The sequence below is a fragment of the Pseudochelatococcus lubricantis genome, assembly GCF_042432495.1.
Taxonomy (GTDB): Bacteria; Pseudomonadota; Alphaproteobacteria; order Rhizobiales; family Beijerinckiaceae; genus Pseudochelatococcus; species Pseudochelatococcus lubricantis.
This window is the reverse complement of sequence record NZ_JBHLXC010000012.1, coordinates 1-114,459: the sequence shown is the minus strand read 5'-3', so window position 1 is coordinate 114,459 and position 114,459 is coordinate 1. Positions and strand designations below refer to the sequence as shown.

The 114,459-nt window shown below is 65.0% G+C and carries 93 protein-coding genes, 4 pseudogenes and 1 riboswitch (1 of these 98 only partly in view); of the genes and pseudogenes, 56 read left to right on the top strand and 41 right to left on the bottom strand.

All coding sequences use genetic code 11. The features are described from left to right. A protein-coding gene (locus ACFFJ7_RS16090) for a hypothetical protein (protein WP_377593650.1) crosses the window boundary here: on the bottom strand, positions 1-107 show its 5' end (the start). 166 nt of this gene lie to the left of the window's left edge; 107 of the gene's 273 nt are visible here — the first part of the coding sequence; its start codon is at positions 105-107; the stop codon falls past the left edge of the window. A gap of 203 nt (positions 108-310) precedes the next feature. Between ACFFJ7_RS16090 and ACFFJ7_RS16085 the strand changes: the two genes are divergently transcribed. After that, entirely contained in the window at positions 311-751 is a 441-nt protein-coding gene (locus tag ACFFJ7_RS16085; RefSeq protein WP_377593648.1) for an Rrf2 family transcriptional regulator, read from the top strand. A 36-nt stretch (positions 752-787) separates the two neighbouring features. On the opposite strand, the gene ACFFJ7_RS16080 is transcribed toward ACFFJ7_RS16085, so the two are convergent. Both ACFFJ7_RS16080 and ACFFJ7_RS16075 read right to left on the bottom strand, forming a co-directional pair. Then, positions 788-1,471, bottom strand: coding sequence for an anaerobic ribonucleoside-triphosphate reductase activating protein (locus ACFFJ7_RS16080; protein ID WP_166955452.1), 684 nt, complete (start codon positions 1,469-1,471; stop codon positions 788-790). After that, positions 1,428-3,389, bottom strand: a pseudogene (locus ACFFJ7_RS16075) (ribonucleoside triphosphate reductase). Before ACFFJ7_RS16075 ends, ACFFJ7_RS16080 begins: the two are co-directional and overlap by 44 nt. A 311-nt stretch (positions 3,390-3,700) precedes the next feature. Between ACFFJ7_RS16075 and ACFFJ7_RS16070 the strand changes: the two are divergent. The 5 genes from ACFFJ7_RS16070 (at position 3,701) to ACFFJ7_RS16050 (ending at position 9,830) form a co-directional block, all read left to right on the top strand. Beyond that, the gene (locus tag ACFFJ7_RS16070) at positions 3,701-5,929 is read left to right on the top strand and encodes a TonB-dependent receptor family protein (RefSeq protein WP_377593647.1); all 2,229 of its coding nucleotides are present in this window, start codon (positions 3,701-3,703) and stop codon (positions 5,927-5,929) included. Between the two features lie 71 nt (positions 5,930-6,000). Beyond that, a complete protein-coding gene (locus tag ACFFJ7_RS16065; RefSeq protein ID WP_377593645.1) occupies positions 6,001-6,963 on the top strand; it encodes an ABC transporter substrate-binding protein in 963 nt (320 codons plus the stop codon). After that, entirely contained in the window at positions 6,941-7,828 is an 888-nt protein-coding gene (locus ACFFJ7_RS16060) for an ABC transporter permease (protein ID WP_377593643.1), read from the top strand. The genes ACFFJ7_RS16065 and ACFFJ7_RS16060 overlap by 23 nt, the downstream gene beginning before the upstream one ends. Then, positions 7,825-8,586: an ABC transporter ATP-binding protein gene (locus tag ACFFJ7_RS16055; RefSeq protein WP_166955431.1), complete on the top strand. Its 762-nt coding sequence runs from the start codon at positions 7,825-7,827 to the stop codon at positions 8,584-8,586. The genes ACFFJ7_RS16060 and ACFFJ7_RS16055 overlap by 4 nt, the downstream gene beginning before the upstream one ends. Beyond that, on the top strand, positions 8,583-9,830 hold the full coding sequence (locus tag ACFFJ7_RS16050; RefSeq protein ID WP_377593640.1) for an NnrS family protein: 1,248 nt from the start codon (positions 8,583-8,585) through the stop codon (positions 9,828-9,830). The genes ACFFJ7_RS16055 and ACFFJ7_RS16050 overlap by 4 nt, the downstream gene beginning before the upstream one ends. A gap of 11 nt (positions 9,831-9,841) precedes the next feature. Here ACFFJ7_RS16050 and ACFFJ7_RS16045 read toward each other — a convergent pair whose 3' ends face one another. Genes ACFFJ7_RS16045 through ACFFJ7_RS16015 form a run of 7 tightly spaced genes read right to left on the bottom strand, consistent with a single transcriptional unit; the run spans position 9,842 to position 18,841 of the window. After that, the gene (locus ACFFJ7_RS16045; protein WP_377593638.1) at positions 9,842-10,858 is read right to left on the bottom strand and encodes an FAD:protein FMN transferase; all 1,017 of its coding nucleotides are present in this window, start codon (positions 10,856-10,858) and stop codon (positions 9,842-9,844) included. After that, entirely contained in the window at positions 10,851-11,429 is a 579-nt protein-coding gene (locus tag ACFFJ7_RS16040) for a nitrous oxide reductase accessory protein NosL (RefSeq protein ID WP_377593636.1), read from the bottom strand. Before ACFFJ7_RS16040 ends, ACFFJ7_RS16045 begins: the two co-directional genes overlap by 8 nt. 8 nt (positions 11,430-11,437) lie before the next feature. Further along, complete coding sequence (locus ACFFJ7_RS16035) at positions 11,438-12,265, bottom strand: ABC transporter permease (protein ID WP_166955423.1); 828 nt, start codon at positions 12,263-12,265, stop codon at positions 11,438-11,440. Continuing rightward, complete coding sequence (locus ACFFJ7_RS16030; RefSeq protein ID WP_377593633.1) at positions 12,262-13,179, bottom strand: ABC transporter ATP-binding protein; 918 nt, start codon at positions 13,177-13,179, stop codon at positions 12,262-12,264. Before ACFFJ7_RS16030 ends, ACFFJ7_RS16035 begins: the two co-directional genes overlap by 4 nt. Next, complete coding sequence (locus tag ACFFJ7_RS16025; RefSeq protein ID WP_377593631.1) at positions 13,176-14,528, bottom strand: nitrous oxide reductase family maturation protein NosD; 1,353 nt, start codon at positions 14,526-14,528, stop codon at positions 13,176-13,178. Before ACFFJ7_RS16025 ends, ACFFJ7_RS16030 begins: the two co-directional genes overlap by 4 nt. A gap of 29 nt (positions 14,529-14,557) precedes the next feature. Further along, entirely contained in the window at positions 14,558-16,498 is a 1,941-nt protein-coding gene (nosZ, locus tag ACFFJ7_RS16020) for a TAT-dependent nitrous-oxide reductase (protein ID WP_377593629.1), read from the bottom strand. Positions 16,499-16,522: 24 nt separating this feature from the next. Next, positions 16,523-18,841 carry a 4Fe-4S binding protein gene (locus ACFFJ7_RS16015; protein ID WP_377593627.1) on the bottom strand — a complete coding sequence of 773 codons (2,319 nt, stop codon included), beginning with the start codon at positions 18,839-18,841 and terminating at the stop codon, positions 16,523-16,525. 184 nt (positions 18,842-19,025) lie between these two features. Here ACFFJ7_RS16015 and ACFFJ7_RS16010 point away from each other — a divergent pair, with 184 nt between their 5' ends. The 3 genes from ACFFJ7_RS16010 (at position 19,026) to ACFFJ7_RS16000 (ending at position 20,933) form a co-directional block, all read left to right on the top strand. Then, positions 19,026-19,907, top strand: a complete 882-nt coding sequence (locus ACFFJ7_RS16010) for a ferritin family protein (protein WP_377593624.1) — start codon at positions 19,026-19,028, stop codon at positions 19,905-19,907. Positions 19,908-20,077: 170 nt separating this feature from the next. Further along, the gene (locus ACFFJ7_RS16005) at positions 20,078-20,515 is read left to right on the top strand and encodes a pseudoazurin (protein ID WP_377594058.1); all 438 of its coding nucleotides are present in this window, start codon (positions 20,078-20,080) and stop codon (positions 20,513-20,515) included. Between the two features lie 13 nt (positions 20,516-20,528). Further along, positions 20,529-20,933: a DUF488 domain-containing protein gene (locus ACFFJ7_RS16000; RefSeq protein WP_377593622.1), complete on the top strand. Its 405-nt coding sequence runs from the start codon at positions 20,529-20,531 to the stop codon at positions 20,931-20,933. A 220-nt stretch (positions 20,934-21,153) separates the two neighbouring features. Here ACFFJ7_RS16000 and ACFFJ7_RS15995 read toward each other — a convergent pair whose 3' ends face one another. Continuing rightward, on the bottom strand, positions 21,154-21,450 hold the full coding sequence (locus ACFFJ7_RS15995; protein WP_377593620.1) for a DUF6522 family protein: 297 nt from the start codon (positions 21,448-21,450) through the stop codon (positions 21,154-21,156). Further along, entirely contained in the window at positions 21,447-22,685 is a 1,239-nt protein-coding gene (locus ACFFJ7_RS15990; protein ID WP_377593618.1) for an NnrS family protein, read from the bottom strand. The genes ACFFJ7_RS15995 and ACFFJ7_RS15990 overlap by 4 nt, the downstream gene beginning before the upstream one ends. Positions 22,686-22,974: 289 nt before the next feature. Between ACFFJ7_RS15990 and ACFFJ7_RS15985 the strand changes: the two genes are divergently transcribed. Next, on the top strand, positions 22,975-23,163 hold the full coding sequence (locus ACFFJ7_RS15985; protein ID WP_166955409.1) for a DUF3008 family protein: 189 nt from the start codon (positions 22,975-22,977) through the stop codon (positions 23,161-23,163). Positions 23,164-23,174: 11 nt separating this feature from the next. Here the strand turns inward: ACFFJ7_RS15985 and ACFFJ7_RS15980 are convergent, their stop codons facing one another. After that, a complete protein-coding gene (locus ACFFJ7_RS15980; RefSeq protein WP_377593616.1) occupies positions 23,175-24,221 on the bottom strand; it encodes a glutathione synthetase in 1,047 nt (348 codons plus the stop codon). A 448-nt stretch (positions 24,222-24,669) separates the two neighbouring features. Here ACFFJ7_RS15980 and ACFFJ7_RS15975 point away from each other — a divergent pair, with 448 nt between their 5' ends. Both ACFFJ7_RS15975 and ACFFJ7_RS15970 read left to right on the top strand, forming a co-directional pair. Further along, positions 24,670-24,858: a hypothetical protein gene (locus tag ACFFJ7_RS15975; protein ID WP_377593612.1), complete on the top strand. Its 189-nt coding sequence runs from the start codon at positions 24,670-24,672 to the stop codon at positions 24,856-24,858. Positions 24,859-24,878: 20 nt separating this feature from the next. Further along, entirely contained in the window at positions 24,879-25,055 is a 177-nt protein-coding gene (locus tag ACFFJ7_RS15970) for a hypothetical protein (RefSeq protein ID WP_377593610.1), read from the top strand. A 197-nt stretch (positions 25,056-25,252) separates the two neighbouring features. Here ACFFJ7_RS15970 and ACFFJ7_RS15965 read toward each other — a convergent pair whose 3' ends face one another. After that, on the bottom strand, positions 25,253-25,684 hold the full coding sequence (locus ACFFJ7_RS15965; RefSeq protein ID WP_377593608.1) for a CBS domain-containing protein: 432 nt from the start codon (positions 25,682-25,684) through the stop codon (positions 25,253-25,255). A gap of 322 nt (positions 25,685-26,006) precedes the next feature. Between ACFFJ7_RS15965 and ACFFJ7_RS15960 the strand changes: the two genes are divergently transcribed. The 5 genes from ACFFJ7_RS15960 to ACFFJ7_RS15940 all read left to right on the top strand — a co-directional run bounded on the left by ACFFJ7_RS15960 (position 26,007) and on the right by ACFFJ7_RS15940 (position 32,055). Beyond that, on the top strand, positions 26,007-27,815 hold the full coding sequence (locus tag ACFFJ7_RS15960; protein ID WP_343042614.1) for a glycoside hydrolase family 15 protein: 1,809 nt from the start codon (positions 26,007-26,009) through the stop codon (positions 27,813-27,815). Between the two features lie 172 nt (positions 27,816-27,987). Next, on the top strand, positions 27,988-29,541 hold the full coding sequence (locus ACFFJ7_RS15955; protein ID WP_377593605.1) for an alpha,alpha-trehalose-phosphate synthase (UDP-forming): 1,554 nt from the start codon (positions 27,988-27,990) through the stop codon (positions 29,539-29,541). Continuing rightward, positions 29,538-30,338 carry a trehalose-phosphatase gene (gene otsB / locus ACFFJ7_RS15950; RefSeq protein ID WP_377593603.1) on the top strand — a complete coding sequence of 267 codons (801 nt, stop codon included), beginning with the start codon at positions 29,538-29,540 and terminating at the stop codon, positions 30,336-30,338. The genes ACFFJ7_RS15955 and otsB overlap by 4 nt, the downstream gene beginning before the upstream one ends. Before the next feature lie 181 nt (positions 30,339-30,519). Next, positions 30,520-30,804 carry a metal-sensing transcriptional repressor gene (locus tag ACFFJ7_RS15945; protein ID WP_377593601.1) on the top strand — a complete coding sequence of 95 codons (285 nt, stop codon included), beginning with the start codon at positions 30,520-30,522 and terminating at the stop codon, positions 30,802-30,804. A 138-nt stretch (positions 30,805-30,942) separates the two neighbouring features. Beyond that, complete coding sequence (locus ACFFJ7_RS15940) at positions 30,943-32,055, top strand: S-(hydroxymethyl)glutathione dehydrogenase/class III alcohol dehydrogenase (RefSeq protein ID WP_377593599.1); 1,113 nt, start codon at positions 30,943-30,945, stop codon at positions 32,053-32,055. Between the two features lie 154 nt (positions 32,056-32,209). On the opposite strand, the gene ACFFJ7_RS15935 is transcribed toward ACFFJ7_RS15940, so the two are convergent. Both ACFFJ7_RS15935 and ACFFJ7_RS15930 read right to left on the bottom strand, forming a co-directional pair. Further along, positions 32,210-32,419: a hypothetical protein gene (locus ACFFJ7_RS15935; protein WP_166955391.1), complete on the bottom strand. Its 210-nt coding sequence runs from the start codon at positions 32,417-32,419 to the stop codon at positions 32,210-32,212. A 74-nt stretch (positions 32,420-32,493) separates the two neighbouring features. Then, positions 32,494-34,086, bottom strand: coding sequence for an isocitrate lyase (locus tag ACFFJ7_RS15930; RefSeq protein WP_166955389.1), 1,593 nt, complete (start codon positions 34,084-34,086; stop codon positions 32,494-32,496). Between the two features lie 127 nt (positions 34,087-34,213). Between ACFFJ7_RS15930 and ACFFJ7_RS15925 the strand changes: the two genes are divergently transcribed. After that, the gene (locus ACFFJ7_RS15925; protein ID WP_166955387.1) at positions 34,214-35,617 is read left to right on the top strand and encodes a helix-turn-helix domain-containing protein; all 1,404 of its coding nucleotides are present in this window, start codon (positions 34,214-34,216) and stop codon (positions 35,615-35,617) included. Positions 35,618-35,732: 115 nt separating this feature from the next. Beyond that, positions 35,733-36,593, top strand: coding sequence for a D-amino-acid transaminase (locus ACFFJ7_RS15920; RefSeq protein ID WP_377593595.1), 861 nt, complete (start codon positions 35,733-35,735; stop codon positions 36,591-36,593). 12 nt (positions 36,594-36,605) lie between these two features. Here ACFFJ7_RS15920 and ACFFJ7_RS15915 read toward each other — a convergent pair whose 3' ends face one another. Continuing rightward, the gene (locus ACFFJ7_RS15915; RefSeq protein ID WP_246225418.1) at positions 36,606-37,511 is read right to left on the bottom strand and encodes a LysR substrate-binding domain-containing protein; all 906 of its coding nucleotides are present in this window, start codon (positions 37,509-37,511) and stop codon (positions 36,606-36,608) included. Positions 37,512-37,629: 118 nt separating this feature from the next. Here ACFFJ7_RS15915 and ACFFJ7_RS15910 point away from each other — a divergent pair, with 118 nt between their 5' ends. The 10 genes from ACFFJ7_RS15910 (at position 37,630) to ACFFJ7_RS15865 (ending at position 53,071) form a co-directional block, all read left to right on the top strand. Beyond that, positions 37,630-37,938: a (2Fe-2S)-binding protein gene (locus ACFFJ7_RS15910; RefSeq protein ID WP_166955383.1), complete on the top strand. Its 309-nt coding sequence runs from the start codon at positions 37,630-37,632 to the stop codon at positions 37,936-37,938. Further along, positions 37,920-39,299, top strand: a complete 1,380-nt coding sequence (locus ACFFJ7_RS15905; protein WP_377593592.1) for an FAD/NAD(P)-dependent oxidoreductase — start codon at positions 37,920-37,922, stop codon at positions 39,297-39,299. Before ACFFJ7_RS15910 ends, ACFFJ7_RS15905 begins: the two co-directional genes overlap by 19 nt. Beyond that, positions 39,292-40,491 carry an NAD(P)/FAD-dependent oxidoreductase gene (locus tag ACFFJ7_RS15900; RefSeq protein WP_377593590.1) on the top strand — a complete coding sequence of 400 codons (1,200 nt, stop codon included), beginning with the start codon at positions 39,292-39,294 and terminating at the stop codon, positions 40,489-40,491. Before ACFFJ7_RS15905 ends, ACFFJ7_RS15900 begins: the two co-directional genes overlap by 8 nt. A gap of 138 nt (positions 40,492-40,629) precedes the next feature. After that, positions 40,630-45,411 (top strand): ATP-dependent helicase, encoded by a 4,782-nt coding sequence (locus ACFFJ7_RS15895; protein ID WP_377593588.1) that lies wholly within the window; start codon positions 40,630-40,632, stop codon positions 45,409-45,411. Positions 45,412-45,613: 202 nt separating this feature from the next. Beyond that, positions 45,614-46,567: a Bug family tripartite tricarboxylate transporter substrate binding protein gene (locus tag ACFFJ7_RS15890; protein ID WP_166955377.1), complete on the top strand. Its 954-nt coding sequence runs from the start codon at positions 45,614-45,616 to the stop codon at positions 46,565-46,567. Then, positions 46,557-47,084, top strand: a complete 528-nt coding sequence (locus tag ACFFJ7_RS15885; protein ID WP_377593586.1) for a tripartite tricarboxylate transporter TctB family protein — start codon at positions 46,557-46,559, stop codon at positions 47,082-47,084. The genes ACFFJ7_RS15890 and ACFFJ7_RS15885 overlap by 11 nt, the downstream gene beginning before the upstream one ends. Beyond that, on the top strand, positions 47,085-48,569 hold the full coding sequence (locus tag ACFFJ7_RS15880) for a tripartite tricarboxylate transporter permease (protein WP_166955375.1): 1,485 nt from the start codon (positions 47,085-47,087) through the stop codon (positions 48,567-48,569). It begins immediately after the preceding gene. 212 nt (positions 48,570-48,781) lie between these two features. Beyond that, a complete protein-coding gene (locus ACFFJ7_RS15875; RefSeq protein ID WP_377593584.1) occupies positions 48,782-50,212 on the top strand; it encodes a DUF1800 domain-containing protein in 1,431 nt (476 codons plus the stop codon). 4 nt (positions 50,213-50,216) lie between these two features. Continuing rightward, positions 50,217-51,473 carry a DUF1501 domain-containing protein gene (locus ACFFJ7_RS15870; protein ID WP_377593582.1) on the top strand — a complete coding sequence of 419 codons (1,257 nt, stop codon included), beginning with the start codon at positions 50,217-50,219 and terminating at the stop codon, positions 51,471-51,473. A gap of 215 nt (positions 51,474-51,688) precedes the next feature. Continuing rightward, a complete protein-coding gene (locus ACFFJ7_RS15865; protein ID WP_377593580.1) occupies positions 51,689-53,071 on the top strand; it encodes a DHA2 family efflux MFS transporter permease subunit in 1,383 nt (460 codons plus the stop codon). Between the two features lie 37 nt (positions 53,072-53,108). Here the strand turns inward: ACFFJ7_RS15865 and dinB are convergent, their stop codons facing one another. Next, entirely contained in the window at positions 53,109-54,224 is a 1,116-nt protein-coding gene (gene dinB, locus ACFFJ7_RS15860; protein ID WP_377593578.1) for a DNA polymerase IV, read from the bottom strand. Between the two features lie 326 nt (positions 54,225-54,550). Here dinB and ACFFJ7_RS15855 point away from each other — a divergent pair, with 326 nt between their 5' ends. Next, positions 54,551-56,722, top strand: a complete 2,172-nt coding sequence (locus ACFFJ7_RS15855) for a malate synthase G (protein ID WP_377593576.1) — start codon at positions 54,551-54,553, stop codon at positions 56,720-56,722. 62 nt (positions 56,723-56,784) lie between these two features. Here the strand turns inward: ACFFJ7_RS15855 and ACFFJ7_RS15850 are convergent, their stop codons facing one another. Beyond that, entirely contained in the window at positions 56,785-57,648 is an 864-nt protein-coding gene (locus ACFFJ7_RS15850; protein WP_166955365.1) for a DMT family transporter, read from the bottom strand. A 107-nt stretch (positions 57,649-57,755) separates the two neighbouring features. On the opposite strand from ACFFJ7_RS15850, the gene ACFFJ7_RS15845 reads away from it, so the two are divergent. The 5 genes from ACFFJ7_RS15845 to ACFFJ7_RS15825 all read left to right on the top strand — a co-directional run bounded on the left by ACFFJ7_RS15845 (position 57,756) and on the right by ACFFJ7_RS15825 (position 62,435). Next, positions 57,756-59,159, top strand: a complete 1,404-nt coding sequence (locus ACFFJ7_RS15845) for an aminotransferase-like domain-containing protein (RefSeq protein ID WP_377593573.1) — start codon at positions 57,756-57,758, stop codon at positions 59,157-59,159. A 207-nt stretch (positions 59,160-59,366) separates the two neighbouring features. Continuing rightward, positions 59,367-59,966, top strand: a complete 600-nt coding sequence (locus tag ACFFJ7_RS15840) for a DUF2796 domain-containing protein (RefSeq protein WP_377593571.1) — start codon at positions 59,367-59,369, stop codon at positions 59,964-59,966. Positions 59,967-59,968: 2 nt separating this feature from the next. After that, positions 59,969-60,670 carry an ABC transporter ATP-binding protein gene (locus ACFFJ7_RS15835; RefSeq protein ID WP_377593569.1) on the top strand — a complete coding sequence of 234 codons (702 nt, stop codon included), beginning with the start codon at positions 59,969-59,971 and terminating at the stop codon, positions 60,668-60,670. Then, a complete protein-coding gene (locus tag ACFFJ7_RS15830) occupies positions 60,667-61,917 on the top strand; it encodes an ABC transporter permease (protein ID WP_377593567.1) in 1,251 nt (416 codons plus the stop codon). Before ACFFJ7_RS15835 ends, ACFFJ7_RS15830 begins: the two co-directional genes overlap by 4 nt. An 11-nt stretch (positions 61,918-61,928) precedes the next feature. Beyond that, positions 61,929-62,435, top strand: a complete 507-nt coding sequence (locus tag ACFFJ7_RS15825) for a DUF3299 domain-containing protein (RefSeq protein WP_377593565.1) — start codon at positions 61,929-61,931, stop codon at positions 62,433-62,435. 5 nt (positions 62,436-62,440) lie between these two features. Here the strand turns inward: ACFFJ7_RS15825 and tenA are convergent, their stop codons facing one another. The 4 genes from tenA to ACFFJ7_RS15805 form a co-directional block, all read right to left on the bottom strand. After that, entirely contained in the window at positions 62,441-63,124 is a 684-nt protein-coding gene (gene tenA, locus ACFFJ7_RS15820; protein ID WP_377593563.1) for a thiaminase II, read from the bottom strand. A gap of 13 nt (positions 63,125-63,137) precedes the next feature. Continuing rightward, positions 63,138-63,782: a TenA family protein gene (locus tag ACFFJ7_RS15815; protein WP_377593561.1), complete on the bottom strand. Its 645-nt coding sequence runs from the start codon at positions 63,780-63,782 to the stop codon at positions 63,138-63,140. A 22-nt stretch (positions 63,783-63,804) separates the two neighbouring features. Further along, positions 63,805-64,287, bottom strand: a complete 483-nt coding sequence (locus ACFFJ7_RS15810) for an NUDIX hydrolase (protein ID WP_377593560.1) — start codon at positions 64,285-64,287, stop codon at positions 63,805-63,807. A gap of 31 nt (positions 64,288-64,318) precedes the next feature. After that, a riboswitch (TPP riboswitch) is annotated at positions 64,319-64,450 on the bottom strand. A gap of 48 nt (positions 64,451-64,498) precedes the next feature. Beyond that, a complete protein-coding gene (locus ACFFJ7_RS15805) occupies positions 64,499-65,203 on the bottom strand; it encodes a TetR/AcrR family transcriptional regulator (protein ID WP_377593558.1) in 705 nt (234 codons plus the stop codon). A 118-nt stretch (positions 65,204-65,321) separates the two neighbouring features. Between ACFFJ7_RS15805 and hlyD the strand changes: the two genes are divergently transcribed. From hlyD to ACFFJ7_RS15785, 4 genes are read left to right on the top strand one after another with little or no spacing between them, the layout of a single operon-like run. Next, entirely contained in the window at positions 65,322-66,320 is a 999-nt protein-coding gene (gene hlyD, locus ACFFJ7_RS15800; protein WP_377593556.1) for a secretion protein HlyD, read from the top strand. Further along, positions 66,317-68,083 carry an ATP-binding cassette domain-containing protein gene (locus tag ACFFJ7_RS15795; protein WP_377593554.1) on the top strand — a complete coding sequence of 589 codons (1,767 nt, stop codon included), beginning with the start codon at positions 66,317-66,319 and terminating at the stop codon, positions 68,081-68,083. Before hlyD ends, ACFFJ7_RS15795 begins: the two co-directional genes overlap by 4 nt. Then, a complete protein-coding gene (locus ACFFJ7_RS15790; RefSeq protein WP_377593552.1) occupies positions 68,080-69,252 on the top strand; it encodes an ABC transporter permease in 1,173 nt (390 codons plus the stop codon). The genes ACFFJ7_RS15795 and ACFFJ7_RS15790 overlap by 4 nt, the downstream gene beginning before the upstream one ends. 5 nt (positions 69,253-69,257) lie before the next feature. Further along, positions 69,258-70,358: an ABC transporter permease gene (locus ACFFJ7_RS15785; protein ID WP_166955339.1), complete on the top strand. Its 1,101-nt coding sequence runs from the start codon at positions 69,258-69,260 to the stop codon at positions 70,356-70,358. A gap of 66 nt (positions 70,359-70,424) precedes the next feature. Here ACFFJ7_RS15785 and ACFFJ7_RS15780 read toward each other — a convergent pair whose 3' ends face one another. The 3 genes from ACFFJ7_RS15780 to ACFFJ7_RS15770 all read right to left on the bottom strand — a co-directional run bounded on the left by ACFFJ7_RS15780 (position 70,425) and on the right by ACFFJ7_RS15770 (position 75,118). Continuing rightward, on the bottom strand, positions 70,425-71,177 hold the full coding sequence (locus tag ACFFJ7_RS15780; RefSeq protein ID WP_377593550.1) for a hypothetical protein: 753 nt from the start codon (positions 71,175-71,177) through the stop codon (positions 70,425-70,427). Then, complete coding sequence (locus ACFFJ7_RS15775) at positions 71,174-73,648, bottom strand: Lon protease family protein (protein ID WP_377593548.1); 2,475 nt, start codon at positions 73,646-73,648, stop codon at positions 71,174-71,176. Before ACFFJ7_RS15775 ends, ACFFJ7_RS15780 begins: the two co-directional genes overlap by 4 nt. 120 nt (positions 73,649-73,768) lie before the next feature. Then, positions 73,769-75,118, bottom strand: a complete 1,350-nt coding sequence (locus ACFFJ7_RS15770; RefSeq protein WP_377593546.1) for an NtaA/DmoA family FMN-dependent monooxygenase — start codon at positions 75,116-75,118, stop codon at positions 73,769-73,771. 302 nt (positions 75,119-75,420) lie between these two features. Here ACFFJ7_RS15770 and ACFFJ7_RS15765 point away from each other — a divergent pair, with 302 nt between their 5' ends. Both ACFFJ7_RS15765 and ACFFJ7_RS15760 read left to right on the top strand, forming a co-directional pair. Continuing rightward, the gene (locus ACFFJ7_RS15765; protein ID WP_377593544.1) at positions 75,421-77,043 is read left to right on the top strand and encodes an FAD-dependent oxidoreductase; all 1,623 of its coding nucleotides are present in this window, start codon (positions 75,421-75,423) and stop codon (positions 77,041-77,043) included. After that, entirely contained in the window at positions 77,040-77,363 is a 324-nt protein-coding gene (locus tag ACFFJ7_RS15760) for a 4Fe-4S binding protein (RefSeq protein ID WP_377593541.1), read from the top strand. The genes ACFFJ7_RS15765 and ACFFJ7_RS15760 overlap by 4 nt, the downstream gene beginning before the upstream one ends. Positions 77,364-77,389: 26 nt before the next feature. On the opposite strand, the gene ACFFJ7_RS15755 is transcribed toward ACFFJ7_RS15760, so the two are convergent. Genes ACFFJ7_RS15755 through ACFFJ7_RS15745 form a run of 3 tightly spaced genes read right to left on the bottom strand, consistent with a single transcriptional unit; the run spans position 77,390 to position 79,871 of the window. Then, a complete protein-coding gene (locus ACFFJ7_RS15755) occupies positions 77,390-78,463 on the bottom strand; it encodes a cytochrome-c peroxidase (RefSeq protein ID WP_377593539.1) in 1,074 nt (357 codons plus the stop codon). A 12-nt stretch (positions 78,464-78,475) separates the two neighbouring features. Beyond that, a complete protein-coding gene (locus ACFFJ7_RS15750; RefSeq protein ID WP_166955327.1) occupies positions 78,476-79,054 on the bottom strand; it encodes an SCO family protein in 579 nt (192 codons plus the stop codon). A gap of 22 nt (positions 79,055-79,076) precedes the next feature. Further along, positions 79,077-79,871 (bottom strand): substrate-binding periplasmic protein, encoded by a 795-nt coding sequence (locus ACFFJ7_RS15745; protein ID WP_377593536.1) that lies wholly within the window; start codon positions 79,869-79,871, stop codon positions 79,077-79,079. A gap of 202 nt (positions 79,872-80,073) precedes the next feature. Between ACFFJ7_RS15745 and ACFFJ7_RS15740 the strand changes: the two genes are divergently transcribed. The 4 genes from ACFFJ7_RS15740 to ACFFJ7_RS15725 all read left to right on the top strand — a co-directional run bounded on the left by ACFFJ7_RS15740 (position 80,074) and on the right by ACFFJ7_RS15725 (position 83,322). Further along, positions 80,074-81,138: an ABC transporter substrate-binding protein gene (locus tag ACFFJ7_RS15740; protein WP_166955323.1), complete on the top strand. Its 1,065-nt coding sequence runs from the start codon at positions 80,074-80,076 to the stop codon at positions 81,136-81,138. A gap of 65 nt (positions 81,139-81,203) precedes the next feature. Then, positions 81,204-82,061, top strand: coding sequence for an ABC transporter permease (locus tag ACFFJ7_RS15735; RefSeq protein WP_166955321.1), 858 nt, complete (start codon positions 81,204-81,206; stop codon positions 82,059-82,061). Positions 82,062-82,078: 17 nt separating this feature from the next. Then, positions 82,079-82,849, top strand: a complete 771-nt coding sequence (locus tag ACFFJ7_RS15730; RefSeq protein ID WP_166955319.1) for an ABC transporter ATP-binding protein — start codon at positions 82,079-82,081, stop codon at positions 82,847-82,849. After that, entirely contained in the window at positions 82,846-83,322 is a 477-nt protein-coding gene (locus tag ACFFJ7_RS15725) for a tetratricopeptide repeat protein (protein WP_246225415.1), read from the top strand. Before ACFFJ7_RS15730 ends, ACFFJ7_RS15725 begins: the two co-directional genes overlap by 4 nt. Before the next feature lie 193 nt (positions 83,323-83,515). On the opposite strand, the gene ACFFJ7_RS15720 is transcribed toward ACFFJ7_RS15725, so the two are convergent. After that, positions 83,516-84,019, bottom strand: a complete 504-nt coding sequence (locus ACFFJ7_RS15720; RefSeq protein ID WP_377593533.1) for a peptide deformylase — start codon at positions 84,017-84,019, stop codon at positions 83,516-83,518. Between the two features lie 198 nt (positions 84,020-84,217). On the opposite strand from ACFFJ7_RS15720, the gene ACFFJ7_RS15715 reads away from it, so the two are divergent. Together ACFFJ7_RS15715 and ACFFJ7_RS15710 are read left to right on the top strand one after the other, a co-directional pair. Next, entirely contained in the window at positions 84,218-84,643 is a 426-nt protein-coding gene (locus ACFFJ7_RS15715) for a VOC family protein (protein ID WP_377593530.1), read from the top strand. A gap of 189 nt (positions 84,644-84,832) precedes the next feature. Then, positions 84,833-84,988 (top strand): annotated as a pseudogene (locus ACFFJ7_RS15710) (hydrolase); the annotation flags it as partial. 195 nt (positions 84,989-85,183) lie between these two features. Here the strand turns inward: ACFFJ7_RS15710 and ACFFJ7_RS15705 are convergent. Continuing rightward, positions 85,184-85,279: pseudogene (locus ACFFJ7_RS15705) on the bottom strand (LysR family transcriptional regulator); the annotation flags it as partial. A gap of 511 nt (positions 85,280-85,790) precedes the next feature. Here ACFFJ7_RS15705 and ACFFJ7_RS15700 point away from each other — a divergent pair. After that, positions 85,791-86,183, top strand: a complete 393-nt coding sequence (locus tag ACFFJ7_RS15700; protein WP_377594057.1) for a pseudoazurin — start codon at positions 85,791-85,793, stop codon at positions 86,181-86,183. A gap of 111 nt (positions 86,184-86,294) precedes the next feature. Here ACFFJ7_RS15700 and ACFFJ7_RS15695 read toward each other — a convergent pair whose 3' ends face one another. The 6 genes from ACFFJ7_RS15695 to ACFFJ7_RS15670 form a co-directional block, all read right to left on the bottom strand. After that, the gene (locus tag ACFFJ7_RS15695) at positions 86,295-86,627 is read right to left on the bottom strand and encodes an RcnB family protein (protein ID WP_166955311.1); all 333 of its coding nucleotides are present in this window, start codon (positions 86,625-86,627) and stop codon (positions 86,295-86,297) included. A 628-nt stretch (positions 86,628-87,255) separates the two neighbouring features. Further along, the gene (locus ACFFJ7_RS15690) at positions 87,256-88,656 is read right to left on the bottom strand and encodes an LLM class flavin-dependent oxidoreductase (protein WP_377593529.1); all 1,401 of its coding nucleotides are present in this window, start codon (positions 88,654-88,656) and stop codon (positions 87,256-87,258) included. Further along, entirely contained in the window at positions 88,649-90,361 is a 1,713-nt protein-coding gene (locus ACFFJ7_RS15685; RefSeq protein ID WP_377593528.1) for a dipeptide ABC transporter ATP-binding protein, read from the bottom strand. Before ACFFJ7_RS15685 ends, ACFFJ7_RS15690 begins: the two co-directional genes overlap by 8 nt. After that, positions 90,358-91,257 carry an ABC transporter permease gene (locus ACFFJ7_RS15680; protein WP_377593526.1) on the bottom strand — a complete coding sequence of 300 codons (900 nt, stop codon included), beginning with the start codon at positions 91,255-91,257 and terminating at the stop codon, positions 90,358-90,360. Before ACFFJ7_RS15680 ends, ACFFJ7_RS15685 begins: the two co-directional genes overlap by 4 nt. Next, positions 91,254-92,222 (bottom strand): ABC transporter permease, encoded by a 969-nt coding sequence (locus ACFFJ7_RS15675; protein WP_377593524.1) that lies wholly within the window; start codon positions 92,220-92,222, stop codon positions 91,254-91,256. Before ACFFJ7_RS15675 ends, ACFFJ7_RS15680 begins: the two co-directional genes overlap by 4 nt. Positions 92,223-92,226: 4 nt before the next feature. Then, a complete protein-coding gene (locus ACFFJ7_RS15670) occupies positions 92,227-93,852 on the bottom strand; it encodes an ABC transporter substrate-binding protein (protein ID WP_377593521.1) in 1,626 nt (541 codons plus the stop codon). Positions 93,853-94,073: 221 nt separating this feature from the next. On the opposite strand from ACFFJ7_RS15670, the gene ACFFJ7_RS15665 reads away from it, so the two are divergent. Further along, positions 94,074-95,126: an NADP(H)-dependent aldo-keto reductase gene (locus ACFFJ7_RS15665; RefSeq protein WP_166955291.1), complete on the top strand. Its 1,053-nt coding sequence runs from the start codon at positions 94,074-94,076 to the stop codon at positions 95,124-95,126. 333 nt (positions 95,127-95,459) lie between these two features. Further along, a complete protein-coding gene (locus ACFFJ7_RS15660) occupies positions 95,460-99,827 on the top strand; it encodes a tetratricopeptide repeat protein (protein WP_377593519.1) in 4,368 nt (1,455 codons plus the stop codon). 225 nt (positions 99,828-100,052) lie between these two features. On the opposite strand, the gene ACFFJ7_RS15655 is transcribed toward ACFFJ7_RS15660, so the two are convergent. From ACFFJ7_RS15655 to ACFFJ7_RS15640, 4 genes are all read right to left on the bottom strand, one after another. Further along, complete coding sequence (locus tag ACFFJ7_RS15655) at positions 100,053-101,396, bottom strand: HlyD family type I secretion periplasmic adaptor subunit (RefSeq protein ID WP_166955269.1); 1,344 nt, start codon at positions 101,394-101,396, stop codon at positions 100,053-100,055. Positions 101,397-101,454: 58 nt separating this feature from the next. Then, positions 101,455-103,185 carry a type I secretion system permease/ATPase gene (locus tag ACFFJ7_RS15650; RefSeq protein ID WP_377593516.1) on the bottom strand — a complete coding sequence of 577 codons (1,731 nt, stop codon included), beginning with the start codon at positions 103,183-103,185 and terminating at the stop codon, positions 101,455-101,457. 490 nt (positions 103,186-103,675) lie between these two features. Continuing rightward, positions 103,676-104,509 (bottom strand): SapC family protein, encoded by an 834-nt coding sequence (locus tag ACFFJ7_RS15645; RefSeq protein ID WP_166956546.1) that lies wholly within the window; start codon positions 104,507-104,509, stop codon positions 103,676-103,678. Positions 104,510-104,606: 97 nt separating this feature from the next. Further along, positions 104,607-105,359, bottom strand: a complete 753-nt coding sequence (locus ACFFJ7_RS15640; protein ID WP_377593513.1) for a SapC family protein — start codon at positions 105,357-105,359, stop codon at positions 104,607-104,609. An 825-nt stretch (positions 105,360-106,184) separates the two neighbouring features. Between ACFFJ7_RS15640 and ACFFJ7_RS15635 the strand changes: the two genes are divergently transcribed. The 6 genes and pseudogenes from ACFFJ7_RS15635 (at position 106,185) to ACFFJ7_RS15610 (ending at position 114,094) form a co-directional block, all read left to right on the top strand. After that, positions 106,185-107,222, top strand: coding sequence for a hypothetical protein (locus ACFFJ7_RS15635; RefSeq protein WP_377593511.1), 1,038 nt, complete (start codon positions 106,185-106,187; stop codon positions 107,220-107,222). A gap of 187 nt (positions 107,223-107,409) precedes the next feature. Then, positions 107,410-108,567, top strand: a complete 1,158-nt coding sequence (locus ACFFJ7_RS15630; RefSeq protein WP_377593507.1) for a DUF4214 domain-containing protein — start codon at positions 107,410-107,412, stop codon at positions 108,565-108,567. A 319-nt stretch (positions 108,568-108,886) separates the two neighbouring features. Continuing rightward, positions 108,887-109,778, top strand: a pseudogene (rfbA, locus tag ACFFJ7_RS15625) (glucose-1-phosphate thymidylyltransferase RfbA). Between the two features lie 47 nt (positions 109,779-109,825). Continuing rightward, positions 109,826-111,118, top strand: coding sequence for a coiled-coil domain-containing protein (locus ACFFJ7_RS15620; protein WP_377593505.1), 1,293 nt, complete (start codon positions 109,826-109,828; stop codon positions 111,116-111,118). A gap of 182 nt (positions 111,119-111,300) precedes the next feature. After that, entirely contained in the window at positions 111,301-112,266 is a 966-nt protein-coding gene (locus ACFFJ7_RS15615; RefSeq protein ID WP_377593503.1) for a polysaccharide pyruvyl transferase family protein, read from the top strand. A 121-nt stretch (positions 112,267-112,387) separates the two neighbouring features. After that, on the top strand, positions 112,388-114,094 hold the full coding sequence (locus ACFFJ7_RS15610; RefSeq protein WP_377593501.1) for a glycosyltransferase: 1,707 nt from the start codon (positions 112,388-112,390) through the stop codon (positions 114,092-114,094). Positions 114,095-114,459: the final 365 nt, after the last annotated feature.

Below are 114,459 nucleotides of genomic sequence, written 5' to 3'. Positions count from 1 at the left end.
CGCCCGCCGGGCCGCCCTGCTTTGCGCCGCCCGCAGGCGGAAAACCCGTGCGCGGCTTGCAAAAGACGAATTTGGTATGCATAGATAAATGCTTGCATCAGTGCCATCGACCCCGGTCCTCCTGACCGATGCCGACTTTGCTTCATTCAAACGCCGCGCGGGCTTCGCCCGGGCCGATGAGTCAGGCCCGTCGGCCCCCGGTGCGGGCGGACAGGTCGCGCGGCGGCGGTCTCCGGCCTTTTCACGGGGAAGCATATTGTTATAAGGCGAGTTGCATGATCCCGACAGTCACTGGTAACCGGGCGCGCCGATGCGGCTGACGAATTTCTCGGACTATGCCCTGCGCATCCTGATGTATGCGGCGACTTGCCGGGATCGCCTGATCACCATCGAGGAAACGGCGGCCGTCTACGGGATATCGCGCAACCACCTGATGAAGGTCACCAATCAGTTGACGCGCGCTGGCTTTCTCAAGGCGGTGCGCGGCCGCTCCGGCGGGCTGACGCTGGCGCGGGAGGCAGCGAGCATCCGTCTCGGCGACGTGCTGCGCGCCACGGAGCCGGACTTCGCCCTTGTCGAGTGTTTTGCCGCCCAAAAGGGAGACGGAGCCATCTGCCGCATTTCCTGCCAATGCCGGTTGCGCGGCGTGTTGACTGAGGCGCTGCAGGCGTTCATGGCAACGATGGACCGCCACACGCTCGCGGACATCGTCCTCACCCCGGCCGACTTCGGTATAAAGCCGGCTGCGTGAAGCGCCATCGCGTTCACGAACGCGATGCGGGCTTCCTCAACTGCGGCCGGGACTTTTTTCGCTCGTCGGGTAACGGGTGCCGACGGACCGGAAGGACTGGAGCCTGTGCGGCGGCGCGCCCATGTCCGCAAGGTCCGCCCGCAGCCGCTCGACAGCCGCTTCATCCAGCAGATGGGGATCGGCCGTCGTGCGCAATTCGAATGCAACCCCGCTTTCCAGCAGATGTCGCAGGCTCTCCTTTGCCCGTTTGCCGCTAAGGGGCACGCGGGTAACGCGGTCGTATTCGCCGAAGGCGGCCTTGACGTCGAACCCCACCCAGTCGACGAGCGGCAGCACCGTCGCAAGCCGCTGCGGATAGGGGCCGGCGGAATGCAGGCCGATGCCGAACCCAAAAGCGCGGACCTGCCGGATTGCGTCCGGCAGACCCTTCTGCATCGTGGGCTCGCCGCCCGAAAACACCACACTGTCCAGAAGTCCGCGCCGGGTTTCCAGAAAGGCGAGCACGCCGGGCCAAGGCAGCATCTCCCGCCCCCGGGCGGGCAGCAGATGCGGATTGTGGCAATAGGGGCAATCCCACGGGCACCCCTGACAGAAGACGGTCGCGGCGAGCCTGCCGGGCCAGTCGCACAGCGACAGGCGCTCAAGGCCGCCGATCCGGATGGGGTCCGCGTTCCGCTCAACCGTGGCGCGTGCGCTCTTCCGTAAAGTAGAGGCGTTCATGGAACTCGCCCTTCTTGCCGCGGTTGAACGAGGACACCGGGCGGTGATAGCCCATCACACGGGTCCAGATCTCGCAGCGCTGGCGCTCCTCGTCGTGCGGCGCGACAGGGGCGGAGGGAACGGTATCCCGCGCGGCGATGGCGATTGTCGTCTCTTTCATGGTCTTTCCTTTCGTTCAGGCGGATGCATGCCGCCGTTCCAGAAGTTCCGCATCGCACTTCGGGCAGAACTCGTGCTCGCCCGCGATGTATCCGTGCTTCGGGCAGATCGAGAACGTGGGGGTGACGGTGATGTAGGGCAGGCGGAAGTTCTCCAGTGCGCGGCGGACCAGCGTGCCGCAGGCCTCCGCCGAGGAAAGCCGCGTTCCCATGTAGAGATGGAGCACCGTGCCGCCGGTGTACCTGCACTGCAGGGCATCCTGCCGCATCAGCGCCTCGAACGGATCGTCGGTGAAGCCGACCGGCAACTGGCTGGAGTTGGTGTAATAGGGCTCGTGCCGGGTGCCGGCTTGCAGGATATCCGCATAGCGCTTGCGGTCCTCCCTGGCGAAGCGATAGGTCGCGCCTTCCGCGGGGCTCGCTTCCAGATTGTAGAGATGGCCGGTCTCCTCCTGGAAGCCGACGATCCTAGCCCGCGTGTGATCGAGCACGCGCAGGGCAAAGGCGTGGCCATGATCGGTGGTGATGTCGTGTGCATCGCCGGTGAAATTGCGGATCATCTCGTTGATGCCGTTGACGCCGAGCGTCGAGAAATGGTTCCGCAGCGTGCCGAGATAACGCCGTGTATAGGGCAGCAGGCCGTCATCGATGAGCCGCTGCACGACGCGGCGCTTGATTTCGAGGCTGTCGCGGCCGATGGCCAGCAGCGCGTCGAGCCGCCCGAAAAGCGCCTCCTCGTCGCCCTTGTGGAGATAGCCGAGCCGGGCGCAGTTGATGGTGACGACGCCGAGGGAGCCGGTCTGCTCCGCGCTGCCGAACAGGCCATTGCCACGCTTGAGCAGTTCGCCGAGATCGAGCTGCAGCCGGCAGCACATGGAGCGCACCATGTTCGGCTTCATGTCCGAATTGATGAAGTTCTGGAAATAGGGCAGCCCGTATTTCGCCGTGAGGGCGAAGAGGCGTCGGGCATTCTCGCTCTCCCACGGAAAATCCGGCGTGATGTTGTAGGTGGGAATGGGGAAGGTGAAGACCCGGCCCCTGTGGTCGCCCGCCGCCATGACCTCCATATACGCACGGTTGATCATGTCCATCTCGGCTTGCAGCTCGCCGTAGGTGAAGCCGGCTTCCCGGCCGCCGATCACCGGCACCTCGCCGCGCAGGTCCTCGGGGCATGTCCAGTCGAAAGTCAGATTGGTGAACGGCGTCTGCGTGCCCCAGCGCGAGGGGACGTTCAGGTTGTAGATCAGCTCCTGCATATGCTGGCGCACCTGATCGTAGCCGAGCCGGTCGATGCGCACGTAGGGCGCCATGTAGGTGTCGAAGGAGCTGAAGGCCTGCGCGCCGGCCCATTCGTTCTGGAGCGTGCCGAGGAAATTGACGATCTGTCCGACGGCACTCGACATGTGCCGGGGCGGGCCGGCTTCCACCTTGTCCGGGACACCGTTCAGCCCCTCCGCGAGTAGCGTGCGCAGGGACCACCCGGCGCAGTAGCCCGCCAGCATGTCGAGATCGTGGATATGCAGGTCGCCGTCGCGGTGCGCGTCTCCGATGCGGTCGGGATAGACGTGCGACAGCCAGTAATTGGCCACCATCTTGCCGGAGGTGTTGAGGATCAGGCCGCCGAGCGAATAGCCCTGGTTGGCGTTCGCGTTGACCCGCCAGTCGGTCCGTTCGAGATATTCGTCGATGGTCGAGACGGCGTCGACGGTCACGCCGCTCCCGGGCAGGGCTGAACGGGAGCAATGGTGAGCAGCTTGCATCCGGATCCTCCGCTATCGCGTGTCACGGCCGGAAGCTCCAGCCGTTTATCTACATGTAGAGCCGTAAATCTTAACGAGCACTATATATTGATTCTCTGCTCATCGGATTGGGGCAATTTGCCGCGCGGCCGTTTCGCGTGAGGCGTGGCGGGCGGCGGACCTCCGGATTTTCCACCACCCAAACTCCTTGCGCTGGATCAATGACACGCCAAGGCGAATGTGGCCTCTCGTCATAAAAGATGAATTTGAAATATATCTTTAGAATAACTCCAATACACGACGTGTATTCGGCGCGCGATGGCGAGGGAAGCATGGGAATTATCTGGAAATCGGCACCTGTCGTCACGACGCTGCTCTTATCCACCACGAGCCAGTGGGCGCTGGCGCAATCGGCCGCGCCCGGCACGGTGCTCGAACTGGAGCCCATCGTCGTGGAAGCCACCCGCACCGGGGAGGATTCGGCCGCGTTGCAGCAGCGGCTTAACGCCATCGCCGGCGGCGTCGCGCTGGTGCCGCGCGACGCAATCGCACCTACCGGAAACCCGACTGTGGCGCACGCGCTGGAAAGCGTGCCGGGCGTCATCGTGCAGAGCTTCTTCGGGGGCAACGACCAGCCGCGCATCCAGATTCGCGGTTCCGGCCTGCAGCAGAACCCGGTCGAGCGCGGCATCCTCGTGCTGCAGGACGGCCTGCCGCTCAACCGCGCGGACGGCTCCTATATCGTCGGCTTTGCCGATCCGCAGCAGGCGGACGCCATTGAAGTCTTCCGGGGCTATACCGCCAACAGGCTCGGCGCGACTGTGCTGGGCGGCGCGCTCAACTTCATTTCGCCCAAGGGGTCGGATGCGCCCGGCGCGCGCCTGTCGGTGAGTGGTGGCAGCTTCGGGCAGGCGAATGTGGCAGGCCAGGCCGGTTTCGGCGGCGAGGCCTATGACGGCTTGCTGCAGGCCGACTTCACCACCCGCGACGGCTTCCGCGACTACAACGGCTCGCGGCGGCTGAGCGTCGGCGGCAATGTCGGCTTCGCATGGTCCGACACCGTAACGACGCGCGTCTTCGCCGGTTACCGCGATCTCGCCTTCGACGTCGCCGGGCCGCTGCCGTGGGATGCGCTGAAGGCGCGCCCGTCCCAGAACTGGGGCGGCCCCGTGGTCACGCCATCGGGCGCGATCTATCCCGGCCCCAACGTGCACCGCGACCGGCCGCGCCGCGAGGCGACGCAATTCCTGATCGGCTCGCGCACCACGGCGACCTTCGGCGCGCACATCCTCGACGGCGCCTTCGGCTATACCTATACGGACGACATGTTCCGCTTCCCCATTTCCTCGGGCGTGCGCACAACGAAGGGCGGTGACTTCACCCTGCTCGGGCGCTACGCCTACAAGCCGGACGCGGACAGCCCCCTGCCGCTGTTCGAGGCGACGGCGCAGTACACGGTCGGCTCCGCGGAGCGCGGCAATTATCTCAACATCGGCGGCCAGCAGGGACAGCCGTTCGGGCGGAGCGACCTCGACGCCTCGACGCTGTCGCTGTTCGCCGGGCTGAACATTCCCCTTTGGGAGAAGTTCACTTTCTCCCCGGCGATCTCCTACGCGCACGCGACGCGCGAGAACAAGGACCGTTGGGCGCTGCCGACTCGTCCGACGACGGCCTTCAACCCGGCGCGCCCCTCCATCCTGTTGCCCAACGGCGCGGTGCCGACGCAGAACACGAGTTACGACCGCTCCTATGATGGCTGGAGCCCGAGCCTCGGCGTGACCTGGCGGCCGGACGAGAATCAGACCGTCTTCGCCGCCGTCAGCCGCAGCTTCGAGCCGCCGACCCATGACGATCTGCTCGCGACCGTCAACGGCACGCCAAACAGCAGCCCCGGCCGGCCGAACCCGGCGAACCCGCGCCTCGCCGCGGCGGCCTTCGCCACACCCGATCTCGATGCGCAGACCGCGACCACCGTCGAGGCTGGCTGGCGCGGGCGCTACGGCGATTTCTCGTGGGACGCCGTGACGTACTATTCCTGGGTGAGGGACGAGCTGCTCAGCCTGCGCGATGCCACCGGAGCATCGCTCGGTGCGGTCAATGCCGACAGGACGACGCATTTCGGCGTCGAACTGGGTTTCGGCGCAAAGCTCTGGGAGCGCTGGTCGGGCCGCATCGCCTATACCTATCAGGACTTCCGCTTCGACGGCGATCCCGTACGCGGCGACAACCGGCTGGCTGGCGCGCCACGCCATTTCGTGACGGCGGCGCTGCAGTTCCAGGCGACCGACAAATGGACGCTGCAGGGCGCGGTGCGCTGGTCGCCGGAAAAGACGCCGGTCGACAACATGAACACGCTCTACGCCGACGCCTGGGCGGTGGTGGATGTGCGCACCGAATATCGCATCAACGACACGTTCACGGTGTTCGGCGAGATCACCAACATTTTCGACGAAACCTACGCCTCTTCCACGCTCATCGTGGATCAGGCGACCGCCGATCAGGCGGCGTTCCTGCCCGGCGACGGGCGCGGGTTCTTCGCCGGGGTCAAGGCAACATTCTGATGGCATGCCCGTTCGCGCGCCGTGCGCGCGATGAAGTTCAGCGCGCCGGGGGCGCGAAGGGAGAGACAATCATGGTTGACCGCCGTTCGTTCATCGCGGGTCTGGCATTCGCCAGCCTGGCCGCGCGTGCGCGCGCCGCCGAACCGCTCGTGCTGTGGGGGCCACCCGCAGCGCCCTCGATCGTACTGGCGCAGGCCGTCGCCAGCGGTGCGCTGAAGGAGGTCGCGCCCGACGTTACCTTCAAGGTGTGGAAGACGCCCGACGAGATGCGTGCCGGTATCAGCGCCGGAACGTTCCGGGCGGTTGTGGTGCCGACCTATGTCGCATCGAACCTATACAACCGCGGGCTTGGCGTGCGGCTGCTCAACGTGCTCACCGACGGCCTGCTCTTCGTCGTCGCTCCTTCCGGCACGGTGAAGGACATAGCCGGCCTCCGGGGCCGCAAGGTCGCGGTGCCGTTCCGCAATGACATGCCGGATTTCATCTTCCGCCGCCTGCTCGCCTCCGCTGGCCTGGCCGCATCCGACATAGAGGTCGACTATTCCGGGACGCCGGCGGAGGCCGTCCAGCTGCTGCTGACGGGCCGCGCCGACGCAGCCTTCCTGACCGAACCGCTGGCCAGCGCCGCCATCCTGAGGGCGGCAACGGCCGGCAGGACGCTGGAGCGCGCCATCGACGCGCAGGAGGTGTGGCGGAAGATCACGGGCAGGCAGGCCATTCCGCAGGCGGGCCTCGCGATCACCGACAAGCTCGCCGCCGATATCGGCGGCGGAGGTATCGCCGCCCTGCAGACGGCGCTCGAAGGCGCGCTCGGCAGCGTGCTGAAGGACCCGGCCGCCGCCGCCGCCGTCGCCGCGCCGGCGCTGGAACTGCCCGCGCCAGTGATCGAGCGGGCGATTCCGTTCAGCAGTCTCGTGGTGCGCCGCGCCAGCGCGGCGAGGGCGGACCTCGCGGCCCTGTTCGATGCGCTGGCCGAGGCAGACCCGCGCATCATTGGCGGAAAGCAGCCCGATGACGGTTTCTTCGCCCTTTGAGGGGCCGCGCGTCGGGGAAGCGCGCCGCGCCATGCCGGCGTGGCTTCGCGCGGGCGCACGCGCGTTCGTTGCCGCCACCGTGTGGCTGGGGCGCTACGTCTGGGCCGGATGGGTGGGGCTTGCCGGGCTGTTCTGCCTCGCGGCGGGTTGGCAGGCGGGACACGAGTTTTACGGCTCCTTTATCCTTCCCGCGCCGCTGGAGACGGTGACCGTGCTCATCGGCCTGTTCGAGGGGCCGGAACTGGCGCAGGCGGCGTCCGAGACGGCGTGGCGCTCGCTCGGCGGCTTTTTGCTCGCCGCCGGCCTCGGTACGCTCGCGGGGTCCGTGGCGGGCTATTCGTTCGCCGCCATGCGCATCATGCGCCCCATCGTAACCGTGATCCTCGGCGTGCCGCCGATCGCGTGGATCGTGCTGGCGCTCATCTGGTTCGGATCGGGCGGCGGTTCCGCCGTGCTCACCGTGGTGCTGGCCTCGTTCCCGATCTCCTTCGCGGGCGCGCTGGAGGGGGCCGCCACGCGCGACCGGGCGCTCGACGCCATGGCGCGCTCGTTCGGCGCCTCGCTGCCGACACGCTTTCGCACCGTCACCCTGCCGCATCTCCTGTCCTACCTGTTTCCGGCGTGGACCACGACGGCCGGGAATGCATGGAAGGTGACCGTCATGGCCGAACTGCTGTCGAACACCGGTGGCATAGGCGGGCAGCTCGCGACGGCGCGGGCCCTGTTCGACATCCCGCTGGTGACGGCGTGGATATTGCTCGTCGTCGCCTTCGCGCTGATCACCGAATACGGCATGCTGAACCCGCTGCGCGAGATGACGGAGCGCTGGCGCAGCGCCGGCTTGCCATGGGGCGTCAAGCGATGACGGAGCAAAAGGCAATGAAGCTGGCGCTCGACAAGGTTGGCCATGCGTGGCTCGGGCGCACGGTATTCGAGGATTTCGACCTCGTGCTGGGCGAGGGGGAGGTGGTGGCGCTCGCCGGGCCGTCCGGCTGCGGCAAGACCACGATTCTCCAGATTGCCGCCGGCCTTGTCGAGCCTCTGCGCGGGCGGGTGCGCCGGCACTACCGCCGGCACGCCGTCGTGTTTCAGGAGCCGCGCCTGCTGCCGTGGCTGACGGCGCGCGACAACATCGCCTACGGGCTGAAGGTCGCTGGCCGCGGCAGGGCCGAGCGCGGCGCGGTCGCCGAGGCGCGGGCGCTCGATGTGGGGCTCGACCGCGACGATCTCGACAAATATCCGGTTGAGCTTTCGGGCGGCATGCGCCAGCGCGCGGCGGTTGCGCGAGCCCTCGCCGTGGAGCCGGATGTGATGTTCTTCGACGAGCCGTTCACGGCGGTCGATGTCGGCCTTCGGCGCGCGTTGCAGGATCTGGTGATCGCGGCAGCGCGGCGGGCGCGTTTTTCGGCGCTGTTCGTCACCCACGATCTCGCCGAGGCGGTGAGGGTGGCGCACCGGCTGATCGTGCTCTCCGGCGTCGACGGCCGTATCGTCGATCAGCGCGCCATCGCCGGGGAGCCGGGCAGGCGCGACAACCGGACCGTCTTCGACATTGTCGAGGGTTGGTCGGCCGATCCCGTCTTCGCCGAGCTGTTCGACGCCGACCGCCGGGGGCGGGCATGAACACGCATCGCCATGCCGCGCCGGCCTCCGCGCCCACGTTCGTGCCGCCGGTGCTCACCGAAGGGCTGCGGCTGTTCTTTCCGGTGGCGGCGGCGCATGGTGCGCTCTGGCCGGTGCTCTGGGTCATCCTCTACGGGCTCGACCTGCCGTTCGCGGCCGCGATCCCGCCGAGCCAGTGGCACGCGCACGAGATGATCTACGGCACCTACGGCATGGCGCTGGCCGGATTTCTGACATCCGCCATGCCGGAATGGACCGATACGCCGCCGCGCAGGGGTGGGGCGCTTCTCCTCCTGCTCGCCCTGTGGCTGCCGGGCAGGCTCGCCGGTCTTGTCGGCGCCGATGTGCTCTCGCCGCTCGCGGGAGCAAGCGACGCCGCATTCCTCGCCGTGCTGGGGTGGTATGTGCTGAAGCCGCTCCTGCTGCGTCGCAGCGCCCGGCATGGCTCGTTCGTGCTGTGGGTGGCGCTCTTCGCGCTGACGGAGATCGGCATCCGGGTGGCGTGGTTCGTGGAGGACTACGAGCTTTCACACCGGCTGCTGATGGCGGCGGTGTGCATCTTCATGGCGTTCTTCACGCTGTCGGTGGCGCGCATCGGCGTGGTCGTCATCAATCTGGCGCTGGACCCGAGCGGCGGGACGACGCCCTACCGCCCGCATCCCGGCCGCCAGAATCTCGCCGCCGGCATGGTGGCGCTCTATGGCGCGGCGGCGCTCGCCTTTCCCGACTCCCTCGCGCCCGCCTTCCTCGCACTCGCGGCTGGGGCGACATTCATGGACAGGCTGACCGAATGGTTCATCGGCCGCGCTCTGTTCAGAACGCAGGTACTGGCGCTGGCGCTCGCCAACCTGTTCGCCGGCATCGGCTTCTTCGTCGTCGGGCTCGGCGGATTGGACATCGGCATCGCCGGCATGACGCTCGCCCCCGCCACGGGCGTGCATCTGCTGACGCTCGGCGCGCTCGGCATGGCGATCATGGCGGTGTTCGTGATCGCCGGGCTGCGCCACACCGGGCATGATCTGGTGCTGCCGTGGCAGGCCCACGCCGCGGTGGTGGCCATGGCGGCGGCGGCCCTCGTCCGCACCTTGCCGGAACTCGGCTTCGCGACCTTCCTCATGGGGCCGCATTACGCGCTCGGCGCGCTGCTGTGGGCGGCGGCATTCGCCTTGTGGCTGCACGCCTTCCTGCCGATGATGCGGGCGCCGACCGTCGGCACCGCGACGGAAGACCCCTCACGGTGCTGAACGGCCGGGCCTCAGGAGGAGAGCACGAAATCGGCCGCGATGCCGGGCCGCGTTGCGGTGATGGCGCGCACCGCATCCGGCTCCATCAGGCTGAAGGCCGTCGACAGCGCGTCCGCCGTGGTGGCGTCCGGCGCGATGACGGACATGCGGGCATAGCGCGCCGCCGCCGCGCCGCTGCGCGGATCGAGCAGATGGCTGAAGCGCCCTGACGTGTCGAAGTGGAAGCCGGCGGCGCTCGACGTGGCGACGGCCGCCTCGGTGAGTTCGATGATCTTGTCGGGAGCGGTGTCGCCGGTGCGGGCGAGGCCGACCCGCCATGGCGCGCCATCGGCGCGGGACCCGACGGCGCGGATTTCGCCCATGTCGACGAGGCTGGAGGTCATGCCCGCCTGCTTCATCATGTCGACCGCCCTGTCGGTGACGAAGCCCTGCGCGATGCCGTTGAGGGTCATGGCCACGCCGGGCCGGGCGAAAGCCACCCGGTCGCGGTTGAAACGCACCATCTCGAAGCCCACGAGCGTGCGTGCCGCCGCCAGCGCGGTGGCGGAGGGGCCGCCCGGGTCGCTCCGCGTCATCGCGAAATGCCGGCTGTAAAGGCGCCACAGTGGCTGGACAGTCGGGTCGAACGCGCCGCCGCTCACGGCGTGGAAATCCCGGCACTGCCGCAACAGCGCGACGAGTTCCCCGGGCGGCGCGGCGAGAACGCCCGTCCGGTTCAGCTCCGACAGCGCCGAGGCGTCGCGGTAGAGGCTGAAGATCGCTTCGAGCCGCGCGGCTTCCGCGACGATCCGCCCGACCAGCCGGCGCGCCGTGTCCTCGTCCTCGTGATGCAGGATGAGTTGCGCCGGCGCGCCGAGCGCCTGCCCGTGCCAGGTAACGATGCCATCCGTGAAAGTGACGGCGGCGCCGGTGTTCGCGAAGAGGTCTGGCCGTGCCGCCACTGCCGGAAGCGGCAACCCGGCGAAAGCCGCGATGACCGTGATCGCCCGCCGCCGCGTCATGCCCCTGCGATGCAACCGTTCATCCATGATTGCCTCCTGCGCCCGTATCGTGATCCCGGGAAGGGGCGGGGGCCGGATCTTCCCCGGCGTCCGCGTCCGCCCCCAGCACGTAGTCCGGCGGAATGGAGTCGAAGCCGACGACCCGCCCGCCGTTGCGCTCGATGAATGCCCTTGCCTGCGCGAGGTCGGCGAACGGCACCGCCTCCCGCGCGCCCATGCCGCCGCGCACGGCGCTGCCGATGACGAAATGGGCCTTGCGGGCGTCGATCCAGTTCGTCGCGCCCGGCGTTTCCCAGGTCGGCGCGGTGCCCATGTCCGACACGTAAATGGCCGCGATGTCGCGCGGCTCCTCCGGCAACATGGTGAAGGCAAGCGTGTCGCGCGCCGACGAGAACCATATCGGCTCGATGAGGTGGCGCAGGATGATCTGCCCCTTGGGTCCGGGATGCTCCAGCACGTTCATGCCACAATAGCGGCCCATGGCATCCGCCGTGAGCGCGAAGGGCGGTGGCGGCGCGGCTGTCTCCTCCTGCTGGCATCCCGTCATCAGGAGCAGGCCGGCAAGGGCCAGAGCGGCGGCGGAGAGGTGTTTCATCATGGCCTCCTTCATCGCTCCCGCCGGGAAAAGGCCAGCGTCGCCAGCACCAGCGGCCCCACGGTCCAGAGCACGAGCGCCAGCACGAGGGTTCGCGCGTCGAGCGCGCTGTTGGCGGCGACACCGCCCATGCCCGACAGGGCCGAGGCGCCGCCCGACGACAGGTTCAGCAGGCGGTAGACATCGGTGGGATTGAGCACGAGCAGCAGGTCGAGCAGCCCGGCCGGCAGCGCCTGCCCCTGCATCGCCACGAGGATGCCGAGCAACGTCATGTCGTAGATCAGCACCAGCGCGAGCCAGATGCCGATGGCGATGCCCGCCGCCGTGCCGCGCTCGCTCACCAGTGTGCTGACGAGATAGCCGATAGCGATGAACACGGCGCCGAGCAACACCGACGAGCCGATCATGACAAGATAGGACGACCAGCTTTCCGCGCCGATCACGGCACCCGTCGCCACCAGCACCGCCGCCGCCACGCCGTATCCCGTCAGCGTCGCGAAGGCGAGAATGGCGATATGGCCGAGAAATTTCCCGAAGATCACCTGCGGCCGGCTCACCGGGTAGCTCAGCAGCAACAGCAGCGTGCCACGCTCGCTTTCTCCGACGATGGCGTCGTGCGAGATCAGCAGCGCGATGAGCGGGATGAGGAAGATCGTCAGGCTGGACAGGCTGACGATCACGACATCGAGCCGGCCGACGCCGACATTGCCCGTCGGCGCGCTGCCCAGAAACGACAGCGTGAGCGCCAGCGCCGCCAGCAGCAACGTCATGGCCAGCACCCAGCGGTTGCGCAGGCCCTCCTGAATCTCCTTGCGCGCGATGATGATGAGATTGGTCATCGCCCGGCCTCCGCCCGTCCCAGAAAATGCACGTAGAGATCGTCGAGTGTCGGCTCGGCGATGGCGAGGTCGGCGATGGCGTCGGGCGCCTGCGTCACCGCGCGCAGCAGGGCGATCTTGTCGCCGGCGTCGACCCGCGTCTCGTAGGAGCCGGCGCCCGTCCGCGTCCAGTCGCGCCCGGCGAACGACCTGTGCGCCTGGCCCTTGCCATCCGTGAAGCGCACCTGCACGCGGACGGGCAGGCGCGCCTCGCGCCGCAGGTCGTCCAGCGTGCCGTCCGCGACCCTGGTGCCGCTGTCGAGGACGACGATGCGATCCGTCCGCCCTTCGAGTTCGCTCAGCGCGTGCGAGGACAGGAGTACGGTCGCGCCACCGGCGCGCAGCTCCTCGATGAGGTCATAGAAATGACGGCGCAGCGCCGGATCGAGGCCGCTCGTCGGCTCGTCCAGGAAAAGAACGCGCGGCTCGCCGAGCAGCGCCTGCGCGAGGCCGAGGCGCTGGCGCATGCCCTTGGAATAGGTGTGCACCGGCCTGTCCACCGCCGCCGGCGCCAGGCCGACGCGCTCGAACAGGGCATCGGCCTGCTTAGGCCCCACCCGCTTGAGGCGCGCGTAGAAGGCGAGGGTCTCGCGGCCGGTCAGCGCCAGGTGAAACGACACGCTTTCGGGCAGATAGCCCAGCCTGCGCCTCGCGGAGGCACTGCCCCGCGCGGGATCGCCGCCGAGTACGCGCACCGCGCCCGCGGTGGGGCGGATGAGGCCGAGCATCAGCTTGATCAGCGTGGTCTTGCCCGCGCCGTTATGGCCGACGAGCGCGACGGTCTCGCCCGCATGGAGCGTCAGCGAGACGTCCTGCACCGCGTTCACGCGCCCGTATTGCTTGCAGGCCTCGGCCAGGGTGACGGTTGCGGTCATGGCTGTTGCTCCCCCGGCTGCCGTTCGTCGCGTTGCAGCGGTGCCATCAGCGGACGGCTGTCCACCACGCCGCCGGGCAGCAGCGCCGGAAACTGGGCCTGTGCCCAGCGGATGACCTGAACGGCGGGGCTCGTCGTCAGGATCTTCGCCTGCGGCGACGTCCACAGCACCCTGTCGATGAGATCGTTGGGCCGGTAGGTGCTGTCCGCGATGCCGTCTCCGTCGAGATCGAAAGCCGGATTGTCGCTCCAGTAGTTGCCGCGCCCGCGGTACGACCAGTCGAGATAGCGGCCGCCGACGTATTTCACCTGATTGCGGTTGTTGACGAACGCATTGTCGAAGATGCTGTTGCCTTCGGAACCGGCGGTGAAGTGAATGCCGATGGCGCAGTTCTCGAACAGGTTGTCGCGGAGGCGATTGCGGTTGGCGTTATAGATGAACACGCACTTCTCCGGCCCGAGACGCCACCCGCTGCCCGGCGCGGCGGCCGGCTCGTCCTGCGGCATGCCGTGCCCGGCGTCGCGTGTGCCGGCGAGCACCCAGCGGTCAGGAGGCTGCAGGCGGCCGCGCACGGTGTTCCCGGCGACTTCGGAGGCGTTGGCGTAGTTCAGCAGCAGGCCGTGATCGCGGTCGCCATCGGAAACGTTGCCGAGCACCTTCAGCCGGCTCGAAAACATGATCGCGAAGCCCACCGAGTTGCCGGTGGAGACGTTGTCGCGGATTTCGCTGTCGTTGGTATACATGTAGTGTACGGCAAAGCGCAGGTTGCGGAAGCGGTTGCCGCTGAACACGTTGCGCTTGCTGGAGTTGCTGCCGATGCCGTCGCGGCCGTAGCTGATGTCGTTGCCGAGCACTTTCGCGCCCGGCGCGTTCCACAGGGTGACGCCGTTGCCCGCCTCGCTCAGGCGCCCCTCCTTCAGGCCGACGATCCGGTTGGCGCGCACGACGGACTCCGCCGCGCCGTGCAGATAGACGCCGCACAGGTTGCCGACGATCTCGTTGTTCTCGATCAGCGCGCCGGTCGCGGTGCGGGCGACGAAGATGCCCGAATCCATGGCAGACAGTTCCGTTCCCGAGCCCGTCACTGTCAGGCCGCGCACGGTCACGCCTGGTGCCGTCACGGTGATGACGCTGCCGCGTCCCGTACCCGTAATCGTCGCACCGTGCGCGCCTTCGAGCGTCAGCGCCTTGTCGACGGTGACGGGACCAGCATGGCTTCCCGCCGCGAGCACGATCAGGTCGCCCGGCGCGGCGGTATCGACGACGGCCTGCAAGGGACGCGCGTCGTCCGCGCCGACATGGATCGCCGCAGCGGAGACCGCGCAGGGAAGGGCGGCAATCGCCGCCATTCCGGATATCAGGTGACGCAACCTGTGCATCATACCACCTTCGGCTCCACCAGCATGCGGCCCTTCATTTCCATATGCATCGCGTGACAGAACCACGAACAGTAATACCACCAGACCCCTGGCTTGGAGGCCGTGAAGCTGACGGAGGCGGTGGCTTGCGGCGCGACTTCCATGTTGACGCCATAGTTGATGATGGCGAAGCCGTGGGTCAGGTCCTCCACCTCGTCGATGTTGGTGACATAGACCGTCACGTCGTCGCCTTCCTTGACAGTGAACTCCGTGAGCCCGAAGGACGGCGCGGAGGACGTCATGTAGACACGCACCCTGTTGCCGTCGCGGATCACCTCGGAATCCTGCAGCAGGTCGATACCGTCCGCCTCCGCCTGCTTCACCGCATCGGCGAAGAACGGGTCGGCGCGGTCCCAGACGCTGACGGGGTTGATCTTGGAATGGTGAACGATGGTCGCGTCGTGCGGTTCGGCGAAGGAGGGGCCGTCGTGCACCAGCACCATCTCGTCACCGGAGATATCGATAAGCTGGTCGTTCTCCGGCTTCAGCGGCCCGACGTTGAGATAACGGTCCTTCGAGAACTTGTTGAGCGACAGCAGCCACTTGCCGTCCGCGTCCTTGGTCTGCCCCATGGAGGTGTGATTGTGGCCAGGCTGGTATTGCACATCGAGCTTCTGACGGACCGGATCGACCTTCTCGCCGGCAAAGGCCCGCCTGGCGTCCTCGATGTTCCACTTGCAGATCTGGCTGTCGATGAACAGGGTGGTATAGGCGTTGCCGCGTCCGTCGTAGGCGGTGTGCAACGGGCCGAGGCCGAGTTCCGGCTCCGCGACCACGGTGTCGCGCGGCTTGATCCTGTCGTCGAACAGATCGTCGAACTTGCGTACATCGAACACGGTCACGGTCGGCGACAGCTTGCCGTTGGCGACCACATGGATGCCGTCCGGCGCGGTGTTGATGCCGTGCGGGCTGTTGGACACCGGCACATAGCGCGTGTAGGGCGATCCCTTGCGGCCGTCGACGACCGGGACGCCGTTCAGCTCCTTGAAGTCTCCCTTCGCGACGGCCTCCTCGATGCGCTTGAGGTTGAAAATGACGATCCAGTCCTGTTCGTTGGCCGTCATTTCCTCAAGCGTCACGCCTTCCTCGGAGTTGTAGCAGGTGGCGAACGCATACTTGCCCTGATAGTCGGCATCCACGTTGTCGAGGTTGCCGTCGACCATCACCTGCCAGGCGATTTTCATGGTATCGCCGTCAATGGCAGTGAAAATGGCATGATACTGCTTGTGGTCGTCCAGTATCTTGCCGTTGTTGGGAATCGGCACACGGTCCTCGCCGTTGGCGAAGACGTAGCCCGTCCGCGGATACTTCTGCACGCGCAGGCCATGGACGGTGTGCTGGTTCGGAAGCTGGATGATCTTGTCGCATTTCATCACGTCGAGCCGGATGCGGCAGACGCGGGTGTTGGCCTTGTCGTTGGCGAACAGGTAGCGCCCGTCATAACTGCCTTCCGTGAAGGAAGGATGCGGGTGGTGCAGATCGCCGTTCATGTAGATGCCGCCCTTGTCCGCGAGAAACGCAACGGACTCCGGCAGCAGGCCCTCGGTGAGGATTTTCCGGCTTTCGTTCGTTTGCCCCCAGCCCGTGGCGCTGCAGCGGTTGAAGACGGGAATGCGCATCAGCTCGCGCATCGAGGGCATGCCGATGATGCGCACTTCGCCGGTCTGCCCGCTGGAGAAAAAGACGTAGTATTCATCGAGTTCGCCGGGCTTGACTTCATTGACGTGCCCGGCGCCGCTTCGGCCGGCGGGCGTTGCACTCTGTGCCATGGCCGGCGTCGTGGTGCCGCCCGCGAGCGTGAACGCACCGCCGACGCTTGCCGCGCCCGCGGCAGCGGCGGCTGCGGTGGTGCCGAGCAACTGGCGCCGGCTCATATGCGGCTTCGTTTCTTCATGCGACATGGCTTCTCTCCTTTGTGATGCGTCTCAAACCGGCCGCTCCGCTCCCGGGCCGGACAGTATGGCGACGGAGGGATCGACCGGCGCGCCCGCATGGGTGATCACAGGCCGGGCGGTGGACGCTTTCTTCGGTGCCGGAGCGGCGTCGGGGGACCCCGCCAGCGCCGCGCGCTTCTCCCGCTTCAGCCGCAGCTGGATCATGTGCGGGCAGCGGTGATCGTCGTGGTAAAGCTCCTGGCAATGCATGCAGTAGATGCACTCGTTGACGTTGATCGGCCCTTCCGGATGGATCGACTGCACCGGGCATTCGTTGGCGCAGCGCTGGCAGGGCGAGCCGCATTCCGGCCAGCGCTTCAGCCATTCGAACATGCGGATGCGGCCGGGAATGGCGAGCGCCGCCCCCAGCGGACAGAGATAGCGGCAATAGAAGCGCTCGATGACGAGGCCGGCCGCCAGCACCGTGAGGGCGAAGATCACGAACGGCCATTCGCGCGCGAACTTCAGCACGATCGCCGTCTTGAAGGGCTCCACCTCCGCGAACATCTCGGCGAGCGCGACGGAATAGAGCGACAGGCCGAACAGGCCGAGGAACACGATGTACTTGAGCGGCCACAACCGCTCGTGCAGGCCCCAAGGCACGCTGATCTGCGGCACCCAGAGCCGTTTGGCGACGGCGTTGGTCAGCTCCTGCAGGGCGCCGAACGGGCACAGCCAGCCGCAGAACGGCCCGCGCCCCCAGAACAACAGCGCCGCCGCCACCGCACCCCACAGGATGAACACGAGCGGTGCGGACAGGAAGAATTCCCACGAGAAGCCGGTCACCAGTGCGTTGACGAAAGTCAGCACGTTCACGACCGATAGTTGGGCGTTCATATACCAGCCGAGCCACACCAGCGTGAACAGCAGATAGCCCTGCCGCACCCGGCGAAAAAGCAGGGGGCGCGTCACGAGCCAGTCCTGGAAGAAGAAGATGGCGGTGAGCACGAGCAGCGCGGCGACCGTGACGCCGATGGCGATCCGGTTCATCTGCCAGATGCGAAACCACAGCGGCTCGTCGTCCGGGAAGGGGGCGGCTGTGGCCTCGGCGGTGGGCGCCGCTTCGGCCGGCGACGGCGGCGTGACGGCCGGTGGCGGGGCGGGCGGCTCCTCGACGGTGACGTAGGCATCCGGCAGGCTGTAGCCGAGATTGAAGGGCAGCACCGCCTTGCCGCGCGCGGAGGTGCTGCGTTGCACGAGGAGTTGCAGTTCCCACGGCTCGGCGACATCGAAGGCGAAATCGGCCGGCACCGTGAACAGCGCGATTTCGCGCAGATGCGGCGCGCCTTCCGCCGCCAGCGCCGCCAGACGGGTGTGATTACGGTCGCGGAAGCGGATGCCCTGTCCATCCTGCAGCAGCTCGATCCGGTCGAAGATGCCGCCGCGCACATAGCCCGATCCCTTGAAGGAATAGGCGCCATCGCCGGCGACGAGGATGGCGCTTCGGCCCTCCTTCAACTGGCTTTTCAGCCGCTCGTACACCACGTCGCCCAGCAGGCTGCGCCCGATGATCGGCACACTGACGGGGGCGATGAAGAGATCGATGAACCGGTCGTCGGGCGACGGCGACTCAGGGCGGTCGGCCGCCTCCGGCTGGCCGGCCTCGCGAAACACCTGCGATACCTCGCCCACGCTCAGACGCAGGCTGCGCACGGAGCCGTCGCCGAGCAGCGTGTCCCAGTCCGCGACACCGGTTTTCGACACGTCGACCTTGCGGATGGCGCTGACGACCGCGCCGGCCGGCGCTGGCGCCTCTCCCAGCCGGTTGCTGCGGATGAGGCGCACGGCAGCGCGCACCACGCTGTCGCCCATCACCAGCACCGTCACGGTCGCGCCGCTGACGATATCGGCCTGCGGCGGCCGCTCCAGACCGGCGGCGACGCGGCCCATATCCCTGCCGATGATGCTGTTGAGTGCGGCGACGACCTTCGGTTCGGGAATGCCGATCAGCACGATCGGTTCGTCGTGGTGGACGAGCTTCAGCCCGTGGATGACGCCGCCCGTATCGATACCCGCAACGATATGGATCGGCTTGCCGGAATAGCCGATGGCGCTGGTGAAATCGGCATTGAGAAAGACGTAGCCAAGGCGCTCGCCGCCCTTCAGCACGGGGGCTATCGGCGGTTCGCCTTCCGGATCTCCGAACCTGTCGGCGCCGTCGAAGAAGGCGCCGGGATCGAGCGCCGGCAGATAGTTGCCGAGCTGCCCGGCGTGCGCCTGAGACGCGAGGATGAATGCTGCCGCGAGAGACATACAGAGAAGGCAGCGGGCGATGAAGGTTCTCAACCGCGGATACCAATGCAAGGCCATTATTGTTGTTTCCACGTCTCGCAGCCGGCGTCGCGATTTCCGGAGCGGGAGACAGCGCCCCCTCCCGGATCAATTAGATGTAAATGTAATGCATGTTTTTTCCCGAAACTTGAGATAGAACAAATTGCAGGGAAAATTTCCGCCTTTTATCTCAGAGAGGCGCTGGCGGGCAGGAGGCGCTCCCATGTCGCGGCATTCCATATCGAAGCGTCCCGCATCGCGGCTGAGGGCCGAGCCGCCGTCGGTCCGTTCGCCGGGCGAACTGATGGCGACTGCCTCTTCCATCGCGGAGGACGCGGCTTCCCGTTATGAGGCGCAGGCGGGGCGCATGCGGCGTGCGGGCGCGGATGCGCTCGCCTCGGCCTATGACGAACTCGCCCGGCAGCAGCGCGAGCAGATCGGGCGCAGCCTGTCCCGATTCGTCGGGGCGACGCATGCGGCGGCGTGCCTTCTCGCCGTCGAAGGTCTGCTGGACGACGAGGGAACGGATGCTGCGGCGGTGGAACTGCTCGACCCTTACCGGATATTCGCGGTCGCGGTCCGCAACTGCGAGCGGGCTTTCGCCTTCTGGAGCTATGTTGCGGCGCAGGCGTCTTCCGCCGAAGTCCGCCAGGCGGCCGAGTATCTGGCGGGAAGGGAACTCGCGCGGGTGGCTTGGCTGCGGCGCCGGCGGCGGTCGTCCTATCACGCCTTGCGCGGGCGGGCGGACCGACGTGCGGCAGTGCCCGACGCGATGGAAAGCCGGCTTGCGGCGCTGTTGGTGGAAAAGATGGCGACCTGCGATGGCGACGACGCTGGGCGGCGGGAACTGGAGGCACTTGCCCGGCAGACAAGGGAACGGGCAGCACAGCTTGCGCGCGCGCCCTTCGATCCATCGCTGCCTTCCCTGAAGCATGCGCCCTTCTTGCCGGATGCGGCCTGGAACGGCGCTGGCGCCCTGTGCGAGGCGTTGCTCGACCGCTATCTGGAACTTGCCGGAGAAGCGCGGGACGAGGCGGAGCGCAGCCGTGCGCAGGCATTCGCGGCAGAACTTATCGCCTGCCTTCGTTTCCTGCGGACATTGTGACGCATGGTATGGGCGGTTCTTAAGATGCGTTTAAAATATATCTATTTGCGACAGGTCAAGGAGCGGCAGCGTCGGATTGCCTAGACCTGACGCAGGGAAGGGCGATACGATACGTCGGCTTCCCGATGTTTGAGGCTGCTGCCTGGGGAGAAAGACAAATGGTCAAAGTGATGGGTAAAGCCGTGTGTACCGTAGCGGCGCTGACGCTGCTTTCCATGCCGGCGATGGCCGAGGATTTCAGGATCGAGATGCTCAACAAGGGCAAGGACGGACTGATGGTCTTCGAGCCGTCGTTCCTCAAGGTCGCGCCCGGCGACAAGGTGACTTTCGTGCCGACCGACAAGACCCATAGCGCGGAAACGGTGAAGGGCCTCATCCCCGACGGTGCGGAGCCGTTCAAGGGCAAGGTCAACGAAGAAATCTCGTCGAGCTTCACGGTGCCTGGCGCGTACCTGATCAAGTGCCTGCCGCATATGCCGATGGGCATGGTGGCGCTGGTGGTGGTTGGCGACGGCGCGCCGGCCAACCTTGATGCCCTCAAGGAGGCCAAGCTGCCGAAGAAGGCGCGCGAGCGGCTGGATGCAGCGATTGCCCAGGTCGGACAGTGACGGGGGTGATGCGATGGCCGACGGCTTCGGCATGCGGCTGAAGCGCATCTACGAGCCGCCGGCGGCGGATGACGGCGCGCGCGTGCTCGTCGACCGCCTCTGGCCTCGCGGCATTCGCAAGGAAGCGGCGGAACTGACGCTCTGGCTGAAGGATGTAGCGCCAAGCCCCGGGCTGCGCCGTTGGTTCGGCCATGATCCGGTGCGGTGGGCCGAGTTCGCCCGCCGCTACCGGGCCGAACTCGCCGCGAACGGGGAGGCCGTCGGCACGCTTCGCGATCTTGCTGCGCGCGGGCCGGTGACCCTGCTCTATGCCGCCCACGACACGGCGCACAATCATGCGCTGGTTCTTGCGGATTATCTTCTTGACGATACCGGTGGGGCGCAGCCGTCGCCGCGCGACAGCAGCGCTCGCCCGTAGTCGCGCCACTGGCGCAAAAGGCCGCGGTCATCCTTTGAGAAGCGCGCGCGGCGGATGAGGTCTGCGAAGCTGTCGTCTGGATGGCACCGCTCGTAACCGGCCCGCGCGACGGCTTCCGCGGCTGCGTCCGACGCGGGGTCAGGCCCGAACGAGGGGTCTGGCGCAGGATCGGTCATACATTCGCCCTCCCGTCATCCGCTTCCGTGACGCCGCAATCCGCTCATTCTCTGGCTGAGGCCTTCCGTAGCGGAATGAAATCGACACGCTGGTCGGCGACTGTGCCGTCCGGCTCGACGATCGCCCGCCACCGGCGATTGCCGCAGCGGACGGAAAGCCGCCAGCGGCCGCGGTCGTCTCCCTCGCCGCGCTCGACGCGGCTGGAGACGAGGCCACGGCGCATCATGTCGCGCAACTCCTCCGGCGACCAGCCGAACCGCCCGGCAAGCATCGCTGCATCGAGCATGAAGGCACCGGCCGCATCCCGAGCAACGGTGAGCCTCTGTCCGGCGGTCGTCATGCGGCGGGCCTTGGCATGCGGTTCGGCTCGCGTGGCTTCAGGCGCGGCTGCAGCAACATCCCGCCATAGCGGGCACAGTAGCCAAGAAACGCGAGGGTCCACAGCGTTGCCGAGATGTGCAGCAGGCTCGTTTGCTCCGGCAGGAAACCGGCCGCGATGCGAGACAGCGCCGCGAGCACGATCGCGGCGTAGATCAGACAGGTTGCCGTATCGGCCCGAAGTTCACGGCCCGTGTGGCCGAGCGCTGCGCGCGTCATGACCGCGAGCGTCATCACGCCGATGGCGCCGACGCCCAGCGCATGGAGCGCCGCGACCGCCGGAAAATGGGCGGGATCGAGCGCCGCGAGGCCGGCGAGCAGAAGGCCAGCGGGCACGAAGAGATAGGCGACATGCAGGATCAGCACGAGGATGTCGCGCCGCGCCCTGTCGCCAGCCCAGCGCACGAGCCGCGCGAGGTTGACGCCAGCGGCGGCGATGAGGAGGAGGCCGGCCATCGTGCTTTCCGGCGCCAGCGTCCAAGGCGTGAGCGCCGCAACCGAGAGGACGATGGAGAATTTGTCGAACCCGTTGAACGGAACGGGCAGGCGGCCCGGATTCTCGCGCGCGAGCCAGTTGCGGGTGAAGCTCGGGATGATACGTCCGCCGATGATGAGGATCAGGACGATTGCTGCCGCGGTCGCCAGCCTGCGGCTGTAGTCGCTGGTGCCTGAAAGCGCCGCCTCGACGTGAAACAGGATGTTGGCGAACAGGAACACCATGACGGGGATAACGACCTTGAGGTTGCGCCAGTTGCGCCCCGCGACGATCTCCGTGGCGGCAGCGGCCGAGACCGCCGCGAGGAACAGGCTATCGATGGCAGCCGCCGCCAGCCAGCCCGTCCAGGCCGAGAAGAAGACGGCGACACGCCCGGCAACCCATAGCACGACGAGGCCGAGCAGCGGTGCGCCTTGCACCGGCAGCCGTCCCGTCCAGTTCGGAATGGCCGTGAGCAGGAAGCCGGTGACGATGGCCGCGAGATAGCCGAACAGCGTTTCGTGAATATGCCAGTCGACGGGCATGAAAGCGCTCGCGGTTCCAAGCGTCCCGTCGTGTATCGGCAGCCATGCCAGAATGATCAGCCCGCCGTAGAGCGCGCCGAAGAGGAAGAAGGGACGGAAGCCATAGGACAGAAGCGCCGGCCCGCCTGCCGCCCGCCGCGCCTGCGCCGGCATCTTTTCACCTTGCGCAATCATCATGAAAAGTCCTCGGAAGAAGGTTGCCGGAGAAATCCGGGCTCGCCGGCGCCTGAGAGGCGCCAGCAATGCCCACCTGCGACTGAACATCCGGCAGCGCCGGTGGCCTCCGGATAAATAAGGTATTTTCCATGCATCTTTTCTAATCCGGATTCAGAAGCGTAGCAAGCGTCAAAGGCCGCGGCGGGCGGCCGCGCATGCGTATGCGTTCATGCTTGCCGCATCGGAACAACGCGGGAAGTGCGCCGTTGTTTTTCGTATCGGATCAGCAATTCGCGAGGAGGCCATGAAGATGCCCGCGAAATCGAAGGCCCAGCAGAAAGCGGCGGGCGCCGCGCTGTCGGCGAAGCGTGACAGCCGGAAGAAACGTGGATTGAAGGGCGCGTCGAGAGAGATGTACGAGTCGATGACGGAAAAGGAACTGCACGAACTCGCTTCCACGAAACACGAGGGGAAGCCGGAGCACGTCGACAAATCCTGAGTTGCCGGCCTTCAAAGCGTTGCGAGCATCCGGTTGTCGATGCCTTCTTTCGATACCGCCTGCGCGGCGACCTTGTTCTCGACCGCACGGATGATCGGGTTACTGAAGTCCACGCCGTAAAGCTCGCGCATGTTCCACAGGCCGCCCGGCGAGAAGACGTTCACTTCCAGAAGCTTGTCGCCGACGATATCGAGGCCGACCAGAAACACGCCGTCCGCCACCAGTTTCGGGCGCACGCGCTCGGCCAGCGCGAGGATATCGTCCGTGATCCTTGCGGGTGCGGCGGCGCCTATGGCACAAATGTTCGACTGCTGATCGCCCCGCGCGGGCATGCGCCGCAACGCCGCATAGGTGTCGCCGTGCTTCAGCGGCTGCCCGTTGAGCAGAAACAGCCGGATGCCGCCAGCCTTCGCCTCCGGAAGATAGGGCTGGGCGACGATGTATCCGTCGACGCCAACGGCCTCGAAGACCTTGTTGAGATTGCTTTTAGAGGCGGAATTGACCTTGAAGACGTTCCTCCTGCCCGAGCCTTGCAGCGGTTTCAGGATCGCGCCCTTCGGGTGGCTTTCGATGAAATGGCGAATCTCGTCGATGTTTCGCGATATCAGGGCAGGCGGGCGTACGACATCTGGAAAGCTCTCGAAATAGAGCTTGTTCTGGGCCAGCGCCAGCGCCTCCGGGTCGTTCAGGACGACAACGCCGCGCTGTGCCGCGAAGCGGCCGAAAAGGATGCCGGCGTGCGCCGCCCACGGCCTCGCCGCGAGATCGAGCGAGGGGTCGTTGCGCAGCAGAAGCGCGTCGATCTCGCCGATCTCGATGGTGCGGCGCTGGAGGGATTCGTCCTGCAACGCTGCGTGAAACGTTTCCGGTTTTTTGAATTTCTTGGACGGAAGGACCTTGGCATGCACCACCAGCGCGCCGTCGGGCCGGAGCGTGAAATCGTCGGGGGTCACATAGATCACTTCATGATCCCGGCTGAGCGCCGCCGCGGCGAGAAGCGAGGTGGTGAAGAGGGGGCTTTCCCCTTCGATGGCGTTGACGAAAAACGCGATGCGCATCACAGCCTCCTTGCCGTTGTCATGCAGCCGTGGCGGCAATGCATGTGATTTTCAACCGCGATCCATGAACGACGGATGTCAACATCATTCAACGCTTATCCGCGATTGTGGCATTTATGGAATGCTTCCAAAAAACTTGTGGACCGATGGCTTTCTATCTGCCAATCAGTCCCGTTCGCTATACACCATAAGCATAATTCTAAATGGGAAATCATTTTCATTCTATATACAGATATTAATCTGAAAGCGATTTTTAGCGCCATAAAGACTGAATGTTATTCATCACGCTGCGTAATTTAAGTCCGAAAGACAAAGATTCGCCCACGTGTCGAAGGTGGCCGCCTATCCCCCGGCTTCATAGGCGAGTATCCGGCCCTGCCGCAAGACACGGAACAAATTTCGCCAGGGCTGCGTTGCTGACTTGGTAACGACCACAGGAGAGCCCCCTATGGCGGATTCACCTGACGACCGGCATCCACGCCCCGATGAAGAGCAGGAGGTTATGCCGGCGACAAAAACGCGCCCGGGCGGCATCGGACGAACGGTTTTCTACATCCTGCTGGCGAGCCTGGCTCTGGCTGCGATTGCGTGGCTGGCGCTGGAGATATGGGCCTACGGCGGTTCTCCCGCTCCGTAGATAATCAAGAAGGTGTCATCATGCCAAAGAACGAGAAAAAGAAAGCTGACAAGCCGACCGATACGGAGAAGATACTGGACAAAAGCTTGGAAGACAGTTTCCCGGCCAGCGATCCGTCCTCCGTTACGCGGGAGCCTGCGGACAAGCGCGAGACGAAGGAACCCCCGCCGGACAAGCTGGCCAAGCATAAACGATAAGCTCGGCAGTCCGTTTACGAACAGTTGCCGCGACGTTGTCGACGATCATTCCCGCGAGAGGCCGCTGCCGCCGGAGCCCGTCTCTCCCGTCCCCGGGCGCGTCATTGCGGGCGATCCTTTCCGGCTTCCTCTTCGTCACACGTCAAACAGATGCCGCCGTGGGAACCGGCGGCATCTGCCATTGTGGATCAGTTCTTTCAACCCGTCTGCGAGGTCGGGCCGCCCGGCGCGGTTATGTCCTTGAGGCAGGAGCCGGCAACGGACGGATTTTGGTGCGCCGTGTCGGCGAGCGATACGACGCCGGTCAGGCGCTTGTCGCGGTTCACGACCGGCAGCCGCCGCACCTGAATGTCACCCATGTTGCGGGTCACGTCGTCGATGTCCTCGTCCTCAAAACAGTATTTGACATCAGCGGTCATGACGTCGCGCACCCTGGCGTCGCCGTTCCTGCCGCCGGCGACGTACCGCACCACGATATCCCGGTCGGTTATCGTGCCGACAAGCCGGTCGTTTTCCCCGACCGGCAGAAAGCCGATATCGTTCTCAGCCATCATTTTCGCGACCTGAACGATCGTGTCGTCCGGATTGACGAGATGGATATCCCGGCTCATGATTTCTGATACCTGCATTTTCGAGTCCCTCCAATGCGAGATCCAGCGTGCCGTTTTGCGGCAGGCTCCGTGTCGCCGCAAGGGCTCCCCACTGCCCGAGCGGTTGCTGGTTCAACCGGAAGGCCGAACATTTGTTCCGGCCCAGGCAAAAAAGGTCGGCGGAGAGGACGCCGGTTGCACCATTGCGGTGGATCGTATTCCCCGGCTAGAGCGTTTTCCGATCAAATGGAGGCGTTTGATAGCTAAGACTTAGCATGAAATCGGAATTTAAGATCATGTCATCGCTTCCGTGAAAGGGTGACATAATCTAAAAGCGGAACCCCGTGGTGAGGAGTAGACCGTGAGTGTGGACAGAGAAGCTTGTACAACAGGTAATCTTGATCTGGGCGTTATTGGTAACAGCACGATCGCGGCCCTCGTCGACGACCGGGCCAGCATCGTGTGGATGTGCTATCCGCAGCTCGACGGCGATCCCGTCTTCCACTCGCTCATCGGCAAGACCCCGCATGGCGGCGGCGCGTTTGAAATCGTGCTGGAGGGTTTCTCCGCCAGCCACCGGGCCTATACCCCCAACACGGCGATCCTCGAAACCGTGCTCGAAGCCGCCGACGGCTCGCGCGTGCGCGTCACCGATTTCGCACCCCGTTTCAAGCGGTATGGCCGCATCTTCCGTCCGGCGATGCTGGTGCGCCGGATCGAGCCGCTGGCGGGCACACCCCGCATCACGCTGCGCATCCGCCCTTCCGGGGATTATGGCCGCGTGCCGGCCGAGATCACCCGGGGCTCCAACCATATCCGTTACATCGTCGGCGATCAGGTGCTGCGTCTGACCACGGATGCGGCCCCCGGCCTCGTCGTCAAGGAGGTGCCCTTCGTTCTGGAGCGCACGCTCACCTGCGTTCTGGGCCAGGACGAGATCCCAACGGAGGCGCCTGGCCTCATCGGTGGGAATTTCCATGACGAAACCGCCCGCTACTGGCGTGACTGGGTGCGCTATCTCGCCGTTCCCTTCGAATGGCAGGATGTCGTCATCCGCGCCGCGATCACCCTACGTCTTTGTGCTTTCGAGGAGACCGGAGGCATCGCTGCCGCGCTCACGACCTCGATCCCGGAATTCGGCGCGTCGGGCCGCACGTGGGACTACCGCTATTGCTGGCTGCGCGATTCCTTCTTTACCGTCCGCGCGCTCAACCGGCTGGGCGCGACACTGACGATGGAAGACTATATCAGCTACGTCACCAACGTCGTGACGCGCAACGGCGAGCGCGAACTGCAGCCGCTGTTCGGGCTGCAGTTCGAGGCGCATATCACGGAGGAAATCGTCGGGGAACTGCCCGGTTACAGAGGCTACGGGCCGGTGCGGCGGGGCAATGCCGCCTATAACCAGCGCCAGAACGACGGCTACGGCTCCGTCATTCTCGCCATCGCCCAGTGCTTTTTCGACGAGCGCCTTGAGCGGCGTGGCGACAGGGCCCTGTTCGAACGGCTCGAAGCGCTCGGCCATAAGGCGGTGGCGGTGTGGAACACGCCGGACGCAGGGCTGTGGGAATTTCGCGCGCTCGCCTATGTTCACACCCATTCCGCCGCCATGTGCTGGGCGGCGTGCGACAGGCTGGCGCGCATCGCGCTCAAGCTGGACCTCACGGATCGGGCCACCTACTGGCGCGAGCAGGCGGATGCCATCCGCGAAGAAATTTTTGCGCGCGCATGGAACAATGAGCTGTCAAGCTTCGTTTCACGCTTCGAGGGGCACGATGTCGACGCGAGCCTGCTGCTGCTCGCCGACATCGGGCTGTTGCGCGCGGATGACCCGCGTTTCCGCTCCACTGTCGAAACCATCGGGCAGCGGTTGAAACGTGGATCGCACCTTTTCCGTTACGCGGGCGAGGACGATTTCGGTGTTCCGGAGACGGCATTCACGATCTGCACGCTCTGGTACATCGAGGCCCTGGCCAAGATCGGCAGGGAAGGAGAGGCGCGCGCCTTGTTCAACGATCTGCTCGGACGGCGCAACAGTCTCGGCTTGCTGTCGGAGGGCATACATACGGAAACCGGAGAACTCTGGGGCAACTTCCCGCAGACCTATTCGATGGTGGGTCTGATTCACGCGGCACTGTCGCTGTCGCGGAAATGGGAGGATGCCTTCTAGAGCGCGTTCCGATCAGATGAAATCATCCGATCGATCAAAATTCGCTCGAAATAAGGAACCCGGAATCCGTCCTGTTTCAACGTAGGCAGGACAGATTCCAGAGCGCCAGACGTTCCGACGGAATCAGACCGTTTTCTGGTTTGATGCTCAGGAGACGGACCAGGAGGGGGCTGTGAAGCTGATTATCGTATCCAACCGGGTGACGGTGCCCAATCGCAAGAGCCAGTCCGCCGGCGGATTGGCCATCGCTCTCAACGACGTACTCGCGAAACGGCGCGGCATGTGGTTCGGCTGGAGCGGCAGGATCGGGCCCGAGCAGCAGGAAGCAACCCTGTCCACGCACGGTGACGTCACCTACGCCCTGTGCGACCTCTCCGAAGATGACTACGCCGAGTATTACAGCGGCTTCGCCAACCGCGCGCTGTGGCCACTGCTGCACTACCGCCTCGATCTGACGGAATTCGCACGCAAGGATCTGAACGGATACCGGCGTGTGAACGGTTATTTCGCGGACCTGCTGCTGCCGCATATCGCGCCCGACGACGTGATCTGGATCCACGATTACCACCTCATCCCGCTCGCCGAGGCGCTGCGGGCGCGGGGCGTGTCGAACAGGATCGGATATTTCCAGCACATTCCCTGGCCCTCGGTGGATGTCTTTCTGGCGCTGCCGAACCATGCCGAAATCGCGCATGCGCTGACCGCCTGCGATCTGGTGGGTTTCCAGACCCGGCGGGATGCGGCGAATTTCGGCGACTATCTGGTGACCGAGGCGCATGCCACCACGCAGGACCATGTCAGCTATACCGTGGGAAGCAACACCCTGCAGGTCGGTGTCTATCCGGTCGGGATAGACCGGGCGGGCTTCGCGCGGGCCGCCGTGCGCGCCTCCAGAAGCCGCTTCGTCCGCGATGTCGAGGAAAGCTTTTCCGGGCGCCCGATGCTGCTCGGCGTCGACAGGCTCGATTACTCGAAAGGGCTGACCCAGCGTCTCGACGCCTTCCAGCGGTTGCTGGAAACCTATCCGGGATATCTGGACAAGGTGACCTTCCTGCAGATCACGCCCCGCAGCCGCGCCGATATTCCGGAATATGCGGCCATGCAGCGCGCCCTCGGGGAGACCGCAGGGCGCATAAACGGCCTTTACGGCAAGGCCTCGTGGACGCCGATCCGCTATATCAACCGCACGCACACGCGCGCGGAACTCGCCGGCCTCTACAGGCTGGCGAAGGTGGGGCTCGTCACGCCACTGCGCGACGGCATGAATCTGGTCGCGAAGGAATTCGTCGCGGCACAGGACCCCGCCGACCCCGGCGTGCTCGTGCTCTCGCGCTTTGCCGGCGCCGCCACGGTGCTGAAAGGCGCGCTGCTGGTCAATCCCTACGATCTGGACGGCACTGCGAAAGCCATCGATCAGGCGCTCAAGATGCCGCTTGAAGAGCGCATCAACCGCTGGACGACGATGTGGGCCGGGGTCGGCGAGACAGACATATCGCAATGGGGCAGGCGTTTTCTGGGCGATCTGGAGAATCCCGGCGCGGGTCAGACCATCGTGCTCCCGTCCGAAGGCGGGGTGCCGGCCGCCGGAACGCCCGCGCTGCCGGCAATCGGAAACCTCGACGTCATCTCTGTCGGCAACCGGCGGGCCAATCAGAAAACGCCACGTCCCGCCGAGACGCGCAAGACGGTTCGCACCCTTCCGGTCGCGGTTTCGACGTGCAAATGAACGGCAACGGCGAAAGGGGCGGGGAGGCGTTTTCGCCATCCTCGTTCGGCGCGCTGGCGGCAAATCCCGAGAAATGGGCGCTGTTCCTCGATATTGACGGCACGCTTGTCGATATCGCCCCGACACCGGACGCGGTGGAAGCGCCTGCCGGGCTGGCCGCAAGCCTCGCCGTGGTCATGACGGGCCTCGGAGGCGCCTTGGCGCTGGTGACCGGGCGCGGCATCGGCTTCGTGGATCGACTGTTCCATCCGCACTGCTTTCCGCTCGCCGGTCTGCATGGGGCAGAGCTGCGCCTGCCCGGCGGGCGGACGATCGCAATCGAACCGTCCCCCGCGTTTCTGCAGGCCAAGGCTGCGCTGCACGCCGGCGCCGCCAGCCTGCCCGGCGTGATCGTCGAGGACAAGGGCGTGGCCGTCGCCGTTCATTACCGCCTCGCGCCGCACCACCGCGACAGCGTCGAAGCCCTGATGCGGGAGGCCGCCGTGCGCGCCGGCCCCCGGTGGAGTCTGCAAAGCGGCAAGATGCTGGTGGAGCTGAAACCCGCGGCGGCGGACAAGGGTGAGGCGCTGAAATCCTTCATGCGCGGCGCGCCGTTTGCCGGCAGGCAGCCGCTCGCTGTCGGCGACGACCTGACGGACGAGGACATGTTCGCGGCCGCCATCGCGCATGGCGGACAGGCGATCAGGATCGGAGACGGCAATGCACGGACGCTGGCCGCCGGGCGGATAGGGACGCCGGCGCACATGCGCACCCTGTTGGCATCCCTCGCCGATACGTGGGAGCGGGACCGGCGGTGAGGTAAGCCGGATGCCCGCGCCGCGAAACCGACTTCCGGCCGCGCGGACCGGTATCTTACGATGCCACAACCTGAACGGTTGGCTCATGCCAGTTGGCCCTCCACGTGCCGGAACGGCGCTTCGGAAGAGATGTTGAAATACCCCGGTGGAGTATATATGGTCCTGAATGTCAGGAGCCGATATGCCACATTCGCCTGAAGACAAGAAACGCGCCATAAGGCGCCTGCGCCGGATCAGGGGGCAGGCCGAGGCTTTGGAACGGGCGGTGGAGGCCGGCACGGAATGCGGCCCGCTATTGCAGCAGATCGCGGCGCTGCGCGGCGCGACGACCGGGTTGATGGCCGAGGTTCTGGACAGCCATTTGCGGGAGACGTTCGGGCAGGCGCAGGTGGCCGGCAGTGCCGTTCCGGAGCGGGATGCGGAGATCGATGAGATCATGCGGCTCTTGCGCACGTATCTGAAGTAACCGCGTCAACGCCCGCTCCCGGCAGGCGGCTTCCGCCTTCCGGAAAAGCTTGTGCACCAACGAAGAAATGAAGCGGGGCGGCGATACCACCAAGGCCGTTGCGCTCCCGATACCATCGCATCGAGAAGGAATACCGACGTGAAATCACGCGCAGCCGTTGCCTGGGAGGCCAAGAAGCCGCTCAGTATCGAAACCGTCGAGATCGGAGGCCCCAAGGCCGGTGAGGTGCTGGTCGAGATCATGGCCACCGGCATTTGCCATACCGATGCCTACACGCTCTCGGGGCTCGACTCCGAGGGCAAGTTCCCCGCGATTCTCGGCCACGAGGGTGCCGGCATCGTGCGCGAGGTGGGCGAGGGCGTCACCTCCGTGAAGGTGGGCGACCACGTCATCCCGCTCTATACGCCCGAATGCCGCCAGTGCAAGACTTGCCTGTCGCAGCGTTCCAATCTCTGTACCGCCATCCGCGCCACGCAGGGCCAGGGCCTGATGCCGGACAGGACCACGCGCTTTGCCTGCGATGGCGGCGAGGTCTTCCACTACATGGGCTGCTCGACGTTCTCGAACTTCACCGTCCTGCCGGAGATCGCGGTGGCGAAGGTGCGCGAGGACGCGCCCTTCGACAAGATTTGCTACATCGGCTGCGGCGTGACGACGGGCATCGGCGCCGTGATCTACACGGCGAAGGTGCGGCCCGGCTCCAATGTCGTGGTCTTCGGGCTCGGCGGCATCGGCCTCAACGTCATCCAGGGCGCGCGCATGGTTGGCGCGGACAGGATCGTCGGCGTGGATATCAACCCCGCCAAGGCGGAGATGGCCCGCAAGTTCGGCATGACGGACTTCATCAACCCCACGGAAGTCGGCAACGACAAGGTGGTGCAGGCCATTCTCGATGTCACCGACGGCGGCGCGGACTATTCCTTCGACGCCACCGGCAACGTCAACGTCATGCGGCAGGCGCTCGAATGCTGCCACCGCGGCTGGGGTGAATCGATTATCATCGGTGTGGCCGAGGCCGGCAAGGAGATATCGACCCGGCCGTTCCAGCTCGTCACCGGCCGCGTCTGGAAAGGCACGGCGTTCGGCGGCGCGCGGGGGCGCACCGACGTGCCGAAGATCGTCGACTGGTACATGGACGGCAAGATCAACATCGATGACCTGATCACCCACACCATGCCGCTTGAGGAAATCAATACGGCCTTCGACCTCATGCACGAGGGCAAGTCGATCAGGTCCGTTGTCCTCTACTGATGGCGCGCACGGGCGATCAAGAGAGCGGCGGCCGGGAGATTGTTTTCCCGGCCGCCGCCCTGTCGCCCCCCTTTAAGCGTATTCCGGGAAGCATGATCCGGTTTGGTCAAGCCGGATCATGCCGTGCACCCGTTCCGTCTGGCCGGATGGCGTATCAGCCGACGCGGCCGAGGCGGTGGTAAAGGTTGGAGTACTTGGACGCTTCCTTGGACGCTTCCGGATTATCCCGGATTTCTTGCAGGTAATGCGCGATCGCCGTGCGGATCAGGTCGAAATCTTCCTGCGAGAAAACGGCGCGCGAGCGCTGCGGTTGTTGAATGGGGTGCAGCTTGTCTTCTTCCTGGTGTTCCTGATGCTCAGACATCTCTTCTCTCCCTCCGGGTTAGGATGGGTGGGCGCCATCGCGTCCACCGTATGGTTTGTGGCGCTTGCCGTGTATCAGGCAGCGAACTGGTTCATGGTGTTATGCTGGCCGCCCGCCTTCAGTGCGGCTTCACCGGAGAAGTACTCCTTGTGATCGTCGCCGATGTCGGAACCCGCCATGTTCTGGTGCTTCACGCAGGCGATACCCTGACGGATTTCGTTGCGCTGGACATTCGCGACGTAGCCGAGCATGCCCTGCTCGCCGAAGTACTCCTTCGCGAGATTGTCGGTGGACAACGCGGCCGTGTGATAGGTCGGCAGCGTGATGAGGTGGTGGAAGATGCCGGAGCGCAGAGCGGCATCGCGCTGGAACGTCCGGATCTTTTCGTCCGCCTCGGCGGCCAGCTCGCTGCTGTCGTAGTCCGCGCTCATCAGCTTCGCGCGGTCGTAGGCCGACACGTCCTTGCCCGCTTCCTTCCAGGTGTCGAACACCTGCTGGCGGAAGCTCAGCGTCCAGTTGAACGAAGGCGAGTTGTTGTACACGAGCTTCGCGTTCGGGACGACCTCGCGAATCCGGTCCACCATGCTCGCGATCTGCTCGACGTGCGGCTTCTCGGTTTCGATCCAGAGAAGGTCGGCGCCGTTCTGCAGCGAGTTGATGCAGTCCAGGACGACGCGGTCGGCGCCGGTGCCCTCACGGAACTGGAACAGGTTCGAGCGAAGACGCTTCGGCCGGAACACCTTGCTGCCGCGGGTGATCAGCACTTCGCCGTTGATGTGCTGGCCCTCGGGCACCTCCTCCACGTCCAGGAACGAATTGTACTGGTCGCCGATGTCGCCCTCGCGGGCACTGAACGCGATCTGCTTGGTGAGGCCCGCGCCGAGCGAGTCGGTGCGCGCGACGATGATGCCGTCTTCGACGCCGAGTTCGAGGAACGCATAGCGCAGCGCGCGGATCTTCGCCACGAAGTCCTCATGCGGCACCGTCACCTTGCCGTCCTGATGGCCGCACTGCTTCTCGTCCGAGACCTGGTTCTCGATCTGCAGGGCGCAGGCGCCCGCCTCGATCATCTTCTTCGCGAGCAGATAGGTCGCCTCGGCGTTGCCGAAGCCGGCGTCGATGTCGGCGATGATCGGCACGACGTGGGTCTGATGGGTTTCGACCTGCTGGATCAGCTCGCGCTCGCGCGCGGCGTCACCGGCCTCGCGGGCCTTGTCGATCTCGCGGAAGATCAGTCCGAGTTCACGCGCGTCGGCCTGGCGCAGGAACGTGTAGAGTTCCTCGATCAGCGCCGGCACGCTGGTCTTCTCGTGCATGGACTGATCCGGAAGCGGCCCGAACTCGGAGCGCAGCGCGGCGACCATCCAGCCCGACAGATACAGGTAACGGCGCTCGGTCGTGCCGAAGTGCTTCTTGATCGCGATCAGCTTCTGCTGGCCGATGAAGCCGTGCCAGCAGCCGAGCGACTGCGTGTACTTGGCCGGGTCGCGGTCATAGGCGGCCATGTCCTTGCGGACGATCGCGGCAGTATAGCGGGCAATATCGAGGCCCGTCTGGAAGCGGTTCTGCAGGCGCATCCGTGCAACGGCCTCGGGCGTCACGCCCGTCCAGCTTTCGTTGGACTGGATAAGCTTTTCAGCATCATTGATAGCGCTTTGGTACGACATTTTCCCTTACCAACATCATTTGTTGCGGCTGAGACAAACATTACCGCGGCCGATGCGCGCTGCCGAGAGGGGAACGTGTCACGTTGTCAAACTTTACAAATTCTGGATGTAATGTTGTAATGCAAATATGGAGAAGCATGGTGTCTATCTGGGGCCCCGTCTGCGCCGCCTGCGTCGCGACCTTGGGCTCACACAGGCCAACATGGCGGCGGATCTCGATATCTCGCCGTCCTATATCGCGCTCATGGAGCGCAATCAGCGGCCGGTCACGGCCGAGACTCTCCTGCGTCTCGCGAAGGCGTACAAGGTCGATTTTTCCGACTTCGGCGATGAGACCGGGCCGGATCTGATCGCGCGCCTGCAGGCGGTCATGCGCGATCCGATCTTCACGGACATCGATCTGCCGTCGATGGAAATCGCAGACCTCGTGCACAGTTTTCCCGGCGTCGCCGAGGCGATGCTGCGGCTCCATACCGCGTACAAGGAGGAGCAGTTCGCGCTCGCCGACCGCCGGCAGGACGGCTCCAGCGACGGCATCGGCGTGTCGGCGGACCCGGTTGCCGCGGTTCGCAGCTTTCTGTCGGCACGGCGCAACTGCTTTCCCGTTCTCGACGCCGCTGCCGAAAAGCTGGCGACGAGAATCGCCGAGGACGGCGGGCTCGCGAACTTCTTCAAGGAGCGGCACGGCCTGCGCGTGCGGCGTATGCCGCCGGAGGTGATGACGGGCTCCTTCAGGCGTCTGGACTGGCACCGGAAGGACGTGCTGCTCGACGACACGCTGGACGCCGCGAGCCAGAATTTCCAGCTCGCCCAGCAGCTCGCCTATCTCGAATTCGATCAGGAAATGCGCGATGCGGCGCAGGAAGGCCATTTCGAGACGGACAACGCCCAGCGTCTGGCGCGCCGGGCGCTGGCGGCCTATTGTGCGGCGGCCATCATCATGCCCTATGCGGCATTCGCCCGTGCGGTCGAGCACCGCCGCTACGACATCGAGGCCCTGTCGCGCCAGTTCGGCACCAGTTTCGAGCAAACGGCCCATCGCCTGACCACGCTGCAGAAGCCCGGCCATGAGCGCGTGCCGTTTTTCTTCATTCGCGTCGACGCCGCCGGAAACGTGTCCAAACGGCTGAACAGCGGCACCTTTCCGTTCGCGCGCCACGGCGGCGGCTGTCCGCTGTGGAGCGTGCATCAGGTGTTCGCCACGCCGCGCAAGGTCGTCACCCAATGGCTCGAATTGCCCGACGGGCAACGCTTTTTCTCGATCGCGCGCACTGTCAGTTCCGGCGGCGGTGCCTTCGGCGTGGCGAGTGTCGAGCGCGCCATCGCGCTGGTGTGCGAGGCCAACCATGCCGAGCGGCTGGTCTACAGCCGCGGCCACCCGCAGCCGGTGACGCCGACGCCCATCGGCATCACCTGCCGTCTATGCCACCGAACGTCCTGCACGTCCCGCTCGGAACCGCCCATCGGCCGCCAGATCCTGCCGGACGACTACCGCCGCACAGATGCGCCGTTCGGATTCTCGGATACATAGCACGCAACGCGGCGGCCCTTGACATTCCCGCCGGCGGGGACCTCCATCCCGCCCCGGGACGGCCGGTGGCATCGGCTGCCGTGATTCCCGGCGGGCATCCTGGAGGGAGAGGCGCGTGACTGGCATCGTTTACGTGAACGGGGAATATCTGCCCGCCGAAGAGGCGAAAATATCGGTATTCGACCGGGGTTTCCTGATGGCCGACGCAATCTATGAACTTACGGCGGTCGTGGACGGCAAGCTGATCGATTTTCCGGCGCATCTCGCCCGGCTCGACCGCTCGCTTGCTGAACTCGATATCGTCAATCCGCATGGCTATGACGGGTGGCTGGCGCTGCACCGCGAACTCGTCGCACGGAATGCGGTCACCGAAGGCAGCGTCTATGTCGAGGTCACGCGCGGCAACACCGGGGAGCGCGCCTTCGAGTATCCGCCCGCGGAGATTCCGCCGACGGTGGTCGCGTTTGCGACGAACCGGCCCGGCATCGTGGACTCGCCCGCGGCGGCGGCCGGCCTGCGGATCGTGACCCTGCCCGATCTGCGGTGGCAGCGGCGCGACATCAAGACGGTGCAGCTCATCTATCAGGCGCAGGCCAAGATGCTCGCCAAACGGGCGGGCGCCGACGACGGCTGGCTGGTGGAGGACGGCTTCGTGACCGAAGGCACATCGAACAACGCCTATATCGTCAGGAAGGGTCGGATCGTCACCCGGCCGCTCGGCAACGACATCCTGCACGGCATTACCCGCGCCTCGCTGTTGCGCTTCGCCCGGGAGGCGCAGATGGAGGTCGAGGAACGCCAATTCACCGTTGCCGAGGCGCAGGCGGCGGACGAGGCTTTCATCACGTCCGCGACCGGTTTCGTGACGCCGGTGGTCGAGGTCGACGGCACGGCGGTCGGCACGGGCAAGCCCGGGCCGGTGGCGTTGCGCCTGCGGGAAATCTATATCGACGAAAGCCGCAAGACCGCGTTGTGACGGCCGCGCCTGTCACAGAAGCTCGCGGATGGCGTTCAGGAGGGGCTGGAAGAAACGCGATTTCGGCCTGGCGGCATTCGTGGAAATGGCCACATCCATCACCACCGTGGGGGAGAACGGGCGCGCGACGAGCCCCTCGAAGGAACTCCATTTGACCAGCCCGTCGACGAGCGCGACGCCAAGGCCGCCGGACACGAGCGGAATGGCGCCGACCGATGACGAAATCTGGATCGACAGCTCGCGCTCGACCCCGTGCTGCCTGAACGCCTGCTCGATCGCCGGGCCGATGTCCGCGTGGTTGCCGTAGGAGATCAGCGGCCGCCCGACCAGATCGGCTGGTGTGATCCTTTCCCTGTCGGCGAGAGGATCGTCGTGGCGCATCAGCACCATGGCGGGCACGCCCGCGAGGATTTCGCTCCTGACGGTCGGCGCCTGGATGGTGGACAGTGTGACGGCGAGATCGATGTCGCCGATTACCAGTTGCTCGGCGATTTCCTTCTTCGGCAGCGCATGCAGGTGGATTTTCACCGTGGGATGATCGCGCCGGAAGCTCGTCAGGGCGTGTGGCAGCACGGAATAGGTGACGGGCAGGCTTGCGCCGATTCGCAACAGGCCGATCTTCCGCTCGCCGATGGTGCGCGTGAGGTTCTTGAGCACCTCCAGCTCGCGGAACACCCGGTCGGCGTCCTCGTAGATGAGATGGGCCTCCATCGTCGGCACGAGCCGGCCGCCGATCCGCTCGAAAAGCCGGTAACCGAGCTGATTTTCCAGATGATGCAGAACCTTGCTCACCGCCGGCTGGGATATGGCGAGCGAGTTTGCCGCGGCGGTGACCGAGCCGTCACGCATGATCGCGCGAAAGATTTCGAGTTGGCGGGCGTTCATGGTGACCATCTCCTGACGGAACATGGTTTCCATAACCAAAGGTTTCCTTCAAGGCATCATTTGCGATTGGAAAGCTTCCAGCCGACGTGGGATTCTCGCCTGAACGGGATGCGGGAACGGATGAATCGCGCCCACCGGAAGGGGATCGCCAATGCAGGCAAGGTTCAGGAGGCTCGCCGAGAAAGAGCGGCGGGCCGTGGTGCTGACGGTTGATGGCGAGGCGGTTCGGGCGCTGGAAGGCGACGTGCTCCTGACCGCGCTCATGCTGTCGCGCGGCTTCGCCCGCATGTCCGAATTTGGCGATGGGCCGCGCGCCGGCTTCTGCATGATGGGCGCCTGCCAGGATTGCTGGGTGTGGACCGGCGCGGGTGAGCGTCTGCGGGCTTGCTCGACTTCGGTAGCCGAGGGAATGGATATTCGCACGCACGTGCCGGAGGGAATATGGCCGATCCCCGCGTAATCGTGGTTGGTGCCGGCCCCGCCGGCGTCCGTGCGGCGGCGGCCCTTGTCGAGGCTGGCCTGGTGCCGACGGTGATCGACGAAGCCAGCCGCAGCGGCGGCCAGATCTATCGCCGCCAGCCCGAGAACTTCACCCGCAGCTACGAACAGCTTTACGGCACGGAGGCGAGGAAGGCACGCGCCCTGCACACGTGTTTCGACGCCCTGCGGCACAGGATCGATTACCGGCCGGAAACGCTTGCCTGGGCCGTGAAGGACGGGCGGCTGCATGTGCAGAGCGGAATGACGGCGGAGGCCCTGCCTTACGATGCGCTGGTGCTCGCGCCCGGCGCCACGGACCGCATGATGCCGATCCCTGGCTGGACGCGGCCCGGCTGCTATTCCCTGGGCGCGTCGCAGATCGCGCTGAAGGCGCAGGCCTGCGCCATCGGCGAGAAGGTCGTATTCATGGGGACCGGGCCGCTGCTTTATCTGGTCGCCTGTCAGTACATGAAGGCGGGGAACGCGCCCGTTGCCGTTCTCGACACGACCCCGTTCCACCGGCAGCTGCGCGGTCTCGCCCTGATGGCGGCGCGTCCGGGGCAACTCGTCAAGGGCGCCCGTCTGATCGCCGCCCTGCGGGCCGGCGGCGTGCGGGTGGTGAGGGGCATCACGCCGCGCGAGGTGACGGGTGACGAGGCGGGCGTCACCGGTGTGCGCTACGCGGACGCGGCGGGCCGGACGTTCCATGTGGAATGTACCGCCGTCGGCATCGGCTTCCATCTGCGGGCCGAGAGCCAGCTTGCCGACCTTGCAGGCTGCGTCTTCGCGTTCGACCCGGCGGTCCGCCAGTGGCTGCCGGCAATAGATGCCATGGGGCGCAGCTCGGTGGCGAACGTTTATCTCGCCGGTGACGGCGTCCGCGTTCTCGGGGCAGACGGCGCCGAAACCTCGGGCAAGCTTGCGGCGCAGGCCGTGCTGGCCGATCTCGGACGCCCGCAGCCGGAAGATCGGACGCGCCGGTTGCTGCGGGATATGGCGCGGCATGTCCGGTTCGCCCGCGGCGTCGCGCAGGCCTTTCCGTGGCCGCACGACAAGGTGGCTGCCATTCCGGACGAGACGCTCGTCTGCCGCTGCGAGGCGATCACCGCCGGTGAATTGCGCGCAGCCGTCACGGCGCTGGAGGCGCCCGAGGTCAACAGGGCCAAGGCATTCTCGCGCGTTGGCATGGGGCGCTGCCAGGGCCGGTTCTGCGGCCTCGCCAGTCAGGAGATCGTGGCCGCCGCGTGCCGCCTGCCGGTGGAAAAGGCGGGCCGCCTGCGCGGGCAGGCACCGGTGAAGCCGCTACCGATCGCGGTGACCGACGGAGGCAGCCATGCGTAACGTGTCCGGACAGGCTGATGTGGTCATCGTCGGCGGCGGCATCGTCGGAACGTCGGCGGCGTTTTTTCTGCGCCAGCGCGGCGTCGGCGTGATCTTGCTGGAGCGTTTCCTCGTCGGGCAGCAAGCCAGCGGAACGAACTTCGGCAATGTGCGAAGGCAGGGCCGCTACCTCCGCCAGTTGCCGCTTGCCAACCGCTCGCGCGCGATCTGGGGCCGGATCCCGGAATTGACCGGCGCGGACGTGGAATTCATGCCCGTGGGTCATGTGCGCTTCCTCTGGGCGGACGAGCAGCTGGCTGTCGTCGAGAAATACCGGCGCGATGCGGCGGAGTACGGGCTCGAACTGCACATACTCGGGCGCAACGCCATCCGCGAGCGGTTTCCCTTCATCGGGCCGGAGGCGGTGGCGGGCTCGTGGTCGCCGCACGACGGCCACGCCAATCCCCGCCTCGTCGCGCCGGCTTTCGCCCGTGCTGCCCGGCGCGACGGTGCCACGATCGTCGAGAACTGCGAGGTTCTGTCGATCGACAGGACGGGTGAGGACTTCACCGTCGCGACCGCATCGGGTGACTACCGCGCGCCGATCGTGTTGATCGCGGGTGGCGCGTGGGGCGGCGGCTTCGCGGCGGCCATGGGCGAGCCCGTGCCGCTGGAGGTGGCGGGGCCGCAGATGGGCGTGACCGAGCCGTTGCCCTATTTCGTGCATCCCGTCGTCGGCGTTTCCACGAACGTGCCGGGGGAGGTGGCCTATCTGCGCCAGATCCCGCGCGGGAACATCATCTTTGGCGGTGTCGCGCGCCGTCATGCGGCGCTGGACGAGCAGCGGGCGAAATACGATCCGGCCGGCGTTCAGGCGCAGTTCCGCCAGATCCTGCGTCTGGTGCCGGCGCTGAAACACGCGCGCCTCATCCGGACGTGGTCCGGGGTCGAGGGCTACATGGCCGACGACCTGCCCGTCATGGGCCGCAGCGCGAAAATCCCCGGCCTGTTCTACGCCTTCGGCTTCTGCGGCCACGGCTTCCAGATCGGGCCGGGGGTCGGCGACGTGATGGCGGAGCTGATCGCGACGGGCGCCACCACGACGCCCATGGAGGACTTCCGCATCGACCGCTTCGGAGGTCCGTCCCGGTTCGCGCCCATGCACCATGACGCCTTCGCCCGGGCATCCGCAGACGCCGCACGGCGCCGGTGAGCGCGTGTTTGTGGCTGCGGGCGCGATTATCGGCCGGAAATCGCTGTTTCGTCCGGAAATGTTATAGACCATATTTCGCCGGGATGTTGCGCGCGGCAGGGAGCCGGCGCGTCGCGTCTTCCGTGGAGGAGGTCGAACTTGGTTGACGATGCTGGCGCCGCGCCGTCTGTGCCGGTGAAACCCGTCACGGATCCGCTCGCGGGGTTCACCCCTGCCACGCGCGCATGGTTCGCCTCGGCGTTCGAGTCGCCGACAGCGGTTCAGCAGGCCGCGTGGGCGGCCATAGGCGCGGGCGAGTGCGCCCTGGTCATCGCGCCCACGGGTTCGGGCAAGACGCTGGCGGCCTTCCTGCATGCGATCGACCGGCTGTTCGACGAGCGGACGCGGGACGCCGCCGCGAGCGCGCAGCACCATGCACCGAAGACGCAGACGCGGGTGCTCTACATCTCGCCGATCAAGGCGCTGGGCGCCGACATCCAGCGTAACCTGCGCGTCCCGCTGCACGGGGTCGGCGCGCAGCGCAAGCGCCGGGGCGATCCGGAGGTCGAGGTGACGGTGGGCATGCGCACGGGCGATACGCCCGTCTCCGAACGCGCGAGCCTGGCGCGGCGGCCGCCGGACATCCTGATCACGACGCCGGAATCGCTCTACCTGATGCTGACGTCGAAAGCGCGCGAGACGTTGCGCGGCGTCCGCACGGTGATCGTCGACGAGGTCCACGCCGTTGCCGGCACCAAGCGCGGCTCGCATCTGGCGCTGAGTCTGGAGCGTCTGGACCTGCTGCTGCCGCAGCCTGCGCAACGGGTCGGCCTGTCGGCGACGGTGCGCCCGGTGGACCGGGTCGCCAGCTTCCTTGGCGGCGCGCGGCCGGTGACAGTGGTGAACCCGCCATCGGAGCGGCGGCTCGACGTGCGGATCGTGGTGCCGGTGGAGGATATGACGGACCTGCCGGCGCACGCCGGCAACCAGCCGGAAGCTGCCGACGGCCCGGCACAGGTCGGCTCGATCTGGCCGCACGTCGAGGCCAGCATTCTCGACCGGGTTCTCGCCGCTCGCTCGACCATCGTGTTCGCCAACTCCCGCGGCCTGGCGGAAAAACTGACGGCGCGGCTGAACGAGCTTTACGCGGAACGGTTCGCCGACGCGGCCGCCGGCGGGGGAGAGCAGGCCATGCAATACGTGTCGTCGTCCGGCGGCACCAGCGGGCGCACGGCCGGCGTGCCGGCCCTGATCGCGCGTTCGCATCATGGCTCGGTCTCCAAGGAACAGCGGGCCGATATCGAACGGGCGCTGAAGTCCGGCGAGCTACGCTGCGTCGTCGCCACCTCCAGCCTCGAACTGGGCATAGACATGGGGCTGGTGGAGCTGGTGATTCAGGTCGCCGCGCCGCCGTCGGTGGCGAGCGCGCTGCAACGGGTGGGCCGTGCCGGCCATCAGGTGGGCGGCACGTCGGCGGGGCTGATCTATCCGCGCACCCGCCGCGATCTGGTGGATGCTGCCGTCACGGTTGAAAGCATGCTGGCCGGGAACATCGAGGCGATCAGCCCGCCGCGCAATCCGCTTGACGTGCTCGCGCAGCAGACCGTCGCCGCGGTCGCCATGGACCCGGCCGGCGTCGACGACTGGTATGCGACTGTGCGGCGGGCGGAGCCGTTCCGCGAACTGCCGCGCAGCGTCTTTGACGCAACCCTTGACATGCTCGCGGGCAGGTATTCGTCCGACGAGTTCGCGGGGTTTCGCCCCCGGCTGGTCTGGGATCGGGAGAGCGGCGTGCTCACCGCCCGCCCGGGCGCGCAGCATCTGGCGGTGACGAGCGGTGGCACGATCCCCGACAGGGGTGCGTTCAGCGTCGTGCTGCCGGAGGGCGAGGAACAGGCAGGCTCCCGCCGCGTGGGCGAACTCGACGAGGAAATGGTCTACGAGTCGCGCGTGAACGATGTGATCACCCTCGGGGCGACGTCATGGCGCATCCTGCAGATCACCAACGATCAGGTCGTGGTCACGCCGGCGCCCGGCCGGTCGGCACGGCTGCCGTTCTGGCGCGGAGACGGACCGGGCCGTCCCGCCGAACTGGGCGAGACGATCGGCGCCTTCCTGCGCGATATCGACGCCGATGCCGCCAGCGAGGGCGCCGGGCCGAGCCCCCGGATCGAGGCGCGCCTGCATGGGGCCGGACTGGAGGGCAATGCGATCGCGAATCTGCTCGGCCTCGTCGGCGAGCAGCGCGATGCGACCGGCGCGCTGCCCACCGACCGCACGCTGGTGGTCGAACGCTGCCGGGACGAAGTCGGCGACTGGCGGCTGCTGCTGCACTCGCCCTACGGGCGGCGTGTGCATGCCCCTTGGGCGCTGGCGATTTCCGACCGCGTCCGTCAGCGGTTCGGCGTGGATGCGTCCGTGGTGGCGGGCGACGACGGGATCATCGCCCGCTTGCCGGATACCGACGGCCGGGTGCCCGGCGCGGAGCTGTTCACGTTCAACGCGGATGGCATGCAGCGGCTCGTCACCGACGCGGTGGGCACCTCGGCGCTCTTCGCGGCCCGGTTCCGGGAATGCGCGGCGCGCGCCCTGCTGCTGCCGCGCCGCAATCCGGGCCGCCGTTCGCCGCTGTGGCAGCAGCGGCTCCGCGCGGGCCAACTGCTCGACGTGGCGCGCGATCATCCCGATTTTCCGATTCTCGTCGAAACCGCGCGCGAATGCCTGCAGGACGTCTACGACCTGCCGGCCCTCGACGCCCTGATGCGGCGCCTCGCCGCCGGGGCGGTGCGTCTCGTCGAGGTCACCACCGAGACGCCGTCTCCCTTCGCGGCGAGCCTGCTGTTCGGCTATGTCGACGAATTCATGTACGAAGGCGACGCGCCGCTGGCCGAGCGGCGCGCGTCCCTGCTGTCTCTGGACAGCGGGCTGCTCGGCGATCTGCTCGGGCAGGTCGATCTGGGTGAGCTTCTCGACCCCACCGTCGTCGAACAGGTCGAGGCCGAGTTGCAGCGCATCGCCCCCGAGCGGCGCGTGGCCGGTGTCGAGGGCGTGGCCGATCTGCTGCGCGAACTCGGGCCGCTGTCCGCCGCCGAGGTCGTTGCCCGTATGGTGCCGGAAGGCGCGGGGGAGGAGCATCTGGCGGCGCTCGAAGCGGCGCGCCGGGCGATCCGCGTGCGCATCGGCGCGGAAGAGCGATGGGCGGCGGTCGAGGACGCCGCGCGGCTGCGCGATGCGCTCGGGGTGCGCCTGCCTGCCGGCATTCCCGCCGCGTTTCTGGAACCTGTCGCAGACCCGCTGCGCGACCTGATCGCCCGATATGCGCGCACGCACACACCGTTCACCACCGGGCAGGCGGCTGCCCGGTTCGGGCTTGGCGTCTCGGTCGCCGACGAGGCGCTGGACCGGCTGCGGGAGCAGGGCCGGGTGCTGCGCGGCAGCTTCGGCGCGGCGCGGCAGAGCGACGGCGCCGGGACGCAGCAAAGTCCGCTGGCGCGGCATGAATGGGTGTGGGAGGAGGTGTTCCGCCGCCTGCGCATCCGTTCCCTGCAGGCCGCCCGCGAGGCCACGCGCCCGGTGGGCCAGTCCGCCTACGTCCGCCAGCTTCTGGAGCGGCAGAACGTGTTCATCGAGGCCGCGGGCCATGCGGCGCCCGATGCCGGCATGCCGGCCGTGGCGGCCTTGCAGGGCAGCGACGGCGTCGCCCGTGTCGCGGAGCAGCTCGCCGGCCTGCCGCTGCCCGCGTCGCTGTGGGAGCGTCACATCCTGCCCGCCCGCGTGCGCGACTATTCGCCCGGCATGCTCGACGAACTTATCGCCACGGGAGAGGTGTTCTGGTCCGGCCACGGGCGGCTCGGCGACGAGGACGGGCTGGTCGCCCTGCACCTGCGCGAGCTGGCCGCCGAAACCTTGCCGGCCGGCCCCGATCCCGATACGGCGGCGCGCCTGACGCCGCTGCAACGGGCGATCCTCACAGTGCTCGCCGATGGCGGCGCCTACTTCGTCCGCCAGATCGCCGATCTGGCCCGGGCGCGCCTCGCCAGCGCAGGGGGCGCGGGAGAGATGACGGCCTCCGATCTGCACGGCGCATTATGGGGGCTGGTGTGGGCCGGCTGCGTCACCACCGATACCTGGTCTACGATGCGCGCGCTCACCGGCTTCCACGCATCGCACCGCTCCCGCAGAACCCGCACCGTGCACCGGCGCGGCGGATTCCACACCTCCATTCTCGCCGGGGCAGTCGATGGGGCTGGCGTCGCGACCCTCAGCGACCCCACGCTGGCCGGCCGGTGGTCGCTGCTGCATCGCGAGCCGATCAGCGACACGGCGCGCGCTCTCGCTCTCGTCGAGGGGCTTCTCGACCGGTATGGCGTCGTCACCCGTGGCGCAGCGGTTTCAGAGGAGGTTCCCGGCGGATTTCCCGCGCTGCAGCGCGTGTTCCGCAGCATGGAAGATGCCGGGCGGGTGTTGCGCGGGCGTTTTGTCGAGGGGCTCGGCGCGGCCCAGTTCGCCGATCACGCCACCATCGACCGGCTCCGTGAACTGGCCGAGGCGTGTCCTGCCGCTTCGCCCGCCGTCGCGCTGTCCGCCGCCGATCCGGCCAACCCTTTCGGCGCGACGCTGCCGTGGCCGGCCCATGCCTCCGGCATGCGGCCCACCCGGCGTGCCGGCGGGCTCGTCGTCATCCGCGACGGGCGCCTCGTGCTCTGGCTCGCGCCGGGCGGGCGCCATCTCCTTACCTACGCCGATGTCGGCGATCCGGCGACGCCCGATACGCTTGTCGCCACAGGCGCGGCTCTTGCGGCCACGCTCAAGCGTGCGAGAACCGCGAGCTTCACGATCGAGACTGTGGACGATCAGCCCGTCTCCGCCGCGCCCGTTGCGCTCGTCCTGCGGGCCGTCGGGTTTTCGCGACTGCCGAAAGGCCTGTGCTGGTACGGATAAGCCCGCGCGGCCACGAACCTGGATTCGTTGCAATGTAGCAGCGCCTTGCGTCGTTGACTTTCCTCAATAGGCGTGAACGTAATTTGCCATCGAGTCTGCGACGTGAGCGTCGTGCAGATTCATCATGCGCCGTACGCTGCGGTCGTTGAACCGGGACCGATATCCGGAAATCCGCAGGGCGAGGCGCGGGAGGAGACGTGACATGAGATTGAAGTCGTTTCTGTTGCCGCTGGCGATTATGGCCGCCGCTTTCATTTCAAGCGCGCAGGCACAGGTGAATGTCATGCTGCCGGCCAACCCCGGCGGCGGCTGGGACGCCACCGGCCGGCAGGCCTTTCAGGCGTTGAATGCCGCCGGTCTTTACAAGGGCGGCGTCAACTTCACCAACAAGGGTGGGGCCGGGGGCACGATCGGCCTTGCGGAATTTCAGCGGCAGCAGGCCGGCAAACCCGATGCCCTCGCCGTTTTCGGTGCGATCACGGTGGGCTCGATCGTGCTGAACAACTCGCCGATCGACCTTGCCAAGTTCCGGCCCGTTGCCCGCCTGACGGCTGAATATCTCGTCATCGCGGTGGCCCAGAACTCGCCCCACAAGACCCTTCAGGATCTGGTGGCGGCACTGAAGAGCAACCCGGGCGGAACGGCGGTCGGCGGCGGCTCCGCCGGCGGCGTCGACCACATCGCGCTTGCGTTGCTGGCGCAGAGCGCCGGCGTGCCTGTTGCCGAGCTGAACTACATTCCGCAGACGAGCGGCGCCGAGACGGTCACGGGCATCGTCAACGGCACGCTGACGGCGGGCTTCTCCGGCATCTCCGAATTCGCCCAGTTCGCCGAGCAGGGGCGCGTCCGCATCCTCGCCATCACCTCCGCCGAGCGCGTGAAGGGGCTGGAAGTGCCCACTTTCAAGGAAGCGGGCTTCGATGTCGAGATCGCCAACTGGCGCGGCATTCTCGGCGCGCCGGGCATGCCGGAGGACAACTATGCCGCGTGGGTGGACCGCTTCACCAAGCTGAGCGAGACTCCCGCCTGGAAGGGCGTGCTCGAAAAGCAGGGGTGGGACGCTTTCTTCCTGCCGGGCCAGCAGTTCGGCACCTTCATTGCCGCCGAAAGTGAGCGGATCGGCAAGATCCTGAAGGAAGCCGGCCTTGCCCAGTGAAGAATTGTCCCGCGAGGGAGAAGCGGCACGGGCGCGGGAGACACCCTCCGCGCGCCCGTGGTGGCTTGGTGCCGCCGTCATCGCACTTGGCCTCGTGTGCCTTTACGGCGGATATCAGCTTCCGCAAGGCGCCCGTCACGCGGGCATCGGGCCTGGGCTGTTCGTCACCGCCGTCGGCGCGGCGCTCGTGATACTAGGACTGCTGCTCACGGTGCAGATCGCGCGCGGCGAAACTTTCGAGGCCCAGGATGCGGAGGACGCTTCCGGGTCGGAGAAGGCCGATCCGGCCGCGTTCGTAACCGCGCTGGCCGCCGCATGCGTGCCGGCGCTCACCATCGAAACGCTCGGCCTGCCGCTGACGGCGATGCTGTCGTTCGCTCTGGTGGCGCGCTCCTTCGGCTCGCGCCGGATCGGGCTCGATCTCGTGTCGGGGGCCGTGCTCGGCACGCTGGCGTGGCTCCTCTTCAGCCGGCTGGGGCTGCAACTGGGCGATTTCCTGCCCGTCGCGGGGATCTGAATGGACACGTTCTCTCTGTTGCTGAGCGGGTTCGGGGTCGCCCTGCAACCCGCCAACCTGCTGTGGGCGCTGTTCGGCTCCGCCCTCGGCACCGCAATCGGAATCCTGCCGGGGATCGGGCCGGCGCTCACCATCGCCCTGCTGCTGCCCGTCACGATCTCGCTGGCGCCGACATCGGCGTTCATCATGTTCGCCGGCGTGCTTTACGGCGCCATGTATGGCGGTTCGACCACGTCGATCCTCATCAATACGCCCGGCGAGGCCGGCTCCATGATGACGGCGCTCGAAGGGAACAAGATGGCGCGGGCGGGCCGTGGCGCTGCCGCGCTCGCTACCGCTGCCATCGGTTCGTTCGTGGCGGGCACGATCGCCACCATCGTGCTGACCTTCGCCGCGCCGGCGGTGGCGGAGCTTGCGTTCTACTTCCGCCCTTCCGACTATTTCGCCCTCACCGTTCTGGCGTTCACCTCGGTCGCGGTGGTGATGGGGGCCTCGCGAGTGCGCGGCTTCATCTCGCTGTTCATCGGGCTGGCGCTGGGGCTCGTGGGGATCGATGCCATGAGCGGCCAGCCGCGCCTGACGTTCGGCGTGGAGGAGCTGCTCAACGGCATCGAACTCACCGTGGTGCTCGTCTCGCTGTTTGCCGTTGGCGAAATTCTGTACGTCTCCAGCCGCTATCGCGGCACGTCGGAAAGCACCCTGCCCATCAAAGGGCAGATATGGATGACGAAGGAGGACTGGAAGAGATCGTGGAAGCCCTGGCTGCGCGGTACTTTGATCGGCTTTCCCATGGGGGCGTTGCCGGGCAGCGGTTCCGAGATCCCGACCATGCTGTCCTACACGCTGGAACGGAAACTGGCGCGCCACAAGGAGTTCGGCCGCGGCGCCATCGAGGGTGTCGCCGGGCCCGAGGCCGCGAACAACGCAGCGGCAGCCGGAATCCTGATTCCGCTGCTGACGCTGGGCCTGCCCACGTCGGCTACCGCGGCCGTGCTGCTGGCGGCCTTCCAGAACTATGGCCTGCAGCCGGGGCCGTTCCTGTTCACGTCCAATCCGGAACTCGTCTGGGGCCTGATCGCGTCGCTCTACGTCGGCAACGTCATGCTGCTGGTGCTGAACCTGCCGCTTGTCGGCATCTGGGTGAAGCTGCTCGCCATTCCCCGGCCGCAGCTTTACGCCGGCATTCTCGTGTTCGCCACCATCGGCATCTGGGGTGTGTCGGGATCGGTGATCGATCTCGTGTGCATGGTGATCGTCGGGTTGATGGGCTATGTCATGCGCGTCTACGATTTTCCCATAGCGCCCGTGCTGATCGGGCTGATCCTGGGGCCCATGGCCGAGGTGCAGTTGCGCACGGCGCTGGCGGCGGGGCAGGGCAACCCGGTCGTGCTGGTTTCCACGCCGCTGTCCGCAACATTGCTCTGCATCGCGGTGCTGGTGTTCTTCGTGCCGATCCTGATCAAACGCCTGCGGGCCAACGCTTGACGGACGGGCCGGGGGCGTTCCCCGGCCTTTTCTCTAGAATCTGTCCTGTTTACGTTGAAACAGGATAGATTCTCGCTTCCTTATTTCGAGCGAATTCTGGTCGAAACGCGCTCCAGCGCGCGCATGCCGGAACCAGCGATCGGCGGCCGTCCGCTTTTGGCCATACTTTTCCGTTTTACTGTAGGCCCTGTCGATATCGCTGGAGATGACGCATGGCGAGTCGATCGCAACGGCACGCGAATGCCGTTGGGCTGCAACGTTTTGGCCTCGGCGTGAAAATCGGGCAGGCGGAAGCCTTGCTCGACGGCGCCCGAGACCTGATCCTGAACGAAATCCGTGCCGATTCCATAGCCCGCCCGGCGGGCATCGCCTATGTCGGTACGGCGGACATCAGCACGGCGTTTTATGCCTTCGCGGATGCGGAAAAGAAAGCCCGCGAGGCGCCGCGTGTGGCACAGGCCAACGTGCCGGCGGCGCCCGGCGCCGGAGCGGACGGCGGCGCGGCGGCGCCCAGACCGCCCGCCGAGCCGCCGCTGCCCGCGCGTATCTATCGCGACGAGGTGATGGCGCGCACCCGACTCGCGCTCGAAGCGCCCGCCGGCTTTGGCGAGCGGCTGGTGCAGTTCTGGTCCAACCATTTCTGCGTCGCCGTCAACAAGAACACCACGACGCGGATCATGGCCGGCGCTTTCGAGCGCGAGGCGATCAGGCCGCATATCTTCGGCCATTTCGCGGATATGCTGCTCGCCGCCGAAAGCCACCCGGCGATGCTCGAATACCTCGACAACCAGCTGTCGACCGGCCCCAACTCACCGGCCGGCAACCGGCGCGGGCGAGGGCTCAACGAGAACCTCGGGCGCGAGATTCTCGAACTGCACACTCTAGGCGTCGGCGGCGGCTATACGCAGGCCGATGTCACCAGCCTGGCGCGGATCATCACGGGCTGGATGGTGGCGCCCAGAAATGGTGCGCTGGGCACGCCCGGCGTCTTCGCCTTCAATCCGCGGATACACGAGCCCGGCGCGCAACAACTGCTCGGCAAGCTTTACGACCAGCCCGACAAGGCCCAGGGGGTGGCGGCGCTCGCCGATCTCGCGCGGCATCCGGCAACGGCGCGGTTCGTGGCGACCAAGCTCGTCCGGCACTTCGTCGCGGACGAGCCGCCCGCCGCACTCGTCGACGACATCGCGGCGGCGTTCCGGCGCAGCGAGGGCGATCTCGCCGTGGTTTCGCGTGCGCTGGTGGAGAGCGATGCGGTGTGGAGTGCGGAACCGGCCAAGATCCGCTCGCCGCAGGAGTTTCTGATCGCCGCTTTCCGCGCTCTCGGGCGCGAGCCCGACGCCGGTCAGGTCCTCGGCACGCTCGGCGTGATGGGCCAGCCCGTCTGGCAGCCCCCGGGGCCGAACGGCTATCCCGACACCAACGCCGCGTGGGCGTCGCCACAGGGACTGAAGACGCGCATCGACGTGGCGGCAAGGCTGGGGCAGCAGGCGGCGGGCGGCATCGCCGATCCGCGGCAGTTGAGCGAGGAAATACTGGGGCCGCTGCTGACGCCCGAAACGCGGCAGGCTGTCGCGCGCGCCGAAAGCAAACCGCAGGCGCTGGCGCTGCTGCTGATGTCGCCTGAATTCCAACGGAGATGAACCGATGGCCCATCATGATGATCGCGATGACGATTGCGAACGGATGACGCCCTCGCGCCGCGCCGTGCTGGGCGCGGCCGGAGCGCTCTTCGCCTGGTCCTTCATGCCGAAATTCGCCTATGCCTCGGCCGGCAGCCGCGATGCACGCTTCCTGCTGGTGATCCTGCGTGGCGCGCTCGACGGGCTCTCCGCCGTGCCGCCGATCGGCGATCCCGCTTACGCCGGGCTGCGGGAAGGCATCGCCCTCGCCAAGGACGGCGCCGAGGCGGCGCTCCCGCTCGACGGCTTCTTCTATCTGCATCCCGCCATGCCGAATCTGGCGAGGCTTTATGCCGCCGGCGACGCGCTGATCGTCCACGCGGCCGCGACCGGCTATCGCGAGCGCTCGCATTTCGACGGGCAGGATGTGCTCGAAAGCGGGCAGAACGGCCCGGGGCGGACGGAAAGCGGCTGGCTGAACCGCATGATCGCCAGCCTGCCGGCGGGCGATGCCGTGTCCCGCGCCGGCGTGCTGGGCGTCGGCGTGGTGCCGCCGCTCGTCGTGCGCGGCGCCGCGCCGGTGCTGGGATGGGCGCCGCCGCGCATGGCGCGGGCGGGAGACGACCTGCTTGCGCGCCTCGGAGACCTCTACGGCCAGCGCGATCCGGCGCTTGCGCGGGTGCTCGCAGAAGCGCTCGAAACGGAGCGCATCGCGAGCCGGCGCGGCATGCAGGGCGACAAGAAGGGCGGCGGCGGTCCGGACACGGCGGACGGGATGCGGCGCATCGCCGAAGGCGCTGCCGGACTGGTCGGCGCAGACGACGGGCCGCGCATCGCGGCGCTGGCTTTCGAGGGCTGGGATACACATGCCAACGAAGGCGGCGCGAAGGGGCGGCTCGCCAACCTGCTCGGCGGCCTCGACGGCGCGCTCGCGGTTCTGGAACGGGGACTGGCGCCGGTGTGGAAGGACAGCGTGGTGATGGTGGCGACGGAGTTCGGCCGCACCGCGCAGGTCAACGGCACGGTCGGCACGGATCATGGCACGGGCACGGTCGCCTTCCTCGTGGGCGGAGCCGTGCGGGGCGGCAGGATGCTCGCCGACTGGCCGGGCCTGAGGCCGGAGCAACTCTACGAAAAGCGCGACCTGAAACCGACGACCGACATCAGGGCAGTTGCCAAGGGCGTGGTCGCCGATCTGTTCGGCCTGTCCGGGCCGGTACTGGCGGAAAAGGTATTCCCCGGCACGGCGGACTTGCGCCCGGTCCAGGGGCTGGTGACTTAGAGTTTTTCTCGTTTTATGGCAGTTTGCGTTCAACTCGATGGATCGACTTGAATGCAAACTGTTATGGGGTGCGCAGACAGTGGCGCGACCGGAACCGCCTGAGCCTGCCCGCCGTGCACGCTGGCGCGGGAGAGGAAAATCGACTAACTATCCCGGTGGACCGTTTGTCGCAGGCAGGCCGGGTGAGATCGGTGGGCAACGTAAAAAGTCAGGATTTGCAGTTACATAAGGCTGTTCCGCTGATCGTTGCCTCGTCGCTCATCATGCAGCAGATCGATTCCACGGCGATAGCGACGGCCTTGCCCTCCATGGCGCAGGATCTGGGCGTCCCTGCGCTGAGCCTGCATTCGGCCATCACGACGTATCTGCTGTCGCTCAGCGTTTTCCTGCCCCTGAGCGGCTGGGTAGCGGACCGTTTTGGCGCGCGGCGGGTTTTCTGCGCCGCGATTGCCGTGTTCACGCTCGCGTCGCTCGCCTGCGCGGCGTCTGTCAGCCTGACGATGCTCGTTCTGGCGCGCTTCATACAGGGGGCGGGCGCGGCGATGATGCTGCCAACCGCGCGCCTCATCCTCGTCCGCTCCGTGCCGCGTTCGGACCTCGTCTCCGCGATGGTGCTGATGAGCATGCCGGCGGTGGCCGGGCCGGTCATCGGCCCGCTGTTCGGCGGCTTCATCACGCATATCAGCTCATGGCACTGGATTTTCTGGATCAATCTGCCCTTCGGCGTGCTGGCGATCATCCTGACGCTCCTGCTGATCGGACCGATTCCGCCGGAGGCGCGGACGTCTTTCGACTTCGTCGGGTTCGTGCTGTTGGGGGTCGGTGTCGGCGCGGTCATCTTCAGCCTCGATTCCCTGGCGCGTGAAATCAGTGCGCGGCAACTCCTGCCCGCATCCGCCGGGCTCGTTTGCCTGGCGCTGTACGTCCGGCATGCCCGACGCCGGCCGGATCCGATTCTCGATATCGACCTCTTCCGCTATCCGACATTCCGTTCGAGCCTGCTTGGCGGCTCGCTGTTCCGCATCGGTTTCGGCGCGGTGCCCTTCATGCTGCCCCTGCTGATGCAGGAGATATTCGGGTACACGCCGCTGGAGTCGGGCGCCATCACGTTCGTCTCCGCGATAGGGGCGTTCGGCATGCGCGCGATGACGCGCAATGTCCTGCGTCGCTTCGGCTTCCGTTCCGTGCTGTTGTGGAACGCGCTGCTTGCCAGTTTCTGCACGGGCCTTTTCGCCACCTTCGCGAACGACACGGCTCCGCTGGCGATGATGCTGGTGATCTTCCTTGGCGGCGTGTTCCGCGCACTGCAGTTCACCAGCATCAATACGCTGGCCTTCGCCGAGGTGCCGGATGCGAAGATGAGCCACGCGACCTCGCTCTCGCAAATGGCGCAACGCATATCGCAGGGCACCGGTGTCGCGGCCGCCGCCGCGTTGCTCCATTTCAACTCCGGCGGTGCGGGGCAGTTGACCGCCACGGCGTTCGCCACGTCCTTCGTCATCATCGCCCTTGTTTCGGCGGCGTCATGCATATCGTTCTTCTTTCTGCCGAAAACGGCGGGCGACGGGCTTGCCGGGCGGGAAGGGGAGGCGGACTGAACTGACGCCCGTTTGACGGTGCTCACGCCGGAAACGTTCAGAAGATCGGCAGGGCCAACTGGCGCGGTGCCTCCGGTGCCTCGTGTACGTCCCCGAGCGACGACAGCGTGACGCCGAGCAGGCGGATGCCCTTGGGTGTGGGAAACAGCGGGGCGAGCAGGCTGTCGACCGTCTGCGAGATGGTGACCTGCGTATCGACGGCGGCGGGCAGCGTGTGGCTGCGGGTGATCTGCTGGAAATCGGCGTATTTCACCTTGAGGGTAATGGTGCGGCCGCGGATGTTATTGGCCTCGCAATGGCGCCAGAGCTTCTCGATCAGCGGCCGCAGCGCGTCGCGCGCCTCGCCGGGCGTGAACAGGTCGGTGTCGAAGGTATCTTCGTTGCCGATGGACTTGCGGATGCGGTTCGGCTGGACGGGGCGGCGGTCGATGCCGCGGGAAATCCAGTAGTAGAACGTGCCGGCCTTGCCGAAGTGCTCCTGCAGGAACGGCAGGGTGCGGGTGCGCAGGTCGAGGCCGGTGGCGATGCCAAGCCGGTTCATCTTCGCCGCCGTCGCGGGGCCGATGCCGTGGAAGCGGCCGACCGGCAGCGCCTCGACGAAGGCCGCGCCCATGCGCGGGGTGATGACGAACAGGCCGTCCGGCTTGTTCTGGTCTGAGGCCAGCTTGGCCAGAAACTTGTTGTAGGATACCCCGGCGGACGCGGTGAGCGCGGTTTCTGCCTTGATTTCGGCACGGATGCGCTGCGCGACTTCGGTGGCACTCGCAATGCCGCGCAGGTTCTCGGTGACGTCGAGATAGGCCTCGTCCAGCGACAGCGGCTCGATCAGTGGTGTATATCCGGCGAATATCCGGCGGATCTGGAGCGAGATGGCGCGATAGGTGTCGAAGCGGGGCGGGACGAAGATGAGGTCCGGGCACTTGCGCCTGGCGGTGATGGAAGGCATGGCGGAGCGCACGCCGAACCGGCGCGCCTCATAGCTCGCCGCCGCGACGACGCCGCGTTCGCGGGAGCCGCCGACCGCGACTGGCCTGCCGCGCAAGTCGGGATTGTCGCGCTGCTCGACCGACGCATAGAACGCATCCATGTCGATATGGACGATGCGCCGCAGCACGTCCGGGGCTTCGCAGCTGTCGGCGTCGTTGCCGGTCATCGTCCCATCCGGGTCACGCTTTCCCGTTCCGGTGAACATCGCGTGAGGACCATAGCAGGAACGGCGCTGCATTTCACGATTCGTATCGCGAATGACAGGCCGTCACCGGCTGTTCGTCCGCCGGATTTGATGGTAGACGGGTGACCGGCCCACGAGGCGCGCGGAGTTTCTTACCGCATGTCGCGCCCGGCCGATGCACTGTTTCGCCGTTTGATTTTGTTCCTATTGTTTCGCGCCAGGCACAAGTCATTTCACATTTGTGCCAGTTGCTATTCATCCCGGCGCGGGGGAGATATCTTTCCAGGCATAAGAATCCGGAGGCAAGGATGGCTAGGATAGATCGTTACGGTTTGGCGATAGACGAGAAGCTCCACGACTTTCTGGTGAAGGAGGCACTTCCCGGCACCGGCGTCGATGCGGATCGCTTCTTCTCCGGCTTCTCGCAGATCGTTCACGATCTCGCACCGAAGAACCGCGAACTGCTTGCCAGGCGCGATGCCCTTCAGGCGCAGATCGACGACTGGTATCGCAAGAACGGCGCGCCCACCGATCAGGACGCCTACGAGGCTTTCCTGCGCGAGATCGGTTACCTGCTGCCGGAAGGGCCGGACTTCGCGGTTTCGACCGGCAACGTCGATCCCGAGATCGCCGAGATCGCGGGGCCGCAGCTCGTCGTCCCGGTCATGAACGCCCGCTATGCGCTCAACGCCGCCAACGCCCGCTGGGGTTCGCTCTACGATGCGCTCTATGGCACCGACGCCATTCCGGAGACGGACGGCGCGGAAAAGGGCGCGGGCTATAATCCCGTGCGCGGCGCGAAGGTCATTGCCTGGGTGCGCGATTTCCTCGATCAGTCGGTGCCGCTCGCCGGCGCGAGCTGGACCGCGGCCGCCTCGTTCTCCGTGGCCGGCGGCAAGCTGGCCGTCGCGCTGCAGGACGGGCGCACCGTGGACCTCGCCGAGCCCGCGCAGTTCGCCGGCTATCTCGGTGAAGCCTCGTCGCCGACCCGTCTGCTTCTCGCCAGGCACGGCCTGCATATCGAAATCCTGATCGACGCCACGACGCTCATCGGCAAGGACGACCCGGCGAAGATTTCCGATGTCTGGCTGGAATCGGCTATCACCACGATCATGGACTGCGAGGATTCCGTCGCGGCTGTCGACGCCGAGGACAAGGTCGTCGTTTACGGCAACTGGCTGGGCCTGATGAAGGGCGACCTTTCGGAAGAGGTCGCCAAGGGCGGCAAGACGTTCACCCGCCGCCTCAATCCGGATACGGAATACAACGCGCCGGACGGCTCCGGCTTCATGCTGAAGCGCCGTTCGCTCATGCTGGTGCGCAACGTCGGCCACCTGATGACCAACCCGGCCGTGCTGGACCAGGATGGCCGTGAAGTGCCGGAAGGTATCCTCGATGCGCTGGTGACGGGGCTCATCGCCATCCACGATGTCGGGCCGCAAGGTCGCCGCCAGAACTCGCGCGCCGGCTCCATGTACGTGGTGAAGCCGAAGATGCACGGGCCGGAGGAGGTCGCCTTCGCATCCGAAATCTTCGCGCGCGTGGAAGACGTGCTCGGCCTGCCCGCCAACACGCTCAAGATGGGCATCATGGACGAGGAACGCCGCACGACCATCAACCTCAAGGCCTGCATCCGCGAGGCGCGCGAGCGCGTGGTGTTCATCAACACCGGCTTCCTCGACCGCACCGGCGACGAGATCCATACGTCTATGGAGGCCGGTCCCATGATCCGCAAGGGCGACATGAAGCAGGCGACGTGGATCGCGGCCTACGAGAACGCGAATGTCGACGTCGGGCTGGCGTGCGGCCTCTCCGGCCATGCGCAGATCGGCAAGGGCATGTGGGCCATGCCCGACCTGATGGCCGCGATGCTGGAGCAGAAGATCGCCCATCCCAAGGCCGGCGCCAACACCGCCTGGGTGCCGTCGCCCACCGCGGCTACTCTGCACGCGACGCATTACCACAAGGTCGATGTGGCGGCCGTTCAGGAAAGCCTCAAGAGCCGCCCGCGCGCCAAGCTTTCCGATATCCTGTCCGTGCCGGTCGTGCCGCGTCCGAACTGGACGGCGGAGGAAATCCAGCGCGAGCTGGACAACAACGCCCAGGGCATTCTCGGCTACGTCGTCCGCTGGGTGGACCAGGGCATCGGCTGCTCCAAGGTGCCGGACATCAACAACGTCGGCCTGATGGAAGACCGGGCGACGCTGCGCATTTCCGCCCAGCACATCGCGAACTGGCTGTATCACGATGTCGTCAGCGAGGAGCAGGTGCTTGAGACCTTCCGGCGCATGGCGATCGTCGTCGACGGTCAGAACGCCGACGATCCGTTCTACACGCCGATGGCGAAGGACTATGACGACTCGATCGCCTTCCAGGCCGCGCTCGATCTGGTGCTGACGGGCCGCGTGCAGCCGAACGGCTACACCGAGCCGGTGCTCCACCGCCGCCGGCTGGAGCTGAAGGCGCGGCGGGCCGGATAAGGGCCTGCCTTTCGATTGACCTTTCACCCCGGAAACGGACACCGTTTCCGGGGTGATGTTTCTTATGCGGAGAATTTCCGCGCACCGGCGACGCACACCACCACGCCGAGCGTCACGGCCAGCATCGCTCCGCTCACGGTCTCGTGCAGCAACATGGCCGCGAGGCCGAGGCCGAGGAACGGCTGGAGCAGCTGGAGCTGCCCGACGGCGGCGATCCCGCCCAGCGCCAGCCCGCGATACCAGAAGACGAAGCCGATCAGCATGCTGAACAGCGAGACGTAGGCCAGCCCCGTCCACGCGGGCGCGCCCACCTGCGCGAACGACCCCGGCATGGTGAGAACGGCGAGCGGCAGCATGACCGGCAGCGACAGCACGAGCGCCCAGGAAATCACCTGCCAGCCGCCAAGCCTGCGTGACAGGCGCCCGCCCTCCGCATAGCCGAGCCCGCACATCACGATGGCGGCGAGCATCAGCAGATCGCCGGCGGAAACCGCGCCCGTTCCCCGCGCCATGGCATAGCCGGCGACAAGTGCGCTGCCGGCGAGCGAAAACAGCCAGAAGGCCGGGCGCGGGCGCTCGCCGCCCCGCAGCACGCCGAAGATCGCGGTGGACAGCGGCAGCAGGCCGATGAAAACCACCGAATGGGCGGAGGACATATGCTGCAGGGCGAGCGCCGTCAGTAGCGGAAAGCCCACGACCACGCCGAGCGCGATGACCGCGAGTGGCAGCAGGTCCCGCCGCTCCGGGCTTTTCTGCCGGAAGACGAAAAGCAGCCCGAGCCCCAGCATGCCGGCAATGGCGGCCCGCGCCACGGTGAGGAAGACCGGGTCGAAACCCGTCACCGCCGCGCGCGTTGCCGGCAGCGAGCCGGAGAAAATCGCCATCCCGATAAATCCGCTTATCCAGCCGCTGGCCGTCCTGTCCATCGTATGCTCCGTTCGTTTCCCGCGCCAGAAAAGCACGACGGCATCGACTTGCCAGAGACAGTTCAATACAATCACACCGAACTGTTATGGTCAGGAGGGCATTACAGATGGACGAGCAACCGGAGGAGTCACGCACGGGAACGCGCATTGAGGCCGTCATGGCGGTAATCCGCTCGCGGATCGCCGCGCGCTCCCTGCTGACGGGGGCGCGGTTGCCGTCCGTGCGGCTGCAGGCGCGGGCCATGAAGGTTTCCGTCTCGACCGTGGTCGAGGCCTATGAGCGGCTGGTGGCGGAGGGCATCATCCGCTCGCAGCCGGGCTCCGGTTTCTACGTCTCGGGTCCGCTCGCGCCATTCTCGCTGGCGGAAATCGAGCCGAAGCTCGACCGGGAGGTCGACCCGCTGTGGATATCGCGCCAGTCGCTGGAGGCGGACGACGGCGTGCTCAAGCCCGGATGCGGCTGGCTGCCCGCCTCATGGATGCACGAGGCCGGGATGCGCCGGGCGTTGCGTGCGCTGGCGCGGGCCGGCAACGGGGAACTCGCGGACTATGCGACACCGCTCGGCCTGCCGGCGCTGCGCGGGGTCCTCGCGCGGCGCATGGCGGCCAGCGGCATAGAGGCCGCGCCGCAGCAGATCATGCTCACCGAATCCGGCACGCAGGCCATCGACCTGATCTGCCGCTTCCTGCTGGAGCCGGGCGATGCTGTGATCGTGGACGACCCCTGTTACTTCAACTTCCACGCCTTGCTCAAGGCGCACCGCGCGAAGGCCGTGGGTGTGCCCTACACGCCGAACGGGCCGGACATCGAGGCATTCACCGAGGCCGTTCAGGCGCATGCGCCCCGCCTCTACATCACCAATTCGGCGATCCACAACCCGACCGGCGCGGTTCTTTCGCCGGTGACGGCCCACAGGCTGCTGAAGCTCGCCGAGCGCTCGAACCTCGTGATCGTCGAAGACGACATCTTCGCCGATTTCGAGCTGACGCCGGCGCCGCGACTGGCCGCCTTCGACGGGCTCGCGCGCGTCGTCCATATCGGCAGCTTCTCCAAGACGCTTTCGGCGTCGGTGCGCTGCGGCTATATCGCGGCGCGGCCTGAGTGGATCGAAAGCCTTGCGGACATCAAGATCGCGACCAGTTTCGGGGGAGGGCGGCTGGCGGCCGGCATCCTGCTCGCGGCGCTGACGGACGGAGGCTACCGCAAGCACCTGGAAACGGTGCGCGCGCGGCTGGCGGGCGCGATGGAAACGACGGTTGCCCGCCTCGGCGCCATCGGCATCACGCCGTGGATCGTGCCGAAGGCGGGCATGTTCCTCTGGTGTCGGCTGCCGGACGGTATCGATGCCGCAGCAATCGCGCGCACCTGCCTCAAGGAGGGCGTGGTGCTCGCCCCTGGCAATGCTTTCAGCCAGTCGCGGACGGCGAGCGGTTTTCTGCGCTTCAACGTCGCGCAGTCCACGGACGCGCGCTTGTTCGACGTTCTGGCGCGTGCGCTCGCCGTGTCATAAAAAGTATGACGTTATCATATAACGTAACTTGGCTAAAACATAATAACGTAACGTATGCAACAGATGCCAAACCGCCCGGAAGCGTCGTGATCGATACCGGTCCGCGCAAGACGACGTTCCTGCGCGGCGTCTGCCGCTTTCCGCCATCGAGGACCCGGATCCATGAATTACCTCAGGGAAACCGCAGTAACCGGAAAAGGAATTTCCATGAAACGCCTTGCAATCGCGCTTCTCGCCACGGTTGCCGTCTCCCCCGCGCTGGCGCAGGAGCATCGCGAACTCGGCGCGCATGAGCACGGCGTAGGCCGGCTTGAGATTGCCGTCGAAGGCAGCCGGATCGCCATCGGGCTTGAGGCCCCGGGCGCGGATATCGTCGGTTTCGAGCATGCCGCCAGCAGCGCCGGGGACCGCGCCGCGCTGGACCAGGCGATTGCCGTTCTGGAGAAGCCGCTGGAGCTTTTCGTGCTGCCCGGCGGCGCGCAATGTGTGGTGACGGAAGCGGCCGCGCGGCTCGTGGACGAGGAAGAGCACGAACACGAGGCCCACGACGACAAGGCCCATGAGGACAAGCCCCATGAGGGCGAGAAGCACGCCGATCACGGGCATGAGGCGCAGCACACGGAGTTCCGTGCGAATTACGTGCTGACGTGTGCCAGCCCCGCGGCGCTCACGGGCATCGAGTTCGCCTACTTCAAGCTTTTCCCGAATGCGCGCGAGCTTGAAATCCGGTTGATCTCGGAAAAGGGGGCGAAGAGCTTCGAGGTGGGGCGCGATGCGCCGGTTCTCGATCTCAAGGGGCAGCTCTGATCTTGACCGGTACGGACAGGATACTCGTTCTTGAGGATGTCCGGTTTCGCTGGCCGGGCCGGGCGTCCTTCAGCCTCAACGTGTCCCGTTTCGCCGTGAACGGGGGCGAGACCGTGCTGCTGCTGGGCGAGAGCGGCTCGGGCAAGTCCACGCTGCTCTCCCTCATCTGCGGGATCGTGGTGGCGGAGGCCGGCAGCGTCCGGGTTTGCGGCACCGATCTCGCGTCGCTCGCACCGGGCGCGCGGGACCGTTTCCGCGCGGAGCAGATAGGCGTCATCTTCCAACAGTTCAACCTGCTGCCCTATGCGACGGTGCGGGACAACATCCTGCTGCCTTTGCGCTTCGCGCCCGGGCGGTGCGCACGGGCGGGCGACGCGGGGGCAGAGGCGACGCGGCTGTGCGCGGCGCTCGGCCTCGCCACCGAATTGCTCACGGTACCGGCCGGGCGGCTCAGCGTCGGCCAGCAGCAGCGCGTCGCGGTCGCGCGGGCGCTGATCGGGCGTCCGCCGCTGATCGTGGCGGACGAGCCGACGTCGGCGCTGGACGCCGGCACGCAGAACGCCTTCCTCGACCTGCTCTTCGCCCGGTGCCGGGAGGGCGGCACCTCCCTGCTGATGGTCAGCCACGACGAGCGGCTGGGCGCGCGCTTCGACCGCGTCCTGGACCTGTCCGGCATCGCCACGACGGGGAGGATGGCGGCATGATCCTGCGCCTTGCCTTTGCCTCGCTTCTTGCCCGCTCGCTCACCGTCGGCATGACGATCCTCGCCATCGCGCTGTCGGTTGCCCTGTTTCTCGGCGTCGAGAAGGTGCGCACGGGCGCGCGGGCGAGCTTCGCCGATACGATCTCGGACACCGATCTCATCGTGGGCGCGCGCTCGGGTTCGGTCCAGCTCCTGCTCTACTCCGTCTTCCGTATCGGCAACGCCACCAACAACGTGACGTGGAAGAGCTACCGGGACATCGCTGCCCGGCCGGAGGTGGCGTGGATCGTGCCGATCTCGCTCGGCGACAGCCATCGCCAGTTCCGCGTCATGGGCACGACGGCGGAGTTCTTCGTGCGCTACAAGTATCGCGGCGGCCGCTCGCTCGCCTTCGCGCAGGGGCGGGGGCTCGACGATCTTTACGACGCCGTGGTCGGCGCCGACGTCGCGGCGACGCTCGGCTATTCGGTCGGCGATCCGATCGTCGTCGCGCATGGCCTCGCCTCCTTCTCGGAGCATGCGGACCAGCCCTTCCGCGTTGCCGGCGTTCTGGCGAAGACCGGCACGCCTGTCGACCGCACCGTGATCGTCGGCCTGGAGGCGATCGAGGCCATCCACGTGGACTGGAAGAGCGGCGCGAAGATACCCGGCCAGACGACGCCGGTGGAGGCGATCCGGCAGATGGATCTGACGCCTACCGCCATCACGGCCGCCATGGTCGGCGTGCGGTCGCGGCTGCAGGTTTTCCAGCTCCAGCGCTGGATCAATCAGTATCCCGAGGAACCGTTGCTCGCCGTGCTGCCGGGGCTGGCGCTGCAGGAACTCTGGCAGATCGTCGGCGTGGCGGAGACGGCGCTGGTCGGCGTATCCGCCATGGTGGTCATCACCGCGTTGATCGGCATGATGGCGATGATCTTCGCGAGCCTCAACGAGCGGCGGCGCGAGATGGCGATCTTCCGCGCCATGGGGGCGCGTCCCGCGACGATCCTCGGGCTTTTCGTGCTGGAAGCGGCTCTGATGGCGGCCATCGGCGCCATGCTGGGCGCAGCCCTGCTTTACGCCGCGCTGGCCGTGGCACAGCCGTGGATCGACGCGGCCTTCGGCCTCTGGCTACCGCTGGAGCCGCCCGGCGTGCGCGAAGTTCTGGTGTTGCTCGGTGTCGTGGGTGCGGCCACGCTGGTCAGCCTGCTTCCGGCCCTGCGAGCCTACAGGCTTTCGCTGGCCGACGGCATGATGGTGAAAATATGAGGTGCGCAAACATGAGCAACAGTCTCTCCCGGCGCGGCTTCGGCGGCGGGCTGGCCGCGTGCCTGCTCCTCGCGGAGCCGGCCCGCGCGAAGGAAGTTGTCGAACTGACGTGGGACGATCTGCTTCCTGCGGGCGTGCCGTCCCGTCCGCCCGCGCTCAGCGGCGTGATCCAGCACGACGCGGCGCCTCTCGCCCGCCAGCAGCCGGTCTCGTCGGGAGTGCGGACTGAGTGGAACGGCAAGACGGTGCGCATTCCGGGTTTCGTGGTGCCGCTCGAACATTCGGGCACGGGCGTCGTGACGTTCATCCTTGTGCCGTATGTCGGCGCCTGCATTCACGTGCCGCCGCCGCCCGCGAACCAGCTCGTGCTGGTCACCACCGCGCGCCCCTATGAGATCAGCGACCTGTTCGAGCCCGTGCGGGTGACGGGCGCGCTCGCCACCGCCGCGACGGCAACCGAGCTGGCGGAGATCGGCTATACCCTGACGGCCGAGCGCATCGAAGCCTACAAGCCCTGAGAGCGCTATCCGGCGGGATCGTTGCGCCGTTCCTCAGCGATGTCGAACGCCATCTGCCAGAAATCCGCCTCCAGGCGTGATGCCTTGGCGAAGATGCCTACGAGTTCGTCGAAGCGCCGCGCCGTCAGTGCGCGTTCCGCCAGGCGGTCGATGTGGGCGATGGCAGCGCCGGCCGCTTCCTGAAAACACGCGCCAGCATATTCGCCGATCCACTCCCGGTAGGGATGGTCGGCGGCAGCGTCCACCGCCGGGGCGAGCCGCTTGCCGATTTCTGCATAGCCGATCACGCAGGGGGCGAGCGAGACATGCAGGTCGAGCAGGTCGCCCGAAAGGCCGCAATCGAGCACATAGCGCGTGTAGGCAACAGTTGCCTGATGCTCGGGCGCGGCTTCGAGCGCGGCGGGCGACAGGTTCCAGCGTTCGCACAGGCGCACGTGCAGCTTCATCTCGTCCATGATCACGTTGAGCGTGGTCTGCGCCGTGCGCATGTCCTCCAGCGACCGGCTCTTGTAGACCGCCAGCGCATAGGCGCGCGCGAACTGGATCAGGAACAGGTAATCCTGCACGAGATAGGCGCGGAACACCGCCTCCGGCAGGGTTCCCGCTTCCATCCTGCGGATGAAGGCGTGGTCGACATAGCGTGTCCAGTCTTCGCGGGCGGCTTCCTTCAGGCGCTCGAAAACAGTCATGTCAGTGTGCTCCTCAAACGTCATGGGCGGCGTCGAAGAACGCCAGTTCGAGCGCGACCGCGCGGCGGAAGAAATCGTGCGCCGTGTCGCTCGCCTGCGGTCCAACGCGGTCGAGTTCCCCGCGCAGGAAAGCCACGAAATCGCGGAAGAACGGATTGTCGTGCAGGGTCACCCATTCGGCGTGGACGAAGTTGTCCGGCAGCGGCTGCGGCGCGCGGGAGGCCCAGTCGAGATAGAGCCATTCCGCCACAACGAGCACGGCGAGCACCGCAGCATAGTCGCGCGTGCCTGCCGCCTCCCGCATCAGGGCCTTGAAGCCGGCAGTTGGCGCCGTGTCCGGCTCTTCCGCGCGGCGCGCCTCGCTCACGCCCAACGCCTCGAAGGCGCGCAGAAAATAGGTGTTCTCCTCGCCGGAGACCATGCCGGCGAAGCGGCCGAAGCGCAACCGCGCCTCGAAGCTGTCCGCGGTGGCGATCGCTGCGCCCAGAAGCGTCAGGAAGCTGTCGAGAAAACGGTGATCCTGGATCAGATAGCGCGCCATCACGCCATCGGGAACGGCGCCGTCGAACAGCTCCCGGACGAAGCGGTGCTGCACGGCCTGCGACCATGTGGCTTCGTTGGCGCGGCGCAGGATTTCGGTGAAGGTGTCGTCGCTCATCGTGTTGTTCCTTTTCTGGCGATCATGGCAAACTGTCTTCGGCAATGCCCGCGGCTCGCCGCGCGACGTCGGCCACGTCGCGGCTCAGCGGCAGGCTGGCGTCGTCGAGTTCATCGGGAGTGAACCACCGCGCTTCCAGCGCGTCATCCGCCGCGACGGGCTCACCCGCTATCCAGCGGCAAAGGACGGCGATCAGGATGAAGTGACGGCGAAGCCGGCCATCGGCCGCGCGGTCGAAGGCGTCGAGGGCGGTCAGCACGCGCCGCGCCTCTCCACGGACGCCGGTTTCTTCCAGCAGCTCGCGTACGGCTGCGTCCGCGATCGCTTCGCCTGCTTCGATTTTCCCGCCCGGGAATCCCCACAGGCCGGCGTCGGGAGGATTCGCCCGCCGCACAAGCAGCACCCGACCCTCGTGAAACACGACGGCGATGACCGCCGCGACGGGACCGCGTGCCCGGCCGTCCGGAGAAGGGGCGGGGTTTTCCGTGTTTTCTGCTGTATTCATGGCGGCCTCGCATGGGAGGCCGGCGAAGGAGTGAGGCTAACAGACCCGTCCCTTCGCCGGCATGACCCGGATCAGGTTCAAAGGGTCACTGCGCTGCGCGTTATCGACGGATTCCGGGCCAGCAGTATCTCAGCCCCTTGTCGGGGCACCCCTCGGTAGCGGCCTTCATAACACAAAGCCGGGGCGCGGGCAGCGATATTTGCGCTGTCGGTTAACGTTCCGTTCCGGTGGCTTCGTCCGGCTCGTCCTCGCGCCGTTCCGCGTCTCCGAGGACCAGCGACAGCTGCGCGTCGACGATCTCGACGAGATCGACCGGCGGGTGCTTGGTCATGAACCTGTTCCACAGCAGACCGGTGACAACGGGGGCAACGAGGAGCTGGGGAAAGCGGCGGATAGCGTCCAGCCGGGGTGTGCTTCCGTCCTCCATCAGCTTCGAGATGCGCTGCAGGATCGGCTCCAGAACCGCCTGGATGTAGATATCCACAAGTTGCGGGAAGTGATGTCCTTCTGTCAGGGCGACGAGCGCGACGCCCGCCCTGCCGGAATTCTGCAAATCCGCCACGGCCCCGAGCATGAAGGCACGGAAGGCTTCGACTGGGGAGGCGTCTGTTCCGCTCTTTCCGTCCCGGTCTCCTTCCGGCGGCAGCAGCGTCTCGTGCACGACGCCTGCGAAGAGGTCTTCCTTGCTCCTGAAATACAGGTAGAGCGTGCCCTTGGCGACGCCGGCCCGCTCGGCCACCGAAGAAAGCCGCGCGTTCGCGAAACCTCTCTCGGTGAACTCGTCCACGGCCGCCCGCAGGATGGCGGCGCGCTTCACCTGCTTTTTAAGGCGCATACGGTCGGATGCGGGTTTCACCGCTTCGGGTTCCGCCGGTGCGGATGTTTCCGGAGCGTCGGGGCGTTGCTGGTCTGTCATGAGCTGTTCCGTCACAGGCGGATAGTGGCATGAAACAAAATGACCTGCCAGTCATTTTATCATTGAAAAATGACTGGCAGGTCATTATCGTGTTCACAGGTATCGGGAATCCTTCGACATGAAGCACGGAACCCTCATCATCCTGCTTATCGCCGCCGCTCTGGCCGGCGGCGGGGCGTATTACTGGGATAGCCGGCAACCCCGGGGGCAGGTGCTGACGCTCGGCGGCAACGTCGACATCCGCGAGGTCAACCTGTCGTTCCGGGTCGCCGGGCGCGTCGACCGTGTGGAGGTGGACGAGGGCGACCGTGTCGTCGCCGGGCAGGTCGTCGCGCGGATTGACCCCGAGCCGCTCCGGCAGGCGCTGGCGCAGGCGGATGGTGCGCTCGCCGCCGCGCAGGCGAACGAGGCGCTTCTGAAGGCGGGTACGCGCGCCGAGGACATCGCGAGGCTCGGGGCGCAGGCGGAAGGCCTTCGCGCCGCTGCGGCCAACGCGCAGACGACGTTCGAGCGCCAGCGGACATTGCAGACGACGAACATAAGCTCCCGGCAGGCGCTCGACAACGCGCGCGCGGCGCGCGATCAGGCCAATGCCGGGCTTGAAGCCGCGCAGCAGGCCTACCTCGCCGCACGCAACGGCGCCCGCCCGGAGGAACTGGCGCAGGCGGCGGCGCAGCGGCAGGCGGCGCAGGCGCAGCGCGATGCGGCGGACCTGCAGCTGCACGACGCGACACTGGCGTCGCCGAGCGCTGGAACCGTCCTGACGCGCGCCGTCGAGCCCGGTACCATGGTTGCCGCCGGCACGACGGTCGTCACGCTCTCGCTGGATCGCCCGGTGCGCGTGCGTGCCTACGCACGGGAGCCCGATCTCGGCCGCGTTGCGCCGGGTACGAAGGTGCTCGTCTATACGGATGCCCGTCCCGGCGAGCCCTACGCCGGCACGGTCGGCTTCGTCTCGCCGCGGGCGGAGTTCACGCCGAAGCAGGTGGAGACGCAGGATCTGCGCACCGCGCTGGTCTACCGGCTGCGCATCGTCGTCGACAACGCCGACGACCGGCTGCGGCAGGGCATGCCGGTGACGGTGCGCCTCGCGGACGAGGCGCAGCCGAAACCATGAGCGAGCCGGCCGTCCTGCTCCGGGGTCTGGGCCATCGCTACCCGGAACAGGGCAAAGGCGAATTCGCCCTTGCGGAGGTTGATATCGCCATCCGTTCCGGCATCATCACCGGGCTTGCGGGCCCCGACGGCGCGGGCAAGACGACGCTGATGCGCATCATGGCCGGCCTGCTGAAACCCTCCGCCGGATCGGTGGCGGTTCTCGGGCTCAATCCGGTCGCCGACGCGGGGATCCTGCATCTCAAGGTCGGCTACATGCCGCAGAAATTCGGGCTCTACGAGGACCTGACCGTGATGGAAAACCTCGTGCTTTACGCCGATTTGCGCGGCGTGGGCGGCGAGGCGCGCAAGGTGCAGTTCGAGCGGCTGCTCGATTTCACCGACCTTCGCCGGTTCACGGAGCGCCTCGCCGGCAAGCTCTCGGGCGGCATGAAGCAGAAGCTCGGCCTGGCCTGCACGCTGATCGGCACGCCGGAGCTTTTGCTCCTTGACGAGCCGGGCGTGGGCGTCGATCCGATCTCGCGCCGGGATCTCTGGGGCATGGTGACGAGCCTCGCCAAGGGCGGCATGGCGGTCGTCTGGGCCACGGCATATCTCGACGAGGCCGAGCGTTGCGACGAACTCTGCCTGATGAACGAGGGCAGGCTGATCTTCGCCGGCACGCCGGCCGAACAGATCGGACGGATGCGGGGGCGCTGCGTGCAGGTCCGGAACCTGTCCGGCAACCGCCGCCATTTCCTGCGCAAGGCGCTCGGCAGCGCGGGCGTGGTCGACGGCGTGATCCAGGGTGAGAGCGTCCGCCTCGTGCTGAAGGAAGGCACCGCAATGCCGGATGCCGGCCTGATGGCGAGCGAGGCGGGCGCGAAGGCCGTCCCGGTCGAACCACGTCTGGAGGATGCTTTCATCGACCTTGTGGGCGGCGGGCCGGACGGCCGTTCCGTTCTCGCCGGCACCATGCCGGATGTGAAACTGCCCGAAGGCGTCGATGCGGAGGCGGTGATCCGTGCCAGGGAGCTGACGCGCAAGTTCGGCGATTTCACGGCGACCGACCATGTCACCTTCGACGTCAGGCGCGGCGAGATTTTCGGCCTGCTGGGACCGAACGGCGCGGGCAAGTCCACCACCTTCCGCATGATGTGCGGCCTGCTGACGCCGACTTCCGGCGAGGCGCAGGTGATGGGCATCGACCTGAAGCGCAGCGCTGGCGAGGCGCGCCAGAAACTCGGCTACATGGCGCAGAAATTCTCGCTCTACGGCAACCTCGGCGTCGAGCAGAACCTGCTGTTCTTCTCCGGCATCTATGGCCTGAAAGGGCAAGCGCGGGAGAAGAAGGTCTCCCAGATGATGGAGAGCTTCGATCTGGTGCGCTACCGGCGCACCAACGCAGGGGAACTGCCGCTCGGTTTCAAGCAGCGGCTCGCGCTGGCCTGCGCGCTGATGCACGAACCGCCGCTGCTCTTTCTCGACGAGCCGACGTCGGGCGTCGACCCTGTGACGCGGCGCGAATTCTGGATGCATATCAACGCGCTCGTCGACAAGGGCGTCACCGTGATGGTGACGACGCACTTCATGGACGAGGCGGAGTATTGCGATCGCATCGCCCTGATCTATCGCGGACGCATGATCGCCGCCGGCCCGCCCGACGCGCTGAAGCATCAGGTCGCGAGCGACGATCTGCCAGACCCCACCTTCGAGGACGCCTTCATCCGCCTGATCCAGCGCGACGACGAGGCGCAGCGTGACAAGGAGGGCAGGGCGACATGACACCTACTCCGCCGGCGCCCGCGGGGGCATCTCCCTCTTCCCCCGGTTTTTCGTTCCGCAGGCTCGCCGCTCTCTGCGTGAAGGAAACGCGGCAGATCGTCCGCGATCCGAGCAGCCTGCTCATCGCCATCGTCCTGCCGGTCGTCCTGCTGTTCATCTTCGGCTTCGGCATCTCGCTCGACACCAACAGGCTGGCTGTCGGCGTGGTGATGGAGGATCGCGGCGTCGAAGCCGTGCGGCTGGCAGCCGCCGCGGCGGGTTCGCCGTACATCGAGCCCGTCTTTGCCGACACGCTGGCCGAGATCAGTGAGAAACTGACGCGCGGGGAATTGCGCGGCATCATCGTCATTCCGCAGGATTTCACCGCGAAGGTGCAGGCTGGCGGCGGCGAGGCGAGCCTGCAGGTGCTGACGGACGGGTCGGAGCCCAACACGGCTAATTTCGTGGCGAGCTACGCGCGGGGCCTTTATGAAAGCTGGCTCGCCGCAAGGGCCGACGCCTACGGCGTGCCCTTCAGCGAGGCCATCTCCATCGAGCCGCGTTACTGGTTCAATCCCGCCACCATCAGCCGCAACTACCTCATTCCCGGCTCCATTTCGGTGGTGATGACCATCATCGGCGCGTTGCTGACCTCGCTCGTCGTGGCCCGCGAATGGGAGCGGGGCACCATGGAAGCGCTGCTGGCGACGCCCATGCGCCGCGCGGAGCTGCTTCTGTCGAAAAGCCTGCCCTATTACGTGCTGGCCATGCTGGCCATGGCCATCTGCGTCCTCATCGCCGTCTTCATCATGAACGTGCCTTTCCGGGGCTCGATCGCCATCCTGCTGCTGTCGACGAGCCTGTTCCTCGGCAGCGCGCTGGGGCTCGGCCTTCTGCTGTCGACCACGACGCGCAACCAGTTCAACGCCGCTCAGGGCGCGCTCAACGCCGCTTTTCTGCCCTCGGCCCTGCTGTCGGGCCTGATCTTCGAAATCGCCTCGATGCCGGCGGCTGTGCAGGCGGTCACGTATCTCGTTCCCGCCCGCTACTTCGTGAAGATCATGCAGACGCTGTTCCAGGCGGGCGACGTGTGGGCCATTCTCCTGCCGAACATGCTTTTCCTGCTGGTTTCGTCGATCTTCTGGCTTGGCCTCACGACGTGGCGGACGCGCCGCAGGCTGGATGGGTGAGGCCCATGTGGAACCGTATCGCCGCTCTTGTTATCAAGGAACTGCAGCAGCTTCTGGCCACCCGGCGCAATATCATGATGCTGCTGACGCCGCTCATCCTCCAGCTCGCCATTTTTCCCTTCGCGACCACGCTGGAGGTACGCAACGCAACGCTCGCGATCCTGAACGAGGATCAGGGTGCCGTGGCGACCGAACTCGTCCAGCGCCTCGCGGCGGCCTCCGCCTTCAGCGAGGTGAGGGCCGTGCATGACGGCGACATGCTGCGGCAGACCATCGACGCGCAGGCGGCGCTTCTCGCCATCCGTATCCCGCCGGACTTTTCCGGCAAGGTTCTGACGGGACAACCGGTGAGCCTGCAGGCGCTGATCGACGGACGGCGATCCAACGCCGCGCAGATCGCCTTTTCCTACATCCAGCAGATCGTCGCGGATTTCGCGCAGGAACGCACCGGCCAGACGCTGCCGGCGACGCTCGTCGTCCGCAATCTCTACAATCCCAACCTCGAATATCGCTGGTTCGTGCTGCCGAGCCTCGTGGCCATCATCGCAACCGTCGGCTGCCTGCTGGTGACGGCGCTGTCGCTCGCGCGCGAGCGGGAGGAGGGCACCTTCGACCAGCTGCTGGTGACGCCGCTGACGCCGGCCTACATCATGCTTGGCAAGGCGGTGCCGGGCGTTCTCGTCTCGATGACGCAGGGCGGGATCATCGCGCTTGCCGCCGTCTTCCTCTACCGCGTTCCCTTCACCGGGCCGGTGTGGCTGCTGGCGCTCGCCACCTTCGCCTACGCGCTGGCGCTTTCCGGCGTCGGCCTGCTGATCTCGGCGATCTCGACCAGCCAGCAGCAGGCGTTCCTCGGCGTTTTCTGCTTCATGGTGCCGTCGGTCGTGCTGTCCGGCTATCTGGCGCCAGTGGAAAACATGCCGACCGTGCTGCGCTGGCTGAGCGCGGTCAATCCCCTCACGCATTTCATCGCGATGTCAAAGGGCATCTTCCTGAAGAGCTATGGCCTGTCCGAGGCGAGCGGCCCGCTTCTGGCGTTGCTTGCCATTGCCGCCGTTTCCCTGGTTGCTGCCCATACGGTGTTCTGGCAGCAGACGAAATCGTGACCGACCCGGACAGGGCCACGCCGGCGCGCGCCTTGATCCGCCAATGCCGTCAGGCGGGGCGGTCGGTCATCCATGGTTTTCCGGCCGCCGCGGCGGCTCTGCCGGTTCGGCGGGCCTGTCCTCCCGCAGGATCAGCACGGGAATCCCCCGCCGCAGCATCGCTGCCGGCAGGTCCGTGTCGGCGGGCATCCGGCCGAAGACGACGAGTCTCGGCGTGGGGAAGCCCGGTCCGGGTGCTGCCGGGATGCCGGGCGTTTCCGGCAGTCTCAGGTGCAGCAGGCGCTCGCCGGCGGAGGCCGCGATGGCGGCGGCGGTGGCGAGCGCCGGCTCGTCGCTTCCCGCCGTGAAGGCGATAACCGGACCCTGCCGCCGCGCGATCCGGTAAGGCACGAAGAGCATTCCGGCTGCCCCCTTCGGTTCGGCCTCCGTGCGCGTGGGGGCGGGTTCGCCGGCGCCGCGCGGGGGCACGACGACGATGTCCTCCGCCTCAGGCATGCCGTTCAGGGCGGGGGCCGTTTCGAAGAGATAGCGGGCGGAGCAGGCGCCCGCCACCTGCGCGAACAGGCGGCGCGAGGCCGCTGCGGCGAGTTCCATGGTGGCGGAGGCGTCCTCGATCGTGTGCCATTCCCGCTCCGGCAGCCGGAACTCGCGAACGGCGGGCAGCCCGGCGAGCCGGGCGACGTTCTCGTCGCGGACGAAGCGGCCGAGCAGGTCGATGCCCATCAGGCGGGCGAGGTCGCCCGCGAGCCGCACTGCCTCCGTGTGGAACGCGCCGCCGCGCAGATGGATGACGATGCGTCTGTAGCGCCGGTCGCTCATGAGGCATCCTCCGCCGTTCCGGAGCCTTCCTGCGCGGCGGGGTTCGCCTTGCCGAAACGCTGGAGCGTTTTCGCGTAATCATGCAGCCGCTGTTCGACGCGCCCGTTGAGCGTGTCCGCCGGATAGCGACCGTCCTCCCCGCGCTCTCCCGCCGGAAGCCCGGTCAGCAGTTGAAGACCCTCGTCGATGGACGCGACGGGGTAGATGGAGAACCGGCCCGCGGCGCAGGCGTCGACGATATCCTTGCGCAGCATCAGGTGCTGGACGTTGGATCGCGGGATCGCGACGCCCTGCCGTCCCGTCAGCCGGCGCGCGTTGCAGACGTCGAAAAAGCCCTCGATCTTCTCGTTGACGCCGCCGATGGCCTGCACCTCGCCGTGCTGGTTGACGGAGCCCGTCACGGCGATGTCCTGCCGCAGCGGCGCGTCGGCCAGTGCCGAGAGCAGCGTGTAAAGCTCCGCCGAGGACGCGCTGTCGCCTTCCACTCCACCGTAGGACTGCTCGAAGACGAGGCTGGCGTAGAGCGACATCGGTGCATCGAGCGCATAGCGGCCGGCCAGAAAGCCGGCAAGGATCAGCACGCCCTTGGAGTGGATCGGCCCGCCGAGCTTCGCTTCCCGCTCGATGTCGACCACCTGGCCGCCGCCCGGCCGCACGCGGCAGGTGATGCGCGTCGGCCTGCCGAAGCGGAAGCCGCCGAGTTCGATCACGCTGAGCCCGTTGATCTGCCCGGTCGTCTTCCCTTCGGTGCGGATGAGGGCGATGTCCTTGAGGATCGACTCCTTCGAGCGATCGCGCAGGCGCGACGCCCGCCACTCGCGCTTGTCGAGCGCCCGGGCGACATGCTCGGCCGAGATGACGCCTTCGCCTGTCTCGCCGGCCCAGAAGTCCGCCTCCATGGCGACGTCGCGGATGAGATCGACGAGGAGCGTGAGCTTGCCCGCGTCGTCGGCGAGCCGCGCCGCATGCTCGACCAAGAGGGCGACGCCGTCGCGCGCGATGGGGCGCAGGCCCTCGCGTCCGGCGACGGAGGCGACGAGCCGGGCAAGCGCCGCCTCGCTGTCGGGCGTGCGGGTGATGTCGTCCTCGAAATCGGCCAGCACCTTGAAATGCTCGCTCAGTTCCGGGTCGATGCTCACGAGCAGATAGTAGAGCATCCGCTCGCCGAACAAGACGACCTTGAGATCGAGCGCGATCGGGGCCGGCTCCAGCGTGACGGTGCTGGTGAGGCCGAGGACGCGGCCGGCATCCTCGATCGTCACCTTGCCCTGTCCGAGCGCACGCTTCAGCGCCGCCCAGCTGAACGGCTCGGTCAGCAGGCTGCGCGCGTCGAGGAGCAGGTAGCCGCCGTTGGCGCGGTGGAGCGCCCCCGCCTTGATGAGCCGGAAGTTGGTGACGAGCGCCCCTTGCCGGGAAAGGTATTCCACGCGGCCGACCAGGTTGCCGAGCGTGGGGTGCAGTTCCTCGACGATCGGCAGGCCACGCGCGTCGGGCTCGCGCGTCACCAGCACGTTGACGAGGTAACGGTCGAACGGCCCGCCGGTGCCGGAGTCGACGACGATCGGCTCGCCGCCTTCGCCCTTCATCACGAACATGGCGACGTTCTCGATGAGGTCGCTGCGCACCGCCTCGAACTGCGCGATCACCGCCGGAAGGTCGGCAAAGTCCGCCTTGGCCTCGTCTATCGACTGGCCGATGGCGAGCGTCGCCATGTCGCGGTCGAGCTTGCGGACGTCGTCGCGGCGCTCCTTCTCCCACGCGGGAACATGGCGCATGATGCGCTCCAGCTCCTTTTCGAGCGGGAGGATGTCCCCCTGCACCTTCTGCTGCTTGTCCTTGTCCCAGTTGCGGAACTCTTCGGGCGGCACCACCTGCCCGTCGCGCGCCGGCGCGAGGGTGAAACCCATCGGCGTGCGCAGCAGGACGAGTTGTTTCTCCCTTGCCTTGCCGTGTAGCGCGGTGAATGCGTCCGCCTGCTTCTTCTGAAACACTTCCTCGATGGCGCCGCGGCGGGTCTGGTACTCTTCGCTCGAAAAAGCGGCCGGCAGGGCGGCGCCGAGATCGTCGATCAGGGCGCGCATGGCCTTGCTGAACTGGGGCGCCCGTCCGGCGGGGAGGGCGAGCGCGATGGGGCGCTGCGGATCGGCGAAATTGTTCACGTAGACCTGGTCCGGCGGCGGCTCGTCCGTCGCCGCCAGCGGCTCCAGCATCGAGCGAACGGTCCGGCGCATGTCGGCCTCCGCCCGCCCGATGACGAACAGGTTGAAACCGGGCTTCGCGATCTTGGCGGCGAAGCGGACGGCGTCCACGGCGCGGTCCTGCCCGGCGATGCCGTCGAGCGGCGGCACGTCCGCCGTCGACGTGAAGATGAGGCCGGACAAATCGGCGCGGCGGTAAAGAAGTTCCGGCGAAAGCGCTGCCGGCGTGGAGGGGGGCGTTCCGCTGTAGGGCAGGTCAGAACCTGATGGCATGATGGCCTTGGCTCCTTTTTTGTCGCCGTCGTCGCGAACGGCGTGCCCCATATTACACCGCCATCGGTGCCGCGAACAGCGGTCGCGGCACCGGTTTGCGCGGCACCCTTCCGTGTCGGGTCAGGAGGCCTTTTCATGCGGTTGCGCCACGCGGGCGGGGCTCCTGGCGGGGAAGGGCAGGCCGTAGCGCTCCCGCACCGTGTCGCCCGCATATTCGCGCCGGAACACGCCGCGGTCCTGCAGCACCGGAATGACCTTGTCCACGAAAAGGGAGATGTCGTCGGGCGCCACAAGCGGCTGCACCGTATAGCCGTCGACCGTGCCGTCCTGCCAGAGGTCGATGAGCTGATCGGCCACGTCCTCGGGCGTGCCGAGCACCAGACGATGATGCCCCTCGGAGCGGCGCACGGCCTGCCGGGCGGTCAGCGTTTCATGGGTCAGGAGTTCGGACAGGCCGAGCGCCATTCCCACCGCCCATTGCCGGTTCTGGTCCGGCACGAAACGCGCGGGGTCGAGCGGCGCATCGGGGTCGAAGGTCGCGAGGTCGAGGCCCGACTCGATGGCGAAGCGGCGCAGGAGACCGTCTTCGGAGCCCGTACCGCTCAGGATTTCGTGCTTGCGCAACGCCGCTTCGCGGCTTTCGGCCACCACCGGCACCACGCCGGGCACGATGCGTATACCGGCGGGATCGCGGCCGAGGGCGCGCGCCCGGTTGCGCAGCCTCTCGCCGAAGGCGCGGCCGGCAGGGCGGGAGAGAACATTGGCGTAGATGATCTCGCCATGCAGCGCGGCAAAGTCGATTCCCCGGTCGGAGGCGCCCGCCTGCGCTAGCACCGGATGGCCCTGCGGCCCCCACGGCACGTTGAGCGGGCCCCGCACCGAGAAGAAACGGCCTTCATGCGCGATCTCGTGCGCGGCCGACGCATCCCAGAAATGGTCGGGCGGCACCTCGCCCGATTCCGCCGGGTCCCAGCTCGACCAGAGCTGCTTGGCCACGTCGACGAACTCGATGGCGCGGGCGTAGCGCACCTCGCGCGGCGGCAGCGGCTCATTGCCGAAATTGGCCGCGACTGCCGGATTGAACGAGGAAACCAGATTGACCACGAGCCGCCCGCCGGTCAGCACGTCGATGCTCTGCGCCCGCCGCGCGAGGTTGTAGGGTGAGTTGTACGTTGTCGAGATCGTCGCCACGAGCCCGATGTCCGGCACCTGCCCGGCGAGGAACGTCAGCAGGATCAGCGGATCGAGCGTGTGCAGCGGTCGCTGCCCGGAGTCGCGCATCAGGGCCGGATGGTCGGAGAGGAACAGCGCATCGAACCGCCCGCGATGCGCGAGCTGCGCCAACCGGAAGTAGTAGGCCGGATCGGTGATGTCGGCGGCGCTGCCGCTGCGCGCCTTCCATGCGCGGCCGCCGTAGCCCGTGGTGTTGATGCCGATGTTGAGGTTGAGCTGCCGCTGGGGCGTTGTCATCTCCGTTCCTTTCCGGGCCGGAGCATCATCCGGCCCGACAGAACCGGATGATGCTCCGCTGTTGCAGGGCGGTCGCGGGCGCCCGCATAATCCATAATACGACTATGTCTATAATGTTTATGATTAATCGGGCAAGCGGTTTTCACGGCCCGCGGGCGGGGCCGCCGCACCGGTGAGGGGGGGGCGGCAAATTTTTTTGCTTGACGCTTGCGCCGACTAATTTAACTATTCAATTTATAGAATTAATATATTTATTGCAGCGAGTCAGGCATTCGGAAACCGGCCCTGGGAGACACGGAACCATGACGATCTCATCCACCATCGCGAACATCGCGGAGCCGTCGGCCTCGCTCGAACTCGACGCCGATGTGCTCGTCATCGGCGGCGGGCCGGCGGGAACCTGGGCGGCGATCGCCGCCGCAGGCAAGGGCGCGCGGGTCGTGCTGGTCGACAAGGGCTTCTGCGGCTCCTCCGGTGCGACGGCGCCTTCCGGCACGGGCGTGTGGTACGTGCCGCCGGATCCCGCCCGCCGCGGCAAGGCCATGAACAGCCGCTGGGATCTCGGCGGGCGGCTCGCCGATCCGGCCTGGATGCGCCGCACGCTCGACCAGACGTACAGGAACGTCAATCACCTTGCCGAATGGGGCTATCCGTTCCCGAACGACGGCGAGGGGCGGCCCATCCGCGTCAGCCTGAACGGGCCGGATTACATGCGGTTGATGCGCAAGCGCACCAAGGCCGCCGGCGTCAAAATCCTCGACCAGAGTCCGGCGACGGAGCTTCTGCGCGATGAAACCGGCGCGGTGGCCGGCGCCGCCGGCGTGCGCCGCCAGAAGGGCGATACGTGGCTCGTGCGGGCGGGCGCGGTGGTCATCGCCACGGGCGGCTGCGCCTTTCTGAGCAGGGCGCTGGGCTGCAACGTGCTGACGGGCGACGGCCTGCTGCTGGCGGCCGAGCTTGGCGCGGAGCTGTCGGGCATGGAGTTTTCCAGCGCCTATGCGATGGCGCTGGAGGGCGGCTCGGTCACCAAGACGCGCTTCTACGAGTGGGCGAGCTTCACGTTCGAGGACGGCAGTCCCGTGCCGGGCGCGGCGTCGAAGGGCGGGCGCTCCGCAATTGCCCGCGCGCTGGCCACCCGGCGGGTGTTCGCCCGGCTTGACAAGGCGGACGCCGAAACCGAGCAGGCAATGCGCCACTCGCAGCCGAACTTCTTCCTGCCGCTCGACCGCGCGGGCATCGATCCGTTCCGCGAGCGCTTCCCGATAACCCTGCTTCTGGAAGGCACGGTGCGCGGCACCGGCGGCCTGCGGATTGTCGACAACGGCTGCGCCACTACGGTGCCGGGACTTTACGCCGCCGGCGACGCGGCGACGCGGGAGCTGATCTGCGGCGCCTTCACCGGCGGCGGCAGCCACAACGCCGCCTGGGCCATGTCCTCCGGCTTCTGGGCCGGGAGTTCGGCTGCCGGGCACGGGCGGGATTGTCGCGGCCGTTCTCGCCGCTATCTGCGGGCGGGCGGCGCCGGCGTCGCCGACGGAACGGGCCGCGCCATCGACGCCCGCGCGCTCGTCAGCGCCGTGCAGGCCGAAGTGACCCCTTATGAGCGCAACTATCAGCGCTCGGGCGAGCGGCTTGCGGATTCGCTTGGCCGTCTGGATGCCCTGTGGTCCGGCATCCGCACCGCGCAGGCCGCTTCGCTGGACGAGGCGCAGCGCACCCGCGAGAGCGTCGCCATGCTCGCCACCTCCCGCTGGATGTACCGCAGCGCCCTGTCGCGGACGGAGTCGCGCGGCATGCACAAGCGCGAGGACTTCCCGGAGAAGGACGATGCGCAGCTTCACCACACGATCGCCGGAGGCCTCGACGAGGTCTGGATCGGTCGCGAACGCGCGTCCGCGCCGGAGCAGGAGGTGCTGGCGGCATGATCGAGGTCATCAGCAAGGATCGCTGCACCAGTTGCAACATCTGCGTCAACATCTGCCCGACCAATGTCTTCGACGCGGTGAAGGGCGGCATTCCGCTCATCGCCCGTCAGGACGACTGCCAGACGTGCTTCATGTGCGAGGCCTACTGCCCGGAAGACGCGCTCTATGTGGCGCAGAAGGCGGACGGCGTGACGGGCGTGACCGCCGCCGCGCTTGAGGAACAGGGCGCGTTCGGCAGTTACCGGCGATCGATCGGCTGGACGAAGGAGGGAAGAACCCGCCCGGCGCCGGAGATCATGAGCCGTCTGGACCATCATTGAACTGATCCGGGGCATGTTCCCCCGGATCAGAGCGTTTTCAGGAACGCGACCAGCGCGGCCTTCTCCTCCGCGCCGAGGTCGAGCGGCCGTATGTGCGGCGACAACGCCGCCGCATGGGGATACATCGGATCCGCCGCCTCGCGGGCATTCCGCGCCCATACCTCGCCGCCGCCGCGCGCGTAGAAGTTGACGACACCTTCCAGGCTGCCGACGTGGCCGTGATGCATATACGGCGCGGTGTCCGCGACGCTGCGCAGGCTCGGCGTCTGGAACCGGCCGATGTCCTCCGGCCGGCTCGTCACCCGGTATCGACCGAGATCTTCGCGCGGCTCGCGAAACGACGAGAGGCGGAGGTTGTGAAAACCGTCGTCGGTGAGGCGCGGCCCGAAATGGCAGTTCGCGCAGCCGGCCTTGGTTCGGAACAGGTGAAGTCCCTCGATCTCTCGGTCCGACAGCGCGTTGTGGTCGCCGGCCAGGAAGCGGTCAAACCGGTTCTCGCGCGGTTGCGCCACGAGATAGGCCGCGAGAGCTTCCGCGAGGCGCGGGGCGTCGATCCCGCTTGTGCCGAACGCCTCCCCGAACGATGCCCGATAGCCGGGCGCCTCCTTTATGCGGGCCAGGACATCCCCGAGACCGGGGTTACCCATCTCCGACCTGTCGGTCAGCGGCATCAGCAGCCGTTCGTGAAGGCTGACCGGCGCGCCGTCCCAACCGAAGGCGGAACGCGCGGGCGTGTCAAGAAGCGCAGTCGGATTGCGCAGGCCCGGCGTGCCGTCGTGCCCGAGGGCATGGGCCGAGCGGATCGTGAAGCCGGCGGCCGGATCGTGGCAGGACGCGCATGACAGGGAACCGTTCACGGAAAGGGCGGGATCGGCGAACAGTCGCGCGCCGAGCACCGCCTTGCGGGCTGCCCCTTCCGCCGCCGTGGTGACCGGCAGGGGAGCGAATTCGACGAAGTTCACGCCGTTATCGAGCGTCGCGGCCGGCCATTCGCTCACGGGTCCGGAGTAGGCCGCGCGCAGTGCGCCATCCGAAGAACCGCGTGCCGGCACCAGTCCCAGCAAGGCGGCGACAAACAGATAGCGGGCGCCGCGCAGCATGCCGGCGGGCTGTCAGCGCGCGCCGATGACAGCGCGAAACCTCGCAGTCTGCTGATCGAGAGGCGTGCGGTAGTCGACGGTGTCGAAGAAATGGCCGTTGCGATCCATCAGATAGACGACAGCCGTATGGTCGACATTATATTCGCCGTCGCCGAGTTCGACCTTGCGGTAGGTTGCCCGGAAGGCGCGCGCCACGGCGGCGGTCTCCTCGTCGGAGCCGCGCAGGGCGACGATGCGCGGGTCGAACGAACTCACGTAATCCCCGAGCACCTCAAGCGTATCGCGCGCCGGATCGACCGTGACGAACAGCGGCGTGATCCGGTCGCCGTCCGGCCCCAGCTCTTCCAGTATGCGGGACAGGTCGAAAAGGGCCGTCGGGCAGATGTCCGGGCAATGGGTGAAGCCGAAGAACACGGCATAGGGCCGGCCGAGCAGATCCTTGTCCGAAATCCGCTTGCCGGTATGCGCCGTCAGCGAGAATGCTCCGCCTATGGGCTCCACGGCATAGGCCCTGAAGTTCACGGCTGCCGCCACGATCAGGCAGGCGAACGCGATGCGGACAAACGCAGGAATTGGGGATAGCTTCGGCATGGCATCGTTCCGGTACGGGCGATCAGTGGCAGTCGGGTGCGTCCTGATCGAGATAGACTTCGAGCGCGACATTGGTGGCCCACCGCTGCCGCCGCTCGGCCCATGAGGCGGAGTCGGTGATCTTGCCGAAGGCGTCGCGCAGCGCTGTGAGCCCGGCGTTCGATTTTTTCGGAAGCAGCAGCACAAGCTCGCTCGGCAGGACGGCGGGGAGGGTGGCGGAGAATTTCCGCCAGTTGTCGGCCTCGAACAGCCGGCTGAGCAGCGCCGCGTCGTGGATCGCGGCGTCGCAGGCGCCGGTGCGCACGTCGGCGAGCGTTTGGGCGGGGGCGCGTTCGACCTTCAGTCTCGCGCCGATCGCCTGCAGGTATTGCTGGCCGGCAGCGTTTGCCTGCGTGACGCAGACGGTCTTGCCAGCGAGATCGGGCCACGCACGCACCTGCGTATCCGACCGCATGGCGACGCTGAGCCCGGACTCATAGGCGGTGGGGAGGACATCCACCCGCTCGCGAATCGCGTCGCCTGCATCCACCCGTGCGAGAATGGCGTCGACATCGCCGCCGTTCAGCGCCTTTTCCCTTTCCGCATCCGGAAGGGCGACGAGCCTCACCGGGCGGCCCGTGAGCCGGCCGAGCTGCCTGGCGAGGGAGGCCTCGAAGCCTTCCTCGGTGTAGAGCCGCGCCGCGGTCGATGCGTCGGCGGCTGGAATGTAGGAGACGCCGACGCGCAGCGCTCCGTCCGCCGCGACGGAGGGTGGCGCCGCCGACGCCTGAAGCGCGGCGCAGGAAACAATGGAAGAAAGCAGCAGGCAAAGGCGCATCGTCAGAACACAGATAATGCCGACCGTCAGCGTGCGTGGCCGGCGCGGTAAATCCGTCCGGGAGCGGCTGTCGGTCGGGATGTTTCCCGGAAGGCGGTCCGTGCGGAAGGGCAGTCGCCATCCGCACAATATGAATATTGACATGCCATGCAGATAAAGTCTATCAAATTAGTAGATCAAAAACCTGGAACGGAGATCTGCCATGTCCCACGCCTTCTTTCGCTGGGCGTCCGCCGCCCTTCTCGCAGCGGCTGTTGCCGCGCCCGTTGTCGCCGAGGCGAAGGAGCCTCTGCCCTTCATCAATCTCCAGCTCCGCCCCTGGACGGTGGTTGCGCAGGAGAGGGGCATCCTGAAGGAAGAGTTCGACAAGGTCGGCATTCCGCAGGTGAATCTCATCGCCTCCGGCACCGCCGAGCTTGTCGGTGCGGAATCGGCCGCGCTGAACAAGGGCGCGATCGCCATCGCCCAGCGCATGGTCTATCCGGCGACCGTGCATCGCGCCAACGGTCTCGACGCCGTGATCGTGTGGCTCTCCGAGCCGTCGGACAAGTACCGCACCCCCATCCTCGCGCGCGCCAGCAATAACGAGGTGAACGAACTCAAGGATCTGGAAGGCAAGAAATTCGCTTCTTCCCGCATATCCTGCTACTTCACGTCTCCCTTCGAGGCGCTCAACAAGGCGGGCGTGCCGCTCGACAGCCGGCTGAAGCAGGGCAAGGTGCGTTACCAGTCGATCGACAACACGGCGGCAACCAACGCGGCGCTGCTGTCCGGCGCCATCGACGCCACCGCAGCGCATCTGGCAACCAACAACGCCGCGGCGCTCTGGCTGTCGGGCGAAGTGAAGGTGGTCGGCCGCTCCCCGGACGACGGCGTCTATGTGAACGGCGCCGGCCGCGTGTCCTACTTCGCGATGCGCGAGTTCGTGGACGAGTATCCCGAGGCGGTGAAGGCCTTCCTCACTGCGCATGAACGCGCCAAGAAGTGGATTTCCGAGAACATCGACGAGGCATCGCAGATCATCGCCGAAGGCACGCGCGTGCCGGTCGAGATCGCGAAGTTCCAGATCACCGATCCCTCGACCTACGAGTTCATGAAGGGCGAGACGAACGCGACCAGCGCCCGTGAGAACATCAAGAGGTTCCAGGCGTGGTACGTTGAGAATGGCGACGACATCCTGACCGAGAGGCAACTGACGGCGGCCCAGATCGACGACTTCGTCGACGCCCGCTTCTTCGCCGGCGGGGAATACTCCGTCTACAACTGATCCCCGCGCACGCTGGTCAGGCGGTGGCGTGCGGCGTCGCGCGCCACCCGACCGAGGAATCCGGTATGACATCAACACTCGATCTCGAAAGGAGAGGCGCGGCCGGCAGCGCGTCACAGCGCGCATTGCGGCCCGGCGCGTCCTTCCTTTCCGGCCTGTCGTGGCGGCGGAGTTTCAACGGCATCGGCCTGATCCTGCCGCTCGGCCTCCTGGCGCTATGGCAGACCGCGACGTCGCTCCAGTGGATCCAGCCCGTCTTCCTGCCTTCGCCGCTGGCGACGGCGGGGGCGTTCTGGAAGATGCTGACGAAGCAGAACCTGCATCTGGACTTCCTCAGCTCCATCTCCATCGTGGCGCAGGCCTTTGTCTACGGCTCGCTCGCGGCGGTGGGGCTCGGCATCGCGGCCGGGTTGTCCCGCAAGGTGGAGCAGTTCTTCGGCCCCACCTTCGACACCATCCGCCATATCCCCGGTATCGCCTGGCTGCCGCTGATCGTGTTGTGGCTCGGCATCGGCGCCCCCGCAAAAATCCTCGTCATCGCGAAGTCGGTTTTCTTCCCCGTGTTTCTCAACACGTTGTCGGGCATCCGCAATGTCGAGAAACGCTATGTGGAACTGGGCGAGGTGCTGACGCTCACCCGCTGGCAGCTCGTGCGGCGCGTGCTCGTGCCTTCCGCCGTGCCGTCGATCATGGTGTCGCTGCGCTACTCGGCCGGGCTCGCCTGGGCGCTCGTGGTTGTGGCGGAAGGCCTTTCGGGGCTTGAGGGCATCGGCTTCCTGATCTTCCGCGCGCAGGGCCTGCTGCTTACCGACCAGCTTGTCGTCTGCATGGTGATCATCGGCTTCGTGGGCTTCGCCATCGACCGCACCATGTATGCGCTGCAGCGGCGCGTCCTGCGCTGGAAGCAGGGTTTCGACGGCTGATTTTTCGGAGAACGACAATGACCCAACGCGGCAGTCTCGACATCCGGAAGGTGTCGAAAAACTATGAGGTGGACGGCCGGCCACTGAAGGTGCTCTCCGATATCAACCTGCACGTGGGCCCGGGCGAGTTCATCTCGATCGTCGGTCCCTCCGGTTGCGGAAAGTCCACAATCCTGCGGCTGATCCTGGGCCTCGATACAGGATACGAAGGCGACATCCTTCTCGACGGCACGCGCATCGCCGGCACCAGCCTCGACCGCGGCATCGTTTTTCAGGACCACCGGCTGCTGCCCTGGCTGACGCTGGAGCAGAACGTGTCGCTGGCGCTGGAGAACGCGCCGCTCCCGGCGGCCGAGAAGCGGCGCACGGTGGCGCAGCATATCGCGCTCGTCGGGCTGCAGGGGTTCGAGACCGTCTTTCCCCATCAGCTTTCGGGCGGCATGGCGCAGCGGGGTGCCATCGCCCGCGGGCTGGCCGTGCGCCCGCGCATCCTGCTTCTCGACGAGCCGCTCGGCGCGCTGGACGCGCTGACCCGGCTCAGGCTGCAGGAGGAATTGCTGCGGATATGGAAGGCGGAAGGCGTCACGATGATCCTGGTGACGCACGACGTAGACGAGGCGCTCTACCTCTCCGACCGTGTCGTGGTGATGAATTCCGGTCCCGGTCGCATCGTGGGCGAGGTGGCGGTCGACCTGCCCACGCCGCGCGTTCGCACGAGCCCCGCTTTCGCGAGCCTGAAGCAGCGCGTGCTGTCGCTGATGGGCGAATACGAGCTGGAGGTGGCATGAAGCGCCTTGCGGTTCTTCTCGTCCTGCTGGCAGCGCCTGCGCTAACGGCCGTGCCCGCGCTTCTGGCCGTGCCGGCGGCGGCCGTGGATACGCCGCCATCCTCGGACCTGCCCGATCTCTCCGCCATCCGCGCCCAGATCTATTCGGGCGAGTATGAGGCGGCGGTGAAAGGCCTTACGGAGCTTTCCGCCACCGTCAGGCACGCGGACATCTACAACCTGCTGGGGTTCGCGACCCGCAAGCTCGGCCGGTATGAGGAGTCGGCGCGCTGGTACAAGGAGGCGCTGTACTACGATCCGACACACCGGCCCGCCATCGAGTATCAGGGCGAGCTTTTCATCGCGACCGGCGATCTCGAAGGGGCGCGGGGCAACCTGCAGATTCTCGATCTGCTTTGCCCCTCCGGCTGTCCGGAGCGGGAAACCCTCGCGGCCGCCATCGCCGGCGCGGAAAAAAGTCCACAGCCCCGGTGACGGCAGACATGCCCTTGCCTGCGAAAATCCTTTAGAATCTGTCCTGTTTACGTTGAAACAGGACAGATTCTCGATTTCTTATTTTGAGCGAATTCTGATCGGAACCCGCTCCAGGCGCCGCGCCGGCCATCGGCAACCCGACGACGCGGAAGGCGCTGCAGCGACCTTCTCGGGACGAACGGGGCGAGGGCTATCACGGCGCGCCGTCGTGCCGCGATTTCTCGTAGCGCCTGATGATCCGGTCGCGCTTCAAGCGCGAAATCCGCTGAAGCCAGAAGATGCCGTCGAGCTGGTCGATCTCGTGCTGGTGGCAGACGGCGAGCAGGCCGTCGCTTTCCTCGTTCTGCTCGTTGCCATCGAGATCACGGTAGTGCACCCGCACGCGCGCATGGCGCTCGACCTCTTCCGAAACACCGGGCATGGAGACGCTGCCCTCCCGCTGGCGGACCATGTCGGAGGAGGCGTGGACGATCTCCGGGTTGACGTAGATGCGGACGCCGTCGTCCGGCAGTTCGAGCACGACAAGCCGCCTGCCGATGCCGATATGCGCGGCGGTGATGCCGATACCCGGCGCGGCGCGCATGGTGTCGAGCAGATCAGCGGCGAGCATGCGCAGGTCCGCGTCGAAAGCGGTCACCGGCTCGGCGACGGCACGCAGACGCGGGTCGGGAAACTTCACGATCGGCCGAATTGCCATAGACTTCTCCGCGCCCTCTCCAGTCGGGCGATGGCGTCAGGTATCACGGCTTTTCCCGCCGGTGAAGCGCCGGAAAGCGGACGCTTCCCCTGCCATTGATACCTTCCGATGAACAATGCCGGGATTCCGGGCTATAGTTCTCCCGATCCGGGCAGCGGGCCATTCTCTCGCGGCGGCGGCAAAACGAGGGAGACGACCGTGGAATCCCCGAAGGCCATTCTCGAAACGACAATCTACGCCGGGGACATCGACGCCGCCGAGGCATTCTACCGCGATGTTCTGGGCCTCGACGTGGTGGCGAAGCTCGACGGCAAGTTCGTTTTCCTGCGTTGCGGCCAGCAGATGCTCCTGGTTTTCAACCCTGTTGAATCGGCGCGGGCAGGCGACGGTAACCCGATCCCGCGGCACGGCGCCTGCGGGTCCGGACATGTCTGCTTCCGCGCCGCGGATGTGGCCGAGGTGAACCGTTGGCGCGACCGCTTCCGCAGTTTCGGGGTCGTGATCGAGCACGAGCACGTGTGGGAAAAGACGGGCGGACATTCCGTCTATATTCGCGATCCGGCGGGTAATTCGGTGGAGGTGGCCGAAGGCCGGATCTGGGGTTTCGACCAGGCGGCGGGATGATCGGAGGTCCGGTGCCGCCGTCTGTATGTCGCTTAACGGCAGCGATAAACGGTTTTTCTATTTTATTGAATTGTGATCGAGGTATACAATTTACGCGAAAAATCCTGCCGTAAAACAATAATCACGGTAGCGGCCTGACCCATCGGGAGCCCGCCGTATCCCTTATTCAGCAGGAGATCGATTATGAGCATCACTGCAACCACGACCCCTGGCAAGACGCTTTTTTCCCCGGCAGATCACGCGCTCGTCCTCATCGACTACGAGTTCCAGATGGCGTTCGCGACCAAGTCCATCGCGCCGGAGCTGCTTCGCAACAACGCGGGCCTCATTGCCCGCGCCGCCGCCGAGCGCCGCGAAGCGGTCCAGCCGCCAGGTGCGCGGGCTGAGAACCGCGAAATCTTCGCCCTCGGTGAAGTGCGAACGGTCGGTCAGCACGAGCTGGACATGGTTGCGCGCCTCGCCCGGCGCGATGCGCTCCACGCGCCCGGCCGCCGTCAGCTTGGGCTTGCGCGTGCCCATCCGCTCGAACAGGTCGAGGCCGAGCTGCGCCTCAAGGCTGTCGGCGCCATAGCTCACGACCGAGACGGCGCGGTTGAGCTTGCGGGCGGCGCCGGCGAAGCTTCCCGCGTCGACCACTGCCAGAAAGATGCGAAGCTGTTCGAAGGTCGGGGTTCCGGGATTGGCCACTTTGAACTGCCTCTTGTCGGTTCAATCCGCTGCCCTCGTGAATGAAGCCGTGTGCCGTGGTATACGCAAAAAAGCGGAAAGGTCCATTCTCGGTGTGGCTCAGTCTGCTTCCTCCATGGGCTTCCCTTATTCGTGTCGCCGTCACGCCTGGAGCATCGAGCCGGGAACGCTATTCTCGGGTCCGATCTGCGACATGAACCGGGAGACGCAGCTGCATCGTGCGATTGCGTGTCGCATTTCCAGAAGGGGCGAATCCGGCTTCCCTCACGCCACGGCGCGTCAAGCCGGCGCATCGAAGCAGGTCGGGCAACCGGACGACAGGTGAAAAGCTTCGGAAGTGACGCGAGGAAGGGCAGGGCGTCGGCTTTCCGATGTCGAGGCTGCTGCCTGGGGAGAAAGACAAATGGTCAAAGTGATTGGTAAAGCCGTGTGTACCGTAGCGGCGCTGACGCTGCTTTCCATGCCGGCGATGGCCGAGGATTTCAGGATCGAGATGCTCAACAAGGGCAAGGACGGACTGATGGTCTTCGAGCCGTCGTTCCTCAAGGTCGCGCCCGGCGACAAGGTGACTTTCGTGCCGACCGACAAGACCCATAGCGCGGAAACGGTGAAGGGCCTCATCCCCGACGGTGCTGAGCCGTTCAAGGGCAAGGTCAACGAAGAAATCTCGTCGAGCTTCACGGTGCCTGGCGCGTACCTGATCAAGTGCCTGCCGCATATGCCGATGGGCATGGTGGCGCTGGTGGTGGTTGGCGACGGCGCGCCGGCCAACCTTGATGCCCTCAAGGAGGCCAAGCTGCCGAAGAAGGCGCGCGAACGGCTCGATGCAGCGATTGCCGGAGCCGGACTGTAACGCTCATCGGGCAACCGCTGTCGCCCGTCCGGGATACCGGGCGGGCGTGGCGTATTCTACCAGCCCGGGCGGCTTCGGGCGCTGAGGCCGCCCGGGCCGGGTTGTGCGGCCTTACGGATCGACGCGGTCGGCGACTTCTCCGTTGGCGCGGTCGATCAGGTAGAAGCTGCGGCCGACCTGCACCCACTGCTGGGTGCGCTTGGGTGGCGTCAGCCCCTGATGATAGGGGTTTTTCACTGGCTTGGCGCGGTAGGCCTCCGGCAATACTTCCCCGCGGGCGAAAGTCCGTGGCGTCGACGCGCGCGGCGTCGCGGGAGTTCGCTGCTGCTGGGCCAGTATCTGCGCCCCGGCGCCCTCCGACCGGGAGGGCGCGCCCGCCGGCGCCGCGAAAGTGGCGGCGGGTATCAGGCAGAGAGATAACATAAGCGTCGTCTTGTGCAGCATCGCTTGCTCCGCTTTCAATGAAAACAGGGGCCGGCCGAATACATCCGGCCGCTGTGAAAGAAACCGTCTAAAGGGGATTATTGGGTCGGTGCATGGATAGCAAGGCAGGATATATGAAATTTTTGTAAGTTTTTAGTAATTACAAATTACATTCTGATACATCTGTGTAGTAACGATAAATTTTTTTAAATATTATATTTCCAATATAGTTCTCAAAGAAGCGTGCGCGCCATCCGCTCGCCCGCGTATACTTCCACGCTGAGCAACGCCACCCCTCCGTGGGAATCACGCGGCGCCGGTCCGCCTCGATGAGCCGACATGTCGCTCACAGGCGCGCCGAAGCGCCCCTGATACCGCGGGGCGCAGCTTCGAATTTCGTCCGAGTGACCTGTCATCTGCTTCCCGCTGCTCCGGAACCGTTCGGGGGCCATGGGGCATGTCTTCGGAATCTCTGCCGTTCCTGTTTGGAAGGTTGCCCGGAGACCGCGGATAGGGTCTGGACGCGCAAGGGGCGCTTTCAGGAGGGCCTGCGGCCACGACGGCGGGAGAGCCGGCCGATGAAAAGTTGAGCGGCACCGTTTCAGGCGGTGCCGCTCCGGAAGTCGTTTCGATGTTGCCCGCTTATCCTTCACACGGTTTCGGCGAGGGCGGGAGCCGGCGCCGCGGCGGGGCGGGAAAATGCGCCGCGCCAGCGCGCGGCGGGATGGCGGTCCGGCAGCCGGTCGTGGCCGAAGAACCTGGCACGCAGCGTGCCCTTGCCATATTCCCGCTTGGCGAGGCCGCGCTTCTGCAGCACCGGCAGCAGGTATTCGTTGAACTCCCGGTACGATGGCGTCAGCGTCCAGTTGATGAGATTCACGCCGTCGATGCCGGCCTCCTGCCAGCGCTGGAGTTCGTCGGCGATCCGCTCCGGCGTGCCGACGAGGCGCGGATGACGCCGGGCCACCAGCGCACCGAGATCGCCCACAGTGGGCTCGCGGCCGGGGTTGCGCTGGCGCAGCCACTCGATCTGGCTGCGCCCTCCGTTGGTCCTCACCTCGACGAGCGGCGTCTCCGGCGGATAGGGTTCGCCCGTGTCCTGCGAGACGCCCAGATTGGTATGGGCGAGAAAGCCGTCGACGCTGATGAAGCGTTCGAGATCTTCCTCCTTGCGCCGCGCCTCCTCATCGGTGGAGCCTATGACGAAAGAGAACCCCTGAAAGAACTTGATGTCCTCGCCCCGCCGCCCGGCCGCGCGGGCGAGGTCGCGCGTCTCGCGGATCAGGCCGGCGGCGGCTTCGGGCGAGGGCGGCGTAATGAACTGCGCCTCGGCGTGGCGGGCCGCGAAGGCGCGCCCGGCGGGCGACGAACCGGCCTGGAACAGGAAGGGCGTGCGCTGCGGGGAAGGGGCGGGCAGGTGCGGCCCCTCCACCCGGTAGCGCGGCCCGACGTGGTTGATCTTGTGGATGCGCGAGGCATCGGAGAACACGCCCCGGGCGCGGTCCTTCAGGAGCGCGCCGTCCTCCCACGAGCCTTCCCATAGTTTGTAGACGACTTCGAGATATTCTTCGGCCCAGGCATATCGCTCGTCATGCTCGGTGAGCCGCTCGTGGCCGAAGTTGCGGGCCGCGTTCTCCTGCGTGCTGGTGACGATGTTCCACGCCACGCGCCCACGTGCCACGTGGTCGAGCGTCGACACCCGCCGCGCGAATTCGAAGGGGTGCGCCTGCAGGACGGAGGAGGTGAAGGCAAGGCCCAGGTGCTCGGTGCTGACAGCAAGCGCCGAGATGAGCGCGGAGGGGTCATGGTTGGGTATCTGCAGCCCCTCGCGCGCGTTCACCTCGTAGCTGCCGCCGAGCGGGCCGTAGAGCCCGACCACGTCGGCGAAGAAGATCGCGTCGAACAGGCCTTCCTCCAGTGTCCGCGCCAGCTCGATCCAGGTGTCGATATCGTCGAAATCCGCCTGCTTCGCTTCCGGATGCCGCCAGAGGCCGTGCTGGATGTGAGAGACGGTGTTCATGACGAAGGCGTTGAAGTGAAGCTCAGCCATGCGAGGTTCCTTTGATGCGGGGCAGGCGGTCGTGCAGGACCGCCGAGACGAGTTCGCGTGTGTAGTCCTGCTGGGGGGCGTCGAAGATGGCATCGGCCGTTCCCTCCTCCACCACCTCGCCGTTGCGCATGACCAGCACGCGGTCGCTCAGATGCCGGATCACGCCGAGATCGTGGGAGATGAAGAGGTAGCTCACGCCAAGCGCGGCCTTGAGATCGCCGAGCAGGTCGAGGATCTGCGCCTGAATGGAGACGTCGAGCGCCGAGACCGGTTCGTCGCAGACGATGATGCGGGGGCGGGGAGCCATGGCGCGGGCGATGGCCACACGCTGCCGCTGGCCGCCGGAAAGTTCGAGCGGCCGCCGGCGCCGGTGCGCCTTGCCGAGCCCGACAAGTTCGAGCAGTTCGTCGATCTGAGCATCGCGCCCGAAGCCGGCGGCACCGCCGGCGAGCGCATCGCCGACGATGCGCTCCACCGTCCAGCGCGGGTCGAAGGAACTCAGAGGGTCCTGATAGACCACGGATATCTCGCGCCGCAATGGCCGCCGTCCGGCTTCGTCGAGCGCGCTCCAGTCGCGCCCCAGAAGGCGCACGGTGCCTTCGTCCGGCCTGTCGAGCGCCAGCGCCAGCCGCGCCGTGGTGGACTTGCCGGAGCCGGACTCGCCGACGATGCCCAACGTCTCGCCCTGTGCCAGCGAAAAATTCACGCCCCGCACCACCGTGCGCCACTGACCGTCCGGCCCGCGGAAGCGTTTCACGAGGTCGCGCCCTTCCAGCACGGGGCCGGGCGTGTCGCCGCCCCGCCGGCGCCAGTGCGCGGCATCCGCCGTGAGGCGGGGGGCGGAGGCGGGGGCGAGCCGCGTGCCGCGCGTATGCGCCGCCGGGATCGCGTCGAGCAGCCGGCGCGTGTATTCGTGCCGGGGGGCGGAGAAGAGGGTCGCCACCGGCGCCTGTTCCACCACCTCGCCGTGGCGCATGACGATCACCTCGTCGGCCATGCGCGAGACGACGGAGAGATCGTGGCTGATGAGGATCAGCGCCTTTCCCCGGTTCCTGGTCGCTTCCAGCAGGTCGAGGATCTGCGCCTGCACGGTGACGTCGAGCGCCGTCGTCGGCTCGTCCGCGATCAGCAGCGCGGGATCGAGCGCCAGCGCGGAGGCGATCAGGGCGCGCTGGCGCTGACCGCCGGAAAGCTCGTGCGGCAGCTGCCGAGCCTTCACCTCTGGCTCCGGCACGCCGACGAGGCGCAGCAGCTCGACGACTCGGGTTTCCTGTTCCTCGCGGCTGCGAATCACACGGTGGATGCGCAGGCCCTCGCCGACTTCGTCGCCCACCGGGCGGAGCTGGTCGAGCGAGACGAGCGCGTCCTGAAGGACGAAGCCGATGTCGCGTCCGCGCAGCCGCTGCCAGTCGCGCTCGCCATAGCGGGTGAGGTCGCGGCCGGAGAAGGCGAGCCTCTCCGCTTGCACCGTGGCGTTGCGGCCCGTCAGGCCCACGAGGCTGCGGGCGGTGACGCTCTTGCCCGAACCCGACTCGCCCACGATGGCGAGGCAGCGGCCGGGCTCCAGCGCGAAGGAGATGCCCTTGACGACGGCGCCGGCCGCCGCCGGATCCCGCCCGAAGCCAACGCGCAGCCGCTCCACGGTCAGCAGCGGGGTGGCAGTGGCGTTTGCTGCCCGATGCAGCAGAGGATCACGCGCGGTCATGGGTTGACCCGCCCTTCCAGCCGGTCCTGAAGATGCTGGCCTATTACCGTGACCGACAGGGCGAAAAGGATGATGGCGAAGCCCGGCATCACCTCCAGCCACCAGGCAACGGTGACGTAATTGCGCCCGGCGTCGAGCAGCGCGCCCCATTCCGGCGAGGGCGGCGCCACGCCGAGGCCGAGAAAGGCGAGGCTCGATGCCCAGACGATGGTCTGGCCGACGCCCATGGTAATCATCACGATCAGCGGGCGCATGGCATTGGGGAAAATATGCTGGCGCACGATCCGCCCGTAAGGATGACCAAGAGCGCGTGCCGCCTCGACGTAGCCCGAGTTGCGCACGACGAGAAACTGCCCCCGGATCAGCCGCGCATAGCCCGGCGCGCAGCCCAGGCCCACGGAAACGATGAGCGTCGTGGTCGTCGCGCCGAACACGGCGACAAAAAGCAGCGCCAGAAACAGGTTCGGGAAGGCGAGCAGGACATCGAGAAAACGGCTCAGCGCCGCATCCGTCCGCCGTCCCGCAAGGCCCGCCGTGACGCCGACGAGCAGCGCGATGCCGATGCTCAGCCCTATGGCGCCGAGGCCGATCGCGAGCGACTGCCCCGTGCCCTGGACGACGCGCGAATAGAGATCTCGCCCCGACTGGTCCGTGCCGAAGAAATGGTCGAGGGACGGCGACTGCAGCGTGGCGTAGAGATCGGTGCGGAAGGGGTCGTGCGTCTGCAGCAGTGAAGGCGCCACCGCCGCGACGAGGAAGAACGCCACGACCGCGCCCGCCGCATAAACGGTGGCCGGCACCGTCCGCAGCACGTCCGCGGAAGGCAGGAACCGGAGGAACTGGTCCCCGACGAGTGTCTGCGGATAGACGGAAAGTTGATCGGCGGGCTTGGTCATGATTGTTTCAGCCTCGGGTCGATGATGGGATAGAGCAGGTCGACGATCAGGTTGGCGATGACATAGGCCGCCGCGGAGGCGATGATGATGCCCGTCACCAGTGGGATGTCCCGCGTCGCGGTGCCGGTCACCAGCAGGCCGCCGATGCCGGGCCGCGCGAAAACCGTCTCGATGACCGCCGCGCCGGAGAAGAGAGAGCCGAGCGCCCAGCCGGACAGCGTGATGCCCGGCAGCACGGCATGGCGCAGCACATGGCGCAGGCGCACGGCGAGGTTGCCCATGCCCCTCATCCGGGCTGAAGTGACGAAGGGCTGCTCCAGCACCCGTCCGAACTCCGCGCGGATGATCTGGCCGATGAAGCCCGAGAGCGGGATGGCGAGCGCCAGCGACGGCAGGATGAGTCCCTGCAGGCCGCCGCCGCCTTCGACCGGAACCCAGCGCAGATGGATGGCGAAGACGGCGAGCAGGATGGTACCGATCCAGTAGGGCGGCGCGACGGCCTTGATGACCTGAAAGCCGCCGAAGGCGCGTGCGACCGGGCCGTCGCGCCCGCCGGAGAAGACCGTCATGGCGATGGCGATCGCCCACGCCAGCGCCAGCGCGAGAGTGGGCGCGATCTGCCCGGCGATGAGTTCCGTTACGGGCCGGTGCGACTGGTAGGATTCGCCGAGATCGCCCTGAAGCACGCCCCCGATGTAGTGCAGATATTGCTCCCAGAAGGGCCGGTCGAAGCCGTATTTCGCGTTCACCGCCGCGAGTTCCGCGGCGGTCGGCTGGGTGAAGGTGCCGGCGGCCGCGTTGATCATCAGTTCCGCGCGGTCGCCCGGCAGGAGGGACTGCACGCCAAAGGTGATGCTCGCCGTGGCCCAGATCACGAAGATCGCGCCGAGCAGGCGGTGCAGGACGACCCTGACGCTGCCGGCCCGCGTGGGCGCACCGGCCACAAGACCCGTCGATTCACTCATCGGCTCATTCCTCGAACCAGGCATCGTGGAACACCGGCTCGCTCACCGGGCTGGAAATCCAGACGTCGCGCAGCTTCGGCTGTGCCGCGATGGTGAAGGTCAGCGGAAACAGGCCGATCACGGCGGCGTTGTTCACGATGAGCCGCTGCGCATCCTGATAGAGCTTCAGCCGCTCTGCATCATCGAAGGTACGGTCTGCGGTCTCGATCAGTTTCCACAGCTCCGGCGGCTGGAAGCGCGAGGCGTTGTTGGCGTTGATCACGCCACCCTCGTCCGGACGCCACGAAATCTTGAGGATTTCCGCCGAGGACGCCACCCAGTAGGCGGGCTGCGCCTCGTAGTCGTCGACAGTGCGGCCTTTGCCGGCGAACCAGTCGGCCTGTGGAATGGGCTTCAGCACCACCTCGAAGCCGACATCGCGCGCCTGATCCTGAAGGATCTGGAGCACGAGCGTAGCGTCGGCGGAAAGCAGCGACCCGCCGGCGTAGAGCAGGCGCACCGTCAGCGGCTTGCCGTCCTTCTGGCGGACGCCGTTGCGGTCCCGCGCGCTCCAGCCGGCCTCGTCGAGCAGCCGGTTGGCGGCGGCGGGATCGTACGGATAGCTGTCGTGAAGCGCGCCGACGTGCTCGGGCGAACTCTGGCTGAGGGAGCCGTTGCCGTTGTACGGGATCGAGCCGTGGGTGGCCACTTCCACCGCCTTGCGCCGGTCGGAGACATGGGCGAAGGCCTGGCGCACGCGCACGTCGTCGAAGGGCGGGCGCGCAGTATTCAGTTGCAGCCTGGTGGGCGTGCCGCCGGTGATGTCCTGAATGATGGTGTAGTTCTTCTGCGCCTCCGCCCAGTAGACGGCGGGCACGTCATAGATCGCGTCCGACTCGCCACTCTGCAGCGAGCCATAGCGCAGCGTGTTGTCCTTGAGGAACTTCCAGACGATGCCGTCCACATGGGCCGGCCCCTGATGCTTCGCTGTCGCCGGGGCGGAATTGTAGTCGGGGTTGCGCTTCAGCACCACATACTGGCCACGCTTCCACTCGTCGACATAGAACGGCCCGGAGCCGATGGGCTTCTCGCAGATCGCCTCCTGCCCCTTTTCCAGGGCCGTTGGTGACAGGATGCCGAAGAAGTAGGTCGCCAGCACGGTAAGCAGCGGCTGATAGGGCTTCGACAGCTCGATCTTCAGCGTCAGCGGATCGGGCGCGCTGATCTGCCTGATGTATTCGGCGACATAAAGCTTGGCGTTGCGGTTCGCCTTTGCCGGGTCATCGGAGAGCCAGCGGTTGAAGTTGTAGAGGATCGCGTTCGCGTCGAGCACGGTGCCGTCGGTGAACTTCACGTCGGGCTTTATCCTGAACGTATAGGTCAGGTTGTCGTTCGAGACCGTCCAGCTCGTGGCGAGCCAGGGCACGATATTGCCGTCATGGTCGCGCGCGACGAGGTTGTCGGCATATTGCCGCTGGATATAGCCCGCCTGTACCCAGCCGGTGTAGAGGCAGGGCGGCTCCTGATAATGGCCGTATCGGATGATACCGCCCTGCCGGGGCTCGCCCGCCGCAGCCGCCGACGCGGCAAGGGCAAGCGCCATGGCGGCAGGAATGGATCGCACCGCGAGACGGCGGACGGGTCTGGTCATTGAAAACTCCGTTTGTGTAGCGGCAGCGCCACACCATTTTTATAGTTTGTCGATAGACAAAGTCTGATGAAAGAAATCCATATGGGAAGGAAGAAAATTTTGCCGATCGGGCAAGGATTTCTTCCTGTCTGCGGGGGTGGTTGGTGGATTGTGGCTTTTATGTCTACTCAGTATGTAGACTGCTGGCGCATTCGCGCTTGCAGAGATCAGAAAGAGCCCAAATGACCGAATACCGACAGCTCGGCCGTACCGATATCCGCGTTTCCTCCATCGCGCTCGGCACGATGACGTGGGGCCAGCAGAACACCGAGGCCGAGGGGCATGCGCAGCTCGACTTCGCCCTCGACCGCGGCATCAACTTCATCGACACGGCTGAAAACTATTCCATCCCGCCACGGGCGGAGACGCAGGGATCGACCGAGCGCATCATCGGCACGTGGCTCAGGGCGCGCGGCAACCGCGACCGGGTGGTTCTCGCCACCAAGGTTTCCGGCCCGAGCGACCGCACCTATCTGCGCAAGGACGGCAGCCTGCCCCGGCTCGACGCCAGAAACATCAACGAAGCCATCGACAATTCGCTGAAGCGGCTGCAGACCGATTATGTCGATCTCTATCAGCTTCACTGGCCGAACCGCCCGTTACCGCTTTTCGGCGGCGGTAACCATGCGCCCTCGCGTGGCGGGGACGGCGCGGAGGTGCCGGTGGAGGAAACGCTCGATGCGCTGGCTGAACTCGTGCGGGCCGGCAAGGTGCGCCACATTGGCCTCTCGAACGAGACGGCCTGGGGCGTCTCCCGTTTCCTGCACATTTCGGAGATAAAAGAGCAGCCCCGCGTCGTCAGCGTGCAGAACGCCTATAACCTGCTGAACCGGACCTATGAGAACGGGCTGGCCGAATTCCACGAGCGCGAGCAGGTGGGCCTGCTGGCCTATTCGCCGCTGGCGCAGGGCTTCCTGACCGGCAAATATCGGAATGGCGCCCGCCCGGCCGGCGCGCGCGTGACCCTCTTCGATCGCGGGCAGCGCTACCAGAAGCCCGGCACGGCGGAGGCGATAGACAGCTATCTCGCCATCGCGAGTGATTTTGGCCTCGATCCCGCCCAGCTCGCCATTGCATGGGTGACGAGTCGCCCCTTCGTGACCGCGAACATCATCGGCGCGACGAGCCTCGAACAGCTTGAGGCCGACCTCGCATCGCGCTCGCTCGTCATCACGCCGGAAATAGAGGCGCGGATCGACGCAGTGCACCAGCTCCACGGTAACCCCGCGCCCTGACGGGCGCGCCACGCCGTTAACCGCTCCCGTCCGTGGGAGGTGCTGGAAACGTCAAGCGGATCGCCGTTGAAATGCGTGCGGTATCCGGTTGCCTTCTGCTTTCTTCACGGACGGGCACCGCGATCCGAGGGCATCGGGGGCCGAAGTGGTGGACGGAAGCTCTCTCGTCCTTGCCGGAATAGATTCGCTATCCCCATCAAATTGTGCGATGACCTCGGAGCCTGGAATCTCCCAAGCCAGTCCTGCCGGTGCGCGGAGGCCGGCATACGCGGATTTACGTGATCTCCATATCATGTTATACTTCTAATAGTTATCACTATTCCGGAGTTTGTCGTGTCCGCCAATAGTCCTATTGCGGCTCTTCGTATTGCCAACGAAGGGTTTCTGGTTGCCAGTACTATCGAGCGCTGCCCCAAGACGATGATGCTGCGCGAGCTGGTGATGAATGCACTGGAAGCGGCGGGTACCGCGCCCGCAGGCCAGCAGTTGGTGGATATCAGGCCCAGGATGATCGATGGCGTCCGCAAGCTCTCCATCTGGAATACCGGGCTCGGCATGACGGCGACAGAACTGCATCGCATCTGCGATCTGGCGTCATCCCTGCACAAGGTGAATGCGCTGGACCGGAACTTCGGCATGGGCGCGAAAGTCGCGTCGCTGCCCTCCAACAAATACGGCCTCCGTTATCGCTCGTGCCGGAATGGCGTGGTGAGCGAGGTGACAATGGGGCAACGGCACGGAATCTATGGGCGGATTCCTTACCGCGAGGCTGCATCGGCCGTCGGGTCCGAGGTCGATGACGTAACCGCCCTCTGCCGTTTCGAAGGTGACTACAACCTGTCGTCTGACTGGACGGAGGTTGTTCTGTTCGGCAACCGGCAGGAGCAGGACACGTGGCTCAATCCCTATGACAACGATCCGTCGGTGCCGCCGGACTGGAGCCTCCACTATCTCGCCCGGCGCTTCTTCCGCACGCCTGCGGGTGTGTCGCTGACGGTGAGCGGCGGTGCACCGGGGCTGCCCGATCGCGTATTTGTTCCCGCTGAAGCGCGCTTCGGCCGCATGCACCGGATCGAGAGCGTATCGACCGTCGGCGGCATCGTTATCCACTACGGTTACGAGCCGGTGGTCGCGCCGGATGCGGATGGCATCCGGATAGCGGGACAGGTCAGCCTCGTCTATCGCGGCGAGATTTATGCCATCCGCCAGCAACAGGAATGGCTTCAGGAGGCGCCGCTTTTCGGCATACCCTTCGGCGCCGGACATTTCACGGTTTTCATCGAGCTGCCGGACGACTTCGAGGTGCAGCCCGATCTCTATCGCCAGTTTCTGCGGTTCAGGAAAGGCGATCAGCGGCAGGTCCATGCCGGTGATTTCGCACCGCTGGTGCGCGACGGCATTCCCGCCTGGCTGCGCCAGATCATCGCCTCCTATGGCCCTGCGCAGGTCGATTTCCTCGGCGATCTGAAAGGTGAACTGCAGGAACTGCTCGCCGAACTCGGCATCGCCCCCCAGTATCGGGGAACCGGCAAGGTGCGCGGCATGCCCGAAGAGGCGAAAGAGCCTCAGCCCCCGGTGTCGCCGCCCGGAACTCCGCCGTCTTCCCCGCCGCGACCGCCGGCCCAGCAGACCTTCGAGAAGCCACCGGAAATCATCGCCCTGTCGGACGAGGCACAGATCGATGAGCGAGGGCTTCAGGGCAGGGTTGCGAAATACTATCCGGCGACCCATCAGTTATTCGTCAACCTGACCTATTCGGCCGTTGCACGGATGGCTGCCCAGCTGGAACATGCCTTCGAGGCCGCCCCTGGCGGAGAAGCCAGGGGAAGGATAGCGCGTGACCTTGCCGAACGGGCGATTACCCGCAAGGTGTCTCGCGCCGTCATCTACAGCCTCGGCAAGAAGGCGGTGGGCTGGTTGCCGGACGAGATATCGCGCGTGCAGTCACCCGAAAGCCTCAGCATCGTCGCGGACGACTACGCGCCGCTGCTGCCTGCCGCGCATCAGCGCATGGCGGCCATGCTGGGCATCGACGCGCCGTCCGGAGCGGTTTCCGCCCCGACCCGTGTTTCGTTGGCGCAGCGACTGATCGGTGAACTGGCGGACGCGCGGCAGGCGGCTCGCCGCGCCTTGCAGACGCCGACCGTCAATCCCGTCCCGATCCTGCGTCGCGTCAGCAATATCGAGGCGCAGCGGCGCAACTGGGCGGCGGCGGTAGACTGGGCGCAGCAGGCCCTCGATGCCGGCCCGGCGGACGGAGACTCGTACCTCCATCTCGCGCGCATGCAACAGCAGAAGGGAGATCTCGATCTCTCGGAGGCAACTGTCCGGAAAGCGCTCGATCTCGGGCTTCCCGGGCCCAGCCGCTATCTGCGCCACGTCAGCGCGCTGGCGCAGCAACGGGGAGAGCCCGCACAGGCGGCGGAATGCGCCCGCCAGGCGCGGGACATTGAACCGGCGGACGCCGGCGCCCATCATCACCTGATCGGCCTTCTGCTGCAGCAGAACGATCTCGATGCAGCCGAGGAAGCGGTCGAGACGGCGCTGGCACAACATGAAAAAAGGCCAGGACCGTTTATCCGCCACCAGAGCAATGTGGCGGGGAAGCGACGCGAACTGGCGCGGGCCGTGGAACTGGCGCGACGTGCGCTTGAAGCGGATGCATCCGACGTAGAGTCGCATCACCACCTGATCGGGCTGTTGCTGCAACAGAACGATTTCGCTGGCGCCGAGGAAGCGATTGCAGCCGGACTGGCCTTGCATGGGGACAAGCCCGCCCGGTTTATCCGGCACCGGAGTAATCTTGCCGTCAGGCGAGGCGATCCTGCACGGGCTGTGGAATTTGCCAGACATGCCGTCGACGCCGATCCACTTGACGCGGGCATGCATCACCATCTGATCGGCCTTCTGCTGCAGCAGAACGATCTCGATGCAGCCGAGGAAGCGGTAGAGACGGCGCTGGCACAGCATCAAAAAAGGCCGGGACCGTTTATCCGCCACCAGAGCAATGTGGCGGGGAAGCGACGCGAACTGGCGCGGGCCGTGGAACTGGCGCGACGTGCGCTTGAAGCGGATGCAACTGACGTAGAGTCGCATCACCACCTGATCGGGCTGTTGCTGCAACAGAATGAATTCGACGCTGCCGGGGAAGCGATTGCGGCCGGACTGGTCTTGCACGGGTACAAGCCTTCCCGGTTTATCCGGCATCAGAGCAATCTAGCCGCCAGACGGCGCGATCCGGTGCTGGCTGTGGAACTGGCCCGGCGCGCCGTGGATGTCGATCCTTCGGATGCAGGCTCGCATCACCACCTGATCGGCCTTCTGCTACAGCAGAACGATCTCGATGCAGCCGAGGAAGCGGTCGAGACGGCGCTGAGGCAGCACGGTAATCGACCGGCAGCGTTCATCCGCCATCTGAGCAATATCGCCACCAGGCGGCGCGATCCGGTGCGGGCAGTGGGACTGGCACGGCGTGCGCTTGAAGCGGATGCATCTGACGTAGAGTCGCGTCACCACCTGATCGGGCTGTTGCTGCAACAGAACGATTTCGCCGGCGCCGAGGAAGCGATTGCAGCCGGACTGGCCTTGCACGGGGACAAGCCCGCCCGGTTTATCCGGCACCGGAGTAATCTTGCCGTCAGGCGAGGCGATCCGGCGCTGGCCGTGGAGCTTGCCAGACATGCAGTCGAGGCCGATCCATTCGACGCCGGCATGCATCACCACCTGATTGGCCTTCTGCTGCAGCAGAACGATCTCGATGCAGCCGAGGAAGCGGTAGAGACGGCGCTCAGGCAGTACGGTAATCGACCGGCAGCGTTCATCCGCCATCTGAGCAATATCGCCACCAGGCGGCGCGATCCGGTGCGGGCGGCGGAACTGGCGCTGCATGCGCTTGAAGCGGATGCATCTGACGCAGAGTCGCATCACCACCTGATCGGGCTGTTGCTGCAACAGAACGATTTCGCCGGCGCCGAGGAAGCGATTGCGGCCGGACTGGCCTTGCACGGGTACAAGCCTTCCCGGTTTATCCGGCATCAGAGCAATCTAGCCGCCAGACGGCGCGATCCGGCGCTGGCTGTGGAACTGGCCCGGCGCGCCGTGGATGTCGATCCTTCGGATGCAGGCTCGCATCACCACCTGATCGGCCTTCTGCTGCAGCAGAACGAGCTTGACGTCGCGGAGCAGGCAATTGCGGCCGGATTGGCGCTGCACGGGCACCAGCGCGCGATGTTTCTTCGCCATCAGAGCAATCTCGCCGCCAAGCGTCGGGAGCCCGCGCGGGCGGTGGATCTGGCTCGACAATCGCTGGAGATCAATTCGGCCGACACGGGCTCGCACCATCATCTGATCGGTCTGCTGTTGCAACAGAATGATCTGGATGCAGCCGAGGAGGCAAGCCGGGCCGGGTTGACGGTAAATGGTGAGAAGCCCGGGCCGTTCTTGCGACAGCTCAGCAAGGTGGAAGCGCGCCGCAAGAATATGGGCGCAGCTGTGCTTCTGGCCAGGCAGTCACTGGAAGCAGACCCGTCCGACCCATGGTCGCACGATTATCTTATCGGTCTCCTGCTGCAATCGGGCGATCTGGACGAGGCCGAACGTGCGGCGCATGCCGCGCTCCGGCTGGGCGCACAGAACGGGCCCGACTTCAACAGGCACGTCACCGGTATCGATGAGCAACGTAATAAGCAGGCTGCTGCCTGACGCGGCAAGTCAAATAAAAGGCCTCCCGAGACCTGATCATGGCCGCTCGGGAGGCTTGCCGGTTTCCGGGGGGCGTTCCGGTCAAGTCGGGTCATTCGACCGGTAAGAATTCGTTCAAAATCAAAGAATTAAAGTACGACGATGCGGATCCGGCGCGCTCTTTCCGCCCCGGAATACTTCCCTACATGAAGCGTCTCGTGGAGGGGGGGGCGGAATTGACCCGGTTCAGTTTTCCCGCATGCCTTTACGCAGCCTGTCGGTCAGAGGGCGCAGAAGATATTGCAGGGGCGTCCTTTCACCGGCCACGATCAGGACATCGGTCGGGAGGCCGGCTCTGAGCTTGTCCCGGATTTCCTCCGGCAACGTGCTGCGATCCGCGACGACGTCCGCGGCGAAATAGGGTTGATTGGTCGCTTCGTCCATCAGGCGGTCATACGAGATATTCTTGATGTATCCGAACATGACCGGCACGTAGGGCAGGTGGAACGACGGAAAACGGATTTCGGCACGCAGGCCGGCATGGACAACGTCCATGCTGTACGGCGAAACCTGGGCACGGATCACGAGTTCCTCGTTGAGTGGCACGATATCGAGCAGCGGATCGCCTTGCCTGATGACGGCGCCCGGTGTGAACACCTTGAGACCCTGCACGACGCCCGTCTGCGGGGCGCGCACATCAAGACGGTCGAGAATGTCCTGCGCGACCTTCTGCTTCTGCTCGGTCTCCGCAATCAGTTTGCGTGTCGCGGCAATCGACTCCGCGACCTGCTGATGAAACTGTTGCTTCAATTCGGCAATCTTCAGGTTCGCCTCGTTGATGGAATGCAGAAGGCGGGCATGCGTCGCCGCGGCGGCGGCCACCACGCCTTCAAGCTGCGCGCGTTGCCGCTCCAGCGAGGTGATGCGCGTCCATTGCACGAGCCCCTTCTTGTAGAGGTCGCGCAAGGACGGCAGCTCCTGATCCACCCAAGAAATCTGCTTGAGGCCGGATGCGCGCTCCTGGGCGGCACCTTCGAGTTGTTCCTGGGCCTGCTTGACCTGCGACTCGAGGACGTCCTTCTGGGCAGAGAGATAAGATTGCCGCTCCCGGAACAGCCTCTGCTGGTCCGCAATCGCCTTGGCAACGGCCGGATCGTTCTGGCGTTCCATGACATCCGACGGGAACTCAAGGGTCGAGCTGCCATCGCGCTCTGCGGTCAGGCGCGCTTCCTCGGCGAGCGCGGCCGCCCTCTGGTTCCGAACCACTTCCAGATTGGCTGCGGCCTGTGTTCCATCCAGCCGGAACAGCACGTCGCCTTCGTCTACATAGTCGCCGTCCCGGACACGGATTTCGCGGACAATCCCGCCTTCCAGATGCTGAACGGTCTTGCGGTTGCTTTCCACCGACACGACGCCCTGAGCGGAAACGGCGCTGTCCAGCGGAGCCAGCGTCGCCCAGGCCAGACTGCCGCCCAGCCCGAAAGCGATGACCGCCCAGCCGATCAGCAGCGGCGTGCGCCAATTGGTGGACGACGTCGTCCGTGGCAGGTCCGAGGCCGGTGCTTCGTCAGCCGCCAGGCCCGGCAGCACTGTTTCCTCGGCCGCCGGGGCAATGCGGGAGCGGTTGAGCGGGGAAGGAAGCGCCATGTCATTTACTCCCTATTGCTGCGGGCGGTGGTGGCAGCTTTGCGCCCGCGATATGGCTCATGACCTCGTCGCGGGAACCGAAATGACTGATACCGCCTCCGTTCACATAGATGATCTTGTCGACGGCGGCCAGTATCTGGGCTTTGTGCGTGACGATGACGACCGTTGTTCCCTGGGCTTTAAAACGCTTGATAGCCTGCAACAACATCTGTTCGCCCGCGGCGTCCAGATTTGAGTTCGGCTCGTCCAGCACGACCAGCGCGGGATTCCCGTAGGCGGCGCGGGCAAGAGCGATCCGTTGCCGCTGGCCGCCGGACAGCCCTCTGCCGTCAATGTCGATGGCGGTATTGTATCCACCGGACAGGCGCAGAATCAGGTCATGAGCACCAACGAACTTGGCGGCGGCGATCGTCGCTTCGTCGTCGCGCGAACCGAAGCGGGCGATGTTCTGGGCGATCGTGCCCGGGATCAACTCCACGTCCTGCGGGACGTAGCCCAGATACTTGCCGAGCTGGTCGACCTGCCAGTGCTTCAGCTCCGCGCCATCAAGCCTGATCTCGCCCATCGCGGGGGGCAGTATGCCCACCATGGCGCGGGCAAGCGTCGATTTTCCGGAGCCGCTCGGCCCCACCATGGCCACGGTGTCGCCCGGCTCGATGACCAGATTGACGTTGCGCAAGATGATCTGCTTTGTCTCGGGCAATTCAAGCATCACGCCGTGCATAGACAGCGCACCGTCCGGGATCGGCAGAACGATGCGCTCGGAATCGTCCACGGCACTCCTGAATATGTGCTGGAGATTGTCGTACGATATCCGCGACGTCGTGTAGCCCTTCAACTGGCCAATCAGACCTGTCAATGGCCCCACGGCCTGCCCGAAGAGAATGCGGGAAACGAAGGCAGCCCCGGCGGAAATTTCACCCTGAATAGCCAGATAGATGCCCAACGCAAGGACACAAAGCCCGAGAGCCGACTGGAAGAAACTCGACGCGACGACATAAGCCGCTGATTTATCGCTGGAATCGTTTTGCCAGAACAGTGCTTCCTTGTGATCCTTCTGCCACAGCTTGCGAAACGCCGGGCGCATGCCCATGGCATGCATGACTTCGATGTTCCGGATGGTGGCTGACATCCATGCCGTTGCCTTGCGGCTGGCCGCCGCGGCTTTGCCGAGCGGCTTGTGGGTCGCGTGATTGTTGGCGATCGTCAGGGCCAGAACCACCAGCAAACCCAGAATAGCGATGTATCCGAAAAGCGGATGCAGGAAAAAAAGAACGATGACAAACAGTGGAGACCAGGCAGCCCTGACCAACGTTTGGAGCCCGGTACCGGTCCAGAATTCCCGAAAACTGTCAAGATCGCGCAAGGCCTGCACGTCGACACGCCGTCCTGACCGGAGCGCCACATCCTGCACGGCCGCCAGCAGGGCGGGGGACACCTTTTCGTCTCCCCAGGCGCCGACGCGCAGCGAGACGGTCGCTCGCATGCGTTCCACGATCGCGCCGATCAGCACGAGGAAAAGCGCGATCGCCGTCAACATGATGAGCGTGGTGATGTTCCGGCTCGTCATGACGCGGTCGAAGACGTTCAGCATGTAGAGCGATGGAACGAGAGAAAGAATACTCGTCACGCTCCCGAAGCCGATCAATCCAAGAATAGCAGGCCGCGCTGCGGAGATCGTCTGATCGAGAGGCGTGGAAGCCTTGTGAACGTCAGACGGGCGACCAGACATTCCTGATGATCCGAGCACGCTACGACCCCGTCAGTTAGCGACATCAACATCTGTTGGCTCTTCACGCTTCCGGAGAGTCAACGGAAAAGGATACTTCCGACGGCATCCACATCCAACATTCCGCCATGATCAAGGAAGTTTGGTAAACGATAGTAAGAAATGATACATGCAGATTGCCGATGTTAGAAACCTAAATCAAGATAACGGTATGCATATATAGTAAGTGCGCCTTTAAATCAATCGCAGCAAATTCCGTAAATAACGCCTTGATTTTGCCTATTTATGCTGTGCCCCAGGGAAGCATGCTGAAACGGCTTGGATTCTGTAGAGGAAGACGCCGGCGTTTGGCGCGGCCCGGTCACGTAGAGGATAACTTTAACGACTGTGGCTGGAAAAGCGGTGTTTCCATGAGGCGGTGTGCTGTTGCACGATGGCCCGAAAATGCAGATTTTGGGGACAATAACGACAAGCCGTTCGGTCCATAAATTCCTTAGCTGCCAAAATCAAGCGTTGCACCATAATCAATGAAGGTATTTTCGTCGACCTCGGCTGGCGGAGTGTCGTCGGGAGTCGGCTCAGGGGTGATGGAAGGATGCACCTGCTTCAGACGTTCGCCGTGGGGCATATCGGCCAATAGCGAACGGAAGGCAAAGTTATTCTGGGAATACACAATGGCTTCCACCAGATGGAGCGCGAACGGGTTGGAGCGATAGAGTTCCACATATCTTGCTCGTTGCGTGGCGGAGAGCGCTGCAAGTTTTTCAGGATCGATCACAAACAATTTCTGACGGTGGAGCCCGCCGTTCAGCGCGCCGGAAGGAACAGGAACGGTGATATCGAGCGTGGCGAGCAATTCGCACGCCGTCCGCAGTGCAGGCCGCTGCGTTTCCGCTGTCTGCAGCGCGGCGAGCACGATGGACGTCGCCGGCGAGAATTTGCCGTGCTCGTCGAAAAGGTCATGCTCGCCGTCCTTGCCGAACAGGCCGCCATCGTGGGTCACGGCCAGCAGAAGGTCATCGCCACCGGCACGGCGAACGAGGCTGAAAGGATGAACCCTGAGCATCAGCGGCAGGTACTCGGTGGCCCACTTTCCTGCTGCGTCGATATGAATATTCTTGCCTTGTTCATCGGCGAGGATGGCAACGAGATCAAGAATATTCCCGGTCTGGCGCAGACATAACGGATAAAAATTCGCGGCGCGGCGAATTTCCTGGAACGTCACCTGGATCAGACGCAGATCCTGTGCGAATTCAAACCTTGCAGGCAACGACCAACGCATCCCGGCATGTTTTGCATGGGATATCGGTTCATAAAAGCTGTGCATGTCCGGCCCATTCAACGCCTGTTGGCGGCAACATAACTCTCGCGCGAAGAGCTGTAATCAGGTCTTGAATAGCACGATATCGCATGACTCGTATACATCACGGGGCGTTATCCGCGCTGCCGGCAGCCGGAGCGCGTATTTGCGTCCATGCCGACGAGATCGTCGCAAAGCTTCTGGCGAGATCGTTCATGCGGAATAGCGATATCTCGTGGGCTTCCACCAGTTGAACGATTTCATGCCCAAGCTCTTCGACGAGCGGCGTCAGTTTTTCATAAAGAGCCTGCGTATCGCGCGTGAGCGTATAGAGACCAGCCAGCGACAGGGTGCGCTCGCCGAACTGAAGCGCGAACTCCCAGGGCTGCATCAGGCCGGCCGCATGCAGAAGCTGGGAAAAACGGGCCGTCTTGGCCTGGCTGTGGGCAAACACGCGCGTCGCTGCCAGCCGCATGAGCGCATCGCGTGTGAAGCGCCCATGTGAATCATACATATTAATGGGCTGCGCGCCCGGCCGGACTTCGGCATGATCCACGAGAACCGGGCGGGAGGCTGCGTAGTCGCCGGGAGCAACCGTGAACGGATAGGCTTTCAACGCGAGAAGGGAGATATCCTCGTTCGTGATATCACGATTGGCCGAAAGGCCGGTGCCGGGCGCAAGCCCCGTCAGCGCCACGAGAGAAAGTCTGTCTCCCATGGACTGCCAGACGACGGGGAACTCGCGCGCGATATTGCCTATCTCCACCAGGACGACAGGGATAGCTACAAGAGACGCGATATGCGGATAATCGCTGACGCGATACAGAACACCGGTCTTCGTATCGCGAGGAAGCGGCTGCAGATTTGAGTAGAGCATGCGAATCCCGTTGAAGATCGACCCATAGGCTAATGGAAAAATGCGGCCTTGTAGAGACCGCAGGCGGCAGGCGACAATCCTTGTTGTCCGCCGCCGGTTCTGAAAATACGACCACGAGCGTCGGATAAATATATACAGGTAGAACGTAAAGCAGAATAGCCATCGGGACAGGTATCGCTGCTAGGTGACATTCCGGTATCACGAGGGTACCAGACGCTATCCGGCCTGCGCTTTGGACGGGCAGGGAATAACCGGTTTGCGCCGTGAAACTTGTGCGAACAGTCCTATAAAGCGATGGGACGTTTCGTACTGTTCCACGTTTTCAGGCGATGCCGGGCCCTCGGCCGAGCCCGCGACCAGCAGCTGGATGATGTTCTTAAAAAGGCGCCCCTGATTAGAAAAAGGATAAAGTCGCTTCCCAGGCCAATACTGATTCTCGATAAGTGCGGCTCATTGAGAATCGGTATGCGTGTTGATAACGCTTCAGCGGACAAATAGCTCCGCCTATTTTGCGCGTGAGCGGTGATCGCCAATCGGAATCTCACCTGTAATTTACAGCCGCCAAGATGGCTCCGTTGTTAGCCGGCAGGCGCGGGTCGGCACCTTGCGATATAAGCAGTTATACCGAACTTGGCCGGAAAAATGTTACGACTGCCCAGCTTCAATGGCATGGAAAAAGCTGATGCCAAATTTACATCTCATGAATAACAAATTACAAAATTTTCGTACGTATTGGATATAACTAGATAAACCTGATTAACAGTTGAAATTGATATAGACCCCGTGTATTTTGGCTGCAGTAAATTTCATGAAGAGTGAGTGCTCATGGCGGGCAATGCGATTGACGGCGGCGAACGGGCAATTGACATGGCGAGGCGACAGCGCGCGCCAGTTGGCACTGCTCCGATCGATGCACGTGCCCGGTTTAACGGTGGTGCGGATGTCGCAGCCGCTGGCGCTGCCCGGGCGGGCGGGCGCGTTTATGCACGTGCCATGCCTGTCTCGCGCGGTTTATATGCACTGCGGTATATTGCTGCAGAGGATGGCGATGTTCCGCCAAAGGTTGTTGCATCCTTTGCGCCCGATTCAGATCCTGGTGCGCGGCTGTTTTATGGGCCGGACAACGCTGACGGTGTGCTGCGGGCTCCGGGCGACGCTCTTGTTGTGTCTGTCGCAAGCGATTCTGTTGTCGTTGTGACGATATTTGTTGAAGGGGCGGCGCGTAATGACGGTGTCAAGCTCAAGCTTGATCGCCTGGATCGCGTAACCGACAGGGACGAGAGCGCTCTGCGGCAGAGTGCGGGCCGTGAGGCAGCTGCGCCCGAGGCGCTTCCGGTCTTTATGTCGGGTCATATCGCCTACCGTGGAGATGTGACGACGCGGACGGGGGAGTGGCTCGGAGAACCCGGTGCGCAAGAAGACATCGAGGGTTTCTCTGTCCATTGGCCGCGCCGGCCTATCGGGGTCGATATCGGTTACGGCTGCGAGGTTGCCGGATTGGGCGAAGTTCCCGAGACGCTGACCGGGGATTTCGTTGGCACGCGCAAGAGGATGCTGCCGGTAGTTTCCATTTCTTTCCGGCTGCGGGACGAGAAGGCCGAGCAATTCGATCTCGAGCTTGAGGCTGCCTTCAGGGACGGCAGTCTTGTGAAGGTGTCTGGTCGCGAGGTGTCGGCCAGAGCCAGGGACGGGGTATCTCCACTCGTCGGGGTGCGTTTGCTTGTACGCAAGCTGCGGGCCTCCGATGTGGAAGGCAAGGGTCCCAACGGAGTTCCGGCTGGCATCCAGTCGGGGCGGGTAAAATTGTATCGGGGAAGTTCCGGTGGCCGGTTGTCCGTGGCGGGCCAAGGGCAGCTTCCCTGATCGTTTGAGTACGGAACGGATCGCATCCGGAATGCGCTATAGTGGTTTAGGGGTGCGATCATGGGTGTTTTAGATGTTTTTTTGATCTAGTCCGTTTGTCTAGGTCGTAAAGCCGTTACATTTTATTTATAAACTGGAACCATAAAATTTGGCTGGTTTCGGTTGTCTAGGACAAGGAACAGAGACTATGGCTGTAACTTATGATCTTGGAGCCGATGCGGCCCGCGATGAAATCGCGAATTCCACGCTCCCGAATGATGTGAAGCAGGCCATTCAGGGAATCCTGGATGCCATACCGCAAGGCGAGAGCGTCACTATTGCCGAGTATGCGCCAGGTGAGGATATCCCGCCTGGTACCGATCTGCTCTTCATCAAGCAGGGTTCGGGCGAGGAGATCGTTATCCCCTCCGGTGTTTCGATCGTCATTCTGGATACTTCCGAAAATACTGTCGTCAGTGTTGACGGGTCTTTGCCGGTTGTTGTCTACGGCGGGTCCGGGAGCGATTCGATCGTGCTGCGAAGCGCCGCTGCGCAGGGTTTTGCGGGTGAAATCGGACAGTCATCCAGTCTTGTGTCGGGCGGTGAGGGCGATGATTCGATCGTCGGCGGCGATCTCGCTGCATACCTCTCCGGCGGTTCCGGCAACGATACGGTCATTGGCGGTTCCGGTGACGATACGATCGTCGGTGGTAACGGTCAGAATCTTCTCAGGGGCGGCGACGGGAACGTCACGTTCTATCTTGCGGATGGTTCGGATACGGTTGAGGCTGGTAGCGGCATTGATCTTGTCTCCTTTGCCGACGTGGCGAACAATCCGAATGCTGCAGTTGTCGAGGCATCTCGTGCGAACTACGAGATTGACTGGCAAGGTGACAAGGCCGTGGTGTTCAACCTGGTGAGCAACCAGCAGTCGGAAGTCACCGGTGTCGAGTATCTCCGGTGGGCTGACAGTGCTCTCGTGGTTGCCAGCGATGACAACGAAGGCTCCGTTGCCCGTCTTTATGAAGCGCTGTTCGATCGCACCACCGAGTTCGAAGGCTTCAAGTTCTGGCTCGACATGTATCGCGACGGCGCCTCAATCGCCGAAATTGCAGAGCGTATTTTCGATACGGAGGAGGCGTCCTCGCTTTCGACGCTGTCTAACGAAGACTTCGTTGATCTGCTGTATCACAATACGCTTCAGCGCGATGCCGACCAGGGAGGCCGCGACTACTGGATTGGCCGCCTGACCGATGGTGATGATCGCGTTAATGTTGTGCTTGACTTCGTTTATGCGGAAGAGAGCGGAAACAAGACGGCCGATGTTATCCACGTCATCACGGATGATGACGACCAGATCGTCTGATCTGAAAGATTGTGACAGCTCCCTTTTCCAAAAGAGGGCTGTCACAGAAATACTAGTGTATTACGGAACTGCGATTTTTTGATCTGCATTCGATATGCGGGGATATCTGTGTGATTTTTAGTATTATTAGAAATTTGAGTTTTATTGTGCTGTTTGTGCCCGACTGCAATTACATTGCGGTCGGGTTTTTATTGTCGTCTTAAGATCGTTTTTTTACATTGACGCGCTTCCTATACAATAACGGGGTCGCTATTCTACGTTGACCGTTTTTGTGACCGTACATTTCACCGAATCCCAAAGATCGAGGAAAATGCGTATCATGAAAGGAATTCTTCTCGCCAGGGAGTCGGGAACAAGGTTACATCCGCTGACGCTTGCCATAGTGAAGCAGCTAATACCCATTTACGATAAGCCGTTGCTCTATTATCCGCTGAGCGTCCTCATGCTGGCAGGCATCCGCGAGATTCTGATCATCTCGACGCCCTATGCTATTCCGCAATTTGCACGTTTGCTGGACGATGGCTCGCAATGGGGGATTTCGGTCAGTTACGCCTCGCAGCCAAGCCCGGATGGCCTTGCCCAAGCGTTTATTATTGGTGCGGACTTCGTGCAGGGGGAAACGTCAGCCCTGATTCTGGGCGACAATATTTTCCATGGTGCTGACCTCGAATCGCTGTTGCATACTGTCGAGCCACGTGGTGCGAGCGTTTTCGCCTACAGGGTCCGGGAGCCTGAACGTTACGGGATCGTGACCTTTGACGACACTAACAAGGCCCGTTCGATTGAGGAAAGGCCGGCCAGACCACGCTCGAACTGGGCCGTTACAGGTCTTTAATTTCTATGATGAACAAGTTGTTGATATTGCAGTGAACCTCAAGCCATCCGCACGTGGAAAACTTGAAATTTCCGATATCAATCGCTTTTATATTGAGTAAGGGCAACTCCGTGTCAAGAAGATGGGGCGTGGATTCCCTTGGCTCGACACCGGTACACATGACAGCCTGATCGGTGCTGGAAGGTTCGTCTGCACACTTGAAAAACGTCAAGGCTAGCGTATCGCCTCTCTCGAGGAAATCGCGTTCAGTAAGGGATATATTGATCGTAATTGACTCGCCAAGTTAGGCAGAAAGCTGGGTAGAAACAGTTACGGAGAGTATCTGATACAGATTGCAGAGGAATCTGAACTGCGATTTGCAGATATGATGAAATAGTTTCAAAAAATAATGTAGCCGTCAGTTTAGTATTATGGAAAGCTGCAATGGCCAAGGATGGATTTCTACCTAAACTGAAAACGAGCTTCCGCGTTTTCACGCGAGGTCGGAAGAAAACCGATTCCTCGGTCGGGCAAAAGAGGCATGCCTGGGAATTGGTCCAGGCTATAGAGTCTCCTTTCAGGCCAACAGCGGAAATCACGGATATAGGTGTAGGTAGGCAAGCGGTGCTGATCGATGATGACGCTGATCGATTTTCAGCCAAGGAAGTCGATAAGGTTCTATCTCTCCAGCAGCGTAGAATAGAAGAGCTTAACCAAGTCGTGCAACTTAAGACATCGGAAACCGAAGCGATTCAACGCCTAGTTGAAGCGGCGGCCGATGTCATTGACGGCTTCCAGAAGTTGCTCTCCGACCGGGATCGGAAAATTCTTGAATTGGAAATCCTCAATAGAACTTTGATAGAGCAGGTGCAGCAAAAAGACGCAACTTTGACGCAGCGGGACATCCAATTGAAGTCACTCAAGACCGAGAATAATGATTTATCATCAAAATTATTATTGATTCAGAATGTTAATGATACGTATGAGGTTATCCGTAATTCTGAAGCTGAAAAATCACGTGAACTCGAAGCTGTTCGCGAGCTTCTTTCTTCTGTAAAACGCGCCAATAGCGAAAATCAGATGATACTTGAATTATTAAATATTTCTGTTGCTGAGAAAGACAAAGAGATAGAGAGCTATAAGAAAACTATTTCTGATTTTACTGATCGCCTCAGGACAGAACGTGAGGCACTGATTCAGAGAGACCGAAGAATCGATACTCTGGAAGAGCGAAACAAAGTGCTTGAGTCGACGACTTCGGAGAGGATCGCTGAAATTGCTACGCTTAGCCGGCTGTTGTTGGAGAAAGAGAAGCTTCTAGCTGCGCGGACGGGGGGCACCCGCCTCGTCACGGAAGCTGGTGAGCGGGGGGGAGGCACAGTTCCGACCTTATCACAGAAATCGGAGGTAGCTCCCCAAAAAGGTATTGTCGTTAAGTCACCTGTTTTCAGGAGTGAGGAACGTCAGCGCGAGCGGCGACTTATCGAACAGTCCGGCTTATTTGACGAAAGCTGGTATCGAAGCCAGAATCCGGACATGGCACTATCGGGGCTTGATGCGCTTGACCACTATCTGGAGGTTGGTGGAAAGCAGGGCAGGGATCCCTCTCCACGTTTCAGCACGAAACGTTATTATGAACTCAATAGGGATGCGCCTCTAAAAGGAGGCAATCCGCTCCTGGTGTATCTCGAGTATGGGGCGTCTGCTAAACGGGCGGCCGACCCCCGGGATCGTTAGAAACGCATGTAAATGCATGTAAATCATTGAGGCGATCCAAACTGGCGCCTCACTCGTTGATGTACTAATATCCGGCCAAATTGCGCCAAGGGCACTCCTCGGCTGGGTTTCCACGCTAAACTCTAACATGGCAGGCCCTAGTATGGGAGTGCCCGCACAGATAGGCAAAGGAATCGTATCGCGTGAAAACCTTGTTTCTAGGATCTTACGGTTTCGGCAATCTCGGTGATGAGCTTTGTCTGCTGGACGCAGTGCGTGCATTCCCTTCGAGTGAAAATCATGTTCTGAGCTATCGTCCCACTTTCACGGGAAAATTTATCAAACCGGAAAGTTTTATAGAAAATTTCAATCAGGCCAAGATACTGCGTCCAGAGAGAATTGTTCTGGGCGGCGGAGGTATTGGAACGCTGTCAATGCTTCCGAGGTTTCTAAACTTTATTAATGACGCGCTTACATGGAATGCTCAATGCCACATTTACAATATCGGCGTTGCTAACCTGGATTCGTCATGGATAACGCCGGAAATCCGGCGCGCCGCGCAGTCGCTTGCTTCGTTCTCTGTGCGGGATTTCACGTCGTTGCGTATCGTCAATCGATGGAACCTTGATCTGTCGGTCCCCCCAACGCTGACACGTTACCCTGAACGCTTCTACCCTGAGGATGATAGCGTCGATTTCAACTTGCCGAACGAACGGAAAGTCGGCATCTCACTGACCAACCAGGCTATTATGGCCCGTGCGGTCGATGAAAACGCACCGTTGATATTGGATTTTCTTAAGCCCTATGAGGGCTACGTGCTCGTACCCATCGTTAGCACGATCCATCAGTATGAAAAGACCGAAGACGATGCGGCGGCGTTCTCCTCCTTTGTCAGTCGCTTGGGTATCCGTCAGAAGATAGTGTTGCCGCAAATCCTCAACCCCTCATGGTGGCTAGAAGAAATGTCGCCTACTCGCCTGAAGTCGTTGATCGGAGAACTTGACGTCCTCGTATCTCAACGCAAGCATAACTGTGTTCACGCTTTTGGGGCGAATACGGCCACAATTGGCTTTTATCCTGGACAAGACGATAGCCTGCCGCGCCTGTTTAACACCGTCTCGCATGAGACACCGGTCGGATCTCGCCTCTTCCCGCTTACCATGCTTTAACATCCTCCCGTACGCGCATATCCGAATATGATAAAAGCACTCGGCGGCCCAGGACTCACGATCCTGTATGGGAAAAGGTTGTTCGTCTGGGCCAAACTCTATTGATAAAAATGAGCATACAATGACGAGTTCCAGTGCTGTCGGTCTTGCATTGAGCCGCCAAGTATTGCAGGCAAAGTTTGGCTCGCGCCACCGATATCTGGCTTTTCTGGAGCCATTCGAAGAACTGGCGGAACCTAACGAGGTGCCGTTGCTGGCTGTCATGGCGGCCATATGGATGCTTCGTCCGGATTTACAGAAGAAATGGTCCCTTGAAAACAGGCAGGACAGGTTTTGTTTTCTCGGATGGTGCTTGTCCAGCGGTTTGCGAGAATATGCAGTGCTGCGTGAAGTGATGCAGCGACCAGAAATCCGCGCGCTTTACCTGTCTCCAACTGAAATCGAGGCGCAGTATACAGGCGGAGATATTCCGTTACCCTACGCTGCGTTGGCCGTGCGTGCTTTCAGCAAGGAACTGGCCGAAGCGACTCCGCTCGATAGGAACGAGGGCCGGCAAGAGCTTGTAGGGTGGTACTTCAAACATATCTTCAATGGGTTGCCGCCGCTTTTTCCGCATCCACGATGGCTTTTGGACCTTGTCGGCCGGATCCAGCCGGTTGGAATAGACGTACAGGATAACATAGCGGCTGCCGATGATCGGGGTTCCGAGCCGTCTTGGTCTTATTCTGGTGTTAATCTTGTTGGTCATCTATTTGGACAACTGGGGATCGGGGAAGATGCGCGTTGTGCGTCGCGCGCGCTGTTCGAAGCAGGGGTAAACCACTGTGTTCTCGACTTTCCCGCTGGTTCTGATGTACAGACAACGTCTCATCCTTATCCTGTTGAAGTTGTGGATGAGCCTGTCTATCCGATCAACCTGTTTGTCATGACCGGAATGGAGACGTTACGGCTGTTTTGTGAGAGGGGTTTGTGCCTCTTTCATAATCGGTACTCGATAGGATTATGGCCTTGGGAGTTGCCGCAGTGGCCTTCGGAACTTGAGTTTTGCTTCTCACTTGTCGACGAGATATGGGCGATCAGTAGCTACGTAAGAGGCGCTTATGAACTTGCTTCGCCTGTGCCTGTCGTGCATATGCCGCCAGCCGTTATAGCTCCGTCGGTTGAAGAAGATCGGCAACGCTTCGGACTGCCTGACAACAAATTCGTGTTTATGTGCAACTTCGATGCCCTGTCGTCGTTTCATCGCAAGAATCCTTTCGGCGCGATTAAAGCCTTCCGAGATGCATTTCCAGACGACGATTCAGTCAGACTCGTCATCAAGGTCATGCGTGGCTCAGCAGATAGCCAACAGATGGACGAGCTATACATAGCCGCAGCGCATGATCCTCGCCTGATCGTCATCGACGCTGTACTGGCGCGGAAAGATCTGCTGCAGCTGCTGGCGTCTTCCGATTGTCTGATTTCTCTCCATCGGGCAGAAGGGTTCGGTCGATCGCTGGCCGAAGCGATGCTGTTGGGGCGCAAGGTTGTGGCGACCTATTGGTCGGGTAACGTAGACTTCGCGCAGGCGGGCAACCAGCTTTTCGTCGAAGCCGATATTGTAGCGGTTCCGACCGGGCAGTACCCGTGGTCTGAGAATCAATATTGGGGGGAACCCAACCACAACGCTGCTGTAGAAGCGCTCCAGGCAGCCAGATATGGGGCAGACGAATTCAACAACACCACCATATTCCATCCGCTCAACGTGGGAAAGCGCTATGCAGCACGCCTGCATACGATTTATAGGTGTGTGGCAGGTCGCGGAACTTGCTACCGACAGGTTCGATGATGATCAAGTTCATCGGCTGTCAATGCCGATTACAATTTCCCCAGAAGTGCCTGCTTAAAATCCCCCAGTTTGCTGCCGCCGTTTGATTAACCGTGGTGGTGGTCAGCCCGGCCGTTTTTCGGCGGCCTTCCGCGTCGCCTTGGCGGTGGCGGGGCATGATTGCGGCATGGGATCGGGTGTGTTCGGGGATCAGATCGGCGTGAGCTGTCAGGCGAACTGAGAAACTGCCCCCCTGTCGAATCGTAACCGTCCGGCCTGACCGCTCTGGCTCGTGCTGAGAGAGGCGGATAGTGTCCATGACCTGCCCCCCGGAAGTTCCCTCGCTGTGATGTAGAGTCTGCCCAATCTGAAAAGGAGCAGACGAC

What these genes read in the sequence shown, in the direction of transcription:
- ACFFJ7_RS15760 (WP_377593541.1), top strand. Translation starts at nt 77,040, where the DNA reads ATGATCGAGGTCATCAGCAAGGATCGCTGCACCAGTTGCAACATCTGC.
- ACFFJ7_RS15670 (WP_377593521.1), bottom strand. Translation starts at nt 93,852, where the DNA reads ATGACCAGACCCGTCCGCCGTCTCGCGGTGCGATCCATTCCTGCCGCC.
- ACFFJ7_RS15635 (WP_377593511.1), top strand. Translation starts at nt 106,185, where the DNA reads ATGGCGGGCAATGCGATTGACGGCGGCGAACGGGCAATTGACATGGCG.
- ACFFJ7_RS15740 (WP_166955323.1), top strand. Translation starts at nt 80,074, where the DNA reads ATGTCCCACGCCTTCTTTCGCTGGGCGTCCGCCGCCCTTCTCGCAGCG.
- ACFFJ7_RS15795 (WP_377593554.1), top strand. Translation starts at nt 66,317, where the DNA reads ATGAGCGAGCCGGCCGTCCTGCTCCGGGGTCTGGGCCATCGCTACCCG.
- ACFFJ7_RS15690 (WP_377593529.1), bottom strand. Translation starts at nt 88,656, where the DNA reads ATGGCTGAGCTTCACTTCAACGCCTTCGTCATGAACACCGTCTCTCAC.
- ACFFJ7_RS15755 (WP_377593539.1), bottom strand. Translation starts at nt 78,463, where the DNA reads ATGCTGCGCGGCGCCCGCTATCTGTTTGTCGCCGCCTTGCTGGGACTG.
- ACFFJ7_RS15780 (WP_377593550.1), bottom strand. Translation starts at nt 71,177, where the DNA reads ATGAGCGACCGGCGCTACAGACGCATCGTCATCCATCTGCGCGGCGGC.
- ACFFJ7_RS15685 (WP_377593528.1), bottom strand. Translation starts at nt 90,361, where the DNA reads ATGACCGCGCGTGATCCTCTGCTGCATCGGGCAGCAAACGCCACTGCC.
- ACFFJ7_RS16085 (WP_377593648.1), top strand. Translation starts at nt 311, where the DNA reads ATGCGGCTGACGAATTTCTCGGACTATGCCCTGCGCATCCTGATGTAT.
- ACFFJ7_RS16055 (WP_166955431.1), top strand. Translation starts at nt 7,825, where the DNA reads ATGACGGAGCAAAAGGCAATGAAGCTGGCGCTCGACAAGGTTGGCCAT.
- ACFFJ7_RS15930 (WP_166955389.1), bottom strand. Translation starts at nt 34,086, where the DNA reads ATGTCGTACCAAAGCGCTATCAATGATGCTGAAAAGCTTATCCAGTCC.
- ACFFJ7_RS15675 (WP_377593524.1), bottom strand. Translation starts at nt 92,222, where the DNA reads ATGAGTGAATCGACGGGTCTTGTGGCCGGTGCGCCCACGCGGGCCGGC.
- ACFFJ7_RS16065 (WP_377593645.1), top strand. Translation starts at nt 6,001, where the DNA reads ATGGTTGACCGCCGTTCGTTCATCGCGGGTCTGGCATTCGCCAGCCTG.
- ACFFJ7_RS16015 (WP_377593627.1), bottom strand. Translation starts at nt 18,841, where the DNA reads ATGGCCTTGCATTGGTATCCGCGGTTGAGAACCTTCATCGCCCGCTGC.
- ACFFJ7_RS15805 (WP_377593558.1), bottom strand. Translation starts at nt 65,203, where the DNA reads ATGACAGACCAGCAACGCCCCGACGCTCCGGAAACATCCGCACCGGCG.
- ACFFJ7_RS15725 (WP_246225415.1), top strand. Translation starts at nt 82,846, where the DNA reads ATGAAGCGCCTTGCGGTTCTTCTCGTCCTGCTGGCAGCGCCTGCGCTA.
- ACFFJ7_RS15665 (WP_166955291.1), top strand. Translation starts at nt 94,074, where the DNA reads ATGACCGAATACCGACAGCTCGGCCGTACCGATATCCGCGTTTCCTCC.
- ACFFJ7_RS16025 (WP_377593631.1), bottom strand. Translation starts at nt 14,528, where the DNA reads ATGGCGGCGATTGCCGCCCTTCCCTGCGCGGTCTCCGCTGCGGCGATC.
- ACFFJ7_RS15990 (WP_377593618.1), bottom strand. Translation starts at nt 22,685, where the DNA reads ATGATGATTGCGCAAGGTGAAAAGATGCCGGCGCAGGCGCGGCGGGCG.
- ACFFJ7_RS15925 (WP_166955387.1), top strand. Translation starts at nt 34,214, where the DNA reads ATGGAGAAGCATGGTGTCTATCTGGGGCCCCGTCTGCGCCGCCTGCGT.
- ACFFJ7_RS15640 (WP_377593513.1), bottom strand. Translation starts at nt 105,359, where the DNA reads ATGCTCTACTCAAATCTGCAGCCGCTTCCTCGCGATACGAAGACCGGT.
- ACFFJ7_RS15825 (WP_377593565.1), top strand. Translation starts at nt 61,929, where the DNA reads ATGAGCAACAGTCTCTCCCGGCGCGGCTTCGGCGGCGGGCTGGCCGCG.
- ACFFJ7_RS15645 (WP_166956546.1), bottom strand. Translation starts at nt 104,509, where the DNA reads ATGCACAGCTTTTATGAACCGATATCCCATGCAAAACATGCCGGGATG.
- ACFFJ7_RS15870 (WP_377593582.1), top strand. Translation starts at nt 50,217, where the DNA reads ATGGCCCATCATGATGATCGCGATGACGATTGCGAACGGATGACGCCC.
- ACFFJ7_RS15850 (WP_166955365.1), bottom strand. Translation starts at nt 57,648, where the DNA reads ATGGACAGGACGGCCAGCGGCTGGATAAGCGGATTTATCGGGATGGCG.
- ACFFJ7_RS15765 (WP_377593544.1), top strand. Translation starts at nt 75,421, where the DNA reads ATGACGATCTCATCCACCATCGCGAACATCGCGGAGCCGTCGGCCTCG.
- ACFFJ7_RS16040 (WP_377593636.1), bottom strand. Translation starts at nt 11,429, where the DNA reads ATGATGAAACACCTCTCCGCCGCCGCTCTGGCCCTTGCCGGCCTGCTC.
- ACFFJ7_RS16070 (WP_377593647.1), top strand. Translation starts at nt 3,701, where the DNA reads ATGGGAATTATCTGGAAATCGGCACCTGTCGTCACGACGCTGCTCTTA.
- ACFFJ7_RS15965 (WP_377593608.1), bottom strand. Translation starts at nt 25,684, where the DNA reads ATGCAGGTATCAGAAATCATGAGCCGGGATATCCATCTCGTCAATCCG.
- ACFFJ7_RS15695 (WP_166955311.1), bottom strand. Translation starts at nt 86,627, where the DNA reads ATGCTGCACAAGACGACGCTTATGTTATCTCTCTGCCTGATACCCGCC.
- ACFFJ7_RS16010 (WP_377593624.1), top strand. Translation starts at nt 19,026, where the DNA reads ATGTCGCGGCATTCCATATCGAAGCGTCCCGCATCGCGGCTGAGGGCC.
- tenA (WP_377593563.1), bottom strand. Translation starts at nt 63,124, where the DNA reads ATGACTGTTTTCGAGCGCCTGAAGGAAGCCGCCCGCGAAGACTGGACA.
- ACFFJ7_RS15650 (WP_377593516.1), bottom strand. Translation starts at nt 103,185, where the DNA reads ATGTCTGGTCGCCCGTCTGACGTTCACAAGGCTTCCACGCCTCTCGAT.
- ACFFJ7_RS16000 (WP_377593622.1), top strand. Translation starts at nt 20,529, where the DNA reads ATGGCCGACGGCTTCGGCATGCGGCTGAAGCGCATCTACGAGCCGCCG.
- ACFFJ7_RS15880 (WP_166955375.1), top strand. Translation starts at nt 47,085, where the DNA reads ATGGACACGTTCTCTCTGTTGCTGAGCGGGTTCGGGGTCGCCCTGCAA.
- nosZ (WP_377593629.1), bottom strand. Translation starts at nt 16,498, where the DNA reads ATGTCGCATGAAGAAACGAAGCCGCATATGAGCCGGCGCCAGTTGCTC.
- ACFFJ7_RS15735 (WP_166955321.1), top strand. Translation starts at nt 81,204, where the DNA reads ATGACATCAACACTCGATCTCGAAAGGAGAGGCGCGGCCGGCAGCGCG.
- ACFFJ7_RS15980 (WP_377593616.1), bottom strand. Translation starts at nt 24,221, where the DNA reads ATGCGCATCGCGTTTTTCGTCAACGCCATCGAAGGGGAAAGCCCCCTC.
- ACFFJ7_RS15875 (WP_377593584.1), top strand. Translation starts at nt 48,782, where the DNA reads ATGGCGAGTCGATCGCAACGGCACGCGAATGCCGTTGGGCTGCAACGT.
- dinB (WP_377593578.1), bottom strand. Translation starts at nt 54,224, where the DNA reads ATGACCGGCAACGACGCCGACAGCTGCGAAGCCCCGGACGTGCTGCGG.
- ACFFJ7_RS15830 (WP_377593567.1), top strand. Translation starts at nt 60,667, where the DNA reads ATGATCCTGCGCCTTGCCTTTGCCTCGCTTCTTGCCCGCTCGCTCACC.
- ACFFJ7_RS16080 (WP_166955452.1), bottom strand. Translation starts at nt 1,471, where the DNA reads ATGAACGCCTCTACTTTACGGAAGAGCGCACGCGCCACGGTTGAGCGG.
- ACFFJ7_RS15840 (WP_377593571.1), top strand. Translation starts at nt 59,367, where the DNA reads ATGAAACGCCTTGCAATCGCGCTTCTCGCCACGGTTGCCGTCTCCCCC.
- ACFFJ7_RS15770 (WP_377593546.1), bottom strand. Translation starts at nt 75,118, where the DNA reads ATGACAACGCCCCAGCGGCAGCTCAACCTCAACATCGGCATCAACACC.
- ACFFJ7_RS15750 (WP_166955327.1), bottom strand. Translation starts at nt 79,054, where the DNA reads ATGCCGAAGCTATCCCCAATTCCTGCGTTTGTCCGCATCGCGTTCGCC.
- ACFFJ7_RS15680 (WP_377593526.1), bottom strand. Translation starts at nt 91,257, where the DNA reads ATGACCAAGCCCGCCGATCAACTTTCCGTCTATCCGCAGACACTCGTC.
- ACFFJ7_RS15910 (WP_166955383.1), top strand. Translation starts at nt 37,630, where the DNA reads ATGCAGGCAAGGTTCAGGAGGCTCGCCGAGAAAGAGCGGCGGGCCGTG.
- ACFFJ7_RS16005 (WP_377594058.1), top strand. Translation starts at nt 20,078, where the DNA reads ATGGGTAAAGCCGTGTGTACCGTAGCGGCGCTGACGCTGCTTTCCATG.
- ACFFJ7_RS15620 (WP_377593505.1), top strand. Translation starts at nt 109,826, where the DNA reads ATGGCCAAGGATGGATTTCTACCTAAACTGAAAACGAGCTTCCGCGTT.
- ACFFJ7_RS15775 (WP_377593548.1), bottom strand. Translation starts at nt 73,648, where the DNA reads ATGCCATCAGGTTCTGACCTGCCCTACAGCGGAACGCCCCCCTCCACG.
- ACFFJ7_RS15610 (WP_377593501.1), top strand. Translation starts at nt 112,388, where the DNA reads ATGACGAGTTCCAGTGCTGTCGGTCTTGCATTGAGCCGCCAAGTATTG.
- hlyD (WP_377593556.1), top strand. Translation starts at nt 65,322, where the DNA reads ATGAAGCACGGAACCCTCATCATCCTGCTTATCGCCGCCGCTCTGGCC.
- ACFFJ7_RS16030 (WP_377593633.1), bottom strand. Translation starts at nt 13,179, where the DNA reads ATGACCGCAACCGTCACCCTGGCCGAGGCCTGCAAGCAATACGGGCGC.
- ACFFJ7_RS15855 (WP_377593576.1), top strand. Translation starts at nt 54,551, where the DNA reads ATGGCTAGGATAGATCGTTACGGTTTGGCGATAGACGAGAAGCTCCAC.
- ACFFJ7_RS15810 (WP_377593560.1), bottom strand. Translation starts at nt 64,287, where the DNA reads ATGAATACAGCAGAAAACACGGAAAACCCCGCCCCTTCTCCGGACGGC.
- ACFFJ7_RS15905 (WP_377593592.1), top strand. Translation starts at nt 37,920, where the DNA reads ATGGCCGATCCCCGCGTAATCGTGGTTGGTGCCGGCCCCGCCGGCGTC.
- ACFFJ7_RS15995 (WP_377593620.1), bottom strand. Translation starts at nt 21,450, where the DNA reads ATGACGACCGCCGGACAGAGGCTCACCGTTGCTCGGGATGCGGCCGGT.
- ACFFJ7_RS15785 (WP_166955339.1), top strand. Translation starts at nt 69,258, where the DNA reads ATGTGGAACCGTATCGCCGCTCTTGTTATCAAGGAACTGCAGCAGCTT.
- ACFFJ7_RS15890 (WP_166955377.1), top strand. Translation starts at nt 45,614, where the DNA reads ATGAGATTGAAGTCGTTTCTGTTGCCGCTGGCGATTATGGCCGCCGCT.
- ACFFJ7_RS15700 (WP_377594057.1), top strand. Translation starts at nt 85,791, where the DNA reads ATGCCGGCGATGGCCGAGGATTTCAGGATCGAGATGCTCAACAAGGGC.
- ACFFJ7_RS15630 (WP_377593507.1), top strand. Translation starts at nt 107,410, where the DNA reads ATGGCTGTAACTTATGATCTTGGAGCCGATGCGGCCCGCGATGAAATC.
- otsB (WP_377593603.1), top strand. Translation starts at nt 29,538, where the DNA reads ATGAACGGCAACGGCGAAAGGGGCGGGGAGGCGTTTTCGCCATCCTCG.
- ACFFJ7_RS15730 (WP_166955319.1), top strand. Translation starts at nt 82,079, where the DNA reads ATGACCCAACGCGGCAGTCTCGACATCCGGAAGGTGTCGAAAAACTAT.
- ACFFJ7_RS15745 (WP_377593536.1), bottom strand. Translation starts at nt 79,871, where the DNA reads ATGCGCCTTTGCCTGCTGCTTTCTTCCATTGTTTCCTGCGCCGCGCTT.
- ACFFJ7_RS15975 (WP_377593612.1), top strand. Translation starts at nt 24,670, where the DNA reads ATGGCGGATTCACCTGACGACCGGCATCCACGCCCCGATGAAGAGCAG.
- ACFFJ7_RS16060 (WP_377593643.1), top strand. Translation starts at nt 6,941, where the DNA reads ATGACGGTTTCTTCGCCCTTTGAGGGGCCGCGCGTCGGGGAAGCGCGC.
- ACFFJ7_RS15720 (WP_377593533.1), bottom strand. Translation starts at nt 84,019, where the DNA reads ATGGCAATTCGGCCGATCGTGAAGTTTCCCGACCCGCGTCTGCGTGCC.
- ACFFJ7_RS15845 (WP_377593573.1), top strand. Translation starts at nt 57,756, where the DNA reads ATGGACGAGCAACCGGAGGAGTCACGCACGGGAACGCGCATTGAGGCC.
- ACFFJ7_RS16035 (WP_166955423.1), bottom strand. Translation starts at nt 12,265, where the DNA reads ATGACCAATCTCATCATCATCGCGCGCAAGGAGATTCAGGAGGGCCTG.
- ACFFJ7_RS15790 (WP_377593552.1), top strand. Translation starts at nt 68,080, where the DNA reads ATGACACCTACTCCGCCGGCGCCCGCGGGGGCATCTCCCTCTTCCCCC.
- ACFFJ7_RS15970 (WP_377593610.1), top strand. Translation starts at nt 24,879, where the DNA reads ATGCCAAAGAACGAGAAAAAGAAAGCTGACAAGCCGACCGATACGGAG.
- ACFFJ7_RS15985 (WP_166955409.1), top strand. Translation starts at nt 22,975, where the DNA reads ATGCCCGCGAAATCGAAGGCCCAGCAGAAAGCGGCGGGCGCCGCGCTG.
- ACFFJ7_RS15915 (WP_246225418.1), bottom strand. Translation starts at nt 37,511, where the DNA reads ATGGAAACCATGTTCCGTCAGGAGATGGTCACCATGAACGCCCGCCAA.
- ACFFJ7_RS15935 (WP_166955391.1), bottom strand. Translation starts at nt 32,419, where the DNA reads ATGTCTGAGCATCAGGAACACCAGGAAGAAGACAAGCTGCACCCCATT.
- ACFFJ7_RS16045 (WP_377593638.1), bottom strand. Translation starts at nt 10,858, where the DNA reads ATGGATGAACGGTTGCATCGCAGGGGCATGACGCGGCGGCGGGCGATC.
- ACFFJ7_RS15815 (WP_377593561.1), bottom strand. Translation starts at nt 63,782, where the DNA reads ATGAGCGACGACACCTTCACCGAAATCCTGCGCCGCGCCAACGAAGCC.
- ACFFJ7_RS15945 (WP_377593601.1), top strand. Translation starts at nt 30,520, where the DNA reads ATGCCACATTCGCCTGAAGACAAGAAACGCGCCATAAGGCGCCTGCGC.
- ACFFJ7_RS15900 (WP_377593590.1), top strand. Translation starts at nt 39,292, where the DNA reads ATGCGTAACGTGTCCGGACAGGCTGATGTGGTCATCGTCGGCGGCGGC.
- ACFFJ7_RS16050 (WP_377593640.1), top strand. Translation starts at nt 8,583, where the DNA reads ATGAACACGCATCGCCATGCCGCGCCGGCCTCCGCGCCCACGTTCGTG.